Annotated in this window: 101 protein-coding genes and 2 tRNA genes; 38 read left to right on the top strand and 65 right to left on the bottom strand. The window is 56.6% G+C overall.

Annotated elements, in window-relative coordinates; all coding sequences use genetic code 11:
- Together HMPREF1628_RS03505 and HMPREF1628_RS03510 are read left to right on the top strand one after the other, a co-directional pair.
- On the top strand, positions 1-908 hold a 908-nt coding region (locus HMPREF1628_RS03505; RefSeq protein ID WP_034507957.1), incomplete at its 5' end, for an amino acid ABC transporter permease.
- Positions 905-1678: an amino acid ABC transporter ATP-binding protein gene (locus HMPREF1628_RS03510; protein ID WP_034507959.1), complete on the top strand. Its 774-nt coding sequence runs from the start codon at positions 905-907 to the stop codon at positions 1676-1678. The genes HMPREF1628_RS03505 and HMPREF1628_RS03510, both read left to right, overlap by 4 nt.
- A gap of 61 nt (positions 1679-1739) precedes the next feature.
- Here HMPREF1628_RS03510 and HMPREF1628_RS03515 read toward each other — a convergent pair whose 3' ends face one another.
- The 5 genes from HMPREF1628_RS03515 to glgA form a co-directional block, all read right to left on the bottom strand.
- Positions 1740-2453: a histidine phosphatase family protein gene (locus tag HMPREF1628_RS03515; RefSeq protein WP_052038837.1), complete on the bottom strand. Its 714-nt coding sequence runs from the start codon at positions 2451-2453 to the stop codon at positions 1740-1742.
- Between the two features lie 32 nt (positions 2454-2485).
- Positions 2486-3352 (bottom strand): SPFH domain-containing protein, encoded by an 867-nt coding sequence (locus tag HMPREF1628_RS03520; protein WP_034507961.1) that lies wholly within the window; start codon positions 3350-3352, stop codon positions 2486-2488.
- A gap of 17 nt (positions 3353-3369) precedes the next feature.
- On the bottom strand, positions 3370-3795 hold the full coding sequence (locus HMPREF1628_RS03525) for an NfeD family protein (protein ID WP_034507963.1): 426 nt from the start codon (positions 3793-3795) through the stop codon (positions 3370-3372).
- A 17-nt stretch (positions 3796-3812) separates the two neighbouring features.
- Positions 3813-4613, bottom strand: a complete 801-nt coding sequence (locus tag HMPREF1628_RS03530) for an ABC transporter ATP-binding protein (protein ID WP_034508164.1) — start codon at positions 4611-4613, stop codon at positions 3813-3815.
- A gap of 90 nt (positions 4614-4703) precedes the next feature.
- Positions 4704-5930, bottom strand: coding sequence for a glycogen synthase (gene glgA / locus HMPREF1628_RS03535; protein ID WP_034508167.1), 1227 nt, complete (start codon positions 5928-5930; stop codon positions 4704-4706).
- A 108-nt stretch (positions 5931-6038) separates the two neighbouring features.
- Here glgA and glgC point away from each other — a divergent pair, with 108 nt between their 5' ends.
- Positions 6039-7277 (top strand): glucose-1-phosphate adenylyltransferase, encoded by a 1239-nt coding sequence (glgC, locus tag HMPREF1628_RS03540; protein WP_034507965.1) that lies wholly within the window; start codon positions 6039-6041, stop codon positions 7275-7277.
- 113 nt (positions 7278-7390) lie between these two features.
- Here the strand turns inward: glgC and HMPREF1628_RS03545 are convergent, their stop codons facing one another.
- On the bottom strand, positions 7391-7774 hold the full coding sequence (locus tag HMPREF1628_RS03545) for a DUF3040 domain-containing protein (protein ID WP_034507967.1): 384 nt from the start codon (positions 7772-7774) through the stop codon (positions 7391-7393).
- 104 nt (positions 7775-7878) lie between these two features.
- Complete coding sequence (gene dinB / locus HMPREF1628_RS03550) at positions 7879-9132, bottom strand: DNA polymerase IV (RefSeq protein WP_034507969.1); 1254 nt, start codon at positions 9130-9132, stop codon at positions 7879-7881.
- A gap of 33 nt (positions 9133-9165) precedes the next feature.
- On the opposite strand from dinB, the gene HMPREF1628_RS03555 reads away from it, so the two are divergent.
- A complete protein-coding gene (locus HMPREF1628_RS03555; RefSeq protein ID WP_052038838.1) occupies positions 9166-10014 on the top strand; it encodes a spermidine synthase in 849 nt (282 codons plus the stop codon).
- A 67-nt stretch (positions 10015-10081) separates the two neighbouring features.
- On the opposite strand, the gene HMPREF1628_RS03560 is transcribed toward HMPREF1628_RS03555, so the two are convergent.
- Entirely contained in the window at positions 10082-11113 is a 1032-nt protein-coding gene (locus HMPREF1628_RS03560; protein ID WP_052038839.1) for a PAC2 family protein, read from the bottom strand.
- Positions 11114-11351: 238 nt separating this feature from the next.
- Between HMPREF1628_RS03560 and HMPREF1628_RS03565 the strand changes: the two genes are divergently transcribed.
- The 3 genes from HMPREF1628_RS03565 (at position 11352) to HMPREF1628_RS03575 (ending at position 16854) form a co-directional block, all read left to right on the top strand.
- Positions 11352-13544 carry a HelD family protein gene (locus tag HMPREF1628_RS03565; RefSeq protein WP_052038851.1) on the top strand — a complete coding sequence of 731 codons (2193 nt, stop codon included), beginning with the start codon at positions 11352-11354 and terminating at the stop codon, positions 13542-13544.
- 56 nt (positions 13545-13600) lie between these two features.
- Positions 13601-14839 (top strand): phosphoglycerate dehydrogenase, encoded by a 1239-nt coding sequence (gene serA / locus HMPREF1628_RS03570; RefSeq protein WP_034507971.1) that lies wholly within the window; start codon positions 13601-13603, stop codon positions 14837-14839.
- A gap of 125 nt (positions 14840-14964) precedes the next feature.
- The gene (locus tag HMPREF1628_RS03575) at positions 14965-16854 is read left to right on the top strand and encodes an AMP-binding protein (protein ID WP_034507973.1); all 1890 of its coding nucleotides are present in this window, start codon (positions 14965-14967) and stop codon (positions 16852-16854) included.
- A gap of 87 nt (positions 16855-16941) precedes the next feature.
- On the opposite strand, the gene nrdR is transcribed toward HMPREF1628_RS03575, so the two are convergent.
- Positions 16942-17391 (bottom strand): transcriptional regulator NrdR, encoded by a 450-nt coding sequence (gene nrdR, locus HMPREF1628_RS03580; RefSeq protein WP_034507975.1) that lies wholly within the window; start codon positions 17389-17391, stop codon positions 16942-16944.
- Between the two features lie 110 nt (positions 17392-17501).
- Complete coding sequence (locus HMPREF1628_RS03585) at positions 17502-17966, bottom strand: lytic transglycosylase (RefSeq protein WP_158237779.1); 465 nt, start codon at positions 17964-17966, stop codon at positions 17502-17504.
- A gap of 172 nt (positions 17967-18138) precedes the next feature.
- Between HMPREF1628_RS03585 and lexA the strand changes: the two genes are divergently transcribed.
- Entirely contained in the window at positions 18139-18819 is a 681-nt protein-coding gene (gene lexA, locus HMPREF1628_RS03590) for a transcriptional repressor LexA (RefSeq protein ID WP_034507980.1), read from the top strand.
- Positions 18820-18908: 89 nt separating this feature from the next.
- On the opposite strand, the gene HMPREF1628_RS03595 is transcribed toward lexA, so the two are convergent.
- The 3 genes from HMPREF1628_RS03595 to hflX form a co-directional block, all read right to left on the bottom strand.
- A complete protein-coding gene (locus HMPREF1628_RS03595; protein ID WP_034507982.1) occupies positions 18909-19898 on the bottom strand; it encodes an L-lactate dehydrogenase in 990 nt (329 codons plus the stop codon).
- Positions 19899-20024: 126 nt separating this feature from the next.
- Complete coding sequence (locus HMPREF1628_RS03600; RefSeq protein ID WP_034507984.1) at positions 20025-21917, bottom strand: ATP-dependent DNA helicase; 1893 nt, start codon at positions 21915-21917, stop codon at positions 20025-20027.
- The gene (hflX, locus tag HMPREF1628_RS03605; RefSeq protein ID WP_442853077.1) at positions 21914-23467 is read right to left on the bottom strand and encodes a GTPase HflX; all 1554 of its coding nucleotides are present in this window, start codon (positions 23465-23467) and stop codon (positions 21914-21916) included. Before hflX ends, HMPREF1628_RS03600 begins: the two co-directional genes overlap by 4 nt.
- A 68-nt stretch (positions 23468-23535) precedes the next feature.
- On the opposite strand from hflX, the gene HMPREF1628_RS03610 reads away from it, so the two are divergent.
- Positions 23536-24144, top strand: coding sequence for a class I SAM-dependent methyltransferase (locus HMPREF1628_RS03610; RefSeq protein ID WP_034507989.1), 609 nt, complete (start codon positions 23536-23538; stop codon positions 24142-24144).
- On the opposite strand, the gene miaA is transcribed toward HMPREF1628_RS03610, so the two are convergent.
- Positions 24141-25040, bottom strand: a complete 900-nt coding sequence (gene miaA, locus HMPREF1628_RS03615; RefSeq protein WP_034507991.1) for a tRNA (adenosine(37)-N6)-dimethylallyltransferase MiaA — start codon at positions 25038-25040, stop codon at positions 24141-24143. The genes HMPREF1628_RS03610 and miaA overlap by 4 nt on opposite strands.
- 9 nt (positions 25041-25049) lie before the next feature.
- The gene (miaB, locus tag HMPREF1628_RS03620) at positions 25050-26552 is read right to left on the bottom strand and encodes a tRNA (N6-isopentenyl adenosine(37)-C2)-methylthiotransferase MiaB (RefSeq protein WP_034507993.1); all 1503 of its coding nucleotides are present in this window, start codon (positions 26550-26552) and stop codon (positions 25050-25052) included.
- 122 nt (positions 26553-26674) lie between these two features.
- Between miaB and HMPREF1628_RS03625 the strand changes: the two genes are divergently transcribed.
- Entirely contained in the window at positions 26675-28081 is a 1407-nt protein-coding gene (locus tag HMPREF1628_RS03625) for a carboxylesterase/lipase family protein (RefSeq protein ID WP_052038840.1), read from the top strand.
- Here HMPREF1628_RS03625 and HMPREF1628_RS03630 read toward each other — a convergent pair.
- From HMPREF1628_RS03630 to recA, 3 genes are read right to left on the bottom strand one after another with little or no spacing between them, the layout of a single operon-like run.
- Positions 28078-28671, bottom strand: a complete 594-nt coding sequence (locus HMPREF1628_RS03630; protein WP_442853076.1) for a CinA family protein — start codon at positions 28669-28671, stop codon at positions 28078-28080. The two genes, HMPREF1628_RS03625 and HMPREF1628_RS03630, sit on opposite strands and share 4 nt — an antisense overlap.
- Positions 28658-29251, bottom strand: coding sequence for a regulatory protein RecX (locus HMPREF1628_RS03635; protein WP_034507996.1), 594 nt, complete (start codon positions 29249-29251; stop codon positions 28658-28660). The genes HMPREF1628_RS03630 and HMPREF1628_RS03635 overlap by 14 nt, the downstream gene beginning before the upstream one ends.
- Complete coding sequence (recA, locus tag HMPREF1628_RS03640; protein ID WP_034507999.1) at positions 29251-30354, bottom strand: recombinase RecA; 1104 nt, start codon at positions 30352-30354, stop codon at positions 29251-29253. The genes HMPREF1628_RS03635 and recA overlap by 1 nt, the downstream gene beginning before the upstream one ends.
- A 127-nt stretch (positions 30355-30481) precedes the next feature.
- Here recA and HMPREF1628_RS08975 point away from each other — a divergent pair, with 127 nt between their 5' ends.
- Positions 30482-30649: a hypothetical protein gene (locus HMPREF1628_RS08975; protein ID WP_156956863.1), complete on the top strand. Its 168-nt coding sequence runs from the start codon at positions 30482-30484 to the stop codon at positions 30647-30649.
- On the opposite strand, the gene HMPREF1628_RS03645 is transcribed toward HMPREF1628_RS08975, so the two are convergent.
- From HMPREF1628_RS03645 to rimP, 22 genes are all read right to left on the bottom strand, one after another.
- Positions 30637-31659: a diacylglycerol/lipid kinase family protein gene (locus HMPREF1628_RS03645; RefSeq protein ID WP_034508001.1), complete on the bottom strand. Its 1023-nt coding sequence runs from the start codon at positions 31657-31659 to the stop codon at positions 30637-30639. The genes HMPREF1628_RS08975 and HMPREF1628_RS03645 overlap by 13 nt on opposite strands.
- Positions 31660-31691: 32 nt before the next feature.
- Positions 31692-31913 carry a DUF3046 domain-containing protein gene (locus tag HMPREF1628_RS03650; RefSeq protein WP_034508004.1) on the bottom strand — a complete coding sequence of 74 codons (222 nt, stop codon included), beginning with the start codon at positions 31911-31913 and terminating at the stop codon, positions 31692-31694.
- A 4-nt stretch (positions 31914-31917) separates the two neighbouring features.
- Positions 31918-32250, bottom strand: a complete 333-nt coding sequence (locus tag HMPREF1628_RS03655) for a helix-turn-helix domain-containing protein (protein ID WP_034508007.1) — start codon at positions 32248-32250, stop codon at positions 31918-31920.
- A 195-nt stretch (positions 32251-32445) separates the two neighbouring features.
- Positions 32446-33063, bottom strand: a complete 618-nt coding sequence (gene pgsA, locus HMPREF1628_RS03660; protein ID WP_034508010.1) for a CDP-diacylglycerol--glycerol-3-phosphate 3-phosphatidyltransferase — start codon at positions 33061-33063, stop codon at positions 32446-32448.
- 8 nt (positions 33064-33071) lie between these two features.
- Positions 33072-35498 carry an FtsK/SpoIIIE family DNA translocase gene (locus HMPREF1628_RS03665; protein ID WP_034508012.1) on the bottom strand — a complete coding sequence of 809 codons (2427 nt, stop codon included), beginning with the start codon at positions 35496-35498 and terminating at the stop codon, positions 33072-33074.
- A gap of 33 nt (positions 35499-35531) precedes the next feature.
- A complete protein-coding gene (locus tag HMPREF1628_RS03670) occupies positions 35532-36479 on the bottom strand; it encodes a PfkB family carbohydrate kinase (protein ID WP_052038841.1) in 948 nt (315 codons plus the stop codon).
- Between the two features lie 8 nt (positions 36480-36487).
- Complete coding sequence (locus HMPREF1628_RS03675) at positions 36488-38179, bottom strand: ribonuclease J (protein ID WP_034508015.1); 1692 nt, start codon at positions 38177-38179, stop codon at positions 36488-36490.
- A 40-nt stretch (positions 38180-38219) separates the two neighbouring features.
- Positions 38220-39113, bottom strand: coding sequence for a 4-hydroxy-tetrahydrodipicolinate synthase (gene dapA / locus HMPREF1628_RS03680; protein WP_034508017.1), 894 nt, complete (start codon positions 39111-39113; stop codon positions 38220-38222).
- Positions 39114-39187: 74 nt separating this feature from the next.
- Positions 39188-39763 (bottom strand): GNAT family N-acetyltransferase, encoded by a 576-nt coding sequence (locus HMPREF1628_RS03685; protein ID WP_034508019.1) that lies wholly within the window; start codon positions 39761-39763, stop codon positions 39188-39190.
- 14 nt (positions 39764-39777) lie between these two features.
- Positions 39778-40518 carry a 4-hydroxy-tetrahydrodipicolinate reductase gene (gene dapB / locus HMPREF1628_RS03690; protein ID WP_034508021.1) on the bottom strand — a complete coding sequence of 247 codons (741 nt, stop codon included), beginning with the start codon at positions 40516-40518 and terminating at the stop codon, positions 39778-39780.
- 45 nt (positions 40519-40563) lie between these two features.
- Positions 40564-41886, bottom strand: a complete 1323-nt coding sequence (locus tag HMPREF1628_RS03695) for a M16 family metallopeptidase (protein ID WP_052038843.1) — start codon at positions 41884-41886, stop codon at positions 40564-40566.
- A 42-nt stretch (positions 41887-41928) separates the two neighbouring features.
- The gene (locus tag HMPREF1628_RS03700; protein WP_034508024.1) at positions 41929-42567 is read right to left on the bottom strand and encodes a hypothetical protein; all 639 of its coding nucleotides are present in this window, start codon (positions 42565-42567) and stop codon (positions 41929-41931) included.
- Positions 42568-42674: 107 nt separating this feature from the next.
- Positions 42675-44990, bottom strand: coding sequence for a polyribonucleotide nucleotidyltransferase (locus HMPREF1628_RS03705; protein ID WP_034508027.1), 2316 nt, complete (start codon positions 44988-44990; stop codon positions 42675-42677).
- Positions 44991-45192: 202 nt separating this feature from the next.
- Positions 45193-45462: a 30S ribosomal protein S15 gene (gene rpsO / locus HMPREF1628_RS03710; RefSeq protein WP_034508030.1), complete on the bottom strand. Its 270-nt coding sequence runs from the start codon at positions 45460-45462 to the stop codon at positions 45193-45195.
- Positions 45463-45624: 162 nt separating this feature from the next.
- Positions 45625-46611 (bottom strand): bifunctional riboflavin kinase/FAD synthetase, encoded by a 987-nt coding sequence (locus tag HMPREF1628_RS03715; protein WP_034508192.1) that lies wholly within the window; start codon positions 46609-46611, stop codon positions 45625-45627.
- Positions 46612-46656: 45 nt separating this feature from the next.
- Positions 46657-46872: a hypothetical protein gene (locus HMPREF1628_RS08820; RefSeq protein WP_084703195.1), complete on the bottom strand. Its 216-nt coding sequence runs from the start codon at positions 46870-46872 to the stop codon at positions 46657-46659.
- Between the two features lie 20 nt (positions 46873-46892).
- Complete coding sequence (truB, locus tag HMPREF1628_RS03725; RefSeq protein WP_052038844.1) at positions 46893-47864, bottom strand: tRNA pseudouridine(55) synthase TruB; 972 nt, start codon at positions 47862-47864, stop codon at positions 46893-46895.
- Positions 47861-48286, bottom strand: coding sequence for a 30S ribosome-binding factor RbfA (gene rbfA / locus HMPREF1628_RS03730; RefSeq protein ID WP_034508034.1), 426 nt, complete (start codon positions 48284-48286; stop codon positions 47861-47863). The genes truB and rbfA overlap by 4 nt, the downstream gene beginning before the upstream one ends.
- Before the next feature lie 95 nt (positions 48287-48381).
- On the bottom strand, positions 48382-51219 hold the full coding sequence (infB, locus tag HMPREF1628_RS03735; protein WP_198030394.1) for a translation initiation factor IF-2: 2838 nt from the start codon (positions 51217-51219) through the stop codon (positions 48382-48384).
- A gap of 106 nt (positions 51220-51325) precedes the next feature.
- A complete protein-coding gene (locus HMPREF1628_RS09280) occupies positions 51326-51646 on the bottom strand; it encodes a YlxR family protein (protein ID WP_083309296.1) in 321 nt (106 codons plus the stop codon).
- A gap of 26 nt (positions 51647-51672) precedes the next feature.
- The gene (nusA, locus tag HMPREF1628_RS03740) at positions 51673-52716 is read right to left on the bottom strand and encodes a transcription termination factor NusA (protein ID WP_034508037.1); all 1044 of its coding nucleotides are present in this window, start codon (positions 52714-52716) and stop codon (positions 51673-51675) included.
- A gap of 10 nt (positions 52717-52726) precedes the next feature.
- Positions 52727-53212 (bottom strand): ribosome maturation factor RimP, encoded by a 486-nt coding sequence (gene rimP / locus HMPREF1628_RS03745; RefSeq protein ID WP_052038845.1) that lies wholly within the window; start codon positions 53210-53212, stop codon positions 52727-52729.
- Between the two features lie 62 nt (positions 53213-53274).
- Between rimP and HMPREF1628_RS03750 the strand changes: the two genes are divergently transcribed.
- Positions 53275-54420 carry a hypothetical protein gene (locus tag HMPREF1628_RS03750; protein WP_034508043.1) on the top strand — a complete coding sequence of 382 codons (1146 nt, stop codon included), beginning with the start codon at positions 53275-53277 and terminating at the stop codon, positions 54418-54420.
- Between the two features lie 24 nt (positions 54421-54444).
- Here HMPREF1628_RS03750 and HMPREF1628_RS03755 read toward each other — a convergent pair.
- A tRNA-Ile gene (locus HMPREF1628_RS03755) sits at positions 54445-54518 on the bottom strand.
- Positions 54519-54644: 126 nt separating this feature from the next.
- Here HMPREF1628_RS03755 and HMPREF1628_RS03760 point away from each other — a divergent pair.
- The gene (locus HMPREF1628_RS03760) at positions 54645-55148 is read left to right on the top strand and encodes a hypothetical protein (RefSeq protein ID WP_156956867.1); all 504 of its coding nucleotides are present in this window, start codon (positions 54645-54647) and stop codon (positions 55146-55148) included.
- Between the two features lie 68 nt (positions 55149-55216).
- A tRNA-Asn gene (locus tag HMPREF1628_RS03765) sits at positions 55217-55288 on the top strand.
- Between the two features lie 136 nt (positions 55289-55424).
- On the opposite strand, the gene dnaG is transcribed toward HMPREF1628_RS03765, so the two are convergent.
- Together dnaG and HMPREF1628_RS03775 are read right to left on the bottom strand one after the other, a co-directional pair.
- Positions 55425-57383, bottom strand: coding sequence for a DNA primase (dnaG, locus tag HMPREF1628_RS03770; RefSeq protein WP_034508046.1), 1959 nt, complete (start codon positions 57381-57383; stop codon positions 55425-55427).
- Between the two features lie 34 nt (positions 57384-57417).
- Positions 57418-58692 carry a deoxyguanosinetriphosphate triphosphohydrolase gene (locus HMPREF1628_RS03775; RefSeq protein ID WP_034508048.1) on the bottom strand — a complete coding sequence of 425 codons (1275 nt, stop codon included), beginning with the start codon at positions 58690-58692 and terminating at the stop codon, positions 57418-57420.
- Between the two features lie 68 nt (positions 58693-58760).
- Here HMPREF1628_RS03775 and HMPREF1628_RS03780 point away from each other — a divergent pair, with 68 nt between their 5' ends.
- Positions 58761-60089 carry a hypothetical protein gene (locus HMPREF1628_RS03780; protein WP_034508050.1) on the top strand — a complete coding sequence of 443 codons (1329 nt, stop codon included), beginning with the start codon at positions 58761-58763 and terminating at the stop codon, positions 60087-60089.
- Positions 60090-60130: 41 nt separating this feature from the next.
- Here the strand turns inward: HMPREF1628_RS03780 and HMPREF1628_RS08625 are convergent, their stop codons facing one another.
- Genes HMPREF1628_RS08625 through HMPREF1628_RS03795 form a run of 3 tightly spaced genes read right to left on the bottom strand, consistent with a single transcriptional unit; the run spans position 60131 to position 63589 of the window.
- Entirely contained in the window at positions 60131-60976 is an 846-nt protein-coding gene (locus HMPREF1628_RS08625; protein ID WP_084703197.1) for a type I 3-dehydroquinate dehydratase, read from the bottom strand.
- Positions 60951-62156, bottom strand: a complete 1206-nt coding sequence (gene dusB / locus HMPREF1628_RS03790; protein WP_034508209.1) for a tRNA dihydrouridine synthase DusB — start codon at positions 62154-62156, stop codon at positions 60951-60953. The genes HMPREF1628_RS08625 and dusB overlap by 26 nt, the downstream gene beginning before the upstream one ends.
- A gap of 44 nt (positions 62157-62200) precedes the next feature.
- A complete protein-coding gene (locus HMPREF1628_RS03795) occupies positions 62201-63589 on the bottom strand; it encodes a glycine--tRNA ligase (protein WP_034508053.1) in 1389 nt (462 codons plus the stop codon).
- A gap of 170 nt (positions 63590-63759) precedes the next feature.
- Between HMPREF1628_RS03795 and HMPREF1628_RS03800 the strand changes: the two genes are divergently transcribed.
- Genes HMPREF1628_RS03800 through HMPREF1628_RS03820 form a run of 5 tightly spaced genes read left to right on the top strand, consistent with a single transcriptional unit; the run spans position 63760 to position 67580 of the window.
- A complete protein-coding gene (locus tag HMPREF1628_RS03800) occupies positions 63760-64899 on the top strand; it encodes a metal ABC transporter substrate-binding protein (protein ID WP_232219372.1) in 1140 nt (379 codons plus the stop codon).
- Positions 64896-65717, top strand: coding sequence for a metal ABC transporter ATP-binding protein (locus HMPREF1628_RS03805; RefSeq protein ID WP_034508056.1), 822 nt, complete (start codon positions 64896-64898; stop codon positions 65715-65717). Before HMPREF1628_RS03800 ends, HMPREF1628_RS03805 begins: the two co-directional genes overlap by 4 nt.
- Complete coding sequence (locus HMPREF1628_RS03810; RefSeq protein WP_034508058.1) at positions 65710-66648, top strand: metal ABC transporter permease; 939 nt, start codon at positions 65710-65712, stop codon at positions 66646-66648. The genes HMPREF1628_RS03805 and HMPREF1628_RS03810 overlap by 8 nt, the downstream gene beginning before the upstream one ends.
- Positions 66649-66652: 4 nt before the next feature.
- Positions 66653-67057: a Fur family transcriptional regulator gene (locus HMPREF1628_RS03815; RefSeq protein WP_034508060.1), complete on the top strand. Its 405-nt coding sequence runs from the start codon at positions 66653-66655 to the stop codon at positions 67055-67057.
- 4 nt (positions 67058-67061) lie between these two features.
- Positions 67062-67580, top strand: a complete 519-nt coding sequence (locus HMPREF1628_RS03820) for a hypothetical protein (protein ID WP_034508062.1) — start codon at positions 67062-67064, stop codon at positions 67578-67580.
- On the opposite strand, the gene uppS is transcribed toward HMPREF1628_RS03820, so the two are convergent.
- The 10 genes from uppS to HMPREF1628_RS03870 all read right to left on the bottom strand — a co-directional run bounded on the left by uppS (position 67577) and on the right by HMPREF1628_RS03870 (position 77518).
- The gene (uppS, locus tag HMPREF1628_RS03825) at positions 67577-68341 is read right to left on the bottom strand and encodes a polyprenyl diphosphate synthase (protein ID WP_034508065.1); all 765 of its coding nucleotides are present in this window, start codon (positions 68339-68341) and stop codon (positions 67577-67579) included. The two genes, HMPREF1628_RS03820 and uppS, sit on opposite strands and share 4 nt — an antisense overlap.
- Positions 68338-69075, bottom strand: a complete 738-nt coding sequence (recO, locus tag HMPREF1628_RS03830; RefSeq protein WP_034508068.1) for a DNA repair protein RecO — start codon at positions 69073-69075, stop codon at positions 68338-68340. Before recO ends, uppS begins: the two co-directional genes overlap by 4 nt.
- 49 nt (positions 69076-69124) lie before the next feature.
- Positions 69125-70195 carry a GTPase Era gene (gene era / locus HMPREF1628_RS03835; protein ID WP_034508071.1) on the bottom strand — a complete coding sequence of 357 codons (1071 nt, stop codon included), beginning with the start codon at positions 70193-70195 and terminating at the stop codon, positions 69125-69127.
- Between the two features lie 2 nt (positions 70196-70197).
- Positions 70198-71487: a hemolysin family protein gene (locus tag HMPREF1628_RS03840; RefSeq protein WP_034508073.1), complete on the bottom strand. Its 1290-nt coding sequence runs from the start codon at positions 71485-71487 to the stop codon at positions 70198-70200.
- The gene (gene ybeY / locus HMPREF1628_RS03845; RefSeq protein WP_034508077.1) at positions 71480-71953 is read right to left on the bottom strand and encodes an rRNA maturation RNase YbeY; all 474 of its coding nucleotides are present in this window, start codon (positions 71951-71953) and stop codon (positions 71480-71482) included. The genes HMPREF1628_RS03840 and ybeY overlap by 8 nt, the downstream gene beginning before the upstream one ends.
- Entirely contained in the window at positions 71934-72944 is a 1011-nt protein-coding gene (locus HMPREF1628_RS03850) for a PhoH family protein (RefSeq protein ID WP_034508079.1), read from the bottom strand. The genes ybeY and HMPREF1628_RS03850 overlap by 20 nt, the downstream gene beginning before the upstream one ends.
- A gap of 36 nt (positions 72945-72980) precedes the next feature.
- Positions 72981-73712 (bottom strand): 16S rRNA (uracil(1498)-N(3))-methyltransferase, encoded by a 732-nt coding sequence (locus tag HMPREF1628_RS03855; protein WP_034508082.1) that lies wholly within the window; start codon positions 73710-73712, stop codon positions 72981-72983.
- Entirely contained in the window at positions 73709-74821 is a 1113-nt protein-coding gene (gene dnaJ / locus HMPREF1628_RS03860) for a molecular chaperone DnaJ (protein ID WP_034508085.1), read from the bottom strand. The genes HMPREF1628_RS03855 and dnaJ overlap by 4 nt, the downstream gene beginning before the upstream one ends.
- Positions 74822-74844: 23 nt before the next feature.
- On the bottom strand, positions 74845-75861 hold the full coding sequence (hrcA, locus tag HMPREF1628_RS03865) for a heat-inducible transcriptional repressor HrcA (protein ID WP_034508088.1): 1017 nt from the start codon (positions 75859-75861) through the stop codon (positions 74845-74847).
- A gap of 205 nt (positions 75862-76066) precedes the next feature.
- On the bottom strand, positions 76067-77518 hold the full coding sequence (locus tag HMPREF1628_RS03870; RefSeq protein ID WP_052038848.1) for a L,D-transpeptidase: 1452 nt from the start codon (positions 77516-77518) through the stop codon (positions 76067-76069).
- A gap of 159 nt (positions 77519-77677) precedes the next feature.
- Between HMPREF1628_RS03870 and HMPREF1628_RS03875 the strand changes: the two genes are divergently transcribed.
- Complete coding sequence (locus tag HMPREF1628_RS03875) at positions 77678-78550, top strand: DUF3097 domain-containing protein (RefSeq protein WP_084703199.1); 873 nt, start codon at positions 77678-77680, stop codon at positions 78548-78550.
- Positions 78551-78564: 14 nt separating this feature from the next.
- Here HMPREF1628_RS03875 and hemW read toward each other — a convergent pair whose 3' ends face one another.
- The 4 genes from hemW to HMPREF1628_RS03895 form a co-directional block, all read right to left on the bottom strand.
- Positions 78565-79902: a radical SAM family heme chaperone HemW gene (hemW, locus tag HMPREF1628_RS03880; RefSeq protein WP_034508090.1), complete on the bottom strand. Its 1338-nt coding sequence runs from the start codon at positions 79900-79902 to the stop codon at positions 78565-78567.
- Positions 79899-80672 (bottom strand): tRNA (guanosine(46)-N7)-methyltransferase TrmB, encoded by a 774-nt coding sequence (trmB, locus tag HMPREF1628_RS03885; RefSeq protein WP_034508093.1) that lies wholly within the window; start codon positions 80670-80672, stop codon positions 79899-79901. The genes hemW and trmB overlap by 4 nt, the downstream gene beginning before the upstream one ends.
- A gap of 8 nt (positions 80673-80680) precedes the next feature.
- The gene (gene lepA, locus HMPREF1628_RS03890) at positions 80681-82525 is read right to left on the bottom strand and encodes a translation elongation factor 4 (RefSeq protein ID WP_034508095.1); all 1845 of its coding nucleotides are present in this window, start codon (positions 82523-82525) and stop codon (positions 80681-80683) included.
- A 110-nt stretch (positions 82526-82635) separates the two neighbouring features.
- Positions 82636-83469, bottom strand: coding sequence for a hypothetical protein (locus tag HMPREF1628_RS03895; RefSeq protein WP_156956869.1), 834 nt, complete (start codon positions 83467-83469; stop codon positions 82636-82638).
- A gap of 81 nt (positions 83470-83550) precedes the next feature.
- Between HMPREF1628_RS03895 and HMPREF1628_RS03900 the strand changes: the two genes are divergently transcribed.
- Entirely contained in the window at positions 83551-84258 is a 708-nt protein-coding gene (locus tag HMPREF1628_RS03900) for a hypothetical protein (RefSeq protein WP_034508101.1), read from the top strand.
- A gap of 249 nt (positions 84259-84507) precedes the next feature.
- A complete protein-coding gene (gene rpsT / locus HMPREF1628_RS03905) occupies positions 84508-84771 on the top strand; it encodes a 30S ribosomal protein S20 (RefSeq protein ID WP_034508104.1) in 264 nt (87 codons plus the stop codon).
- A 149-nt stretch (positions 84772-84920) separates the two neighbouring features.
- Here the strand turns inward: rpsT and holA are convergent, their stop codons facing one another.
- The gene (gene holA, locus HMPREF1628_RS03910; RefSeq protein WP_034508108.1) at positions 84921-85892 is read right to left on the bottom strand and encodes a DNA polymerase III subunit delta; all 972 of its coding nucleotides are present in this window, start codon (positions 85890-85892) and stop codon (positions 84921-84923) included.
- Between the two features lie 105 nt (positions 85893-85997).
- On the opposite strand from holA, the gene HMPREF1628_RS03915 reads away from it, so the two are divergent.
- Positions 85998-86831, top strand: coding sequence for an aldo/keto reductase (locus HMPREF1628_RS03915; RefSeq protein WP_034508110.1), 834 nt, complete (start codon positions 85998-86000; stop codon positions 86829-86831).
- Here the strand turns inward: HMPREF1628_RS03915 and HMPREF1628_RS03920 are convergent.
- Positions 86787-88283 (bottom strand): ComEC/Rec2 family competence protein, encoded by a 1497-nt coding sequence (locus HMPREF1628_RS03920; protein WP_156956871.1) that lies wholly within the window; start codon positions 88281-88283, stop codon positions 86787-86789. The two genes, HMPREF1628_RS03915 and HMPREF1628_RS03920, sit on opposite strands and share 45 nt — an antisense overlap.
- The gene (locus HMPREF1628_RS08630; protein WP_232219373.1) at positions 88274-88957 is read right to left on the bottom strand and encodes a ComEA family DNA-binding protein; all 684 of its coding nucleotides are present in this window, start codon (positions 88955-88957) and stop codon (positions 88274-88276) included. The genes HMPREF1628_RS03920 and HMPREF1628_RS08630 overlap by 10 nt, the downstream gene beginning before the upstream one ends.
- A gap of 198 nt (positions 88958-89155) precedes the next feature.
- Here HMPREF1628_RS08630 and proC point away from each other — a divergent pair, with 198 nt between their 5' ends.
- From proC to HMPREF1628_RS03940, 3 genes are all read left to right on the top strand, one after another.
- Positions 89156-89965 carry a pyrroline-5-carboxylate reductase gene (gene proC / locus HMPREF1628_RS03930; RefSeq protein WP_034508115.1) on the top strand — a complete coding sequence of 270 codons (810 nt, stop codon included), beginning with the start codon at positions 89156-89158 and terminating at the stop codon, positions 89963-89965.
- Between the two features lie 106 nt (positions 89966-90071).
- Entirely contained in the window at positions 90072-90857 is a 786-nt protein-coding gene (hpaH, locus tag HMPREF1628_RS03935) for a 2-oxo-hept-4-ene-1,7-dioate hydratase (protein WP_034508118.1), read from the top strand.
- Positions 90842-91630 carry an HpcH/HpaI aldolase family protein gene (locus tag HMPREF1628_RS03940; RefSeq protein WP_034508120.1) on the top strand — a complete coding sequence of 263 codons (789 nt, stop codon included), beginning with the start codon at positions 90842-90844 and terminating at the stop codon, positions 91628-91630. The genes hpaH and HMPREF1628_RS03940 overlap by 16 nt, the downstream gene beginning before the upstream one ends.
- Positions 91631-91668: 38 nt before the next feature.
- On the opposite strand, the gene betT is transcribed toward HMPREF1628_RS03940, so the two are convergent.
- Positions 91669-93723: a choline BCCT transporter BetT gene (betT, locus tag HMPREF1628_RS03945; RefSeq protein WP_034508124.1), complete on the bottom strand. Its 2055-nt coding sequence runs from the start codon at positions 93721-93723 to the stop codon at positions 91669-91671.
- A gap of 107 nt (positions 93724-93830) precedes the next feature.
- Between betT and HMPREF1628_RS03950 the strand changes: the two genes are divergently transcribed.
- Genes HMPREF1628_RS03950 through HMPREF1628_RS03960 form a run of 3 tightly spaced genes read left to right on the top strand, consistent with a single transcriptional unit; the run spans position 93831 to position 96390 of the window.
- Positions 93831-94748, top strand: a complete 918-nt coding sequence (locus HMPREF1628_RS03950; RefSeq protein ID WP_034508127.1) for a metal ABC transporter substrate-binding protein — start codon at positions 93831-93833, stop codon at positions 94746-94748.
- A complete protein-coding gene (locus HMPREF1628_RS03955; RefSeq protein WP_232219374.1) occupies positions 94745-95512 on the top strand; it encodes a metal ABC transporter ATP-binding protein in 768 nt (255 codons plus the stop codon). Before HMPREF1628_RS03950 ends, HMPREF1628_RS03955 begins: the two co-directional genes overlap by 4 nt.
- A complete protein-coding gene (locus HMPREF1628_RS03960; protein WP_034508130.1) occupies positions 95509-96390 on the top strand; it encodes a metal ABC transporter permease in 882 nt (293 codons plus the stop codon). Before HMPREF1628_RS03955 ends, HMPREF1628_RS03960 begins: the two co-directional genes overlap by 4 nt.
- 156 nt (positions 96391-96546) lie before the next feature.
- Here the strand turns inward: HMPREF1628_RS03960 and HMPREF1628_RS03965 are convergent, their stop codons facing one another.
- The gene (locus tag HMPREF1628_RS03965) at positions 96547-98013 is read right to left on the bottom strand and encodes an NAD-dependent succinate-semialdehyde dehydrogenase (protein WP_034508133.1); all 1467 of its coding nucleotides are present in this window, start codon (positions 98011-98013) and stop codon (positions 96547-96549) included.
- Between the two features lie 292 nt (positions 98014-98305).
- On the opposite strand from HMPREF1628_RS03965, the gene HMPREF1628_RS03970 reads away from it, so the two are divergent.
- The 8 genes from HMPREF1628_RS03970 (at position 98306) to HMPREF1628_RS04005 (ending at position 110641) form a co-directional block, all read left to right on the top strand.
- A complete protein-coding gene (locus HMPREF1628_RS03970; protein WP_034508136.1) occupies positions 98306-99799 on the top strand; it encodes a fumarylacetoacetate hydrolase family protein in 1494 nt (497 codons plus the stop codon).
- Between the two features lie 21 nt (positions 99800-99820).
- Positions 99821-101353: a 5-carboxymethyl-2-hydroxymuconate semialdehyde dehydrogenase gene (gene hpaE / locus HMPREF1628_RS03975; RefSeq protein WP_034508139.1), complete on the top strand. Its 1533-nt coding sequence runs from the start codon at positions 99821-99823 to the stop codon at positions 101351-101353.
- A 91-nt stretch (positions 101354-101444) separates the two neighbouring features.
- Complete coding sequence (gene hpaD, locus HMPREF1628_RS03980) at positions 101445-102527, top strand: 3,4-dihydroxyphenylacetate 2,3-dioxygenase (RefSeq protein WP_034508141.1); 1083 nt, start codon at positions 101445-101447, stop codon at positions 102525-102527.
- A 153-nt stretch (positions 102528-102680) separates the two neighbouring features.
- Positions 102681-103355: a GntR family transcriptional regulator gene (locus tag HMPREF1628_RS03985; RefSeq protein ID WP_034508145.1), complete on the top strand. Its 675-nt coding sequence runs from the start codon at positions 102681-102683 to the stop codon at positions 103353-103355.
- A 341-nt stretch (positions 103356-103696) separates the two neighbouring features.
- Positions 103697-105112, top strand: coding sequence for an MFS transporter (locus HMPREF1628_RS03990; RefSeq protein ID WP_034508150.1), 1416 nt, complete (start codon positions 103697-103699; stop codon positions 105110-105112).
- Between the two features lie 170 nt (positions 105113-105282).
- Complete coding sequence (locus tag HMPREF1628_RS03995; RefSeq protein WP_034508154.1) at positions 105283-105966, top strand: IclR family transcriptional regulator; 684 nt, start codon at positions 105283-105285, stop codon at positions 105964-105966.
- Between the two features lie 124 nt (positions 105967-106090).
- On the top strand, positions 106091-108757 hold the full coding sequence (gene valS, locus HMPREF1628_RS04000; RefSeq protein ID WP_052038850.1) for a valine--tRNA ligase: 2667 nt from the start codon (positions 106091-106093) through the stop codon (positions 108755-108757).
- Between the two features lie 9 nt (positions 108758-108766).
- Positions 108767-110641 (top strand): AMP-dependent synthetase/ligase, encoded by a 1875-nt coding sequence (locus HMPREF1628_RS04005; protein ID WP_034508158.1) that lies wholly within the window; start codon positions 108767-108769, stop codon positions 110639-110641.
- The last annotated feature ends 36 nt before the right edge of the window (positions 110642-110677 follow it).

Genomic DNA, 110677 nt, shown 5'->3' on the forward strand with positions numbered 1-110677 from the left:
GGCCGGTACCCCGGCCGGGGCGCTGGCTATCCGCAGCAGTAGTAGCCATCCTCGCCGCAATGGCGATCAACTCCCTGGTTACAAATCCTAACTTCCAGTGGCCCGTTGTTGGACAATGGCTCTTTTCTAACACGATCATGACGGGCGTGTTCTACACGCTGATCCTCACCATTATTTCCATGACGGTTGGCACCATTCTGGCGATCACCATGGCAATCATGCGCCAATCACCAAACCCCATCCTGCGTTACGTCGCGTGGTTCTACATCTGGTTCTTCCGTGGCACCCCGATCTACACGCAGCTGATCTTCTGGTCGCTACTTCCCACGCTCTACCCGCGCCTATCACTTGGTATTCCTTTTGGCCCGGAGTTTGTTTCTTTCGAAACCGCAACCGTGTTTACCGCGTTCTGGATGGCGATTGTAGGCCTGTCCCTAAACGAGGGCGCTTACCTGGCAGAAATCATCCGCTCCGGTCTTAATGCTGTGGACAAAGGACAGTGGGAGGCAGCTACCGCGCTCGGCATGAAACGCGGCCAAATTCTGCGCCGCATCATTTTGCCCCAAACCATGCGGGTAATCATTCCGCCGATTGGCAATGAGACGATCTCCATGCTGAAAACCACCTCTTTGGTGGCGGCTATCCCGTTCACGCTCGAACTTACCTGGGCAGCGCGTGACAAGGGCATCCAGCTGTTCGCCCCCGTTCCACTGCTCGTAGCAGCCGCCATCTGGTACCTGTTCATCACCTCCGTCCTCATGATCGGACAGATGTATCTGGAGCGCTACTTCGGTAGGGGCTTCGACGAGCAAGCGGGCAAGAATGCAAAAAGGAAGCCAACCAAGCAAGATCTCATTGGCAGTGCACAAACCACGCAGAACAACCCATTTATGGACGTGACACCATGACAGCAATGATTGAGATCAAAGACGTACACAAGTTTTTTGGCGACCTCCACGTGCTCAAAGGTGTCGACATGACCGTGGACAAAGGCGAAGTGTGTGTGCTTCTCGGCCCCTCCGGGTCCGGTAAATCGACTCTTCTTCGCTGTATCAATGGGCTGGAGAAGATCTCCGCTGGCCGCGTCTACCTCGAAGGCGAACTCATGGGCATGCGCGAGGTTGAGCGCCGCGGCAAAATCGAGCTCCACGAGCTACGCGACAAGCAGGTGACCGCGCAACGCTCACGCATTGGCATGGTTTTCCAACGCTTCAACCTGTTCCCGCACATGACGGCCCTCGAAAACGTCATGGAAGGCCCCGTGCAAGTTCAGCGCGTACCAAAAGAGCAGGCAAAAGCTGAAGCTTTGGAGCTCCTTACGCGCGTTGGGCTGGCCGACCGGACGGACCACTACCCTGCCGAGCTCTCCGGAGGACAACAACAACGCGTAGCCATTGCTCGCGCTCTGGCAATGAAACCTGAGCTCATGCTGTTCGATGAGCCCACTTCCGCCCTCGACCCCGAACTTGTGGGCGAAGTTTTGGAAGTTATGAAAGACCTCGCAAAAGACGGCATGACGATGGTGGTTGTCACCCACGAAATTGGCTTCGCCAAAGAGGTGGCGGACCACCTCGTGTTCATGGATGACGGCAAGATCGTCGAAGAAGGCGATGCTCGCACCATCATCGAAAACCCGCAGCACCCCAGGGCGCAAGAGTTCTTTGGCAAAGTCCTCTAAGATCCTCGATCTGATACAACAAAACCCGGTGGCTTTTCTACGCGCCACCGGGTTTTGTTGTTTAGTTAGATCGCAACCCTGATTCCTTTGGGACCACCGGGCCACCGGTCAACTCATAGGAATCCAACGGCCTATCCGACCAGGTCACTGCCTGCCATGAGGCTCTATCTTGCATCCAGTTTTGGTCCGTGCCCTTCCATTCCAACACGGTGGTTGCAGCGTTTTCCATAGGATAGCGGGCCACCAGCTCGCGGTTATAGTCCCCCGACAGCGTTGCAGAGATCACGCGAATAATAGCCCCGTGAGCTACTAAAACCACTGTTGCCTCGGGCCCGAACTCCTCACGAGCCAAGCTCAGCGCCTCGGTGATTACCGAACCGAAGCGCGCCCGCGTCTGCCAGCCGTCCTCGCCGCCTGGCATTTGCCAGTCAAGGTCTCCATCGATCCACGCGAGTACCGCACTCAAATAGGTGCGAATATCTTCGCCCTTTGTAGACATCTCGATGTCGCCAGCAATCACCTCTCGGATACCCTCACGTACCAACGGTGTCAGCCCGTACTTTTTTGCCAGCGGAGCTGCTGTTTGCAAAGTCCGGTTCAGCGGCGAAACGTAAATCACCGACGGTTTTGACCCCACGAGTTGCTCAAAATTATCCGCCAGCTCCTCAGCTTGTGCCGCGCCCACCTCATCGAGATCAGCACCGGGCATCGCGGTATCTAGAGCATGCGAAATATTGGAAGGAGTCTGGCCATGACGAACCAAAACGAGACGCAATTATCCTCCTAGAGATAACCTTCTTCTGAAAACTAGCTTTCTTTACCAGTGAAACCAGTAGAGATTGCGCTGAGCGCTGCAGTCAGCTCGGTGGGCACAACCCACACCTTCGAGCCCTCGCCCTTCGAAAGCTCTGGAAGCATCTCCAAATACTTGTATGCGAGCAACTTCGGATCAGCATCACCGCGGTGAATAGCTTCAAACACCTGCTGGATGGCGCGGGCCTCACCCTCAGCTTCAAGCACTCGAGCCTGCGCGAAACCCTCCGCACGAAGGATCTCAGACTGCTTTTCACCCTCGGCTTTCAAAATCTGCGACTGGCGTACACCCTCCGCAGTCAAAATAGCGGCACGCTTATCACGCTCCGCGCGAAGCTGCTGCTCCATTGCCTGCTGAATCGAGGGTGGCGGATCAATCGCTTTCAGTTCAACGCGATTAACTCGAATACCCCACTTACCGGTGGCCTCATCCAACACACCGCGCAAGCGCGAGTTAATGTCATCGCGGGAAGTTAGCGTCTGTTCGAGGTCCAGCGATCCAATCACGTTACGAAGCGTTGTAACCGTGAGCTGTTCGATTGCTGAAATATAGTTCGCAATCTCATACGTTGCACTACGCGGATCGGTCACCTGGTAATAGATGACAGAGTCAATCGAAACAACCACGTTATCCGCTGTGATCACCGGCTGCGGCGGAAACGAGGTTACCTGCTCGCGCAAATCAACCTGCGAGGCGACACGATCGATGAACGGAACAATGAGATGCAAACCTGCGTACATTTCCGTGTGGAAACGACCGAGGCGCTCAACTACAAGTGCGCGCGACTGCGGGACAACGCGGATTGCCCGCACGACAATCACGACCACCAGCAGTAGCAAAACTATAGCTGCATAAGGCATGGGTGCCTCCTAAAAGATCAGGATTTCAAATCTACAACGGCAGTAGCCCCATCGATCTCAGTGACGATGACGCTCGTACCAACGGGAATCTCCCCAACATTCGTGCGCGCCGACCAGATTTCACCGTCCAGGCGGATCCTGCCATCGTGCTGATCAACAGGCTCCAGCACTGTAGCGGTTTGTCCCACCAGAGCGCGAACATTGGTTTGAATATTTGGAGTGTGACGTTCCATGAACGACTTGGCCCACGGCCGCACCAACAGTAGGAGTAGGACGGCCACCACGCTAAACGCGACCAGCTGCACCACCAGATCAAAACCGGCGTAGGAAATCAAGCCCGCAGCAACAGCTGCAAACGCAAGATTTATGAAAATAAAATCGACGGTTAGAACTTCGACCACGCCAAGACCAAGCGCGATAACAAGCCACCAAGCAAGGGTCATATGCAATCCTTAGCTATCTAGTAATCTGCCCTAGCACTCCACCGACCATCAGTAGAAGAGACTTTTAGCGGCAATCCGAACGCCGAGGACACAACGTCATCAACAAGGACCTCTTCAATCGGCCCAGCCGCAACAATCGAACCTGCGTTCATTAGCGCTGCGTGGGTGAAGCACCGCGGAATCTCTTCAACGTGATGGGTTACCAAGATCATGGCGGGAGCATTCTTATCTTTACCGATCTCCTCCAACGCCATCATCAGCAATTCACGAGCGCCAAGATCTAAGCCCGCCGTTGGCTCGTCAAGAATAAGAACCTCCGGATCTGCCATCAACGCACGGCAAATCAATACGCGCTGGCGCTCCCCCTCGGAAAGAGTACTAAAGCGCCTCTCTGCCAGATAGCCCACTCCCATGATGTGAAGCAGATCCGAAGCGCGGCTCAGATCCTGTTCCTCGTACTCTTCTCGACCACGGAAAATCTTGCCGTAAAGCGCGGAAAGCAACAGGTCTATAACTGCGAGCTTGCTACCCACAAGGTGTTCTTCCCCCGAGCTTGCCATCCCCACGATCGTACGAAGATCCTTCAGATCCACGCCGCCAAGCCGGTAGTCAAGCACCTTCGCAGTGTGCTCCGAATCTGGCGAAATGGAAGGGAATACCCGACCGGTAAGTAGATTCACAAGCGTCGTTTTGCCAGCGCCGTTAGGGCCTAAAATCACCCAGTTTTCACCGGCATTAACCGTCCACGTGACATCTTTCAAAATCGGATTGTTATCGCGACGCACTTCGACATTATGCAAATCTACAACGTGTTCCATGTAATAAATCTTACCTTGCAACGGTTCTGCGCGCGGCACGAGATTGCCCGGACCGATACAGCGTTCGGTCCGGGCAAAAGGGCTTAGAAGCTAGCCTTGCAAAATCTTCTTGTACAACTCAACGGTGCGCTCACCGATGGTTGTCCAGGCGAACTGTTCCTCTGCCCTGCGCCTACCGGCCTGCCCCATTTTTGCGGCCAGCTCCGGGTTTTCCAATAGCTTCGTTAGCCGCTCAGCCAGATCAGCGTGGAATTGCTTCGGATTGAGCGGGGTTCCCGTACCGTCCTGCTTTTGCTCTATTGGCACGAGGTATCCCGTCTCACCATCAACAATCACGTCTGGAATGCCTCCGGTAGCGGTACCCACCACGGGGAGGTTCACAGCCATGGCCTCCAGGTTCACAATGCCAAGCGGCTCATAAATCGAGGGAGTCACAAAAACTGTTGCGGCATCGAGAATCGCTACGAGTTCAGCACGCGGGAGCATATCCGTAATGAAGAATACTCGATCGCGCTCTGCCCGTAGTTCATCTACCAAACCGGTGACCTCATCCATAAGTTCCGGAGTGTCAGGCGCTCCAGCGCAAAGCACAATCTGTGCATCCTTAGGAATGTCGCGTAGTGCACGAAGCAGGTGCGGAAGACCCTTCTGCCTCGTAATACGGCCCACGAATACCACGGTAGGAATTGACGGATCAATGCCCAGGCGCTCAAGCGTCTGGCGAGCCGCCTCCTTTTCTTCATCCGTCTTCGGTTTTGCCCACTCGTCCAAATCAATACCGTTGTGAATTACGTGCACGCGATCGGGATCAATGTTCGGGTAAGACCTCAAAATATCTGCTCGCATACCGTTCGAAACAGCAATGATGCCATCGGCAGCCTCATACGCGGTCTTTTCTGCCCAGGACGACAGGTTGTATCCACCGCCAAGTTGCTCTGCTTTCCACGGACGGAGCGGCTCAAGCGAGTGCGCTGAGATCACGTGCGGGACTTCGTGCAAGAGTTTGCCGAGGTGACCGCCAAGATTGGCATACCACGTATGCGAATGCACCAGATCAGTACCCTCCACACCGCTGGCCATTTGCAGGTCTACGCCAAACGTTCGAAGCGCGCTGTTCGCGCCCTCTAACTCAGGAAGGTAGCTGTAACCGGTAACGCCATCCTCACCACCAGGCTCGCCGGGAGTGCGCGGGCCGTCAAACGTGTGGACACGCAAATCCACCATCGGCCTTAGCACTCGAGCTAGCTCATTCACGTGCACACCAGCACCACCGTAAATATTTGGCGGATACTCGCGGGTAAGCAAATCAACGCGCATATTAACCATCCCTTAGATTTAACGAAACGAGTGAACAATATTCGCTATCCCCACAATATCGAAGCGAATGTGCTGACGAGAGCGGTTCGTCACGGATACCCTTAAGACATGGCTAAACACGTACTTGCAATTGTTCTTGCTGGCGGCGCAGGCAGCAGACTTCGCCCCCTCACCGACGACCGCGCAAAGCCGGCCGTACCTTTTGGCGGACATTTCCGCCTCATTGACTTCGCACTGTCAAATATTGTGAACTCCGGTTACTTGCGGATCGTGGTTCTAACTCAGTACAAGTCTCACTCCTTGGACCGTCACATAACCAAAACGTGGCGCATGTCCACTCTTCTTGGCAACTACGTGGCACCCGTCCCCGCCCAACAGCGACGTGGCGAGCACTGGTACCAGGGATCGGCTGACGCCATCTACCAGTCCCTCAACACCATCGAGGATGAACGCCCCGACTATGTGGTAATCGTTGGTGCGGACAACATTTACCGCATGGACTTCTCGCAGATGGTGGATCACCATATTGCGTCTGGCCTTCCGTGCACCGTTGCAGGTATTCGCCAGCCGCTCGAGCTCTCCCCCTCTTTCGGCGTAATCAAATCCGAAAATGGTCGCGTAACCGAGTTCTTGGAAAAGCCTGAGACTACCGAGGGCCTACCGGATGACCCGAACAGTTTCCTGGCCTCCATGGGCAACTACGTGTTCACCACCGAAGCGCTGGTGAAAGCCTTGCGCGAGGATGCGCAGAACCCCGACTCCAACCATGATATGGGCGGTGACCTCGTCCCCTGGTTCGTGAAGAACGGCGGTTGCGGCGTTTATGACTTCATCGACAACGTGGTTCCCGGATCCACTGAACGTGACTGTGACTACTGGCGAGACGTTGGTACTCTCGACGCGTTCTATGACGCGAACATGGATCTGATTTCGGTTCACCCGATATTCAACCTCTACAACCTCGAGTGGCCAACCCTGACGCAAATCCAGGGACACCTTCCCCCGGCCAAGTTTGTGTATTCCGAAACAAGCCGCCTCGGACACGCCCTCGACTCGTTCATTTCCCCGGGCGTAATCATCTCCGGTGGCGAGATTATTCACTCAATTCTCTCCCCCGGCGTATACGTACACTCTTGGGCCAGAATCCTGGACTCCGTGGTGATGGATGGATGTCGCATCGGCCGCAACGCTATCGTTTCGAAAGCCATCTTGGATAAGAACGTGATCGTCGAAGATGGAGCCGAAGTGGGCGTCGACCTGGACTATGACCGCGAGCGCGGCCTAACAGTTACAGAGTCTGGTATCACCGTGGTGCCTAAGGGCTATGTGATCAAGAAGAAGGCGTGAGCGTAAAAGTGGTGGAGAGCGAAATGCTCTCCACCACTTTTATGTCTTGATATGCGGGCCACCTATGAGGGTCCAGCCGCTGCTATGTGGATCGTCCTATCAGATAGGCCCGGCTACTTTTTGCGCTGATCCCACTTTTCTTGCTGGCGATCCATAAAATTGGATTTTGACTTCACTGCTTCGCCCGGTGATGCGCCACCTGCTTCAGTGGGAATCGCGATCATGAGTACGCCGAAAAGCATCAGGGTAAAGCCAACTACGCCAAGCAAAACGGCTAGCCACGTGGGACCAACCGAGATGCCTACCAACGGAAGGATCAATCCAACCATGGCTAAAACTATGCCCGTAGCAACTCGGCGAGGAGAATACGTTTTACGTACTCGAATAGCCTTAGGCGCTGACTGCGAAGACATGGTCGATGCGAGATCTGGATCTTGGATGCGAAGCTCGCGTTCCATTTGCTCGAGGATCTGACGTTCCTGGTCTGAAAGTGCCATTTTTCACCTCCGTGTCATCGCTAAAACGATCAGCTCTGATTGTCTAGTCCAATACTAAAGTGTGACCGCGGCATTTACTAACTGAAGTTGCGGGCAACGATTATTCACGGTTCGGTTTTAGTGCCGCCAGTATCATCTCCGCGAGGTCGTTTTTCAATCAAAGTGGCGGGGCGCAACGCATCGATTCCAAACTTCTCCTTAACCGCATCCATGGTTCGCTCCGCTGTTCTGGCCTTGCCATCATCGTCTAGTGTGACCGCGACTCCCTGCGCCCTCTCCTGCAGGTTTTCGGTACGCACTCCGATCAGGCGCACACCTCCATTTGGTACTCCATATGCGCGAAACAGATTGCGCGCCGCCCTCGCTATGTCCATGCCTACATCTGTTGGACTCGATAAAGTTTGTGACCTCGTGGCCGTGTGAAAGTCAGCTGCGCGCACCTTGATAGCCACAGTCCGCGCAACCATTTTGGCTGCGCGCAAACGCCTCGCATTGTCGTGAGATTGTTCGAGGAGAACCTGCTCTAAGATCTCAGGATCTGAAATATCTTCCCCAAAGGTGGTTTCTGTACCTATCGACTTTTCTGGGCGGTGCACGTGCACCTTGCGCGGGTCGATCCCCCACGCGAGGTCATGTAGCCGCCTCGATGAAGCTACGCCGAGAAGCTTATCCAAACGCGTGAGGGAATAATTCGCAAGGTCAGCCACCGTGTCTATGCCGTTTAGGGAAAGCACCTGCTGAGTTCGCCCTCCCACACCCCACAGGGCGCCAACTGGTAGCTCGTGCAAGAAGTCAACCGTTCGATCTTGCGGAATGAGCAAAACACCATCGGGCTTAGCATGACTCGACGCAATTTTTGCAACCGACTTGATATTGGAAATACCTACGGAAGCTACCAGACCGATCTCGCCTCGAACGCGCTCGCGAATCAGCTCCGCGATCATTGTTGGTCTTCCTAACCGGCGAACCGACCCGGAGACATCAAGAAACGCCTCGTCAATACTAATCTGCTCCACAGCCGGAGTGACGGAACGCAAAATCTTCATAACCCGAGCCGAATACTGCGAATACACTTCCCTGCGGCCGGGCACCACAACCGCCCCGGGAGCCCGGCGACGCGCCTGCGCCATCGGCATTCCCGCATGTACCCCAAGAGCTCGCACATCATACGTTGCGGAGGTAACGACGCCTCGATTACCCCGACCTCCGACAATGAGTGGCTTGCCCCGCAAGGCGGGATCTTCCAATACCTCCACCAGTGCGAAAAAGGAATCCATGTCAACGTGCAAAATATTGCAACCAGTATCATCACTACCCCAGTCCCGCTTCGCAGCGGCGGAACGTGGCGCCTTCGACATGGCCCTCCCTCAAAATGTTGTAACGTCTACAGCATGGCGAAAAAACGCGGCGTCCAAAACCATGAGGCCGAAAAGCTCACTCTCAAGAATGGACTAACTTTCGAGGCTGGCGGAACCGAAGTTGAAATCGTTGTCGACCAACAACTCGCAACCGTCTACCTGGACACCTACGAATCTTCTTCTATCAACCTACTCGATCCAACACTGCTTGAGTTCGAATACATGCAGCAAATGACCGCGGCCATCGACGCATTTATGCCCGGCCGCCCTCTCGAAGCCCTCCATCTGGGAGGCGCCGCATGCGCCCTTCCACTCGCATGGCATCACCTGCGACCCGGATCAAAACAAACCGTGGTGGAACTAAACGGGCAGCTCTCTACCGCTATGCGTGAGCTTTTTGACCTTCCGCGCGCCCCGCACCTCAAAATTCGCGAGGGTGAAGCCTTCCAAGAAGTTCAAACCATGCGCCCCGAACGCTTCGACGTCCTCGTGCGCGACGTTTTCACCGGCGCGCAAACCCCCACGCCTTTACGCACGCTTGAGTTCTACCAAAAAGCCCACGAGGTACTTCGGCCCGGCGGACTCCTTCTTGTCAACTGCGTGCACGGGGGCGGTGGAGATGATGCGCGCAACGACCTTTCCGCAGCGCTCGCAGTTTTCAGCCACGTCTCTACCATCACCGAAGGGCGCATCTTCACCGGAGGCAGGCGTGGAAACGTGGTCATCGTTGCCTACAAACCCGCGGATCCGGACGAGGACGTCGCCTTGAAGTGGAGCGAACTACAGCGCCTCATCCGCCGCCTCCCCCTCACCCCGCGTTTCTTCAGCAAGAAAGACAGCGCGCACTGGGCCCGCAACGCGCCAATACTAAAGTTGCGGTAGGGCCCAGCCCTACCGCAACTATCAAAATAAACATCGCGTTTCGCACGCAGGCTACAGGCCGCGAGAACTACGCTTCTTTCTCCCACGGTTTCGGGGCGCGATGCCGCGGCTTTGGAGCCGACGTATCTTCCTCTACCTGCACGGGCGCATCAATATTCTCGGTGCGCGCCAAAAACTGTTCGATAGTGGCCGCCAATGCATCTGCATCTACAACCTGGTCAGAATCCGTGACCGACTCGCCAGAGCCAAACACAAAGTCAGACGGCGTAGGGAAACTGCCGATCTTCTTCACCGAGTCGTCAATCTCCTCGTCATATTGTTGCTCTAGCTGACCTACCAAGCCAACTACTTCCTCGCTTTCTACTACGAGATTAGCGAGCTGGTCATTCACGACCTGGGTACTAGCTTCAATATTGCCGGTAGGCAGCGTGAGACCAAACACTGACGACATGCGTTCAAGCAAAGCAAGGGAAGCCTGCGGGTACTCCATGTTCGCCATGTAGTAAGGCACAGCTGCGAGGAACGACACGCCCTCGATCCCCTCTTGAGACAAAGAATGCTGCAAGAACGTGTTTATCGACGACCGGAACTGCATCGGTCCGCCCGCAAGCTTTGGCTGTCCTCCAACCAAATCAGCATCCGTAGACTGCAGGTGCACCATAGTTGGGCGGGTGTGTGGCACCGCCGCCGGCATGCCTGTTAGCGAAACCAAAATCTCCACCCCGGCCTCGCGCGCAAACTCTGCGACCTCACCCGCAAACGCCTGCCACTTCGTGTCAGGCTCCGGCCCGTGCAGCAGCAAAATGGGCGTTCCCTTGTCATCTTGCACAAGGTCAATGGCGATCTGGGGCACGTCGACAGCGCTAACATGCCAATTGTCTATAGTCACCGTCGGACGGGTAGAGCGGTAATCCAGCAAGCTGTCCGCATCAAACGTAGCAACGCGCGTAACCGGCAAAGACGCAAGCATCTGAGAAACCACCAGACCGCCGGCATCCCCAGCATCCGTTGAGCCAACAAGGTGGCTGAGCAAAATCGGAGCATGGAAATTCACATCCGGCTCAAAATTCAGCAACTCAAAATCCCTATTACCCAACATTGCCCTCCTTCCTTCTTGACGACCCTAGACCTAAGCCTAGCAACTGCCACCAAAAATCGTTTCCACAAACTACTAACGCGTTTGGCCCGCGAATATTCCCCGATAACTGACACACAAGTTTAGCTAAACGCGTAAATGACGAAGCCCACGCCTCAACAGAGGGAATTAAGTCGAAAATAGCTCCAAATTGAGTGATAATTATCTAACGCCCAAATCAGCACCAGGTAAGGACATCGCGTTGCAATCTGATGCCTTGAACGAGGAACTTCGCAAAGAACAAGACTTCGTAGACACCGCCTACGAAGTTCTCGACGAACTGCGCAAACGCTACCGCGAACACCAGCGCACTGCAGAAGCCTCAAAATGGCGTAACACGCCACAAGCCCTTACCGAACGCGACGCATTTGCCGCGCACTGGGGAGACGAAGCCAGCCGCCTCGAATCCATCGTAGACGGACTCGTTTTTGGACGCATCGACAACACCGATGATTCCACTCACTACATTGGACGCATCGGGCTACGTGACCAGGGCGGGGACCAAATTCTTATCGACTGGCGTGCCCCAGCCTCGCGTCCCTTCTATCAAGCCACCGGCGCTAACCCGCAGGGCGTGGTACGGCGCCGCCACATCCGCACCCGTGGCCGCGCCGTGATAGGCGTTGAAGATGAACTGTTAAACACAGATTCCAAACCCGATGGCAAGCTAGTTTTTCAAGGCGAAGGCGCCCTCATGCAAGCGCTATCTGAAGCGCGAGATGGACAAATGTCCGACATTGTATCCACCATTCAGGCCGAGCAAGACGCCATCATTAGGCGAGGATCAGACGGCCTGCTCGTGATCCAAGGCGGCCCGGGCACGGGCAAAACCGCCGTCGCACTACACCGCGCCGCCTACCTGCTCTACGCTGAGCGCGCCCGTCTAGAAAGCTCCGGCGTGCTCATCGTAGGCCCCTCCAACATTTTCTTGCGCTACATAGACCAGGTACTGCCCTCTCTTGGTGAAAATGGCGTTGTGTCCACCACTATCGGACGTCTCCTGCCCGGTTATTCCGCGATCGCCCAAGATTCCTCCCAAGCGCGTGAGATCAAGGGACGCATGGCGTGGGTGGACATCGCAAAACGCGCGGTGCGCAGCTTCGAGCGCGTCCCCAACGACACTCCGCTTAGCATTGCTTCCTACCGCGTGACCCTGCGATCCGAAACTGTTAAAGCCGCCCGTGCATCTGCCCGCCGATCAGGTAAACCGCACAACGAGGCGTGGGAGGGCTTTGCACTCGAACTGATGGATGATCTTGCCCGCCAGATGAACGAGCAGGTGGGTGCGAGCGAGCACCTCTCGTGGTATCACGACTACATTCGCGGATCCAAGGAAGCGCGCCGCGCAATCAACCTTGCCTGGCTCCCCGTCTCCGCCCTTCAAGTGTTAGAAAAGCTGTACGCGAACGAAACATTCCTTGAACAAATGGCACCGGAGCTGACCGAAAGTGAGCGAGCTACGATTCGTCGCCTTCGAGGATCAGCGCTAACCGAAAGCGACATTCCCATCCTCGACGAGCTAGAAGAATTGCTTGGAGCACTACCGTCAGCCTCCGCGAGCGCGAACGCCCGCGAACAGGCACGCAAGCGAGAAATCGATGCGGCCGGTGAAGCCATCGCCGCCATGGGACTTGGCCACGGGATGGTGTCTGCCTCCATGCTTGCCGAACGTGCAGCCGGCGAAGGCTCCGACCTTACGCTCAGCCAACGCGCCCTACGTGACCGCACGTGGGCCTATGGCCACGTGATCGTCGATGAAGCCCAAGAGTTAAGCCCGCTAGCGTGGAACTCACTCCTGCGTCGCTGTCCTTCACGTTCTTTTACCGTGACCGGAGACCTCGACCAGCGATCCTCCATCGACCGCGCAAAGTCTTGGAGCGACGTCCTTGGCCCCGCCATGCGTGCATACCAGGGCGAAGAGATCCTCACGGTGTCTTACCGCACTCCGGCCGCAATCCTCGACCGCGCCAATGCGTTAATGGATGAGCTTGGCACGCCTGCGCACTATCCCCTCGTGGCTGCAAGAGACGTGGTTGACGCGTACGCGAAAACAACGACCGGTGGTAGCGTCCAAGAACTCCAAGCCGTTGTCAAGGCCGAGGACGCGATGCTTAGCAAACGGGTAGGCGCAGGAAACGGTCGGATTGCAGTCATTGCCTCCCCTACCAGTATTCGCCATCTGCGCGAAGCCTGTGGATGGGGTTCGAGCCTGGATGAGCGCATCTGCCTAATCACCCCGGTTGAGTCCAAAGGCCTGGAGTTCGACACCGTGATCCTGTGGGAACCAAACGAGATCATCGCTGATTCCCTCGGAGACATCTATGTGGCCCTCACGCGCCCAACCTACCGGTTGCACGCAGTCTCATCCTTGCCACTTCCAAATGCACTCGTATAACGTCCATCTTTCGGCACTTTCTGTCAACCGGTTTCTTAAAGTGTCAAGATAGGAACATGAGACGCGCACTTCTACTTGAAAACCCCCATGCGGTGGCCAAAGAAATTCTTGCGGCCCACGACATTGAAGCTGTTTTCCACACCGGAGCCATGGATGAGGACGAACTCGCATCCGCACTCAAAGACTTCGAAATCCTGGGCATCCGTTCCAAAACCAACGTCACTGAAAAGGTGCTGAAAGCAAACCCGCAGCTGTGCACAATCGGCGCATTTTGCATCGGCACTAACCAAATAGATGTCAAGCAAGCGTCTGCACAGGGCGTCACCATTTTCAACGCGCCCTATTCAAACACGCGGTCAGTAGTTGAACTAGCCATCGCGGAAATCATTGCCCTCACGCGCCGACTAACCGTTCGCAACTCTCTGCTTCACAAGGGAGTTTGGGATAAGTCAGCCACGGGATCCCACGAGATTCGCGGCCGCACGCTCGGCATTATTGGCTACGGAAACATCGGCACGCAGCTTTCGGTACTTGCTGAGGCTCTGGGCATGAAAGTCATTTTCTACGACATCGCAGAAAGGCTTGCCCTTGGCAACGCCCAACCTATGGCGACTATGGAAGCGGTGCTTCGCGAAGCCGATATCGTCTCGCTGCACGTGGATGGTTCGCCGCAAAACACCGCTATGCTTGGCAAACGCGAATTCGACATGATGAAGCCAGGATCCCTGTTCATCAACCTGTCGCGCGGATTCGTATCCGATATTGACGACCTTGTAGAGGCCCTGGAAAGCGGCCATCTTGCCGGAGCCGCAGTGGATGTCTTCCCGGCTGAGCCCAAAAAGAACGGTGACCCATTCTCAAGCCCGCTTGTAGGCATGGATAACGTTATCCTCACGCCGCACGTAGGCGGATCTACAGAAGAGGCACAGCTAGACATTGGCCGCTTTGTTGCCAACAAGATCGTGGACTACGTGAGGTCTGCATCCACCGACATGTCGGTAAACATGCCGAACCTCGTCCTGTCTCCATCGCAGTCCTCCCGCTACCGTGTTGCACTCATTCACCGCAATACGCCGGGCGTGCTTGCCCTGGTGAACCAAACATTTGCCGAGCACGGCGCAAACATCAACGGTCAGATTCTTGGCACCAACGCAGGCATCGGTTACGCGATTACCGACATTTCTTCCGAACTTCCAATCGAAGCTGTTCGGTCTATCGATGAAATGGACGACACGATCCGCATGCGCGTGTTGCGTAGACCAACGCAAGATGTAGCCCCTGCGGCAAACGCTTAGAAGACAAACCAGTGGGGCGGGATTATTCTCCCGCTCCGCTGTTCTTTTGCTCGTTTCATCTCAAGCTCAACCCAAAGTTACGGTAACGTAAGTAGAGACAGTGTTGGCAAGGAAGTTGAGCAATAATGAATCTGACTGAACAGCTACGTAAACGGTATCCGGCAGGCGTCGCCTACACCGTACCCGAAGCGACCCAAACTTTGCCCGAGGTATTGTTTGCCACGGCCGAGCGATACCCGAACCGGATTGCCCTCGACTTCCTCGGCGCCACAATGACCTATGCTCAATTGGCTCGTAAAGTGCGCCAGGCCGCACGGGTATTCACCCGTAGCGGGGTGAGGCGCAACGACCGTGTAGGCATCACCCTTCCAAACTGCCCGCAGCATGTCATAGCAGTATTTGGCGCCCTCACCATTGGCGCGATCGTTGTGGAGACCAACCCGCTTGCCCCCAAAGCGGAGCTATCTAGCCAACTTCGCGACGCCGGTTGCGACGTGTTGGTGATTTGGGAAAACTCTCTCAAGTCAATCGACATAGAAAGTGTTGCTCCCCACCACGTATTTACCGTCAACCTAACCAAAGCACTGCCTTTTGGGCCGCGCATGCTAATCAACATGCCGATCGCCGCCGCCAAGCGTAAGAAAGCGCAAATGAGTGCTAAAACCCCAAGCTGGACCAAAGATTTCGACGCTACTGTTAACAATGTTGTTCCGCTCCGTTCAGCTCCTGCAGCTCAGATCGACGACGTCGCTGTCCTCATGCACACAGGAGGCACAACGGGCGTACCGAAAGCCTCAATGCTCACGGAGCGCTCGATCGTTTCCAACATGATGCAATCACGAGCCTGGGTCACCCCTCTACACGACGGCTCCGAAGTTTTCTACGTTATTCTCCCCCTATTCCACGCCTACGGATTCACCATTGCGATGTGCTCGGGAATACTACTCGGCGCGACCCTTGCACTTTTTCCCAAATTTGACGTGGACATGGTTTTAGACGCCCAAAAGCGCCTTCCTTGTACGTTCTTCGTTGGCGTTGCACCCATGTTTTCAAGGCTTCTTGCCAAAGCAGAACAAACTAATGCTGACCTAACCTCCATCCAATTCACGCTCTCTGGAGCCATGCCCTTATCGAAGGAACTTGCAGCGCAGTGGGAGCAGGCCACCGGTGGCTACATGATTGAAGGCTACGGTATGACCGAATCATCACCCGTAGCCGTAGGCTCCCCACTCTCTTCAGCGCGTCGTCCCGGCACGCTCGGCCTGCCTTTCCCCTCGACGCAGGTGCGAATCGCAGACCAAGACAATCTCGACGTCGACGTTGCTGAAGGCGAAATTGGCGAGCTGCTCATCCGCGGACCGCAAGTGTTCAAAGGCTATTGGAACAACCCAGAAGAAACCGAAACTGCTTTCCATAACGGTTGGCTACGCACCGGGGACCTGGTCCGCGTTGAAGACGGCTTCATTGTCATGTCCGATCGCAAAAAAGAACTCATTATTTCCGGCGGCTTCAACGTATTCCCATCCCAAGTAGAAGATGCGGTGCGGGGAATGCCAGGCGTTGATGACGTTGCCGTTGTGGGATTGCCAGAAGCTCAACGCGGCGAGGAAGTAGTTGCCGCGCTCATTCTTGAAGCCGGCGCCACCGTCACGCTCGACGACGTGCGCAAATGGGCAGAAAAATCACTAGCGCACTACGCGCTCCCCCGTCGCATCGTAGTAATGAGCGAGCTACCCCGCTCGCAAATCGGCAAGGTCATGCGTCGCAAAGTTCGCGAATACCTTGAAGAAGCAGGCGAAAAACTCGACTTTCCCAGCCAGGATCTAGTTGGACAACTACGGGAGGGCGCCGCCGTTGCCTCAACGGAGCTGAAGGCCCTCTCAGAACGTTTGGAGTCCCAAACTAAAGAAGCCGCGGATCGCCTGCGTGAACGCGTTGAGAACCTGACTTCTCCATCCACCGATGAGCCTAAAGCAAAAACAGAGGGCGAAACTAAGGAAACTAAGCGAGACTAATACAGTTGTTGCTGGCGGCCTAGGACTCCAGCAACATGAAGAAGCAGCAAGTATCAGATCCGTTTACCTAAGATGACGGCGTAATCCCTACTTACCCTCAGCGCGAAGAGAATCAATAGCTTCCTGGAAGTCATCTAGGGACTGATACCCCGAGTAAACCGACGCGAAACGCAGGTAGGCAACAACATCGAGCTCCCGTAAGAACGGCAGGATTGCTTTGCCAATCTCCGATGCTTTAACCGTGGCTCGACCCGATTCGCGAAGCTGCTCCTCAACCCTTTGTGCAAGAAGAGCAAGTGCGTCACTATCTACCGGGCGCCCCTGGCAAGCCTTACGAACCCCAACGATAACCTTCTCTCTAGAAAAAGGCTCAACTACGCCAGACCGCTTTTCCACCAGAAAGCTGGATGTTTCAAGAGTTGAGAATCTGTGTTTACACTGCTGGCATTCCCGGCGCCTACGGATCGAAGCACCGTCCTCTGAGACGCGAGTATCAACCACTCGAGTGTCGTCATGGTGACACAGCGGGCAGTGCATAGGCGTGTTCCTATCAGCTAGACCAGTAGAACTACTTGCCCCTGATCATATAACACGCAAGTGTAAACGCTCAGCCGCTCATCTTTGGAGACGCACCACCCCGCGCGCCATCATTTGGTTGGTACGGTTAGCATCTGCCCTGGAACTACCACATTTGTCTCAAGACCGTTCAACATGCGAATGTCGGTGACCACATCTTCAACTGAGCGATCGGAAATGCCCAGCCCGCCCGCAATAGACCAAAGCGAATCACCCTGCTGAACCGCAGCGACCCGAGTGTCTGCAGGATCAACCGACGGTTGAAACAGGACCCCAACACCCGCACCTATTCCTGCGAGCAACGTAGCTACAGCAAAATACGCTGCTGCCTTAATGACACCCACCGAACGAGTATCCGCTAGACCCGTGGCGCTTGCCTTGGGGGATCGCATTGCCCCGGGCCTAGCGGAAGATTCAACACCACTATCAAAAGACTGGACAGATTCTTGAGGAAGATCTGGCACAACGTATAGGTGAGGCCGCTTTGGGGCCTCAGTACCGAGAATCGGCTCGGGCTGGATCTGCAATGCGCTCATGTCACTAACCTTCCATTCGAACATCTGTTCGTCGAACACTTGTACGATACCGCAAAACAAGAGCGATGTCGAGACGCGCTCGAACATATGTTTCAAAATCGTTATTTTTTGTTTAAACTGTCTACAAGTATTCGAACAGGTGGCACGGACATTTATTTTGAACAGGAGAACCATGACTAGCGAGAACACCCGCAAATCAAGGGCTATTACGGATCGTCAGCGTCAGGTTCTTGAGGTGCTAAAAGAGTCCATAGCTACGCGAGGCTACCCGCCTTCGGTACGCGAAATTGCTGAACTGGTTGGCCTATCGGCCCCCTCATCTGCAAAGCACCAGCTAGACGCACTTGAAAAGCTCGGATTCATTCGCCGCACCCCCGGACTGCCTCGTGCGATCGAAATCATCACCGACGAAGACGACGACGCTACGCCGACGAATGCGGACACATTGTTCATCCCGATTTCCGAATCAACCGATGGCGACACTACAACCGCTCCCCTGGTTGGACGCATCGCAGCAGGCGCCCCAATCACCGCCGAACAGAGCGTGGACGACATCTTCACTCTGCCGGAACGACTAACCGGACGCGGTGAACTTTTTGCCCTTGAGGTATCCGGCGACTCGATGGTAGAGGCCGCTATTTGTGACGGTGACTTCGTGGTGGTGCGCAGGCAGCCTTCGGCGGAAGATGGCGAAATCGTTGCGGCGATGATCGACGGTGAGGCCACCGTTAAAGTGCTGTCTCACGACAAATCTAATGTTTGGCTGCTACCTCGAAATAAAGACTTTGATCCGATCCCGGGCAACAGCGCCACAATCCTGGGCAAGGTAGTAACGGTTATTCGCGCCATCTAGCGAACAAGTACGGAGTACGAAAAGTGGGCGGATCATTTAGATCCGCCCACTTTCATTCGTTATCGCCGCACATGCAACGCAACATCAAGCTATAGTCCCAAGCTCTTGGCTACCGAACGAAGCTGCTCTGCAGACGCTGTCAGCCCGTCACGCTCCCGAAGTGTTAGCGGCGGCTCAAGCACGCGGCCAGCACCATTGCGATCAACCAGCGTTGGGGCGGCCATCACAACATCAGAGATACCGTGCCAATCCTCAAGTAGTGAACAGATCGTCAAAACCCGGTTCTCATCACGCAAGAACGCAGTAGCAATATTCGAAGCAGCAAGACCAATCGCGTAGTTTGTTGCGCCCTTACCCTCGATAATGCGGTACGCGGAGTTAACGACCTCATGGGCGATCTCGTCGCGCAGATCAGCATCAAACAGGCTACCGTCCACGGTTGGCCCCCAATGACGAAGAGGTACGTTGCCGATCTCTGCAGAGGACCACAGAGCGACCTCAGAATCGCCGTGCTCACCAGCAACATAAGCGTGGATATTCTTAATGGCCACGCCCGTGCGCCTAGACACCAAGTAGCGAAGCCTGGAAGTATCAAGCACTGTACCCGAACCGAACACACGATTGCGCGGCAGACCAGAAATCTTCAAAGCCGCGTAAGTCACGATATCCACCGGATTGGTGATGTACATGTGGTACGCATCCGGGGCGGCCTCAAGGATTTGCGGAACGATTGTGTGCATGAGGTTAACCGTGGACTCAGCCAAATCAATCCTGGTTTGGCCCTGCTTCTGTTTTGCCCCGGCAGTTACGATGACGAGGTCAGAGCCGCGAATGATCTCAATATCATTCGAGCCCTCAACCGATCCGGCAGGCGTGAACTGAATACCATGCGCAATGTCCAGCGCCTCGGCTTCCGCCCTCGCCTTATCAATGTCATACAGGACGATATCGCGCGCATCGCCACGCATCGCACAAGCGTACGCAACCGCGGTACCCACCGCGCCGGCACCAATAATCGCGATCTTCGAAGGACGCCCGCCACCTGAAGTGGGGTAAAGGGATTCAACCGCTGCGTTCAAGGTAGTACCTTCCTTTAAAGCTCTTCTTAGCCAATATTCAAACACAGTTAATTCAAACCCGATAGAAGAACCAATAAGAGTGAGCCTAACGGCACACAAGTTCTCACCCTTTACTGGGCGTAAAACCTATTGGCACGTTCGAAGATTCTCTAAGCTCTTTCGCGCTATCTCCCCATCGCGGGTAGGCCACATCTGCGGCAAGGACCGCATCAGATAACTGCCATACGAGCGCGTTGCAATACGCGAATCGAGGATTGCCACCATTCCCCTATCATCAGCAGAACGCAGCAGCCGGCCGGCGCCCTGGCTAAGCAACAGCGCCGCATGGTTCAACGAAACCTCACGAAACGCATTTCGACCCGCCTTCGCCACATGTGCAGTTCTTGCCTGAACAACCGGATCTGAAGGAACCGGGAAAGGAATCCGATCAATCGTGACGAGCCTGCAAGCACGTCCTCGAACATCAATGCCCTGCCACAGCGATAGCGTGCCTACCAAACAAGAATCTTCATCCTGCGAGAACTTCTGCAAGAGAGTGCCCAGCTGGTCCTCACCCTGCAAAAACACCTCCTGGTCGATTTGTTCGCGTAGCACGCGCGCACCCTCAATCGCGGCCCCGCGCGACGAGAACAGGGCGAGCGCCCCTCCCCCGGACGCCTTTACCAGATCCACCAGCTCGTCCAAAACCTCACTACTCACTCCACCTCGCGAAGGCGGTGGCAAGTGCGCGGCAACATACAAGATTCCCTGGTTCGCTGGATCGAAAGGACTTCCAACGTTTTCGCTACGCAGATCCCCGCCCGCAAATGCCGCGCCCGTCTCATACGCAATGCCGTCGAAAGATCCTCCCAGCTCCAACGTAGCTGACGTTAGAATCGCGGGTTTCTCACTAAGCAACCGACTTGCGATTGGACCGGCTACGTCCAAGGGCGCACAGTTCAAGAACGTGCGCGCGTCATCATTTCTCGAAATCCATGTAATAACCGCCTGCGGATCCATGTCCCAACGGTCCATAAACTGCGACAAGTCATTCAGTGCGGCCAGCGCCAGTTTGCGTTCAGCTCCCGTAACCGTTGACTGTTCCAAATCCGACAGTGCGCCGCGAATCCCCGAGTCCAACACCCGCATACCCTCAAGCAACTGCTCTGGACGAGTACGAATCAGCCCCTCGTCAAGGCCATCCAGTACTGCCTCGAGACTGTGCGCGGCCTCTTCCAACCGTCCCGTATCAATCTGGGCGTACCGCGCTGCTCTACGAGCTCGATAATTCACCATAGCGCCCGACAATGAAAGAGTTGCCTGCCCCCTAATAATGCGCGCGAGGTCGTGGGCCTCATCAATGATTAGCGCATCAAACTCGCCGCACACCAGGTTCTCCGTGGCCGCGTGAATGCCCAGCATCGAGTGGTTTGTTACCACGACGTGGGCTTCTTCAGCCTGCGCGCGAGCACGCGCCGCGAAGCACTCCTCGCGCATCGGACAGGTTTGTCCCAAGCATTCGAGGGTATCCACAGAAACCTGCTGCCACGCCCTATCAGACACGCCCGGAACAAGGTCGTCACGGTCACCCGTTTCGGTCTCTTCCGCCCACGCGCGCAACCGCACCACCTCGGCCCCAGTATCAGAAGCCACGTCAGCCTCGTCAAACAACCCTTCATCGGGGTAACCGCCCTGCGCCTTTTGTAAGCACAGGTAGTTGCGCCACCCCTTCAGCACCGCAACACGAACCTCACCGTCCAACTGACCATTTACCTGCGGAGCATCTTTTGTAAGAATCTGGCGTTGCAGCGCAAGAGTTGCCGTGGATACCAGGATGCGCTCATCATTCTCCCGCCCACGCCGCATTGCGGGAACCAGGTAGCCCAACGATTTACCCGTTCCCGTGCCCGCCTGGATTAGCAAAGTTGCATCATCTTGCAGGGCATCTGCGACGGCTTCGACCATGGTTCTTTGCCCCTCGCGAACGTCGCCGCCAAACGATTCAACGACGCGAGACAGGAGCTCAATATCTTGCTTCACGACACATCAACAAGAGAAAGCTCATACGCAAGATCCGCATCTACGCGTCCAACCAGGTGAGTGCCGCCAGGTAGATACTCCTCTTTTTCGATCTCGCCCATCTCATGGAAACGATTCACGAGGTCACCATCGGCATATGGCACAACCACGTCCACGTATTTACTCGGGCGCGGCAAGGTGGCAGAAATGAGTTGTTCGAGTTTTGTAATGCCAGCGCCGGTTTTGGCGGAGACTGCAACGGAGTTTGCAAACTTTGAACGCAAAACTGCAACCTGTTCCGGGCTTGCAAGATCCGCCTTATTCAAGGCTAAAACCTGCGGGATGTCACTAGCTCCCTCGATCTGGCTAAGGACTTCCATAACGGTATGAACCTGACCAATCGGATCGGGGTGCGCCGCATCCACCACGTGCAATATTACGTCCGCCTCAGCGACCTCCTCAAGCGTTGACCGAAACGCCTCAACCAACTGGGTGGGAAGATTACGCACAAAACCAACCGTGTCCACTAGCGTATAAACGCGATTATCCGGGGTGATCGCTTGCCGCACGGTTGGATCCAAAGTGGCAAACAGGGCATCTTGGACCATCACGTCAGCGCCCGTAATGCGATTTAGCAGCGTCGACTTGCCAGCATTCGTGTAGCCCACGATCGCAACCGAAGGAACCCCGCCTGCGCGGCGCGAATGGCGCTGAGTCTCACGAGATGGCTTCATCTCTTTGATCTCTCGACGCAGCTTTGCCATGCGCGTGCGAATACGACGCCTATCGAGCTCGATCTTCGTCTCACCCGGACCGCGCGAGCCAATTCCCTCACCGCCCGCAACGCGTCCACCAGCCTGGCGCGACATTGACTCACCCCAACCGCGCAAACGCGGAAGCAAATACTCCAGCTGAGCAAGCTCCACCTGCGCCTTACCCTCCCGGGACTTGGCGTGCTGGGCAAAAATATCCAGAATCAACGCCGTGCGGTCAACCACCTTGACCTTCACTACATCTTCAAGAGCGCGGCGTTGAGACGGGGCAAGCTCGCCGTCAACAATCACCGTATCTGCACCCACCGACTCCACTATCCGAGCCAACTCTTTAGCCTTACCAGAGCCCAAATAGGTTGCCGGATCCGGATTTGCCCTGCGCTGAAGCACGCCATCAAGCACCGTTGAACCCGCTGTTTGTGCAAGCGCAGCAAGCTCATGCAATGAGTTTTCCGCCTCACTCGCATCAAAATCAAAAATACCTATTAGTACCACACGCTCCAGACGCAACTGGCGGTACTCAACCTCAGAAACGTCCTCAAGTTCCGTGGACAAAGACGCGACCCTGCGCGTGCCTGCCCTCGCCTCACGCTCCAAGGAACCGGCACTGTTTTCTGTCTGGCCGCGCGTGGATTGTAACGATGTTGCCCGCTCTGCGAGGCTCATGCCCTCAACCCGTTGCATCTCTGGACGCCTCTTACTGCGCGCCAGTACCCTCGCCACAACGTCTTCGGCGCGCTGCACATCCAGATCTTGATCGCGTTCTTTCACATGCTCTCCCGTTAGACTCACCGCTATTTTCCCATTACGCCCGCCAATATGCTACGCAGTTTCCACAGGGCGCCCCCGTCCCTTACGCTATAAGCGTGACTAAGCATTATTTTTCGAACAGCCCCGAAGCAACCGTTGATGAGTTGCGCCCCTTGACCCTGGACGTGCGCGGCATACACCTTGACATGGTCCTCTCAGATGCGGTGTTCTCTTCACACAAGCTGGACCTTGGCACCAAAGCGCTACTGCTCGAAGCTCCAGAGCCGCCCGAAACCGGCACCTTTCTTGACCTTGGATGCGGGTGGGGCCCCATTGGTGTCACGCTTGGAAAGCTTAGCCCAAAGGCCACCGTCTGGGCCGTAGATATCAACCAACGGGCCCTCGACCTCACCCGTAAGAACGCGGGGCGCAACCACGTCAAGATACATACCGAGCTCGCTGATAAAGCGTTTGAGAAAGCAAGTAGTGACGGCATTAAGTTTGACCTCATCTGGTCAAACCCGCCCATCAGGATTGGCAAGCCCGCGCTTCAAGAAATGCTCACCAAATGGCTTGGCCTGCTATCTGATGAGGGCGAGGCCTGGCTGGTAGTGGCGCGCAACCTGGGCGCTGACTCGCTTATCAAGTGGCTTAGTGAACAGGGTTGGCAAGCCGAGAAGGCTCACTCAAAGAAGGGCTACCGCATTATTCGCGTTTGCCGTTAGCCCTCCTGCGCGACAGCCAGTGCCTGCTCAAGGAGTCCGCTAGAACTACCCTCGATCCATTGAATCCGCTCATCCCTGCGGAACCATTTCATTTGTTTTCGCACTAACTGGCGGGTTGTTAGCTCAATTAGTTCGCGTGCCTCATCCAGCGTTATTTCCCCGCCCAAGTGACGCATAATCGGCTGGTACCCGGTTGCCTTCACCGCGGTTGGCGTATCCGCAAGGCCTTGGCGCATTAGCTCTTCTACCTCGCTCACGAAACCAGCCTCGAGCATCTCTTCTGTTCTTGTGGCAATACGCGCGTCGAGTTCCTCCAGACTCCTGCGCACTCCCAACAAGATCGAGGGCCGAAAGAACTCACGCTTGGGCATGGTTGCGGAGAACGGCCGGCCGGTCAACTCAATTACCTCTAACGCGCGCACTGTCCGCCGCTGATCGTTCGGATGAATAGATTCCGTTGCCTTCGGGTCAAGTTCACGTAGCATGCGGTATAGCGCCGCCTGCCCGTGCGCCTCCAGGCTCTCCTCCACTCGCGCGCGCACCACCGGATCCGTTCCTGGAAACTCCATCTTGTCAAAAAGGGCGTGGATGTAGAGTGCGGAACCACCCACTGCGATTGCGCGGTTGCCTCGCTGTTCGATCGCGTGCACGTCCTCACGCGCGCAGACCTGATATTGCGCAACCGAGGCTTCCTGGTGAATGTCTAGCACATCGATCTGGTGATGCGGGATCTCGGCCCGCTCCACAGTTGAAGGCTTCGCTGTGCCAATATCCATGCCTTTATACAGAGAAAACGCATCCATCGACACGATCTCAGTGCTTCCCAGCTCGCGAGCAAGGTCCAGCGCCAAGCCAGATTTGCCCGACGCCGTAGCGCCCACAATTCCTATCAACATGGCCTCGCCCTATCGCAACATAGGAATGCCCAGGCTTACCCGATTAGCCATGTCCGGGTTCTCATGCCGCTCATGCCACACTAGGCCCGCACGAGTTGGAATGATCTCAAACATGCCACCTTGTACGCCCGAATCTGCAACCAAATGGTGTGGAGCCGCGTGCGTCACCACTGCGCGCACCATATCTCCCGGACGTAGCTCCCTGCCGTACTTAATGCCATCTGGAAGCGATAGGTGGACAAGACGGTTATCGCGGGCGCGACCCGACACGCGATTACGCGCCCCATCCTTACGGCCGCCATCCTCTACGATCAATACCTCAACTTCGCGGCCCTCAAACTTCTTCGAGTCCTCGGTTGTGATCCGCTCCTGTAGCGCAATCAAACGCTCATAACGGTCCTGCATCACGTCGTGAGGCACCTGATCCTCCATATCGGCTGCCGGAGTGCCGGGGCGCGGCGAATAAAGGAAGGTGAAGGCCGAGCTGAACCGCGCCTTTTCAACCACCTCTAGAGTCTGCTGGAAATCCTCTTCCGTCTCGCCGGGGAAACCCACAATGATGTCCGTAGTGATCGCCGCGTCAGGAATGGCCTCACGCACGCGCTCCAAAATTCCCTCAAACTTTGCGCGTCGATACGAGCGACGCATCATTCGCAGCACACGGTCTGATCCGGACTGCAACGGCATATGCAAGCTCGGCATAACCGTCGGAGTTTCCGCCATAGCCGCAATCACATCGTCAGAGAATGCCGCAGGGTGTGGGCTTGTGAAGCGCACGCGCTCCAATCCCTCAACGCGCCCAACTGCACGCAACAGATCAGCAAACGCACCGCGCTCACCAAAGCTAACGCCGTAAGAGTTCACATTCTGTCCCAAAAGCGTTACTTCAACCGCGCCCTGGGCTACTACCGCCTCGACCTCCGCCAAAATCTCCCCCGGCCTGCGGTCACGCTCCTTGCCGCGCAAATGCGGCACGATGCAGAAAGTACAGGTGTTGTTACAACCCACCGAGATCGAAACCCATGCTGAGTAAACCGATTCGCGTTTAGTGGGCAGTGTGGATGGAAACACCTTGAGCGATTCTTCAATCTCCACCGCGGCCTTGCGGTTATGTTCAGCGCGGCGCAACAACGCAGGAAGTACGTCAATATTGTGCGTGCCAAACACCACGTCCACCCACGGAGCGCGCTCAACTACCTTTTCGCGCATTTGCTGCGCCAAACATCCACCCACAGCAATCTGCATGTCGGGGCGCTCGCGCTTAACCTGCGCAAGCTGACCGAGATTACCAAACAGCCGGTTGGACGCATTCTCACGAACCGAGCAGGTGTTAATCACAACAACATCGGCTCCCCCATCACCCGCTTCAGTGGCGCGCGCCGCCGCCTGCGGAACGGTCTCAACTGGAACGTACCCCTCGGTTTCAAGCAGGCCGGCCATACGCTCTGAGTCATGGACATTCATCTGGCATCCGAGCGTGCGAATCAAATAAGTGCGTGGCTTAGTATTCATCGTTCAAGATTGTAGTTAATCAGCATGAAAGTAACGAACCGAGGCCTGCGTGATTGGCCTCAAAGTCGCCCAGAGATACACGAGAATACCGATAGGATTGTTTCGAATCATAAAGGAGAGACATGCACTCGGTTCAAACTGTATACGGCAAGGTTGCTGGTAGCCCGCATCCACTTGATGAAAATGTTTACCGGTTCTTAGGCATTCCATATGCGGCAGCGCCTGTTGGCGATCTCTACCTTCACGCTCCCGCGCCTCACCCCGGCTGGGATGGCGTACGGGACTGCACCGCGCTTCCCCCTACACCGCAAAAGCGGCCCTACTCTGCCGACGCAATTTTGATTGACCCATCTATCGCGGGCGACGAGATTTTGAACCTCAACATTTTCACTCCTAAAAACGCGCGCAATCTCCCGGTTTTAGTGTGGATTCACGGCGGCGGGTTTAAATCTGGCGTTGCCGCTTCACCAATAACGGATGGACGAAAGTTTGCTGCACGAGGAGTAGTTGTAGTCTCAATCTCTTATCGACTCGGATTCGAAGGATTTGGTTGGCTGAAAGACGCTGTCCCTAACCGTGGTTTCTTAGATCAACAAGCTGCATTGAAATGGGTCCGCGAGAACATATCCGCGTTTGGTGGAGATCCCAGCCGGGTAACCATTGCGGGACAAAGCGCGGGCGGCGGATCTGTTCTTGCCCATTTGACAGCTCCGTCCTCACAACCACTTTTCGATCGTGCAATCAGCGAGTCCGGTGTTCTTCCCCCGATGAGTGAAGCGCTGGCGCGCGAGCGCGCCGAGCTTGTTACCGACTACCTGGGCGTCGAGCCGACTATCGCAGGGATTAAAAGCGCCAAGGAGCGGCTTGTTGAAGCTGAGATAGAAGCTGAGCGCCGGATCTACGAACAGTGGCCAGGGGCGGCCCAGTTTGTTGCCGATCGCCTGGCCGGCAAGCCTATGTCGGACCTGCCTTTTACACCCTGGCAAGAAGAAACTGTGCTGCCGTACACGATCGACGAAGGTGTGGATCGTGGAGTGGGAGCAGACAAGCCGCTACTTCTCACAGTGACAAGCGAGGAATTTACTGACATTTTGGCCCCCATGGCCAGCGAGCTTAACCCTCTAAACGCAACTGATGTGCTTGTCGAAGGCGGACTGGAAGACGCTCGTAACTACGTACGGGAACACCCACGGGCAAACACCACGTCGCTCATCATGGGCCAGTTGGTTAGCGACGCAATTTTTGTTTGGCCAGCGCAAAGCATTTTGCAACGCCGTAAGGAGACCGGCGCGGCCCATACCGCCCTATACCTTTTTGACTGGTGCCCAGCCGTAGACGATCCAAGTGTGGATCAGGTACAGCAGTGGTCTAGGCACTGCATTGATATGGCCTTCGCGTTCGACCTGTTAGAGGAGCCGATGGCTACGCCTCTGGTAGGAACTACTCCCCCGCAGAACCTGGCCGATGATTTCCACGGTCAGTGGCTTGCTTTCATTAAGGGAAAGGACGTACCCGGAACGTCAGACTAAAGGAGCTTCAAAAGCTCTGCTAGAGCGGCCTCGGCGGCCTGGGCTCTTACGCTCGCACGATCTCCCTCGAAGTGATACAAGACTGCGTTAGACCGGGCGGGTGACCACACCGCGACGTACACGGTTCCGGCCGGGTGCCCTTCCGCAGGCCCGGGTCCGGCAACACCGGTTGTTGCTACGCCGTAGGTGGAGCCGAAGAGGCGCGCTACTCCAGCTGCCATTTGGAGTGCAACATCCGGATCTACCGGGCCGTTAGTCTGCAACAGGCCCTCATCAACACCAAGAACGCTTGCCTTAGTATGCGTCTGGTAGGTGGTTACGCCCCCACTCAAACAATTGGACGCGCCTGGTATATCTGCAATCGCCGCGCTAACCAGTCCCGCTGTTAGCGACTCGGCGGTGGCTACCGAATGGCCTTTCGAGGTGAGCTTTTCAACTATCTGAGAGGCAAACGCCATACTGTCTAGGTGATCACCTGATAGGTCCGCGAGAACGCCATCCGTACCGCTAATCGCACTTGCATCTAGAAGATCTGGCCCCGCAAGAGTATTTGCGTCGCCCTTGTGGAGTTCTGCATCATTCATCGTCATCTGCATCCAGCTCCTGCAAAACCTGATTCACTACGGAGTAGCACACATTCAATGGGTAGCCTTTACGCGCCAACATGGAAGTGAGACGACGCACCTGCTTCTGCTGTTCTAAACCTAACATCGCGCGGGCGCGACGAGCAGCTATCTCACGTGCTGATTCTTCTAGTGAAACGTGCTCAACTTCTTCCAGCGCAGCATCGATAATCGCAGGCGGGATCTGTTTCTTGCGTAGCTGCTCAATAAGAGCTCTGCCAACGAGGCCACGCTCATTGAACCGGGTGCGTACCAGCATCCTCGCGTAACGTTCGTCATCCACCAAATCGGCCTCTTCCAGCCGGTCTATAGCAACTTCTATGGCTTCAAGTGGAAAACCACGTTCTTTAAGTTTGCTAACCAGTTCGCCGCGAGAGCGATCCTGCCTGTCCAATTGCTTTAGCGCGGCCTCTTTTGCCGCCGAAACAGCATGCTCGCCTTCCAGGTTCGCGGCCCATTCACGTCGCTTCTCGCGACGCTTCCGGGCCGCTTCCCGGTCCACACGCTTCTTCTTGCGACCCTCATCCGGATCGTAAAAAGAAACCATTAGAATCCGGCGTCTTCAGCTGGATCGATTTTTGCGCTGGCCTTCTTACCACCTTTATCAGCCTGCGCGTCATCAGACTGAGCATCTGAAGATCCGGGGACTTCCTCTTGCCTGATACCGAGCTCCACAAGGATGCGATGCTCAATTTCGTCAGCAAGTTCCGGATTATCTTTCAAGAACGTACGAACGTTCTCCTTACCCTGCCCAAGCTGATCCGAACCGTATGTGAACCAAGAGCCCGACTTCTTAACAATGCCGGTCTCCACACCCATATCAATGATGGAACCTTCACGCGAAATACCGAGGCCGTAGAGGATGTCGAACTCCGCCTGCTTGAATGGCGGCGCCATCTTGTTCTTCACGATCTTTGCGCGCGTACGGTTACCAACCGGGTTGCCCTTCTCTTTGAGTGTCTCGATACGACGCACATCGATCCGCACCGACGCATAGAACTTAAGCGCCTTGCCACCCGTAGTGGTTTCTGGCGACCCGAAGAACACGCCAATCTTCTCGCGCAGCTGGTTGATAAAGATAGCCGTGGTTCCCGTGGCAGATAGCGCACCCGTAATCTTGCGTAGCGCCTGCGACATGAGGCGAGCCTGCAAGCCCACGTGCGAGTCACCCATCTCGCCCTCGATCTCCGCCTTCGGGACCAAAGCGGCAACAGAGTCAATAACGATGATGTCAATACCGCCCGAACGGATCAGCATGTCAGCGATTTCCAACGCCTGTTCGCCAGTATCCGGTTGCGACACTAGGAGCGCATCGGTATCGACCCCAAGTTTCTTTGCATATTCGGGATCTAGAGCATGCTCCGCGTCAATAAACGCGGCGTTTCCACCGGCCTTCTGCGCAGAAGCAACCGCGTGTAGCGCCACCGTGGTCTTACCAGACGATTCCGGACCGTAAATCTCGATTACACGGCCCCGCGGAAGACCACCAACACCAAGCGCCACGTCGAGCGCCAACGAACCCGTAGGGATAACTTTGACCGCCGGACGATTATCGTCCCCCAGTCGCATAACTGAACCCTTACCAAACTGCCTATCAATCTGGCTCAGGGCAAGTTCCAATGCCTTATTTCGATCGGGTGCAACGGCCATTTAAGCTCCTTCAAGATCCTGCGCTCTCCGCGCGTTTTACCGGGCTGGTCGAAAAAACGTGTTCCCTCTCCGGGTACGTAAATCATGCTATGGCCGACCACGGACATCCTTTTTGAAAGGCACCTGGATGTGGATGCATCCAAGCGAACATGACCTGTGCACAAGCTTAACTGCCGAACACGTGTTCGACACTTCGACGCGCGAGAAGGCATTGGGATCTATCCCACTATTTGCCCGCTTGCTGCGCGGCTGCGCTGCCGGATTCCTCCTGTCCGAACTGCCTCAGTTTGCTTGAAAAGCCGGCGGGAGTCCCCAGCTACATGGCAGCGCGACAGACAGCGCATTTGGCACAGTGTCTACACGAACACTGTCCGCAAAGTAGCCTTCCCCATCCAGCGTTAGCACCAGTTCGCTATCCACAGCCTCGATCGATACAGACGAAGCCTGCTCGTACTTGGCGATGTCTGCGGGGATCGTTTCTCCACGCCGGAACTTACCCAGCAACTTCGCGATCTCAAGAACCTTTAACGGACGCGCAGTCAGGATATTCGCAAGGCCGTCATTTATCTTTGCACCCGGGTGCGGCAAGAACCCGCCGCCGTAATACCGCGCATTGCCGACAGCGCACAGAACGTAATCACGCTCTACCGTATCTAGCTTTCCATCCCGTTCCATTGTGGCCCGCATGCGCCAAGAACGGTCAGAAGAAAGCGCGTTCACAACCCCGATCATGTAACTCATACCCAAAGTGTTCGGGATCTTTCGCTGGATCTTATCCGCTGTTATTGCAACTTTAGAATCCAGTCCTATCGAAATCACATTCACGCTGAAGTAGGAAAATTTAGGCACCTGCGCCCCGCGGCTATCCCTCACGCTTCCCGAAACGTGCAGGGCGTCCATTGGAGCCGAAAACGCACCTTCTTGTTTGAACGCATCCAGGATCATAGTTGGCGTCACCGTCCGCCTGCCATAAAGCGTGCGGGCGAGGTCATTTCCGGATCCGAAAGGCAAGACCAACATGGACGCCGCGGAGCCGATCAGGCCATTAGCGGCCTCAGATACGGAGCCATCGCCACCCGCAACCACAACGAGGACGTCACTTCCGCTCTCTTTTGCTGCCGCGCGCGCCAGATCCGTTGCATCTCCCGGTCCAGTAGTTGGGTTTATACGAACATGTGCGTATGGGAAAATCTCAGCAAGCTTACTAGCAACAACGCCAACATTGCGCCGAATTAGCCGATTGCCGGCCTGCGGATTGTAAATAAACTCAATGCGGTTCCACGACCTGTTTTCTGGAGCGTGCAACTATGGACCCTTTCGAGTACAGCTCGGGCTAGTTACCTTAGGACCTTCTCACGCCTGTGTACCCAGCGGGCTTCGTCGCCCATGTCAGTTTCTCTGATCAACTCATCCCAAATAACTTCAGGATCCAAACCGCTCATCAGGGCCTGCTCGGCAGTACCACCCAGTTTTGGCAGGAAAAGGTCACCAACTATAGACCTGCCGTAGCAGGATCCAAAGACGGCTTCGATGCTCTTCCAAAACTCCGAGACAGTCATGTAATCAACTCAACAACGTGATCCGGTCACTCAAGCTACCATCCACCAACGCAGCCGGAGTAGCCGTTGGAACGTCTACGAACTCCAGGGCAGCAATACGGCTAGCAACCTCGCGCAACACCAGTGCGAGTGGTACGCCAAGGGCCCCGCAAATCGCAATCAGGAGTTCCGAAGAGGCTTCCTTCTGGCCCCTCTCAACCTCTGACAGGTATCCGAGTGAGACTTTCGCATCCGCGGAAACCTCCCGAAGGGTGCGTCCTTGGGTGCGGCGAATTTGGCGCAAAACGTCACCAATCTGCTCCCTCAGGAGCGGCTTGGTATCACTTTTGTTCTGCATACCTGTACCGTACCTTGCTTCATCCCCCTCCCGCAGTAAGGGATCCCTCATTGTGGATGCGGTACTGCCCACACTACCTCCAAGCATCGAATGCAAAAGCGACTATTTACCGTCATATCAAGGTAAACCAGATGGCGCGAAAATATATTCCGAACCTAAAAGTGGCGTATACCTCTTTGCGGTTTGAAACGCGAGTTACTTCTTCATCTTTGCCACAGCAACCACATACTGTAGGCCTGACCAGACGGTTAGGAACAGAGCAATAGCGATCAAAACCCAGCGCACCACCGCAAGACCCGTCACATCAAATAGGGCGTTGCTAACCCCCAATACGGAATCCCAAGGGAACACAAGGAACACAATCAGGAACATTTGCGACACGGTCTTGGCCTTACCGCCCGAATTCGCGGCAACCACTATGCCGCGCTTCAACAACTTAGAACGCATCCATGTAATCCCAAGCTCACGCGCCGCCACTACAACCGTGAACCACCAAGGAACAAGACCAGCGATTGACAAAACCACGAAAGCGCCGAGTGTAAGCGCTTTATCGGCAATCGGATCCCAAATCTTGCCCCAATCAGTCACGATGCCGCGCTCGCGCGCAATCTTGCCGTCATACAGGTCGGTAAATGCAGCAACGACGAACACCACCAGGGCCGCCCACATGGCGCCAACCGAGCCGTTCAGAACCAGAACGATAAAAATCGGCACCAAAACGAGACGAACCATTGTCAAAACATTTGGCAGATTCCAAATGTTCTCGCCCTCGTGTACACGCGAGACGTTGTCATCCATCTGCGCCCTATTCATCGCGACTCCTACGCTCTACCTGTCAATTCCCAGGCATCCTCTGATTCTTCTTCAATAGTATCGGTAGGAACGTCCTCGCCGCGTAGCATGGCCAACACTCGAGGCAACTCTTCTGGGGGTACCAGCACCTCACGCGCCTTTGACCCCTCTGAAGGCCCCACAATTTCGCGCGACTCCAGTAAATCCATCAGACGGCCAGCGCGTGCAAAGCCAATCCGCAACTTGCGCTGCAACATCGAAGTAGAACCAAGCTGAGTCGAGATCACCAGTTCTGCCGCCTGCAACAGATCCTCGAGGTCGTCGCCAATGTCGTCCGCAATCTGGCGCTTCTTCGCCGGAACAATCACGTCCTCGCGGTAGACGGGCTTCATCTGCTCCTTGACGTGTTCAACAACGTCGCGAATCTCCGATTCAGTCACCCACGCACCCTGCACGCGCTTTGGCTTGCCCGCCCCTTGCGGAAGATAGAGGGCGTCACCCTTGCCGATGAGTTTTTCAGCACCGCCTTGGTCTAAAATAACGCGCGAATCCTGCATTGAGGACGTGGCGAACGCGAGGCGTGACGGAATGTTCGACTTGATAAGGCCAGTAACGACATCCACGGACGGCCTTTGCGTAGCCAGAACGAGGTGGATACCCGCGGCGCGTGCGAGCTGCGTTATTCGTTGAATGGAGGCCTCAACGTCGCGCGGGGCCACCATCATGAGGTCGGCGAGCTCATCCACTACAACAAGCAGGTACGGGTATGGCGCGAGTTTGCGCTCTGAACCTGGGGGAAGCTCCACCTGACCGGCCAATATTGCTTTGTTGAAGTCATCGACGTGCTTGAATCCGAACTTTTCCAGATCGTCGTAGCGGTGATCCATCTCTTTCACCACCCATTCGAGGGCTTCGGCAGCCTTCTTCGGGTTGGTGATCACGGGAGTTATGAGGTGCGGAATACCCTCGTAAATAGTGAGCTCCACGCGCTTAGGATCAACCAAAATCATGCGCACCTGCGCGGGAGTTGCACGCATCATGATCGACGTGATCATGGAGTTAACAAACGAAGACTTACCCGAACCAGTAGCACCTGCCACCAGTAGGTGCGGAGTCTTGGCAATGTTGGTGACCACGTATCCGCCCTCGACGTCTTTACCAACGCCAACAACCAGCGGATGATCATCACTACGGGCCGCGCCAGACCGGAGAACGTCACCAAGCGCCACGGTCTCGCGATCCGTGTTTGGAATCTCCACGCCAATCGCTGACTTACCGGGGATAGGCGACAGAATGCGTACTTCCGAGGAAGCAACCGCGTAGCGAATGTTCTTCTCCAGCTGCGTGATGCGCTCCACCTTCACGCCCGCGCCCAGTGTCACCTCATACCTAGTAACCGTTGGACCGCGCGAAAAACCGGTGACCTTCGCGTCCACGCCAAACTCGTCCAGCGTGCTTTGCAGAGCGCCCACAACCCAATCGTTTGCAGCCGAACGCTTCTTGTGCGGTGGGCCTTTAATCAATAGATCATCAGGGGGAAGGTTATAAACCGCACCGTCTTCCAGCTCCATCGCAGTTGTGGTGGGAAGATCACTGGAGCCAGCTGGCATGAGGGTCGTTTCATCTGCGCTCTCGTAGGCCTGCGGTTCGATGAGCTGCGTCTCGTAAGACGGGGACACCTCGTAGAAGTCAGATTCTTGCGGCTCCTCAAATGCTTCAAGGTCCGGCGAAGAAACGTTGGGGCTAACAAACGGCTCATCCGCATCGTAAGAGTCGATTCGGCCGTTCTTTTTGTTACCTTCGCTCCGGCGCGAAATCCGGTCTAAGAGAGCCTGGACCTGCTGCGAAACTTCCTTCACCGGCGTTTGCGTATAAACCAAGATCGAATAGGCAAACAGCAACAGCAACATGATTGCCCCGCCCCAGGCAGACAGCAGTGTTGCCAGCGGATAGCCCATAAACCAGCCGAGCACGCCGCCGGCCTCTTCAATCAAACTAAAATCTTGTATCCGCGGATTTCCGCTAGTTACATGCACGAGGCCGGTTAGAGCAATCGATATTCCTAAACTTCCTGCAAACCGGTGCGGCAAGCGGTTATGCGTGCGGGCACGGAAAAGCTCAACGGCCCACCACACGAGCGCAATCGGCACTACCACCGAGAAAATACCCACGGCACCCGCCGCAGCGTGGTGGAGGAAGGCACCCGCGCTACCGGAAATGTGGAACCACTCGCGAAGGGCGAAAACCGCGGCCAAAGCAAGTAGCACAAACGCAAGACCGTCGCGGCGCAACTGCGCATCAATCGACAAGAAACCGCGCCACGCGTTCGCCACACCTCGCCCCATAGAAACGAACATTTCCATCAGAGGCGAACGGCTCGAAGCCGATGACTTCGTAGCCTTATTTGTTTTACGAGCGGAACTGCCCCCGCGATTTGATGCTGGACTCTTAGGCATAGTAATTCCACGCTATCGCAACGACGGTTTTTGCTATGACGACTCGCCGCCGTTATCCCCACCAAACGTCATGACGTCGGCAATCTCACGCATTGTTGGCACAGGGAAGGCGTAGGCGTGCGAGACCATCACGGCACCAGCGGCGTTTGCCATTGATAGTGCTCGGTGCATGTCCTGGCCGCGTACCAAAGCGCCGCACATCACTGCGATGTGCACGTTACCAACACCGGAGGTATCCACCGCCTGCGTTGCGTATGCCGGTACCTGTTTCAGCTGACCCGTCACGCCCTCGCGATATTGACAACCGAGCGATCCCATTCGCGTGACTTGAACACAATCCGGCTTCAAGTAGTCTTCCAGCATGCGCGCCGGATCAACTTGCTTCAAGATACGTGGCAGGAGGCCAGATTCGCGCAAGTTCATGGTCAAAACGTCAGCTCGCTGAAGCAACGGCTGCCACAAATGCGGCTCAATCGTATCGATCATTGGTGAGGGCGCCAGCACCACTTTTACCTTCGGATCAATACTGTTCACCCAGTTTGCAAAACGCCGTCCGGTCTCGCCGCTGCTGATCACCGATCCGTGCACCAAAAGGACGTCCCCGTCCTCCAGCTCGATCTGCTCAATCTGGTCCAGCAGCAAGTCAGATTCAACGCCTGCGGAGACTATAACGGTATTGTCGCCCTCATCCTCAACCAGCTGGATTGACACGCCAATGTCACCCATCACCTCGCTGGTCAGAATCTGAACCCCATTTTCTTCAAGATCTTTACGGATCATGTAGGAGTTCGGGCCTGTGCCAAGCATTGACAACATGCCTGTAGCAACTCCCATGTTCGCCACCGCAACCATGCCCAGGTAGCCTCCACCTGGACTGGAGAGCACGGAACGCGCGGGGATCATGGAGCCGCGTTCAGGGAGTTTCTCAATAACAATCGGCAGGTTCAAAACCACCGGCTCAGTTGATAAAAAGCGCGCCAACTCTCCTCCTACTGTTCTACTACGACGGGGACAATCATTGGGCGCCTACGCAACTTGCGACCCACCCAGCGGCCAATCACGCGGCGCATGGCCTGCTGGCACGAGTACGTGTCCGCCTCAGGATCTTCGAGCGCCCTAGCCAGCGCATCCCTAACGTCCTGTTCGATCTCCTCAAACACGGAATCTTCTTCGGCCATGCCCACCGATTTGATAGTTGGGCCGGACAAAATCATTTCGTGTTCCAGATCCACAACCGCGTAGATTGAAATGAAACCTTCAGAACCGAGGACGCGGCGATCTTGTAGCTCCGACTCGTCCAGGTCGCCCACACTACGCCCATCCACGTAAATGTAGGAGCAAGGGATAGCTCCAACCACGCTGGCTTCCACATCTTTCAGGTCAACCACCACGCCATCCTCGGCCAGCATCACGTTGCTGGCCGGCACACCGGTTTTTACCGCTAGTGCCCCATTGGCAACCAGGTGGCGGACCTCGCCGTGGATCGGCATAACGTTCTTCGGTTGAATGATGTTGTAGCAGTAGAGGAGCTCACCTGCAGCAGCGTGGCCCGACACGTGCACCTTAGCGTTTGCCTGGTGCACCACCTTTGCGCCCAGCCTGGTAAGCCCATTGATCACGCGGTAAACAGAATTCTCATTACCCGGAATAAGCGAGGAGGCAAACACCACCGTATCGCCAGGACCTACCTCAACAAACCGGTGCGTTCCACGAGCAATCCGCCCCAGGGCCGCCATCGGCTCACCCTGCGATCCCGTAGCCATATACACCCGCTGCTGCGGTTCAAGCTGTGCAATCTGCTTGCTGGTGACTATCACATCATCGGGAATATCCAAGAACCCAAGTTCCGAGGCGATCCGCATGTTGCGTTCCATGCTCCGCCCGATCAGCGCGACCTTGCGGCCCGTCATCACGGCGGCGTCAAACACCTGCTGCACGCGATGCACGTGAGACGCAAACGAGGCCACCACAATCTGCCCCGTGGCGTGCAGGAAAACATCTTCTAAAACCGGGCCAATCTCACGCTCTGGAGTTACAAAACCGGGAACCTCCGCGTTGGTTGAATCAACCAGGAACAGGTCCACGCCTTCCTCGCCAAATCGGGCAAATGCGCGCAAATCCGTCAAACGGCCGTCAAGAGGAAGCTGATCCATCTTGAAATCGCCGGTAATCAAGGCGGTTCCTGCGGCTGTGCGGATGAACACCGCGAGGGCGTCTGGAATCGAGTGCGTAACCGACACAAACTCAAGATCGAATCCGCCGAGCTGGACGCGATCGCCCTCAGCAACCACGTTCAAATCAAAGCCCTCAATGCGATGCTCATCCAACTTAGGCTGCACAAAAGCAAGGGTAAGTTCAGAGCCGTAAACTGGAATATCGTTGCGTAGCTTAAGCAGGTACGGAACCGCTCCAATGTGGTCCTCATGCCCGTGAGTTAGCACCATCCCCACAACGTCATCCAGGCGATCCTCAATGTAGCTGAAGTCCGGCAAAATCAGATCCACGCCAGGCTGGAGCTCTTCGGGAAACAGCACACCGCAATCAACGATCAGGAGCTGCCCGTTCAGCTCAAAAACCGTCATATTACGGCCGATGTCCTTCAGCCCTCCCAAAGGAACAACGCGCAAAGTATCAGGTTCGAGATTCGGAGGCTTCGGCAGAGCATCGTATAAAGACATCATGCCTCAATTGTGCCACGAGTTAGCCGAGGCGGCTATCTACTCACAAAAGCTCCAGATCCTCCATCGCACGACGCATGTGGTCCAGTTCTTCATCCAAGGCCGGGACGAGCGGCAAACGCAGGCGATCACTCTCAATGATTCCCATCATGTGCACCGCGGCCTTCGCCATCACGGCTCCCTGACCCCCACCCATAATCGAATCAATGAGCGGCGTCAGCAAGCGTTGAATGTTCCTTGCCGTATCAATATCGCCCTCGTTAATTGCATCAATCTGTTGCCTAAAGAAAGCACCTGCAACGTGGCCAACCACCGAAATAATGCCCGAAGCGCCCTGTGCCATCAACATACAGTTCAAGCCGTCATCACCCGAATAGTAGGCGATCCCAGTGCGGTTCATCCGCCTAATCGCTTGCTCCGGCTTACCGGTGGCATCCTTCACCGCGACGATACGTTCATTGCCTGCAAAGTAGTCCAGCGTTTCATCTGAAAACGCGAGGCCTGTGCGCCCCGGAATGTCATAGAGGACCACGGGCAGCGTAGTTTCGCTAAGGATTACATCAACGTGTGCGCGCAAACCCCTCTGCGACGGACGGTTGTAGTACGGGGAAACCACCAACAGTCCATCCGCACCGTGTTCCTGCGCATTCACCGCCATACGCACCGCGTGAGCCGTATCATTTGAGCCCGCACCTGCAAGCACAAATGCGCGCTCACCCACGGCCTCAACAACCGCGTCAGTCAGCTCATTTTTCTCCGGCTGATACGTTGTGGGGGCCTCGCCGGTAGTACCGGAAATGAGAACACAGTCGGTGCCCGAATCAACCAAGTGTTTTGCCAGGCGCTGCGTGGATTCGACATCCAAAGAGCCGTCCTCGTGGAACGGCGTAACCATCGCTACGGACTGCTGACCAATCGGGTGCTTAACTTCGCTCATGATGCCATGCTAGCCATCGCGGTTTCGAAAGCCAGCAGGTGTCCGCTACTTGAACCAAAGATTACAATTTTTGGCTAAAACTTTGCCCACCACAGGTGTTCAACCACGCGGTGTGGACCAACCTCCAGCTTGCGCAAAATGCCGGCCGGCCCAAAACCGGCCTCCTGGAACAAACGAATCTTCTGGCAATCTCCGGCCACAATCCACACGCGGATATTCTTCGCACCACCGTCTTGTGCCAAATCTGAAAGCGCCGCCAAGAGCCTCGACCTATGGCCCTCTCCCCTATGCCCAGGATCTACCTCCAGCGCTATGATCTCTGTGCCCGGCTCATCCAAGCCCTCTACACCCGGCACAGGCTCGGCAGGTACAGCCGCTGCAAAACCGGCCACGAGATGGGCATCCAGCGCCGTGAGGATCCTAAATCCGGGCGCGGGAGGAGACGCTATCGACTCCTGCCATGAGGCCGCCATTGCTCCCTCATCCAACGTAGCCCTAATCTGGGGATCGAGCTTCCCATCAACGCCCTGCGCTAACGACTCCAGCATCCCTTCAGCCTGGATGCGTGCAATAGCAGGCGCGTCGTCCACAGTGCTTGGACGCACCGACCGGTCCGCATTGAGCGTGCTCTTGTGGTGAAACCTATCCAAAATTCGTACCCAATCTACAGGTCAAGCAAATGTTCCAGGCCAACCGTTACGCCCGGGGTATCGGCAATCTTACGCACCGCCAACAACACGCCCGGCATGAATGACTCACGGTCAAAAGAGTCGGTTCTAATCGTTAGCACTTCACCGGGATTGCCCAGCAGGACCTCTTCAGTTGCCGTCATTCCTCGCAAACGCAAAGCGTGCACCGGCACGCCACTGTAGCGCGAGCCGCGCGCACCCTGCGGGTCAGTTTCCGTCGCATCTGGCATTGGCTCGCAGCCCGCCTGCTTCCTCGCCTGCGAAATCTTCTGCGCGGTTGCAACCGCAGTACCAGAGGGAGCGTCTACCTTATTCGGGTGATGCATCTCCACAATCTCAACGGACTCAAACAGGGGCGCTGCCTTGGCGGCAAACTCCATCGCCAGCACCGCCGACAATGCGAAGTTCGGGGCAATAAACACGTTCGCGCAGCTCGTCTGCTGAGCCGCACGCACCTGGTCTAGCTCGTCATCGGTCCAACCAGACGTGCCCACCACCGCATGAACACCCGCAGCCAACAAGTCAAGAACGTTTTGCAACTTCACGCTCGGAACCGTAAACACAACGGCGACACTGGCACCAGCCAACGACTGCTCATTTATCGCATCACCCGCATCAAGCCGGGCAACAACTTCCAAATCGGAGGCAGCCTGAACCGCCGCACACACAGTAGAGCCCATCCGGCCCTTTGCACCAATCACCGCAACTTTAACCATGACAACACCCTATCTTTGCGCCCAAACTTCCTCGACCACAGGTCACTAAATGGGCATCACAACCGATCTGCACGCGGGCTGATCCAGCAAGAACTGAGCCAGATCAGCCACATCTCCGCTCGTGATCGCATTGATGCGAGACAGGGTGAGCTCCAGCGGGATGAATCTGCCGTGAACCACCTCTGCGCGCCCTAAACGCGCCATGCGAGCACCAGAGTCTTCCAATCCAAGTGCCATAGCCCCGCGCAACTGGCCCTTCACTCGGGCAAGCTCTGCATCAGTTGGGCCGGCAGTGGCAAGATCCACCAGCTGCTCACGCATCAGCTGTTCAACTAAATCCACATTTTTTGGCGCGCATCCCGCATACATCCCAAAATGGCCGTAATCGACGTACGCCGTGTCAAACGCATAAGTCGTGTAGGCAAGCCCGCGACGCTCGCGGATCTCTTGGAACAGGCGGCTGGACATCGACCCGCCCAAAATGCTCAGTAGCACGGCCATCGCCGGGCGGCGATCATCATTAGCGGTAATTGAGCGGCCTCCCAGAAGAACGTGAGCCTGCTCCCCCGGCTTTTCCTTTTGGACCTCACGACCATCAAAAACCGGTGCCGGCTGATTGCCGATGCGCGTAGATACCGGCACCACGGCCGGATCCAAATCCCAGCCCGCCCCAGCTAGCGCTCCATCAACCAGTTCGCACAGCTCCGCGTGATCCACAGCTCCCGCCGCAACGATCACAAGCGAGGACGGCCTGTATTTCTCATGATAATAACCCACCACGGCATCACGCTGGGCAGCCGAAACTGTCTCAATCGATCCACCTATGGGACGGCCCAGAGGGTGATCGCCATAAATCGCCTGCGCAAAATTCTCATGCACGATCTCCACCGGATCATCATTACCCATAGCGAGTTCGTCTAGAATCACGCCCCGCTCGCGCTCAAACTCGGCCTCGTCCAGCAATGATGAGGACATCATGTCCATCAGAACTGTCACAGACATCGGCAAATCCTCAGCCAGTGTCCGCGCCCAGTAGTACGTGTATTCCTTCGTTGTCGCCGCGTTGGACTCGCCCCCCACCTCGTCAAACGCGTTCGCAATATCCTGCGCCGAGCGCGTGGGGGTACCCTTGAATAGCAGGTGCTCCAAGAAATGCGTAGAACCAGCCTGCGCAGGCTGCTCATCACGAGAGCCCACCGGACACCACGCAGACAGCGAAACGGAACGCTGCGCCGGCACGTGCTGCGACAAAACCCGAACACCGCCAGGCAAAATAGTTCGCTGAATCAAAGTTTCATCATCAAGCAACGTGATCGCTGCGCGCTCATCAGCAGAAGAAACCAGCGGAAGATCAGAAACCTCAAGCACCCGCGAAATCCTATCCAACTATTACAACTACTACTTCAACGTCTACAGGCCCGGATTGTCCTCGCCTGGATCGACGGCCTCGTCATCCCCGCCAATCACCTTGCGCGGCGAGGCGCTCGCGGCTGTTCCCGGAGTTTGCATGCGCGGCGCGGCGCCGCCCTCATTTGGACCTACCGGGTCATCGACCTTGTGATTCGGGGAAGCTGCAGGCGTTTTCGCAACCGAGCTCGCAGTCCCGTTACTCTTAGTGGACTCTTTCAGCGACGCGCCCAGCACCTTCGCGGTTGGAACTGCCCCCGTTAGTCCCAAGATCAAGCCAACCAAAGATGCGACCGCCAGTACCACCATCGCAAAAACTGCGTTGCCAAGAGAAACCACCACATCTGCGCCTGCCAGTGCCAACGAGGCGACCCAAGTTAGGCCTGCTGCAAGACCCGCGCCCACCAGCACCACCAAATAGAACGAGCGTGGCGCCAAATTCCACGTGGCCCTTCCAAGAGCCAGCCCAGCGGCCATTGCTATACCTGGAATTGCAATCAACGTTAGGCTCATGATCATGTACGCCAGCGATGTCGAACCAGGATTCAACGCATCATCCACGGTGTTCCACATGATCACCGCAATCAAGAAATCAAGTACCAGCAGTGCAAGCATCACGAACAAATCTGTATAGCGGCGCATTTCGCCCTCCCAAACAAGACAACAAACCCAATCATATAGGGAATAAAAAGAGGCATAAACAAAGCGCGGGGAATGCAACAGCACTCCCCGCGCTTCGCTAGACGCTATTAGTCGTCCTGGCCCTTACGCGTACGCGTGCGGGGGCGACGACGGTTGTTGTTCGAGCGGCGGCGCTCCGAGCGCTTCTCTTCGCGCTGTTCGCCATCTTCCTCGGCCTCATTAGCAGTCTCAGCCGCTTCGCCTTCAATAACCGCGTGTAGCGAAAGCTTGCCGCGATCATCAACCTCAGCGATTTCAACCTCAATCTGCTGGCCAACCGAAAGTACGTCATCAACCGAGTCAATGCGCTTGCCACCTACGAGGCGACGAACCTGGCTGATGTGGAGCAGGCCGTCCTTGCCCGGGGTGAGCGAAACGAACGCACCAAACGAAGTAGTCTTAACGACCGTACCGACGTAACGCTCGCCAACTTCTGGAAGCTGCGGGTTTGCAATGGCATTGACCATGTCACGAGCCGCATTTGCAGCCTCGCCGGTCTCGGCGCCAATGTAAACCGTGCCGTCGTCCTCAATGGTGAGGTCCGCACCGGTGTCTTCCTGAATCTGGTTAATCATCTTGCCCTTCGGGCCAATGACCTCGCCGATCTTCTCAACCGGAACCTGAACCGAAATAATGCGTGGTGCAAACGGCGACATCTCATCCGGCTCAGAAATAGCCTGGTTGATGAGATCAAGGATCACGAAACGGGCCTCACGAGCCTGCGCCAATGCTTCCTTGAGCACCTGCGAATCGATGCCATCAAGCTTGGTATCAAGCTGCAGAGCCGTGATGTAGTCGCGAGTACCCGTCACCTTGAAGTCCATGTCGCCAAAGCCATCCTCAATACCGAGGATGTCGGTTAGCGTAACGGCCTTCTGCTCACCATCTACCTCACCGGTAATGAGGCCCATTGCGATACCCGCAACCGGGGCGCGCAACGGCACACCGGCCTGCAGGAGCGACAGCGTGGACGCGCAAACCGAACCCATCGAGGTCGAGCCGTTCGAGCCGAGCGCCTCCGACACCTGACGGATCGCGTACGGGAAATCCGCACGCTTTGGAATAACCGGAACGAGGGCGCGCTCCGCAAGCGCACCGTGACCGATCTCGCGGCGCTTCGGTGAGCCTACACGGCCCGTCTCACCCGTGGAGTACGGCGGGAAGTTGTAGTGGTGAATGTAGCGCTTGGACTGTAGCGGTGACAGGTTGTCCAGCTGCTGCTCCATGCGGAGCATGTTCAACGTGGTAACGCCCATAATCTGGGTTTCACCACGCTGGAACAGAGCCGAACCGTGAACGCGCGGAAGCACCTCCACCTCGGCTGCAAGCGAACGAATCTCCGTTGGAGTACGTCCATCAATACGCTGACCGTGACGGAGCACGCGGTCACGCATGAGCTCCTTCTCAATCGCGCGGAAGGCGGCCTTTAGATCCTTCTCTTCCTCTTCTTCGAACTTCTCTGCAAGGTCCTCAAGCATCTTCTGTTGGATCTCGTCGATGCGATCCTCGCGCTTAAGCTTCTCTGCAATCGTGAGAGCCTCGGACAGATCAGACTCAACAGTGGCCTTCACAGCATCGTAGTGCTCATCCTGATAGTCGAGGAACAGCGGGAACTCAACGGTTTCCTTACCGGCCTTCTGCGCGATCTCAAGCTGGGCCTCACACAGCTGGCGGATGACCGGCTTCGCGGCCTCAAGGCCGTCAGCAACAACATCTTCCGTCGGAGTAGTGCCACCATTTTCGATGAGGTCAATCATCGAGTCGCCGCCACCGGCCTCAACCATCATGATCGCAACATCGCCGTCAACAACGCGGCCTGCAACCACAATGTTGAAAGTGGAACGTTCCATCTCGGAATAGCGCGGGAACGCAACCCACTGGCCATCAATCAAAGCCAGGCGCGTACCACCGATCGGGCCAGAAAACGGTAGACCCGAAATCTGCGTGGACAGCGAAGCGGCGTTGATCGCGAGGACGTCGTACGGATCCTGCGGGTTCACAGCCAGCACGGTACCTACAACCTGAACCTCGTTACGCAGGCCCTTCACAAACGCGGGGCGAAGCGGACGGTCAATCAGACGACAAGCCAAAATGGCTTCCTCGCCCGGGCGCCCCTCGCGGCGGAAGAAACCACCCGGGATACGACCAACCGCGTACTGGCGCTCCTCCACGTCAACCGTCAACGGAAAGAAATCAAACTGGTCACGCGGGTGCTTACCAACCGTCGTGGCCGAAAGAATCGTGGTCTCATCATCCAAGTACGCAAGCGCGGAGCCTGCGGCCTGGCGAGCCAAACGGCCCGTTTCAAAACGAATCACGCGCTTGCCGAACTTACCGTTATCAATCACGGTTTCGACTGCGGTGATGTCATCTCCCTCCATCATGGGAAATCTCCTTTTCATTAGAGACTGCCCCGGACCGGCCTTCGATTGAGACCCACGGAAAACAATCTCCGGAAGCCACTACCGAGGACCGCGCTCCAAGCGGCAGTCCAACCATCTTCAAACTGTAGGGCGCTAGGCGCGCCAAAATATCCTGATACGGAAAAGATGGCCCGGCTCCCAGCGGGAGTCGGGCCACCAAACGCTATCGACGCAGACCCAAACGGGCAATCAGCGCGCGGTAACGCTCAATATCAACATCGGCTAGGTAGCCGAGCAGACGACGACGCTTACCAACCAGCAGCATAAGACCGCGGCGGGAGTGGTGATCGTGCTTGTGCGTCTTAAAGTGCTCAGTGAGGTCACGAATACGCTGCGTCAAGAGCGCAATCTGAACCTCGGGCGAACCCGTGTCGCCCTCGTGAGTTGCGTACTCTTTGATGATCTGTTCCTTGACATCCTTAGAAAGGGCCATGGGTTCTCCTTAATAATCTCGTTGCACGGCGCTCCGGGGCCTGTTCACCCGGGCATAACGCGTCCGTGGCCGATTCACGGCAACCTTTACGATACCATGCGCCTGGTCGACATCTGGAGTTGGCCTCAGGTTCTGTGCCTTTTACGCCGTGATATTAGACACCTAACCGGCCGTAACAGCGCTTGGATCCACCCGGCCCGCAACCGCTACACCCAAAACGGATGCGGACTCGCGAATGTCCTCATCCATTTGCTCAAGGAGTTCTTCAACTGAATCGAACTTCTTCATGCCGCGCAAACGCTTAACAAACGAAACCGCGATCTTCTCGCCATACAGGTTCAAATCCGAACGGCCTAGCACGTGCACCTCAACGGTGCGATAAACCCCATCAAACTGGGGATTCGTGCCCACCGAGATAGCCGCCGGCAAGAACACGCCTGCGGGCGCATCCGCCACCTGACGAGTAAGCCAGCCAGCATACACCCCATCTGCCGGGATCACGCCATCGCAGTCTTCCTCCAGATTTGCAGTTGGAAAACCCAGCTCGCGGCCTCGCTTATGCCCATGCTTCACAACGCCTCGAATTCTATGCGGACGCCCGAGAACCCGAGCGGCCTCGGCCACCTCGCCCTCCTGCAACAGCTCACGCACCCAGGATGAAGACCAGCGTGTGCCGTTCTCATCGACGATGTCGGGAAGCCCTATCACGTCGAAGCCAAACTCTTCGCTCAGACTTCGCAGGGTTGAGATGCTGCCGGAATTCCCGGCACCGAACTTCATATCCTCGCCAACCACAATGCCCTGCACACCCAGAGCCTTGCTTATGTTCGAGATGAACTCACGCGGGGTTTGTGAATAGAGAGCCTCGTTGTAGTCGAGCACCAGCGTTGCATCAATACCGTACCCGGCAAGCGCGTCAAGGCGGTCTACCAGCGTAGTGATGAGCTTCAGATTACGCCCCGGACAGTGTACCTGCACCGGATGTGGGAAGAAGGTGATAGCCACTGCGAGCGCGTCCTTCTTGCCTGCAAGATCCGCACACATGCGAATCAGCTGTTGATGGCCGCGATGAACTCCATCAAAATTTCCGATCGTTACAACCGTGCGCAATCCTTCGGGTACTTGTGCAAGACCACGCCACACACTCATCACCATGAGTTAAAGCCAACTCCCCAAAATGGTAGGAAAACTAGACTACTTTGCCTGTTCTGGTTGCTTGCGACGTCCGCATCCGCAACCACCGCCACCATGACCGTGTCCACCACCGTGGCCATGCCCATGACCGCGACCTTTACCACCGCATCCGCAGCCGCCACCACCGTGGCCTTTACCACCGCATCCGCAGGTCTTCTTCTCTTGGTCCGCGGCAGAGATGTCGCGTAGCCCCAGCTCGTTCATCGGATTATCCATGGGTTTACCTCCATCAGTTTTCACAGTGGGTCCGTGGAAAATACAAGCACAGGTTGATACTTCTTTCCACTTCTCTTCAAAAGCGCCCGCACTTCTCCCTTCCACGTGCAAGCAGTTATCTGTCCGTCGGGAGTGCGCACTTCGACCTTTGTCGCGTTACCGTGGCGCATCGCCTCGGCCTCGGATTCGGTAAGTTCGATGCTCTCAAACTGCTGGCTTGCTGCTTTTGTCAAAGAAAGCACGTCAATCGGATGCGGGTCCTCTTCGCACTGGTTGGAGACAAAGCTGGCGAGCCGATCTAACGTGACAGCATCATCGAGCGTCCACTTCCCCACCCTGGTGCGTCTAAGCACGGTTAGATGCGCTCCGGTTCCAAGTATTTCTCCAAGGTCCCGGGCAATCGCCCGTACGTAAGTGCCGCTGGAACATTCAACCACCAGATCGAACTCCAAAACGGGTGTGCCGTCACTAAGCCGGGTTGGCATCAAATCCGAAGTGCGTTGCAGGCGCGAAATCACAACCGGGCGCGCCTGTAGTTTCACAGTTTTACCCTCGCGATGCAGAGCGTGAGCACGCTTGCCGCCAACCTTGATCGCCGATACCTTAGCCGGCACCTGCATGACCTCGCCTCGCATGGAGGCAAGCGCCTCGTCAACCCTCTCGGCGCTCAGATCGCGAGCCCCCTGCGCAGAAATAATCTGTCCGTCAGCGTCATCCGAATCAGTTGCTGCGCCAAGCAACACGCGCGCGCGATACTGCTTGTCTGCCCCGGTAATGAACGTCAGTAAACGGGTTGCCTTCCCAATTCCAAGTACGAGGACGCCCGTGGCCATCGGATCAAGAGTGCCCGCGTGCCCGACCTTACGGGTTGCTGCCAAGCGGCGCACCGCCCCAACCACGTCGTGACTTGTTACGCCCCGGGGCTTGTCCACGATGAGGAGCCCATCAGCCGCGCTTACCTGGGCGCGAGGCATATCCAGCCGCGGTTTCACTCTTCCTCAGCGCTCTTGTACGGATCCTCTTCGCCAGCATATTTGGCGTTCTTAGCGGTTCGGGCAAGCTCTTCGTCAGCCTTACGCGCCTTTAGCAGGGCCTCTTCAATATCGGCTGCCGCCTGCGGCAAACTATCAGCCTGAAAATCAATAGTTGGAGTAAGGCGGATACCGAGGGCCTTGCCTACCTCCGAACGGATAAGCCCCTTAGCAGACTCCAGTGCCTTTGCACTCTTCACCGCCTCGTCCGCCGAACCCAACACCGTGTAAAAAATCGTGGCGTGCTGCAAATCGCCCGTCACTCGAACATCAGTTACCGTCACAAAACCCAAACGCGGATCCTTAATCCGACGTTCAAGCAAACGAGCTACCGTCTGCTGAATCCGATCCTCCACCTTACGTTGGCGATTAATATCAGCCACTGCGGCCTCCTCAAAAATAGAACCGGCCTCAAATTTAGCAAAATAAACCGGCTCCCACCTTTTTGGGCGGGAGCCGGCACTACTTGGAAATGGCGTTAGTCGCGTGGTTTCTCGCGCATCTCCCAGGTTTCGATGGTGTCGCCAACCTGAATGTCCTTGTGGCCAAGCGTGATACCACACTCGTAACCCTCGCGGACCTCGGTGACGTCATCCTTCTCGCGGCGAAGCGATTCGATCTTGAGGTCTTCTGCAACCACAACGCCATCACGGACGAGCCGTGCGCTCGTGTTGCGCTTGATGATTCCCTTACGAACGATCGAACCAGCAATATTGCCGAACTTACCAGACTTGAACACCTGCAAGATCTCGGCAGTACCAAGCTGAACCTCTTCGTAAATCGGCTTCAGCATGCCCTTGAGCGCGGCCTCGATCTCTTCAAGCGCCTGGTAGATGACCGTGTAGTACTTGATCTCCACGCCCTCTTCATCGGCCAGGCTTGCAACCTGCTCATTCGGACGAACGTTGAAGCCAATAATGACAGCGTCATCAACCGTTGCGAGGTTAACGTCGTTCTGCGTAATCGCACCAACACCGCGGTGGATGATGCGCAACTGGACCTCTTCACCCACATCAATCTTGAGTAGCGAATCTTCAAGCGCTTCAACAGCGCCCGAAACGTCACCCTTGATGATGAGGTTAAGCGTGTCAACCTTGCCTTCCTTGAGCACCTTATCGAAGTCCTCAAGCGTAACGCGCTTACGCCTGCGAGCCAGCTGAGCCTGACGCTCTGCAGACTCACGCTTATCCGCAATCTGACGCGCCGTACGGTCATCCGGTGCAACTAGGAACGAGTCACCAGCTCGCGGCACGGACGTTAGGCCAAGAACCTGAACCGGACGTGCCGGACCTGCCTCCTGAACCTCATTACCCCACTCGTCAAACATCGCACGCACGCGCCCATAGGACGAGCCTGCAACAACGGCATCACCAATGCGTAGCGTTCCACGCTCAACCAGCATCGTTGCAACCGCCCCTCGACCACGGTCAAGGTTCGCTTCAATCGATACACCGCGAGCATCCGTATCCGGATTCGCTTCTAGGTTGAGGGCCGCATCAGCGGTAAGTAGAACCGCCTCAAGCAGGTCGCCAATCCCCTTGCGCTGTTTTGCGGATACATCCACGAACATGACGTCGCCGCCATACTCTTCAGCAACGAGGTTGTATTCGGTGAGCTGCTGGCGGATCTTATCCGGGTTCGCAGTATCCTTATCAACCTTGTTTACCGCCACAACGATCGGCACATCAGCGGCCTGCGCGTGGTTGATCGCCTCAACGGTCTGCGGCATAACGCCGTCGTCGGCTGCGACAACCAGGATCGCGATATCCGTTACCTGAGCGCCACGGGCACGCATTGCTGTGAAAGCCTCGTGACCGGGCGTATCAATGAACGTGATCAAACGATCGGTGTCGTCATGCTTCACGTGTACCTGGTACGCACCGATGTGCTGGGTGATGCCACCGTGCTCGCGGTCCACAACATCCGTGTGACGGATGGCGTCAAGGAGCTTGGTTTTACCGTGGTCAACGTGACCCATGACGGTTACAACCGGCGGACGCGGAGCGAGGTGCTCCACGTCGTCAAGCTCTTCAGCTTCAAGATCAATGTCGAACGACTCAAGTAGCTCGCGGTCCTCATCCTCTGGGGACACAACCTCAACCTTGTAGCCGATCTCTTCACCCAAAAGTGTGAAGGTGTCTTCATCCAGCGACTGCGTTGCGGTTGCCATCTCGCCCAGGTGAAGCAAAACGGTTACCAGCGATGCGGGATTCGCATCAATCTTCTCCGCTAGATCGGCAAGCGAGGCACCCTGACGGATGCGAATAGTCTGGCCGTTGCCGCGTTGAATCTGCACGCCGCCAATGACGGGCGCGTTCTGCTGTTCGAACTCTTGCCTCTTCGCGCGCTTCGACTTGCGTCCCCGCTTACCGGTTCCTCGACCAAATGCGCCCTGCGTTGCCCCACGGCCACCACGACCACCACGCGGAGGCGCAAACATTGGCGGCTGCTGGCCGAAGCTAGGAGCCTGCGACTGGCGCGAGCCGGAACGGTTAGAACGCCTGCTTTGACGGTTTCCACGCTCGGGAGCGTTGTTTCCGCCCGGCTGTCCCAGTGTGGAATGACCCGGCATCATCATGGGCGATGGACGAGGCCCGCGCCTCTTACCACCGCGTGCCGGAGCCGCCTCGGATGCGTTGCGTCCGCCCCGCTGACCGCGTTGCGGCTTATCATTGCGGTCTGCGCCGCGGCCACCACCCGGACGAGGCATTCCCTGCTGCGAAGCGAATGGGTTATTGCCTGGGCGCGGTCCCGGACGGGGCATTCCCTGCTGGGTTGCAAACGGGTTATTGCCCGGACGCGGTCCCGGACGGGGCATTCCCTGCTGCGAAGCGAACGGACTATTACCGGGGCGCGGCGTTGCCTCATCCTTAGGCTTTGCCTCTTCTGTCTTCTTCTCAGCTTCAGACTCTGCAGGCTGAGGCGTTGCCTTCTTCGCATTCGGCTTAGCGGTCTTTGCCGGACCGGGGATGACATCTGCCGGACTTGGCGCCGGCGTTTCAACCTTCTCGGTCTTTAAAGTCTTAGCCTTGGGCTTTGCCTCAGCCTTCTTAGCCTTTTCTTCCTTGGCTTCAGTCTTGGGCGCAGATTTAGTCGATTTTGCCGACTTTGCCGGCTTATCGGCCTTAGCTGGCTCCTTGCTTTGCTCAGATTCGAGCTTAGCGCCAAGGGTCTTGCGAACTCTTCTAACAACCGGAGGTTCAATAGTCGACGAGGCCGACTTTACGAACTCACCATTTTCCTTCAAGTGCGCAAGAAGTTCTTTACTCGTGATTCCGAGCTCTTTCGCGAGCTCGTGTACACGCAATTTTGCCACAACTCTCCTGTTCAGGTCCGCCCCGAACAGGACGGACGTCTATTTCTGCTGGCAGCTCATCGCTGGGTACTCATCGGGTGCCCATCAGCTTCCAACCCGCTTCCATTTACTCGTCCACAACGCGCTCCCTGCGCGCTGGTTGGTTTTCTTCTCGAGCGGAAATATCTATCGAGAAGGAAACACGGCTTCTGCTCCCAGGCAAACGAAGCGCGCGGTTAAACGCCTTCTTCTTCACTGCCCGATCTAGACAGGATTGCCGAGGATGAATCCAGGCTCCTCGCCCGGGCATGCTCCGGCGCGGGTCACTAACAACACTTCCAAGGGCCTCACTGTAAACGCAGCGAAGCAACTCGTTAGGAGTTGCTACTTCCCGGCACCCTACGCACGTTCGCCGCGGTGCATCCGCAAAACGGCTACGCATAAGCATGCTTCCTGTTAAGCCTATCGTTATTTTCAGTCCGTTGGTTCGATATTTTCTGAGCCCTGCCTCACGTCAGGGCGCGAAATGTCGCCAGTCACGACCCCCAGGCCGGCCTCGGTATCAGAATGAATGTCGATATGGAAGCCGGACAGACGCGCGGCAAGACGCGCATTTTGACCCTCCCTGCCAATAGCGAGGGAGAACTGGAAGTCAGGCACAATCACTTCCGCATTCTTACCCTCGAGGTCGGTAATTGTGACCGAAGATACTCGCGCGGGAGACAGAGAGTTAGCAACGAAGCGAGCCGGATCAGAAGAGTAATCGACAATATCTATCTTCTCGCCCTGCAACTCGGTCATCACCGCACGCACACGCCTACCCATGGGGCCAATGCAAGCACCCTTAGCGTTCACACCCTCACGTGTGGCCGCAACCGCGATCTTGGTACGGTGACCGGCCTCGCGCGCAACGGATTTGATCTGCACAAGACCCTGCTGGATCTCTGGAACCTCGCGCTCAAACAAGCCCTCAACCAGGGCGGGGTGGGTGCGCGAAACCGTGATCGCAGCACCCTTCTCTCCGCGAGAAACATCCACCACGTAAGCGCGTAGCACGTCACCATGGTTGTAAACCTCACCCGGGACCTGTTCGGACTGGGGAAGACGAGCCTCAAACTCGCCCACGCGTAGCATTACGAAAGCCGGATTGCGCTGCGCCTCCACGGTGCCAACCACGACTGAACCCGTACGGCTACGGAAGTCGCCGAGCACCTTCGAATCCTCGGCCTCGCGCAGCCTCTGTGCAATCACTGAACGAGCGGTGGCAGTAGCGATGCGCCCAAACTCCTTAGGAGTGTCATCAAACTCGCCGATCGGATTGTCTTCCTCATCAAGCTCGGTTGCCATCACGGCAACCTTGCCGGTACGCTGATCAATCTCAATGCGGGCCTGATCCATTGCCCCGGGCATCTTGTGATAAACCTTCAGCAAGGCTTCCTCAATCGCGGCAACTAGCGTGTCGCCATCAATTTCAAGCGAGGCACCCACTTCCCGGAGTGTACGCATATCGATTTCCACGGGGAGCCTCCTACTTACCTAGTGAACCGAAGTCAACGCGCGAATGCGCCTTCGTGATCTTATCAAGAGCTACGGTCTCTTCGCGCTCAGGCTTACCTTTTTTACCCGCGATGCTAAGCGTCACACTTTGATCGTCGGAGCCGATCACTCTACCTTTTAAGCGTTCACCATCTTGCGTTTTGATCTCCACCAAGTGACCGATGCAGCGTGAGAAGTGCCGCGCAGTTTCGAGTTTGCGCTCGGCGCCCGGCGTTGAAACCTCAAGCGTGTAGGCACTTTCAATCGGATCGGCCTCGTCCATAGCCGCCGAGATTTCACGCGAGACCTGGAGCACGTCGTCGGCATCCACCGACCCCGCGCCCTCCTTCAAGTCAACCGTCACCCGCACCAAGGGTTCCTTACCCCTAGTTACAGTTACCGATTCCAAGAACAGATCTGCACGGCTCACAATCGGAGCTACGAGCGCCTCAATCCGAGCCTCGATGGCTTTTGACATCATTCTCCTTAAAGAGCGGGACTGGTTCGAGCCTGAGCCCTCAATCAGACTATTATGCACACATGCCTTCAATAACGCACGAATCCGCGGCTGGCGCGAAGATCGACACGAAAACTCAAGCTCTCGCTTCGAAACGAATTGTAGTCCCAATCTTCGCTGCCACAATCGCCGCCGCGTCCCTAACCGGCTGCACGGGCGTTTACATCGAGCAAGACGGACCGCAACTACCGAACGTTCCCGAGTCCCAAGAGGTGTTCCAACAGCTTGTTCGCAACGAAACCGCGATACTCGACAGCCTCGCGCAACCAGGCGAGGACTGCAAGGCATGCATGGATTTTGCCGCAGAACTGGATGAAAAATCGAAGCAACGCAGCGAACTACTGGGCGGGCTATGGGATCCGTGGGGAGAGAATGTGCCAGATGGCGCTCCCCTGCCCGATCCCGTGCCCCAGGCAAGCAGCACGTGGGCCGAACTCACCGACTTCATCATTGGTACCGCCACCGCCGATCTCGCAGCCGCCACCGAACTCGACTCCAAAGGCGATCAGCTGGCCGCCGCCTCCGTGGCTGCCGGAAGGCTGGCCGATGGCCTCAAATTGGCGAACCTGCTTGAAGTCCAACCCACCCTCCCGGCTTTTACCCCCCCTAAGGCTGAACCTCGCAAAGACGTAGCAGGCCGCTCCGACCTCAAGAATCTTGGAGAAGTGGCCGCACAATGGGACTGCGCTGCGCAGTGGATCGCTTATTACGGGGCCGGCGATGACGCGGATGGGCCTTCCGCTACAGAGGTAACGGCCCGCGCGCAAGTAGACGACCTAGTTGCTTTTTCGCAACGCGCAATCAACGCTGGAGCGCCGGATCAGCGCACCCTGTCATGTTTAACGCCTGCTAGCGAAGGGGATGAGACGGGGCTTAGCGGCGCGGAGAACGAACTATTTGCCACTAACCTGGCGTTCTTGGTTGACCGCCCCTACCTCATCCTGCCTGGCGAGGATGACGCGCAGTATCCGCTTGCGTTCGAAGCACTCACCGCCCAGTTGGCGTCGTGGGTAAGCATTGGGAATGTTCCCGCAACGCCGGGGGTTACCGAAGCTGCGGAGCAAAAGCAGGCACCAACCGAACCCACGCAATTTGCGCCGTTCTACAACACGGGTGAGGAAGGCGAAAGAATTGCCCCGTTCTACAACAAGATTGGCGAAACAAAATAAGCGCGGGACAAGCCCGCACAGAAGTGCCCCGACCGGGGCTCGAACCCGGGACCGACGGATTATGAGTCCGCTGCTCTAACCGACTGAGCTATCAGGGCCTGGGTAAATCATGCCAGCTAGGCGAATCTGAATCAAACCAATCATGACGGCCACCGCGGGCAGCTTCTCACGAGGTGATGAGACAAATGCGTGGTTACCGTACAGTGAAGGATATGACTCCAGCTATGAAATTTAAGCTTCCGAAATCCTTAGTAAACGCACTGCACGCGAGCTTCTTAACGAAGACGGACGCCAAGCGTCCCGCTATCGAGCTTGTGAACGGAGCCTGGCTACTTCTGGCGAATCTCGGCCCTGTGGTGGTGACGGACGAACACGTAGCTTTTATTGGCCACTGGCATGAGATCCAGCACGCGGTGTGGGAAGCGAACAGCCAGATGCTCATCATCCGCTGGGTAGATCCCACCCGCGAACCTTGGCACGGCGTTACCGTAGAAGACGATGTGCGTCGATTCATGTCGCAGCTCGAGGAGTTCATCGAGTACACCTATATTTCTACCGCCTCGCGTAAAACTGCAGATGGAACGTGGATCCGCGCATCCATTCGACGCTCTAGCAACGGCAATCTTTTTTCAACGCTAACCGCCGGCGGTGATCTAGGTAACGAGGGCGAAAAGCTCGCATTCGAACTGGAACGAAACCTGCGTGAATCTGTTGGATTAGAGCGGTAAATAGACCGATTCAATCCCGATTTGGCACGGGGCAAAAAAGTATGTAGAGTGTATCTCGCGCTAAGCAATCCCGCGTAGCTCAACGGCAGAGCATTCGACTGTTAATCGAACGGTTGCTGGTTCGAATCCAGCCGCGGGAGCAAACAAAAGCCCGCCCCAAAAGGCGGGCTTTTCCTATTGCCTGATTATGACCGATCGCTACGAGAACGCAGTCTTCCTAATCACCGAGCTACATCGCGAGTTTTCGGCGGGGATGACTACTAACAAGGCAATCGGTTACAGCTCCTCTGTGAGCGCGCGCCGCTTTTCTTCCAGGCGCAGTAGCTCACTGAACGCGGCCTGGTACTCGTTAGAGTCAAAAGAATAGCGACCGAGCGAGGCCTTTAGCGAGCCGATCTGACGATTAAGTCCATTGCGCACCAGCGCACGAACCATCCCAAAACAGTAATCGCGAAGCCGATCCGGATCATCCTGCGGTAGTGGCGCCACCGCAAGCTGCGTGATTACCTTCGCAACCACCTCACTGCCCGACTCGATCAGGCTCTGATTCCAATGCGCTGTGGCTCTGCGCGTAGCCTCAACGCCTACCCCGACCTCGGCCTCGGTGATTTGCAGATAATCCATATAGGAGGCCAGCCCACCGCCTGCTCGGATCGCGTCATGAACCGCGCGGTAGGCCGGCGTTGAGAAAGCATCTCCATCAAGCTCGTCGAAACCTGAACCCGAAACGTAGCCCGGGTACTGTACGATTGCCTCCAATGCCTGTCTCTCCAGACGCACAATCGGATCAGCCTCATTACCAATTCGCATTGGAGTAGGAGCGCCTTGCGTAGGCGCTCCATGGCTGCGCTCAAGCCGCGGGTCGAGGCGGCGGGCTCCCCTGCTAGCCACCGACACGGCATGCAAAACCTCGCGCACATCCATGCCCAGCCAACCGGACAGCTGACGCGCGTACTCACGTTGCAACGCGCGATCGCGAATGCCCGCCACAATCGGAGCGCTTACACGAAGCCCGTGTACACGCCCCTCAGCAGTAGTGAGGTCAACCGAAGCAAGCGTTGAGCGAATAACAAACTCGAACAGTGGCACGCGCGATTCAACCATCTCGATCAACGCCGCATCGCCCTTGTTCATGCGTAGATCACAAGGATCCATTCCGGTGCGTTCCACGGCGACGAACGTTTGCGTAGCGAAACTTTGGTCCTCGCCAAATGCTCGCAGAGCGGCCTTCCGGCCTGCCTCGTCCCCATCGAAAGTGAAGATCACCTCTCCCCCCAGGCTTAGGCCCGATGAGAGTTGCACCCCCGCAGCCGGATTAGCCACGTCGCCCAACAGACGGCGAATGATCTTCACGTGCTCTTCACCAAAAGCCGTGCCACAGGTAGCCACGGCAGTATCAATGCCAGCCAGGTGCGCGGCCATTACATCCGTGTACCCCTCCACGATCACTACCTCGCGCTTTTTCGCGATGTTGCGCTTAGCAAGATCTAGCCCGTACAGCACCTGAGACTTGTGATAGATGGGAGTCTCTGGCGTATTTAGATACTTCGGCCCCCGATCATCCTCATGCAATCTGCGCGCACCAAACCCGATGGTCGCACCTGTTAGGTCCCGGATTGGCCAAATCAGGCGGCCGCGAAAACGATCATAAATCCCTCGATTACCGTTACTGGCCAAGCCCGCCTTCACTATCTCTTGATCCTGAAAACCGCGCGAGCGAAGCAGATTTGTGAGGTTATTCCAGCCTTTAGGTGCGTAGCCAATGCTGAAGGTAGCGGCCGCGTTTTGGTCAAAGCCGCGCTGGGCCAAGAATTCGCGGGCAATCTGAGCCTCTGGCGAGGACAGGGAGCGGATGTAGAACTCCTCTGCGATCTTGTGCTGATCAATCAAACGTTGGCGCCGGCCGAACTCGCCCGGTCCCTTCGCCCCTTCCTCGTAGTGGAGCGTGATGCCAGTCTTTTGCGCAAGGTGTTCCACGGCCTCCGTAAAGCTTAAATGGTCAACCTTTTGCAAAAACGCGATCGCGTCACCGCCCTCGCCACACCCGAAACAGTGCCACAGGCCCAGGTGGGGGCGGACGTGGAATGACGGCGTCTTCTCATCATGGAATGGGCACAGCCCCTTCATTGATCCGGTTCCCGCGGGGCGAAGAGTCACGTAATCATTAACGATGTCCTCAATTGCGGTGGCCTCGCGAACCTTCGCGATGTCCTCTTTCCGAATCAGCCCAGCCATGCCTTATATCCTAATCATTCGCGCAAAGGGGCGCTTACAGGTGAAGCGTATCGAACATGCCACAAAGTGAAGCGTGCATGCGTGCCGCCGAAAGATCCGTGAGTGAGGCCACCTGATCAATCACAATGCGCAAACGAGCGTTATCATCCGGCGTCTGGCGCCAAAGTGAGGCAAACGGCTCTTGCAGGTGGCGCCCCGATGTTTCATACAGAATGTGCACGAGGTCCACCAGCACACCGCCCTGGTGGTGATACGACCCCTCCATCTCGCGCGGAGCCATCACGTAGTGCGCGGCAATCCCCTTCAGCAGCATGATCTCGGTTGCCGTCTCGTTGGGGACAACCAGATCCGCGTCATACCTTCCCAGCCCCTCCCCGCGCTGGCGACCAGCCGCGCCGCGCGTGGCCTCAACCGCCTCGGAACAAAACTTTCCGATTAGTTGTGACGTCATGTCCTTCAAACGCGCGCTGTCCGCATACGTGCCATCGAACGAAGTGAGCCAGTACGGCATCGCCAACAAGCGTTCGCGCGCCGCCTGCAGGTGCGTTTCTTGTAAATCCTTGTCGTACCACTCGCGCGTACGCTCCACTACGTTCGCGAACGCAGCGTCATCGCGCAACTCTTCGAGGGGTAGTTTGCCGGTCATCACCGCGTCTTCAACGTCGTGCACCGAGTATGCGATGTCATCTGATAGATCCATAATCTGCGCTTCCAAGCAGCTACCCATCGCTCCCGAACGCATCCAGTCAAATGACTCCCGATCATCTTCGTAAACCGAATACTTCCGAGTTGAATACTTTGGATCTGGCCCTTCCGAGCGAGCCCACGGGTACTTACAGATCGCGTCCAACGACGCACGCGTCAAATTCACGCCGCGCGGCTCGCCAGCCTCGCCAACAACCTTCGGCTCCAAACGAACCACCAGGCGGAAGGTCTGCGCGTTACCTTCAAAACCGCCCACGTCCCCAGCAATCGAATCGAGCGCCTTCTCGCCATTGTGTCCGAATGGCGGATGGCCTAAATCATGCGCCAGGCATGCAGCATCCACAATATCTGGATCCGCCCCCAACTCCTTGCCGATCTCTCGACCAACCTGTGCTACCTCCATCGAATGTGTAAGCCGGGTGCGAACAAAATCGTCCGAAGCTGGGCCAAGAACCTGGGTTTTCTCGCCCAACCGACGAAACGCAGCTGAATGCAGGATTCGCGCACGATCGCGCTCAAAATCGGTTCGATTGGGCGACTTCGGACGCTCTTTCACAAAGCGTTCGCGATCAAAGTCAGAATACGCATGTCTGGTAACACTCACGGGCCAATCATATCGACAACAACAAGCAACCTTTTCTAACCAACGCACTTCTTTGGCACAATAGAGCCATGAGCACTGAGCAGGCACCTTCACATATTCAGAAAGAAACCGCGAGAGCGGTTCAAAACTCGCGGTATGTGCGCACGCACCTCATTCACAGGCGCTCACCTCTACCCGGCTCCTGGTGGCACGCTCCCGTCATAGCTGAGATTCCCGGCATCATCGACAAAGCCGGCGCAAAACCTCTTGCCTCCATCATGCCCACCATTAAAGAAACCGGTTTCGACGGCGTAGTGTTTCGCCCCGCTCTACTCGATTTTTACACGTCCAAGGTCTACCTGGATCAGATCATCGAAGCTGGCAAGCAAGCCGAACTGCGCGTCATTGTGCGCCTCTCTGGTGGCGACTACGCTCCTGACCTGACCCCGTCTCTCAAACCCTTCTACGGGGCCGAAGAGTCTACCGCCACCACCATCACGAGAGCCCGCGAAGCGCTCAAGAGCGGTGCGGATGGCATCGACTTGGGTCGTATCGCAGAAAACCCGAATCTACCTGGCGCGAAAGAGCGTGACAAGGAGTTCTCCGATCTCGTTCGCCTCCTCATGTTCGAACTGGCAGATTTCTCTGAAGAAAAGATCCTTGTTGCGGAAGCGCGCACCGAACTGCATGAGCAATACCAGTACCACTTGCAGGAAGACTGGATCCACAACTTCATAGATAACCGTCTTCAACGCGCGCCATTCTCGGATGCAGCCATCATTGAGGCAATCGAAGAATCCCTCTTTGAAAGAGACAAGATTGGTGTTCCCCCCGTCTGGAAAGCCATCAACTCCCGCCTCATCATGGAACCCGACCGGCCCAACAACTACCCCGGTTCCTGGGAAGATGACACCAATACCACAAGGCGCTCTTCGATGCGCATCATCATGGCGTCGTTGCCCGGTGCTATCTACCTGCCTTTCGGCTTTTCTGGCGGGCACGTTACATACAAGGGTGTAGCCGTGCGACCCCTACCTCCGATTAACTCCATCGAAGAACGCCGCCTTGCCCACACACAGCTGGCGTTACGGCTACGAAAGAAATACGACCTGGGCAACGCCAACCTCGCGTGGGTCAGCGGACTGCCATGGCAAACTCCAGGCGTCGGTGTATTCACCAGCGGCAGTGTCATGTGTGTATTCAACACGTCAAACGAAGACGTGTTCGTGCCCCTAGAAAACGAGCTATTGCTCCGCTCGGATTCCACTCGCGAGTGGGCTCTGCCCGGCGCCGAAACCGTTCTAAGGACCGGACCGCCGCAAATTTTCTCCACCGCTGAACGCGAGGAGCAAAACACCCTCACACCCGGCACCACCGCCTGGTTTATACCACCCGTTGTAAAAGCCTCCAACAGGTAGGACAAAGAACGCGGGCGCCTAGATCAAAAGCGGCGAGGACACTAGTGCGTGCTCAAGCACCCCGTTGCCGCATCGAACGCCACCAGCGCGTCCACGCCGATCTGCCCCGGAGCGGAATCCTCACCGAGAGAACTAAACGTTGCTACAGATCCAAACTTTGCAGCAAACGCCCGAGTGAACACGCCCGGCTCCCCCATTGAAACCGCAATCACGGGTACCTGCGCAAACGTATCCACAAAATGCCGCGCACATGCCGCCAGTCGCAATGAATCCATCACCGAACCCGGCATGTATGCGACCTTCACTAAGCCGGCGCCGTGACTGCGAACATCCACATCGTCATCAGCGCCATCTAGGAACTGCTCGAACCACCCCAGCAGCTCACCCTGCATATGGCGCAAGCTGGCAACAACCTCGTCTGCACCCGGCGTAGCCCCAAAATCATGGTTTGATATCACCACTGGAACCCCCGCTTCGAAAGCGCTGAACGCCACGCGACGACGCTGCTCCAAGCCATACTCCACGTCAAGCAGGTCCGCCGCCTCGGCCTCTAAGACCGCGAGCGCCACGCGCTCATAGTCTGCAACCGCTCCGCGTCCTCCTTGCTCTTCAGTACGGAATGTAGCGAGGATCGGCAGGTCTGTCTCGCGGCGAAGGACCTGTGCGCACCCTGCGATTACCGGGTTGGAAATATCGCTTAGGTGGTCTACTCTCCACTCCACCAGGTCCGCACCACTGTCTGCAACAGCACGGGCTTCCTGCGCAAGCTCAGATGCATTCTTACCCATCAGCGGCGCGATAATCGCCGCCCGATCTCCACCCAATTCAACGTTTGCGGCACGCACCTTCATTTGCGCCATCTCAGCCCCCATCTGCAACCGCCTCATCAGCTACAACCTGTGCACGTTCTGCGTCTTGAATCACCTGCGAATCCAGCCAACCGTGCGGCAGATGAGGACGCCGTTCGTGTCCCTTCCGGCCACGCGGCCCCTCCGCTGACTTCGGGCAGGGCTGATCCAAGTCCAAGCTGTTCAAAAGCTCATCGAGCTCATCCAAGCTACTCACGCGCCCCAGCTTCAACCGGGACTCGCCACCTACTTTGTAGCCGCGCAAATACCAGCCAATGTGTTTGCGCATGTTCCTGCACGCGTCAAACTCAGAACCAAGATGCTCAGTCATCAACAGCGCATGCTCACGGATAATCTGTGCAACGGTACGCAAATCCGGGGCCATCTTAGGAATACCCGCGCCCGTTAAGTCCGAAGTGATGTCCGTGAACAGCCAGGGCCGGCCCTGACAACCGCGGCCGATCACCACTGCGTCGCACCCCGTCTGTTCCATCATTGCGCGCGCGTCCTCGCCCTTGAAAATATCTCCATTGCCCATGACTGGAATCGAGATCGCTTCTTTGAGGGCGGCTATCGGCTGCCAATCTGCCTTACCCGCGTAATACTGGGCCTGCGTGCGACCGTGCAAAGCAACTGCGGCCACGCCACTGCGTTGGGCAATAATGCCGGCATCCATATAAGTCGAGTGCTGATCATCAATACCGATACGCATCTTCATCGTTACGGGAACGTCTCGGCCAACCAGTTTTGAACCTTTTTCAGCGCCGGCCACAACCGCCTTCAAAATGTCTTCCAGTAAGTCCCGCTTCCACGGTAGGGCTGCTCCCCCGCCCTTGCGAGTAACCTTGGGCACCGGACAACCAAAGTTCAGATCAATATGATCCACAAGGTCGCGCTCTACAATCATCTGCGCGGCCCTACCCATCGTGTCTGGATCAAGCCCGTACAGTTGAGCCGAGCGCACCCTATCGGACGGGTCGGGCTCAACCATGCGCCAAGTCTTCGGTGAGCCTTCCACCAGGGCACGCGCGGTAATCATCTCGCAAACAAACAGTCCTGCAGGCGCATCAACGCCCTTCTTTGCCTCATCAAGCTTGCTTGCCAGAGCCTCACTCAGCCCGCGCTCAGCGTGCTCCCGACACAGCCGGCGAAACGGAACATCCGTGACGCCGGCCATGGGGGCTAAAACAACCGGGGTCCACAGATTGATAGGACCAATCTGTAGACCACCGGAATTCGTACTTGCTACCAAACCTGTGTCCGTTAGCTGATCGGCAGACGCTGCGCGAGGTATGCCTCGACCTCGTCTAGCGGAATACGAACCTGTTCCATGGTGTCGCGGTCCCGAATCGTCACCGCGTTATCCTCTAGCGTGTCGAAGTCGTAGGTGATGCAGAAAGGTGTCCCGATCTCATCTTGGCGGCGGTAACGACGCCCCACAGCGCCAGCGTCGTCGTACTCAACGTTCCAGCGGCGACGCAGTTGCATAGCGAGCTTACGAGCCGGCTCCGTGAGTTGCTCCTTGCGCGAAAGCGGCAAAACTGCTGCCTTCACCGGAGCCAAACGCGGATCCAGCTTCAAAACCGTGCGCTTGTCAACGCCGCCCTTAGTGTTAGGAGCCTCGTCCTCGCAATAGGCCTCTACTAGAAACGCCATAAGCGAACGAGTGAGGCCAGCAGACGGCTCCACGACGTAGGGTGTCCAACGCTCGTTCTTCTGCTGATCGAAGTAGTCAAGCTTGGCGCCCGACTCCTTCGAGTGAGTACCAAGGTCATAATCAGTGCGGTTTGCGATACCCTCAAGCTCGCCCCACTCCGAGCCCTTGAAGCCGAACGTGTACTCGATGTCTACAGTGCGCTTTGAATAGTGCGACAGCTTCTCTTTCGGGTGTTCGTAAAGGCGCAGGTGGTCACGGTTGATACCAAGATCTACGTACCAATTAATGCGCTCATCAATCCAGTACTGGTGCCAATCCTCATCCGTGCCCGGCTCTACAAAGAACTCGAGCTCCATCTGCTCAAACTCGCGAGTGCGGAAAATGAAGTTACCCGGCGTGATCTCGTTACGGAACGACTTACCAATCTGCGCAATACCAAACGGGGGCTTCATGCGCGAGGTAGTCATGACGTTCGCGAAGTTTACGAAAATGCCCTGCGCGGTTTCTGGACGCAAGTAGTGCAGTCCAGTCTCATCATCCACGGCACCCAGGTAAGTCTTCATGAGGCCCGAGAATGCCCTCGGCTCCGTCCAGTTACCCCGGTTACCACAGCTTTCACACGCCACCATGTCGAGCGTAACGTCAGCCTCCTCAACGCCGTTCTTCTCGGCATAATTCTCGATCAGCTGATCCTCACGCTGCCGCTTGTGGCACGAAAGGCACTCTACAAGTGGATCGGTAAAAGCCGTCACGTGGCCAGAAGCATTCCACACTGCCGTTGGCAAAATTACCGAGGAATCCAAGCCAACAACGTCGTCACGCTGGCGAACCATGCGTGACCACCACTCCCTCTTAATGTTTTCTTTAAGCTCGACGCCGAGCGGGCCGTAGTCCCACGCTGAACGCGTACCTCCGTAGATCTCACCGGAAGGGAACACGAAGCCTCTACGCTTAGCAAGGTTAATTACGGAATCTAGACGCGACGGGTTTGCCATTTTTCTCCTTGAGTCATGCGCACCTGGCTGGTGCGTTTCACTATTCGCAATCACGAATCATCTCAAGTTTAGTTGGGTTTGCTGAAATATCGAAAGCACCGACCCTAGTTGGCGTTGCATTGCGTCACATTGGGCGCTCGCGCTTGATCCACAGCAAAGCGATAGCGATAATGGTTGTCATGAACATTCGTAAGAGTTTGATTGCAGTAGGCGCCGCGTCCGCACTGGCCCTAGCTGGTTGTTCCGCCAGCGCGACCAAGGACAGCGGCATGAAAGACAGCAGCGACCCGCTCGTTGTTAAAGCATCGTTTTATCCGCTTCAGTACCTGGTTGAGCAGATTGGCGGCGACCTAGTATCCGTCGATTCGCTTACTCCCCCAGGAACCGACGCTCACTCCCTCGAGCTATCTCCAAAAACCGTCTCCGAGCTATCCGGCGCCGACGCCGTTGTGTACCTGCGCGGCTTCCAGACCGCAGTTGACGAGGCTGTAGACCAGGCGAAGCCAAGCCACGTCCTCGATGTCACCGAAAGCGCACAACTGATGGAAACGGGTGCGCATCACCATCACCACCATGATGATGAAGCCGACCACGACCATGAGGGCGAGGATCACGAACACGAGGCAGCGGGGCACGACCACGAAGCCGAAGGCCATGAAGAAGGCCATGAAGGTGAAGACCACGACCACACCTCCGAACCGCATGAAGCCGACCACGACCACGAAGCCGGTCACGAAGAAGAAGAGCACGACCATGACCACGAGGGCGAAGGCCACGACCACGAACACAACATGGCTGGCGATCCGCACTTCTGGCTAGACCCGGCGCGCATGGAGCAAGTTGCCAAGCAGATCAACGAGTTCCTGGCTGAAACCGATCCCTCGCACGCGCAAGAATACGAGAAGAACACAGAAACCGTAGTTTCCAAGCTGAAAGATCTGGATAAGTCCGTGACGAGTAGCTTCGGAAACTGTGCCCTCGACACCTTCGTGGTTTCACACGAAGCATTCGGCTATCTTGCCGCTAAGACGGGACTACACCAGGTGGGTGTTTCTGGACTTGAGCCCGAAGTGACCCCCTCGCCTCAACGTCTGAAAGAAATCAGCGACGTGGTGAAAGAAAACGGCGTCAAGGTTATCTACGCCGAAGCCAATGTGTCCCCGAAAGCCATTGAAGTTCTAGCACACGACCTGGGTATCGAAACCCTAGTGCTCGACCCGGGTGCCACACAGAACGATCCGGACGTAGACTACTTGCAGATAATGACCAAGAATCTTGACAACCTCAAGAAAGGCCTCGACTGCAAGTGAGTTTGCAAAACACCAAGCAAGAGTCGCACCACCCAGGTGCGGCTCTTGCCGTATATACCCACCATCTGCACGTCGCGTATGACACGAACGTCATCCTGCACGGCCTCGATATCGAAATCCCCGTAGGCCAGTGTGTAGCAATCACGGGAGCAAACGGATCCGGCAAATCCACATTCGTGAAAGCGCTTATGGGTTCGGCTCCCGTAACCGAAGGCGATCTGCAAATTTTTGGCAAGAATGCGCGGGGCAAAGGCCTGTTTAGCCGAGACGCCGTTCCATGGAACCGAATCGGATACGTCCCCCAACGTCCCTCCGCCGCCTCCGCGGTCTCATCCAGCGCCCTTGAAGTTGTGCGATCCGGACTGCTCGGGCCTAAACAATGGTGGTATGCAGCCGGCTCCAAGAAGATTGCCGAGGATGCACTTGGGCGCGTCGGCCTTTTGCACCGGGCACAAACCCCCGTACAGGAGCTCTCTGGCGGCCAGCACCAGCGCGTGCGTATCGCAAGAGCACTCGCCCGTGACCCTGAACTACTAATCCTTGACGAGCCTCTAGCCGGCATCGACCGGCACTCTCAAGAAAAACTTGCCGGGCTCATCGGGCAGGCCAAAGAACGCGGAAAAACCATCGTGCTGATCCTGCACGAGCTCGGCCCCATCGAACCGCACATCGAGCGGATCATTAACCTTGCCTCCGGACACGTCACCTTTGATGGTCCCGTTGGCGAGGCGCCTCATATACACGCCGCAGAACACCACCACTTCCCGCATCCAGAAGACATCGAGATCGACATTTACAGTGGAGGCAACGATGAATAGTGCAATCGCCCCCGGCCTCATCAGCGAACTGGGCACCATGCTGTCCTCACCACTCATGCAACGCTCGTTCATCGCGGCTATTCTCGTAGGCCTTGCCGCCCCCGTAGTTGGCACCTACCTCGTGCACCGGCGCCTGGCCATGCTTGGTGACGGCATCGGTCACATCGCCCTTACCGGTGTGGCTCTCGGCTGGCTTGCCGGAACCGCAATGGGCACCATGGAGCCCGAAAGTTATGCCCTACCCGGCGCTTTCATCATCTCCATACTCGGAGCCGTCACCCTCGAAGTGATCCGCATCGCCGGACGCACCTCGTCCGACGTGGCGCTGGCCATGCTCTTCTACGGCGGTATTGCCGGAGGCGTGCTCCTCATGGGCATAGCCGGAGGAACATCCTCACAGCTAAACTCCTACCTCTTTGGCTCCATTGCGACCGTCACCAACTCTGACATTTGGGCGATCACCATCCTCACCATCATCGTGCTCCTGATAGGCATCGGTCTAGCTCCCGCACTGTACTCCGTATGCAACGATGAAGAGTTCGCCCGTTCCACAGGTCTACCCGTAAATCTCCTCAACCTCATCATCGCGATCATGGCCGCAACAACCGTGGCCGTGGCCATGCGAGTTGTGGGGGCACTACTCGTCTCCGCCCTCATGATCGTTCCTGTTGCAATATCGCAAATCCTGGTACGCTCATTTAGGTCAACAATGGCTCTAGCAATGGTGATAGGCATGCTCACAACGGTCAGTGGACTTACGATCACGTACTTCTACAACCTGTCTCCCGGCGCAGCCATCGTTGTACTTGCAATCCTCATCTACGCCATCGTCTTCCTTGCCCGCCCGCTCATCGACCGCGTTCACGGCAAACGCAAAGCCGTAGCCAAGCCGCCCACCGTCATGCACCCCGAACGCCAACAGCAAAGGTAGACTCATGGAAAAGCCCAGACGCAACACGCGCCAGCGCCAAGCCGTAATCGAAGCGATGAGCGAGGCAACCGAGTTTCGATCCGCCCAAAAAATTCACGCCGACATGGTTGCTGCCGGCGAATCGATTGGCCTTGCCACCGTCTATCGTAATCTGCGCACCCTCGCTGAAGAAGGCTCGATAGACACCCTCATGGCACCTGACGGCGAATCCCTGTACCGCGCATGTGGCCACGAATCGCACCACCACCACATCGTGTGCAGGCGTTGCCTATCCAGTATCGAAATCCACGAATCCGACCTAGAGTCGATACTGCAAGCACTCGTCAAAAAACACGGATTTTCTGACGTGGAACACTCAATCGAGATTTTTGGGCTCTGCCCCCAATGCCAAGCCAAGGAAGGTAAGTAGAAAAATGCCTGGAGTTCCTCAGTGGATCGCGGATGGGCCATTCATTGGGATCGCCCTATTCCTCACCATCGTGGTTTTTCTACGCTCGCAGGGCACCTACTGGCTTGGCCGCCTCGGAACGTGGGGTTTTCTCGCTAAATCGGAGCATTCGAGCAAGCCGTGGGTGCGTAAAGTTCGTGCGTGGCTTGAAGGCGCCTCTGTTCAAAAAGGCATCGACGCCGTAGACAAGTGGGGACTGCTCATCATTCCTCTGTCCTTCCTCACCATTGGTTTCCAAACCGTAGTTCACGCCGGTGCCGGAGTGCTTCGCCTGCGCTGGCTAACCTACACTCTTGCGGCAATCCCCGGTTACATCGCATGGGGTTGCCTCTACGCATCCATCGGCATCGGACTATTCAAAACCGGCCAAGCCGCAACCGCTGGGAAAACGTGGGCGCTCGTACTATGCACCACGATGGTGGTCATCATGGGCCTCACCATCTTGAAGCGACGCCACCGGGCCGCAGAAATCGTTGCCGATTAGCTCTCCACCCGATCCACAGCGGAACCAAACCTGCGCTCGCGGCCGGTGAAGGCCAGCACATCGTTCCACAGTTCCTCGCGGCAATACTCCGGCCACGGCACGGGATTGAACGCAAACTCGGCGTAGGCGCACTGCCATAGCAGGAAGTTCGATATGCGCTGTTCACCACCCGTGCGGATCAGTAGATCCACATCCGGCGACGAAGGGGCGTAAAGACGCCGCCCAACCGTGTCTTCCGTAATGCCAGCCGGCTTCAGTTTGCCCGCCTCAACCTCACTCGCAACTTGTCGCATAGCATCGGCAATCTCGGCCCTTCCCCCGTAGTTCACAGCCATGTTGAAATGCAGCTTCGAATTGGCCTTGGTGAGTTCCTGCGCCACCTCCAACTCGCTGATCACCGATTTCCAAAGACGAGGCCGCCTCCCCCACCAGTGGATTGCCACGCCCCACTCATTCAACTCGTCACGGCGCCGGCGAAGCACATCGCGCGAATAACCCATCAGAAAGCTAACTTCCTTGGGTGAGCGTTTCCAGTTCTCCGTAGAAAACGCGTACACAGTCAGGTGCTGCACACCGATTTCGAGGGCGCCCGCAATCGTGTCCATCAGTGCAACCTCGCCGGCCCGGTGCCCCTCAGTGCGCGCCAAGCCGCGCGCATTCGCCCACCTTCCGTTGCCGTCCATAATGATCGCAACGTGACGAGGCACCCCGTCAATCTTTGGAGCCAGATTCGTGCCAGCTCCTGGCGGTGCAACCTTCATACGTCCCCCAAATGTGAGTTGATCAAACTATATGACTTGATACGCCGCTCAACATGCCATTGCACCCACGCGGCAACCAGCCCCGCAGCCTCACGCCGCGCAAAATCGGGCGCCGCATCTGCGCTTTGCCAATCACCCGAAAGCAAATCTCCAAGCAACTGCATCGCTTCCCGCGAAGGCGCTAACGATCCGGGCGGCCTACAAGCCTCGCACACCGCGCCTCCGGCCACCACATTGAACGAGGATGACGGGCCGGGCCTACCGCACACCGCGCAATCCCAAAATGAGGGAGCCCAACCACTCATCGAAATCGCGCGGAGCATAAACGAGTTCATGACCAAATCCGGCGAATGACGCCGATTTGCGAGGGCGTGCAAAGCCCCCAAAAGGAGCAGGTACATAGAGGTATGCGCTTCGTCCTCCGACAATCTCTCCGCGGTTTCCACCATCACGTTGGCACGAGTATAAAGCTCAAAATCACTCGCGATTTGCAGACCGTATGGCCGAAGCGTTTGTGCCTGCGTTAAAACGTCAAGGTTACGCCCCTTATAGAACTGCGCGTCCACAATAGTAAAAGGCTCGAGGCGGGCACCAAACTTCGATGACGTGCGGCGAACTCCTTTGGCCACAACTCTTTTCAGACCGTTCGAGCGGGTGAGCGCCGTGACGATGCGGTCGGCCTCGCCAAGGTCTTGCGTGCGCAAAACGATGGCTTCATCACGGTAAGTCTTCACACCCTCTATTATCCCATAACCGCGCCAACCGCGGCCTAAACGACTAGCTCTAGAACCCTAGCCGCCCCAGCATCTTCGGGTCCTTTTGCCAATCCTTCAAAGTACGAACATGCAGGTGCAGGTATACCCGGCGGCCCAGGTATTCCTCAATACCGCGACGCGCCCGCATCCCAACGTGCTTGAGACGAGATCCGCCCTTGCCGATGATGATTGCCTTTTGCGAATCTCGTTCCACAAACAGGTTCACGTGAATATCAAGCATCGCCGGGTAATTTTGTCCCGGTTTTTTCTGCCTCTCGACAATCTCCTCAACCTGAACAGCCAACGAGTGCGGCAGCTCTTCGCGTACCCCCTCCAAAGCGGCCTCGCGAATAAGCTCTGCAATCATGGTGTCACGAGACTCGTCCGTAACCATGTCACGCGGATACAACGGCGGAGACAGCGGCATACGGCGGGCAAGCAACTCCTTCAACCTATCAATCTGATGCCCCTTGATTGCGGATACCGGAATGATCTCTTCCCAATCACCCAGCTTGTCGATATCCAACAGGTGCTTCATGACTCGCTCGTCAGAAACCGCATCCACCTTCGTTGCCACCGCAATGATTGGCGCTTTAATCCCGCGTAGCTGGCGCGCAATGAAATCATCGCCCGGTCCCACTTTCTGGTCTGCCGGCAAACAGAACAAGATCGCATCCACGCTAGAAAGCGTTTCACGAACCTCGCTGTTCAAGCGTTGGCCAAGAAGCGTGCGCGGGCGGTGATATCCCGGAGTGTCTACGAGGACAAGCTGGTAGTCCTCCCCCTGCACAACGCCGCGCACAGCGTGGCGCGTGGTTTCCGGCCTCATCGACGTAATCGCAATCTTCTGTCCAACAAGAGCGTTCGTGAGCGTGGACTTACCCACGTTAGGACGGCCCACGATGGCGATGAAACCAGCCCTAAACTTTTCGTCGTAGTCAGCCCCAATCAGTCCCGCATCGCACTCATCAGTATCAGAGGGGTCGCGTTGCTCGTTAGGATCATCCTCAATCAACTGAGCGCCTTCAAAGTCTTCATCTTCGAAGTCTTCAAACGCGTTCGGGCCATCCATTAGCTCATCATCAGAGGGGAAACGCACGTTTAGCTCTCTTCTTCTGGTTCATTTTCTAATCTAGTGGCAAGAATAGTGCCCACCTGTCGCCGGCGACCAATCGCTTCCTCCGCCTCAAGCTCAAGGCCAAGCGCTTCAGCCTTCGCTCCGGGCAGAGGAACCTTTCCAAGCGCCTTTTGAAGCAAGCCGCCAACCGAATCGACGTCGTCATCCTCGATGTCCAGCCCCATGAGTTCACCCAATTCGATCACTGGGAACCTGGCTGGCACGCGCCAAACGCCCGGTTCAACCTCTTCGGGCTCCACGACCCGTCGGTCGTGCTCATCCATCACTTCGCCAACGATTTCTTCAATCAGATCCTCGATTGTGAGCAAGCCGGCAATGCCACCCCACTCGTCAACAACCATCACCATGTGAACGCGAAGTTGCTGCATATGGCGAAGCTCATCATCTGCATACAGCATTTCGGGAACAAAATGCGCCTCACGACAAACGTCTCGCACTGGCTTTTCACGATTCTCCGGCCTATCAACAACGCGGGTGACCAGATCCTTGAAATAAAGTATGCCCACGATGTCGTCGGAGGACTCCCCAATTACTGGAATGCGCGAATAGCCCGAACGAATGAATAGACGAATAGCTTTTTCAAGTGTGGTTTCCGCTTGGATGGTAACCATATCGGTACGCGGCACCATGACCTCACGCACAAAGGTGTGGCCCAGCTCGAAAACCGAGCGGAGCATCTCGCGATCCTCGTCCTCAAACCCTTCGGTCTCACCAACCTGGTCAACCACCTCGCGCATCTCTTCGGTCATCTCCGCCCGAGCCTGCGCCTCGGTTTGTTCGGGAGCGGGGAAGAACTTGCGAAGTGAACGCAGGGCCGGCGCGCCCAAACGTCCAATCGAGGCGGTGAGCTCTAGCAGTCCAACCGTGTGCAAAGCCGTTCTTTCCGGATTGCGCCACGCTACCTGTTGCGGGAACACAGAGATGACCGCAAACGCGATCAGCCAGTTTATAGCTAGCGAAGCGAGTAGCACAGCCCACCAGCGCCAACCAGTCTGTGCGAACGCAATGGTAATAGCCACGGCGGCGCCGGTTTGCATCGCAATACGTCCTGCACGTGCAGCTAGAACACTACGACGCCGTTCCTCCACAAGCGCGAGCAAACGTTTAGCGTTCCTATGTCCATCTTCAAGCAGATCATCCACTGCTGCCCGAGAAAGCCTCGCCACAGAAGATTCTGCGGCCACCAGTACCGCGGCAGTAATAACAAAAAGGACTGTTAAAAAAGCTAGCAGTCCGATTGGAATACTACCCATTAGCACGTCCCACTGGGTTCGTTGCCAAGAAAGTCAACAAGAGCTTGCGCTGCAAGCTAAACATCACCTGTTTTTCCTCTTCCTCCGCGTGGTCAAATCCGAGCAGATGAAGAAGACCGTGCACAGTCAGAAGTAGCATTTCCTCAACGGAGGAATGACCCGCCTCTAGCGCTTGCTTATGCGCAACCTGCGGACAGATAACAATGTCACCCAAAATTCCCGGCGGTGTTTCCTGGCCTTCCTTACCGGGGCGAAGCTCATCCATTGGGAAGCTCATGACGTCCGTTGGCCCCGGCAAATCCATCCACTTAACGTGAAGTTCTTCCATCGGCTCTGGATCAATGAACATGATCGAAAGCTCAGCGTCAGTAGAGACGTGTAGCTGGGCCAGCACGTACTCTGCTATGTCGCGAAACTCTGCGATTTCAATATCAACGCCGGTTTCGTTAATGACTTCTACGCTCACGCCTGCCCCGCCTAACTTGCTCGTTTGCTTCGTCGAAACGCTGGTATGCGTCGATTATCTCACCCACCAAACGGTGACGAACCACGTCAGCCGACGTTAGCTGACAAAACTCGATTCCTTCAATGCCCTGCAAAATGCTACGCGCGCTTGCGAGCCCCGATGCCGCTCGGTTAGGTAAATCCACCTGCGTAGCGTCACCCGTCACCACAACTTTTGATCTGAAACCAAGACGTGTCAAGAACATTTTCATTTGCGAAGGTGTGGTGTTCTGTGCTTCATCCAAAATGATGAACGCGTCGTTAAGCGTGCGCCCGCGCATGTATGCAAGAGGGGCAACCTCGATGGTTCCAGCAGCCAGCAGACGCGGAAGCGCCTCCTGATCGACCATCTCGTTCAGCGCGTCATACAAAGGCCGCAGGTACGGATCAATCTTCTCAGTCAGCGTACCGGGCAAAAATCCGAGCGACTCTCCCGCTTCTACAGCCGGCCTCGTCAAAATAATGCGCCTTACCTCACCCGTAAGAAGCGCATTAACGGCCATCGCCATAGCCAGGTAGGTCTTGCCTGTACCCGCTGGACCGATCCCAAACACCACCGTGTTTTGCACAATCATGTCCACGTAGCGCTGTTGCCCCGGCGTTTTCGCGCGGATATCACGACCGCGTACATTCAAAATTGTTTCCGCACTTGCACTTGCCGTGCCTGTTTTCGCCAACAAACCGACCGCATGTTCAACCGTTTGCGCATTCAAATACTGCCCGGAACGTGCTAGGGAAACCAGTTCGCGCACCAAATCTGATGCGAGCGTTACAGACTCGGCCTCCCCCTCAACCGTTATCTTATTGCCGAGCACCGACACGCGGATCCCGCTGAAACTACGTTCCAGACTTCTTAAAACCTCATCCTGGGCTCCAAGGACCGTCACCGGATCAAGATGTTCCGGGATAGTTATAGTGTTCGCCAAGGCCGTCTGCTCATCCGTTTGTTGCATGTTTGAAATACGAAGCTCCTTGCTAGCTCTTTCGTTTCAAATCCTACCGGTTGCAATGTTAAGCGACGTGAGGCCGGCGGCGACGGCTGTGGATACGCGCATAACAATCTCGCCCACCAGCACTATGTTCGCCCCGGCTTGTTTAAACTGTTCGAGTTCCGCATCCGTGATTCCACCCTCCGGGCCAACAACCAGGGCATACTCTTTAGCACCCAGATCGGTAAGGCCAGTTATGGGCTCAGTAGCGCTCTCATGCATGACGATCAGTTGCGTTCCTTCCACCTGGGCGATAGCGGCAGCCGCATTTGCGGCAAACTCCAAGGCGGGAACGCGCGCGCGTCGAGACTGCTTGGCTGCAGCCTGAAGCACGTTTACCCACTTCTGCAGGCCCTTTTCCTGCTTCTTGCCCTGCCAGCGCACGATCGATCGCTCTGCTTGCCACGCGATCACTCGGTCAACACCAAGCTCGGTAGCCATCTCTATTGCCAGCTCGTCTCGCCCATTCTTTGCCAGCGCCTGGATGAGGGTGATGCGTGGGCTGCCCTCTGGTTCAAACACCACCTCATCAATCTGAACGATCACCAAGCTAGATGAGGCTTCTACCAAACGCGCACGCGCCCGCGTACCTCTTCCGTCTACTAGATCTAGACGCTCCCCCTTTTCAATGCGCTTCACCATCACGTGCTTGGCATCTGGCCCGGTAAACTCAAACCGCTCTGCCCGGCTAAGGCCGTCGAGGTCGCTGACGAAGAAAACCGGTGCGGTCATTTGCTGAACTTTTCTTTCAGATTGCTAAAAAAGCCCTGCTGAGAAAATCCGGTTTTGGCCTCCACGGTTTCCTCTCCGCGCACTTTTGCGAGCTGCTCCAACAGCTCTCGCTGCGCGCCGGTCAAACCGGTTGGAACTTCCACATTCACGCGTACGCGAAGATCGCCGCGTCCTCGTCTACGGATACGGCCCACACCAAGCCCCTCAACCTTGACTTCCTGGCCCGGCTGCGTGCCCGGCTGAATCTCAATATCGTGAGCGCCATCAAGGGTTTCAAGCGAAATCGTTGTTCCAAGGGCGGCGGACGTCATCGGCACATACAGATCGGCCACGAGGTCATCGCCCTGGCGGCGAAATACCGGATGTGGCTTCTCGCGGATCTCAATATAGAGATCACCGTAGCCTCCTCCGCCCGGACCGGCCTCACCCTGACCCGACATGCGGATACGCGTACCGTGTTCGATACCGGCCGGCACATCCACAGCGATAGTGCGCTTGGAATGCACGCGGCCCTCACCGCTACATTCTTCGCAGGGCTCAGGAATAATCGTGCCGTATCCGCCACAAGCCGAACACGGCGCCTGCGTCATGATCTCGCCAAGAAGTGAGCGCTGCACCTGGCGAACTGTGCCCGCCCCGTGACACGCAGAACACGTGCGCGGCGAAGTGCCGGGCTTCGCACAAGAACCATCACACGTAGGACAGCGAACGGCCGTGTTAATCGTTACCTCTTCGCGCGATCCGAATGCAATGGTTTCAAGATTTACCTCGAGCGCGGTCAGAATATCTTGGCCGCGCCTACCACGCGGAACCGGGCCTGATCCTGCGCCAGCGGCAGAGAAGAACGTTTCGAACAAGTCACCAAAGCCACCGAAACCGCCCATGCCTCCAAAGCCGGCATTAGTAGAACCACCCATGTCGTAAGTTTGACGCTTTTGCGGATTCGACAATGTCTCGTATGCTACGGAAATCTTCTTGAACGTTTCCTCATGCTCAACTCCCGCAATATCCGGGTGGTACTTGCGGGAAAGCTTGCGGTACGCCTTCTTAATCTCGTCTGCACCGGCGTCGCGCGAAACCCCGAGGATCTCGTAGTAGTCTTCGTTCACCAAAATTCCTTTAATCTTTTCGACTAATTATTACTGTGCAAAAAGTGGGTGAGATACACACCTACCGCGCGCACGGCTGTCATCGCCTTCTGATAGTCCATACGCATTGGTCCCACCACCGCCAAATGGGCGTTGGTTCCTTGCGATCCGTAGGCTCCTGCAACCACAGCGGTTTCCGCGAGGCCCACGTGCGCATTCTCTTCACCAATCGACACTGTTACGTTGCCTTGCGGGACCTCAGAGAATAGGCGCAGGAGCGTAACTTGCTCTTCCAACGCATCCAGGACGGGCACGATAGAACGAGTGAAATCCACGTCGGAGCGGGCCAGGTTTGCCATGCCGGCAACAAGGATCCGTTCTTCACCAGTTCGGTTAGTTAGGTCCGCAACAGTCTGGCAAACAGCGGCGCGGAACTGCTTCTCAGTTGGACCGCCGAGAACAGACAGCGGCGAAAGCAGGCTCGGCAAATCGCGTAGGTCCTGGCCGTGGCACACCTCGTTGATCTGGTCGCGTACCGCATCAATCTGAGCGCCCGTAGCCCCAAAATCAGAAATTACACGCTGCTCGATAGTGCCATCGTTCATTATTACCACAACAAGCGTGCGGTCAGGCCCAAGGTCAACCAACTCTACGCGTACCAGCGTGGCCGAGTCATAGTGCGGATACTGCACGATAGCCACCTGCCGAGTCAGTTGTGCCAGTAGGCGAACCGTTCGCTCAACTACATCCTCAACATCCACTGCCCCGGCAAGAAACGATTCAACAGCACGTTTTTCTGGACCTGACATCGGCTTAATCTGAGTGAGTGAATCAACGAATACGCGATATCCTGCAACCGTTGGAATACGACCAGCGGACGTGTGCGGTTGATAAATGAGACCCGCCTGTTCAAGTGCGGCCATGTCGTTGCGGATAGTCGCTGGCGAAACACCTAAATCGTGACGCTTGGCAAGCGCATTGGAGCCAACGGGCTCACGAGTTGCCACGTAATCAGACACGATTGCACGGAGCACATCAAAGCGTCTCTCCGCTGTTGCCACACCTACTCCTTTCACTGCCGGTCATCGTCTGTAGCACTCAAGCCATCTGAGTGCTAACTCTATTACTTTCAATCCTCATCTTCCACAGCTGACGGGTGAATCGTGGCACTAGACAAAAGTGGGCTCCGCCCTGCCTTCGTTAATTTGAGTTCTCTTGCAAATACAGCGAAAGCCCACCGAAGTGGGCTTTCGCTACGTTTCCGAATCAGTAGTGGCTGACCACTACATTGCCAATCTCACCCCAGTCGTAAAGCCACTTGGCTTCACTAACGGGCATGTTCACACAGCCGTGCGAACCACCCGGACCGCTCCATCCGAAGCTACTGCGCCACGGGGCTCCGTGGAAGGCGTAGCTACCAACGAAGTAGGTAACCCACGGCACGTCTGGCGTTTCATACCTGCTTCCATCTAGGTTTTGCCCGCGCATGGTTTGCGACTCGTACTTCAAGTAAATACGGAACTTACCGGTCACGGTTTCAAGCCCCGGAGCGCCGGGAACCATGGGCACAGGACCGCGCACCACAGTGGCCCCCTCAAACGCTGTCACCGTAGCGTTCGAAAGGTTAATGTCCACCCATTTCTCTCCCGGAGCAGCCTGGTACGCCAAGCTTTCTGCACCCGGAGCAATGAGGCGGGTAGAGAACTGTTGCGGCGTCTCATCGTAGGTAAGTAGGCCCTCGTAGGGCTGACCGGCCTTCAGCGCTTCAATCAGTGCATCGGCGATCGCTTCCAGATTGTTCACGGTGTAGCCGGGCGAGCCTTCTTCAGCGGTAGACACCACGTCGCCGCGCGTATTCACGTTGTGGATACCCTCGACCGGTTCATCGTTTGTGGATGCGGCAGTGTTGACCAGCCACTCTCGCGCCGCTGGGTCGTTCAATACGGGATCCTGAATCTGCTCTCCGTCGGCCTCTATATCCACCCACGCGGCACGTTCTTTGGCTTCAGGAAGAATCTCGCGATTACCCGTAGAAATGACAACCGGGATGGCGATCATCGCGTTAGCCTTGTCGGCCACCTGCTGCGCGCGCTCCGTCCCGATCTTGGGAGCCTCAATACTAGATTCGAAGGATGCCGGCTGCGGGTTCAATGACTTTGCAGTAGCGAGGACCTGATCGGCAATAGCTTGGGTGTCGATGCCATGGCCTTCAACTGCCGGTACCGCAACGAATTCTTCGGCGTCCTCGTCGAACTTTACGGAAGCATTCTGCACCGGCTCACCCAGTTCTGCGATTAAAGAATCGGTGAACTGCGCAATCTTGTCATGGTTCACCTCGACGCTTAGAGGGACATTTGGAGCAGAAAAGAGGCCCAGAATACGCGACCACGCTGTTGCCGAAGGAGCAAGCGCGGCCGAGGCCGTAGCGTCCTCATCGAGTGTGACGCCCAGCTGGGCGAGGCTAAGCTCATGGTCCCGACCATCGACCGTGATGTTTGTCTTGAACTCATCGAAACGCTTCTGCACGTCTTCGGCGACCTCTTTAGCGGTCATACCTGACACTGATTTACCAGCCACTTGCGTGCCGGGAACCGCACGATCGGCGTAATAGGAAGCGTAAGCCGCCGACGATCCTCCTAGAACCACAACAACGGCCGCAATCGCGGCAAGAATCCACTTCAACGTGCGAGACATAAACGAAACCTCACGAAGCCTCACTCAATTTTCCACAAACATTCTTTATTGTCCGATGTAAATGTATTTCTCTCAATCGAAAAACACTTGTTTTATGTTGGTGTTGATCACCTTTTGCCGCGTACTTCGCGCCGCGCGCATGCCTTCCACACATTCTTGGTGCTTTTCGCTTAGTCTTCCGGTGTGATTGACCGCTATGGATCCGATGTTTTAGCTTCCGACCCTCACCGCGATGGGCCGTTTGCGACCCGCGCTCGACAAGTTCCGATGCCTGCCGAGCGCGGCCTGGTAGTGGAAGACCCAGTTTCCGGGTTTGTAGGCGCCGTCATCCGAGTAGAGAAGTCTGGCGGAATGCACATTGTGGAACTGGAGGACAGGCGAGGAGCTCGCCGCTCCTACCCCCTCGGCGGCGGTTTTTGGGTGGATGGCAAGCCAGTTGAGTTAGTTATGCCCGCACCCAAAGCGGCTCCAGAGATGAAACTTACGGCCTCGGGCTCGAAAGCAGTGAAACTAAAGAGAGCTCGAGTGGCGGTGCCATCACGCATTTTCGTGGAGGGCACACACGATGCGGAACTGGTGGAGAAGGTGTGGGGCGATGACCTGCGTGTGGAGGGCGTGGCCGTGGAATACCTCGAGGGCGTGGACAACCTAGAGGACGTGCTGGAAGTTTTTGGACCCTCACCCACTTCTCGAGCAGGCGTGCTGGTGGATCATCTTGTGGATGGATCCAAGGAGTCACGCATTGCGAGTGCCGTTATGCAGCGTTGGCCGGGCGATGTCCTAGTGGTTGGACACCCGTTTGTGGACATATGGCAGGCGGTGAAACCAGCGCGTGTAGGGCTGAAAGCCTGGCCGAACATTCCGCGCGGCACCGATATTAAAGTGGGAACGTTGCGTGCCCTGGGATTGCCGCACGAGACCCGCGAAGACATTGGCCTGGGTTGGCAGGCGATTTTGGCGCGCGTGCGAGATTATCGCGACCTCGAACCCGCACTACTTGGCCGCGTAGAAGAGTTGATTGACTTCGTCACTGTCGGCGGCGCCGAACAGATCTGAGGTAGCTGAAAAACCTAAACCGTGAGCTCACGCGTCACGTAGTCTGCCAGCAAGCGACCTTGGAGCGTTAGCTTCACGATCCCTGCACCCGCGGCCCCCTCTTCAATCAAACCTTCATCTATGAGCACAGGCACGCGCCCACGAACCTGCGGGGAAATGCTGGAGATTGGGATCCCATCAGCGGTGCGGATGCGAAGCATGACGGCTTCGAGAACGCGGTCAGACTCCTCCAAAATCTCTCCTGCCTGCGCAGGAGATGCGAGTGGTGCCAAAGGGCGGGGTGCGGCTGCGGTGTCTAAATCTGCAACGATGCCCGCTTCCGTGCCAGCGGAACACGCCCCAAGATTTGCAGAGCCGCCCGCGAGCGCATCAGCCCATGCGCGTGGATGCTTGCGATTCCACCAGCGAACGTCACCCACGTGCGAGTGCGCTCCGGGCCCAATACCCCACCAGTCCCAGTCGAACCAGTAGGCCAGATTATGACGCGAAGCGTGTCGCAGGTTGGTGCTTCCCGCCGCCTCGCTGTCCTCTAGCTTTGCCCAGTTTGAAATCTCGTACCACGCGTATCCTGCCTGCTCCAAGAGAGCGTCTGCAAGCTCGTATTTTTCGGCTTCGTCATCCGGGTCGGGCATGGCGAGTTCGCCGCGCCTCACTTGAGCCCACATTTTCGTGCCTTCTTCAATGACGAGGGCGTAGCAAGAGATATGATCGGGCTGCAGTTCAATAGCGGTTTCAAGCGATGTCTTCCAATCGGTAAGCGACTCGCCCGGAGTGCCATAAATGAGGTCAACGGATGCATCTAGGCCGGCCTCGCGCGCCCATTTCACCACGCGCGGCACCTGCTGCGGAGTATGGCTACGGTCTAGGGTTCGAAGCACATGCAAGGCTGCGGATTGCATTCCGAAAGACACGCGGGTAACGCCGGCGCGAGCAAGTTGTTCGAGACCTGCCTGGTCGATTGTGTCCGGGTTAGCCTCTACGGTCACTTCCGCGCTTGGGTCAAGGGCAAAGCTGTCTTTCACATCCTGGAGGATCTGCCCGATTTGGCTCGCCTGTAGCAAGGTGGGGGTGCCTCCACCAAGAAAAATGGACTTAACCGGTTCGTGGTTGAAAGGGCGGAGCCGATCTGCGGCAAGCCTTACTTCTTTACTTACCGAGTGGTGATAACTGTCCTTGTCAGCACCTTGACCAAATCCAACGGTGTAGGTGTTGAAGTCACAGTAGCCGCAACGAACCGTGCAAAAAGGTACATGAATGTAGAGGGCCAAGTTTTTACTCGGCGTCCCAACCAGCTGCGGGTCAAGGTGACCATCGCTAGGCCAGGAAACACCGTCGGGTAGCTGCGGGCTCAATTGGATTCCTCGCGCGGCAAGCGACGTACCACGAGGTCGTGGGCGCCGCGCCCCTCCATCTGCCCACGTTCCTCGAAACGCGTTAAGACACGATCTTCAAACCGAGGAGCAAAACCGCCTCTTTCCGGCTGTGGATCTTCTGGATCCGGACGCTCACCCAAGTAGAGATTCTCGAAGTATTCGCACGCCTCGATCACGTCACGCATCTGCCACGCGTAGTCATCCCAATCGGTGGCCAGGCGCCACACTCCGCCGTCTGCCAGCAGATTCGCGATGGTCAAAGCAAAAGCGTCATTGACCAGGCGACGCTTACGATGTCGTGCCTTCCGCCACGGATCAGGGAAGAACGTCCATACCTCAGTAGCGCTCGCCTGTGGCATCATGATGGGAAGAGCCTGCGCGGCGTCAACCTCGATAAAACGGATGTTATCTACACCCTGCGAAACGGCTCGTGAAATACCTTTCGCAATGCCTTGCGCCCACACTTCCACACCCAACATATTGACCTGCGGATGTTCCTTCGCATAGGCGACGATCTGTTCACCATTGCCCGTGCCGATCTCAACGATCAGAGGCGCTTGCCTCCCAAACTCGCCGGCAACGTCAAGGCGGTAGGACTCGTCAATAGTTGTGTATCCCCCATCGCGCGGCACCTCGATCACATACTTATCCGCATGCTTTTCGAGGGTGCGCTGGGTGGATGCGTGCAACGTGCGACCACGGCGGGCAAACGACTTAGTGCGCGCCATGTAAGGCGTGTTTTGCGCCATCGGCTCTCCTACGGCGCCTCGGAAGTAAGAGCAGAGATGAACGCCTCTTGCGGAACGTCCACGCGCCCGATCGACTTCATGCGCTTCTTGCCTTCCTTCTGCTTTTCAAGCAGCTTTCGCTTACGCGAAATATCGCCGCCGTAACACTTGGCAAGCATGTCCTTGCGCAACGCCTTGATCGTTTCGCGGGCAATAACTCGCGAACCGATCGCCGCCTGAACCGGCACCTCAAACTGTTGCCTTGGAATCAGTTCCTTGAGCTTCTTGGTGAGCTGCACGCCGTAAGCGTAAGCAGCGTCGCGGTGCACAATCGCAGAAAAAGCGTCAACCTGCTCGCCGTTCAGCAAAATATCTACTCGCACCAAGTCCGAAGCCTGCTGGCCTGCCGCCTCATAATCGAGGGAAGCGTAACCACGCGTACGCGACTTGAGCGAATCGAAGAAGTCAAACACGATCTCGGCAAGAGGGAGCTTGTAGTGAAGCTCAACGCGATCCTGCGACAGGTAGTCCATGCCACCCATCTGGCCGCGGCGCTCCTGACACAGCTCCATAACGGGCCCCACGTAGTCCGAGGGGGTGAGAATCGTTGCCTGCACCACGGGCTCGCGCGTCTCCTGCACCTTGCCGTCAGGGTATTCGGATGGGTTGGTCACTTCAATCACGGTGCCGTCTTCAGCGGTGACCTCGTAGATTACGTTCGGCGCTGTAGCGATCAGGTCCAAGTTGAACTCGCGCTCAAGGCGCTCGCGCACGATCTCCAAGTGCAGCAAGCCAAGGAAGCCACAACGGAAGCCGAACCCGAGAGCGGCGGAAGATTCTGGCTCGAACGTCAAAGCAGCGTCATTTAGCTGGAGCTTTTCAAGGGCCTCGCGCAGGTTTGTGAAGTCCGAGCCGTCAATCGGGTAAATACCCGAATACACCATCGGCTTGGCATCCTCGTAGCCCTCCAAAGCTTCGGTGGCGCCGCGGATAGCAGTTGTGACCGTGTCACCAACCTTCGACTGGCGCACGTCCTTCACGCCCGTGATGATGTAGCCTACCTCGCCCGCGGCAAGCCCCTCAGTTGGGATAGGTTCTGGCGAGATTACGCCGATTTCGAGGATTTCGTGGTTGGTGCCCGTGGACATCATCGAGACTCTCTCGCGCGGCGACAAGCGCCCATCCACCATTCGCACGTACGTGACCACGCCGCGGTAGGTGTCGTAAACAGAGTCGAAAATCATGGCGCGAGCAGGCGCCTCTTCAACGCCCGAGGGGGCGGGAACCTGCTCGACAATTGCATCCATCAGCTCGGCAACGCCCTCGCCCGTCTTTCCGGACACGCGGAAAATTTCGCTCTCATCCACGCCCAAAAGTCCAGCGATTTCAGCTGCGTACTTTTCCGGCTGCGCGGACGGCAAATCGATCTTATTTAGCACGGGAATAATGGTGAGGTCATTACCCATCGCCATATACAGATTTGCCAGAGTTTGCGCCTCAATGCCCTGCGCAGCGTCGATTAGCAACACCGCTCCCTCACACGCCGCAAGAGACCTGGAGACCTCATAGGAAAAGTCGACGTGACCGGGCGTGTCAATCATGTTGAGCGCATACGGCTCTCCATCAACCTGCCACGGAATGCGCACGGCTTGCGACTTAATGGTGATGCCGCGCTCGCGTTCAATATCCATACGGTCGAGATACTGGTCTCGCATCACGCGCTGTTCCACAATGCCACTGTTTTGAAGCATGCGGTCGGCAAGCGTGGACTTACCGTGGTCAATGTGCGCAATGATGCAGAAATTGCGGATTCGAGACGGATCGGTGTGAGCCGGCTGAATCAATTTGTTTTGGGCTTCTAAGATCTTGGCCACCCGGACCTAACCTTTCTGAACTGCAGTTACTCCCAATTGTCGCACTATTGGGGGCGCCAGCCGAATTATCGGGCGAACATCACTAAACTAGCGGCATTCCCCGCCGCGATCTAGCGGTTACCCGGGCCGCGCATCGGACTGTTCTCGCGAAAGCGTTTCGCTGCGTTCAAAATCTCGATCTGGCGCTCGTTGTACGCGGCGGTAGGCTCAACCGGAATAGGGGCATTTAGGTCCATGAGGCCACCTGGCCCCGGCTGCGCCAAGAGCACCCAGTTGGCGTAGTTCAAGATTTTTGCCGAGGAGGTGAAATGCTCCTCCTGCCAAATAGGAAGTTCAGCCTCTTCCAAGTTGGCGTGACGGTTCGGAACTTCTACACCCACGCGGCGCGCCCGCACGGCTATCACCGACGGCATCAGTTTGGTTCCAATCCATGCGAGCACGAGGATAGCTGCCACCACGCCCGCAACCAGTCTGATTGTGGAAGCCACCGGCCCGGTCAACCCTCCCGTTGAGAAGAACGCGAGGAATCCAACCATGAACGCCACTATTAAGAACCACTGGCCGTGGGTTTCAAAGGTCCAGTTAAGGTCCACCATTCGTTGCAAAGTTGGATCAACCGGGGCGTCTTCTGCTTCGTCTTGTTCGAACGCCTCTTCGACGATCTGCAAAGCTGCGGCCAGAGGTAGTGCGCGATCACTCCACTCCCGAAATGCCGCTCCTCCCTCACTCTGCTGCCACTGTTCGAAATCACGGCGCTCAAACGGCGTCATTTGCGCCACCGCTCCCTCAAAATCGGTGCGAAACTGCGAACCCATGTGCAAGATGGTGGCCGTATGTGGATCGTTGCGCAGGCCGATTGGGCGCGCCAGCGTAATGGCCGGCGTGTAAATCACTTTCATTGCCGAACGCACTGCCGACATTGAGATTAGATTCAGGTTCTCCAAGTGTCCTCCCAGACAAGAGGGCTTAAAATACAGGCAACACAATCAATCTAAACCATTTGCGAAGCGGGAGTACAAACCACAATGGCCGATCAAAATCGCCCCGAGGGTTGGATCCACAACTGGGAGCCAAATAGTGACGATCGTGGCTCCCGCCCCCACATTTACGAGGCTCAGCAAGCCCCGGACGGTAGTTTTCATGTCAGTGAGGATGAGGGCGAGGACAACGTGGCTCGCACCGAGAGAATGACACGAAACATCGTGACTGTTCCAGGCAGAATCCTGGTTGATCTCGCGCTCCTTTCTGCGGGGAGCACTACCCTGCTGGGCTTCATTGGAATATTTGCATACGGATCATGGGGATTTTGGATCCCCGCCATCCTCGGTCTTGCTGGGCTGGGGGTGACTCTGTTTTTCGCGGCGCGCCGCAGGCAACTGCAAGAAGCATTTGCGAGGTCTGGCCCCAAACAGGTTCTTCAAGAAAGTTCTGTTGTAAGCCGCCCTGGCTCAAAAGCCGATGCGTATGCGGACCTACAAGATATGGCGGCTAAGGAAGGCGCAAAAATTAAGCGTGCGCGAGAAGAGTTTTCTTCCCGTAGCGCTCGGTTCTTTCCGCGCATTGAAGCGCTACAACGCGCCATGCGGCAAATGGTTGACCCCAGCTACGACGCGGTTTGGTTACAGATCGATATTCGCCCCACTCTCGCGGCTTTTCTTGGGACTGTCCTTGTTATTCCCATTGGAGGATTCCTGATTGTGGTAACGGCAATGGCCCTGCTACTGGCAGGCTAATAGTTCGACCCGCCAGTTCTGCACTTAAGGAGTTTCTAGTTGCGGCAAGAGCGAACCGTGTGCATCATCACCTTGACACGGTGAAAACACGCCTAGTTTGAGTGAGAAACACCTGGTATTATGACTAGTTGGTTCGCCCTGGTCGGGGCGTTCCAACGCTGAGCTGTTCGCAGTCGAGTGTCCCCCACTTTTGTCCAAGGCTCAGCAACCCCTCACCGACCTTGTAATCGAAAAAGAGAGTGTAAAACTGTGGCAAATATTAAGTCCCAGATTAAGCGCAACAAGACCAACGAGAAGCGTCGTCTACGCAACAAGGCCGTTAAGTCGGAGTTGAAGACGTACGTACGCCGCACTCGTGAAGCGATTGCTGCCGGTGACCGCGATAAGGCTAACGAGGCACTGCAGGCTGCATGCCGCAAGCTTGACAAGGCAGTCAGCAAGGGTGTTATTCACCGCAACCAGGCTGCTAATCGTAAGTCCAAGCTCGCTAAAGCTGTAGCGAAGATGGACTAGCGGATCGACCAAAAGATGGAGGCTACGGCCTCCATTTTTTATATCTAGATCAGGGTTTTATCCAAAAAGGTCCGGCAGAGCTACTAGGGTTCTTGGCAAGGATTGACCGAAAATGTTGTTTCCTGCCAGGAATGCGAGCAAGAGGAGAACTACCTCCCTGCTACCGTTAGGACGAGTTTTTCAAGGGCATATTCTGGGTCATCTGATTCGCCTTTAACGGCGGCATCCGCACTTGCAACAGCCATGACCGCTCGGCGAAGTCGCGCCTCGTTCCAGGCGCGAGCATCCCGGCGCACACGGTCAATCTGCCAGCTCTGCATCCCCAGCTTGGAAGCCGGCAACGGCGGGCGAATAGACACTTTTGCGATCTGCCTAACTTTAAGTGCAATACCTCCAACCAAAGCGGGAGCGCTTGCACCTGTGGCCAAAGCATGACGCAGCAGCGTTAGGGCCTCACCAGCCCGGCCCGAAACGGCTGCGTCAGCAACCGCAAACGCAGTTGCCTCCACCCTGCCCGACTGATACCGGTGCACATGCTGGCTGGTGATAGTTCCCTCAACGTCACCAAGCAACTGCGAAGTCATAGCCGCAAGCTCGGCCAAATCTGACCCCAAAGCGTCCACTAGGGCCTGCACAGCTTCGGCTTCGATGCGGCGCCCTGCCCGGCGGACCTCCTCGCGCACAAAATCCATTTTGTCGCCCGGACGTTTCACCTCATTAGCCACAAACGTTGCCACATTCAGTTTTTGCGCGGCGGTGAGCACCTTGCGTCCCGCGTTTCCTCCGTTGTGACGTAGCACCAAAGTCACGTCCGGCTCGGGATGTTCCATGTACTTTGCGAGGTCATCGAACAGGGCAGGTGATCCGGCTTCTAACTCGGGGATGTACACAAAACGAGCCTCGCCGAACAGGCTTGGCGACGTGTGAATAGCCAATTGGCCCGATTCGTAAGAACCTGCCTCTAGACGGATCATCTCTACAGCAGGATCCGCTTTACGCGCCAGATCACGAAGCTTCGAAACTGCGCGTTCAGCAAGAAGTGGCTCCTTGGACTGGATAAGCACCACGGGAGCCAGAGCTGCCTCAAACCACTGTTTGGGGGCCTTACGATTTTGCGCCATACGTACAGAGTGCCACAGGGGACGGACAATTTTCATCCGCCTGCCCCGCTCCGGTTTCGCCGCCACGCATAGACCTCTAGTCTAGAAATGAAGAAAGGGGTAGCAATGGCAGATATTCCAACATTGGAACTACTTGACGGCGGCCGTATTCCCGCGATGGGACTGGGCACTTCAAAACACAAGGGCGTGGAGGGCGCGGCGCTTTTTGCTCGCGCGATTGAAGACGGCTACCGGCTGATTGACACGGCCGCGCAGTACGGCAACGAGCTTAGCGTGGGTCAGGGTGTTAAAGACTCGCGGGTAGAACGCGAACAACTTTTTATTACCACGAAGATCGCGGGCGGAGATCAAGGAACGGGTGCAACCACGCACGGTTTGGAAGGATCACTGCGAAGGCTTGGCGTTGATTACGTTGATCTGACGCTGATTCATTGGCCAAACCCTTCGCGCGGCCTCTATTTGCAGACGTGGGAAGAGCTCATCAAGCTACGTGAGCGGGGCCTGACTAAGCACATTGGAGTTTCGAACTTCTTGCCCCACCAGATTGAAGAACTAGAGGCGCAAACGGGCGTGCTTCCCGTGTTAAACCAGATTCAGCTCAGCCCGATCATTGCGCGCAAGGACCTGCGCAGTTTCCACGCCAGTAAAGCAATAGTGACTGAGGCGTGGCGCCCCCTCGGACCGGTGGAGAACCTGCTGGGACAGGTGCTCGTTGAAAATATTGCGAGTGAGGTCGGAAAGTCGCCGGCACAGGTGGTGCTGCGCTGGGCGGTGCAAAGCGGGATTCTTCCCATCCCGGTTTCTTCAAAACCACAACGTAATGCCGAGAACTTGCAGGTGTTCGATTTTGAACTCAGTGATGATCACATGCGGGCTTTGGATCTCCTGGATACGTCAGACCGGTTTGTGTGGGATCCGATGAGCCACGAGGAGTGGTAAAAGTCTCCACCCGATGTAGGTGACTGTAATAAGTAGCATCACCAAAACTGTAGCGATTGCTCCCGGGCCGATGATTTGTGCGCCCGGGAGCTTTGCAAACCAGGTGGTGATCGCAATGATCCCTTGCGCAAACAACGCGGCGAGCAAAGCTACTTGGCTGGCGTTTCCGATTTGTGCGAGGACAGCGGTTGCCAGCGAAAGTAGGGTTGTGGGCGCAACTAGAGGTGCCAGTGCAACATTTGTAAATACTGCGTAGAGTGCAACGCTTCCGTTTAAACATAGGAGTGCAGGGCTGGTGGCTATCGTGGCCGCGAGCGGAACGGAGGCGGTATTCCACAGCTTTTGAGCCAAGCGACGCAATTTGGGCCAGCCTGGTGGAGGGTTTCTTTGCCTTCCTGTCGTGGCGATGAGCACGCCGGCCGTGGAGAGAGTGGACAGTAGAAACCCTACGGAGAGGGCGAGCCACGGGTTCCAGATGATCCAAGCTAAGACCACGAGTGCGAGGGAGTTGAAAGGCTGGCCGCGTCGTCCTAAAACGCCGCTCCAAGTTGGGATTGCGGCCATTGAAACGGCTCGGATTATGGAGGGGGTGGGCCCGACTATTGCAACCAGGCCGGCCACGATCGTGCTGACCAACGCTATTTTGGTGGTCCCTCTGCCCGGCAGTAGCACATTGATTGTGCCTATCAGGATAGCCAGGTGAAGTCCCGAGATGGCGGTTAGGTGGCTGGTTCCTGTTGTGACCATGGCGTCGCGTGCCTGTGGCGGTAAATCGGAATAGTCACCAATGCTCATTCCTGCAATGAGGCCGCGAGACTCAGGCGGGAGGGGCGCGAGGGCGGAGTGGAGGTTTTTACGAAATGCCACGCGCCAGCCGATGGCCTCGCAAGTTTCGATATTGGCTGGTTTGAATACGCCAAGCATGGGCGGGGTAAGACCGGCCTGCAGACGGCCTGAGAGTATAACCTGATCCCCCGCGCGTGCCTCGATCCGACTGCCGGCAACAAGGATCTTGCCGCCTGGAACCGCGAGGTGGGTGATCCAGCGACCTTGTGTGGCCTCACGGCTGGGGCGTTCAACGGATGCGGTAATGACACATCTGGTTTTGCATGCTTCTTTCATGTCGTGACGTGCAAACACGTGCGCGTGGGTGGCAGCAGAAATAACCGAAATAGCAAGGACAAGGCAGAGCAGCGCCGTTGCGGATACGAACGAGCCCGGGTCTTGGCGAGCGTGCACCGCGCGCCTCGTCTTCTGCACGATTCCAAGCAACACGAGAACAGACGTGAACGCCAACACTACGAGGAGCGCGCTAAGCGTGCTGCCTGAAGAGTTCGCTACCCGCAGAACAAGCGCGGTGGAAAGCCATGCCAGTATCGCGGCCGGCACTAGACGCAGGTCAAGTGGCGTGCGATCTAACTGCTCGTTGGGCACATTTTGAGCTACTGACACAGCTGGTCCTTGAACCCCGCGAACGTTTTTGGACCTATCCCAGAAACCGCGCGGACATCTTCGGGTTTAGTGATGCCGTTTTCGGTGCGATAGGCGATGATGCGTTCGGCGAGCGCGGCGCCAACTCCAGGTAAGCGTTGGAGGGCCTGACTATCTGCCACCGCCAGATCGATACACCCGCCCGCGCCCGCCCCAGCATTTGTAGAGCCCCCTGCCCCAGCCGTGCCCGCGCTCGGTACGCCTAAGCCGCCGGCCGCGCCACCCTTTTCTAGTTCTTCATTTGTGAGGACGTGAATATGCTGCCCATCCGCCACGACCTGCGCGAGGTTTACCGAAGCCAACGCGGCATCCGCGGTCATTCCTCCAGCAGCCTGAACGGCGTCCGCTCCACGAGCTCCGGCGCGCAGCTGAACCACCGAAGGCTTATTGACCGCTCCGGTGACCTGCACGAAAATTGCGCCACCGTTACTGGGGTGAGGTTCCGATTCAGCCTCGCTTGGTTGCAGGGCGCGCGGGTCCTCCCCCTCAGCTTTTATACGTTCACGTAGTTGGGAAGTTCCATCCTCTAAAATCGCATCAGTCGCGGGTGCCGCAATGCCCAGCCGAAAGAGTGAGAACGATGCAACTGCAAAGAGTGCCACGGCGAGCGCCACCATGGCAAAAGGAGAGGGCAAAAGTCTAAGAATAGGCGGATTCGACTTTTTGGCGCTTCGACTAACCGCGTTATCAAAAGCGCGCTGCCTTAACCGGGCCGGCGAAATTGCATGCTTCATGACGCCAGTGTGCCGCTAAGAAAGCCTTACCATTCTGGTCTCTAGCGCGGGCGTGGATAACCCCCGGCGCGTTAGGCTTGTGGATAGGAAAGGAACGCTATGAAAATCGGTTTTATTGGCGCCGGCAATATGGCGAGCGCGATTGTGCGTGGCGTGGTAGCTGCGGGTTTGGATGCAGATGAAATCTACTTGACGGACAAATCAGGAAAGTCTGCTCCTGCACTTGCAACCGAGGTTGGTGCCCACGCACTGGCCGACAACCGCGAGCTAGCCCAAACGGCAGACGTAATCGTGCTAGGTGTGAAACCACACGCGGTTGAAGATGTGCTCAAAGAAATCACGCCAGAAATCAGCGACGGCAGCAAACTCGTTATCTCGCTTGCGGCAGGCAAGAGCCTGACATCACTGCAGCAGGCAACCGAAACCAATGTGCCGATTGTGCGCGTCATGCCTAACGTAAACGCGGCCATCGGCGAGTCCATGACCGGTATCGCGCGCGGCGCGGCCGCCTCCTCAAAACACGTGGAGATGGCCAAGAAGATAATGGTGCCCGTGGGCCGCTGCCTCGTGATCGACGAGGGGCACTTCCCTATTTTTTCTGCTCTCGCCGGGTGTTCCCCCGCGTGGATGTATCAAATCGTGGACGACTTTGCCCGCGCAGGCGTTAACCACGGCCTTACAAAACACCAGGCAGTTGCAATCGTTGCCCAATCAATGCTGGGATCGGCACAAATGATTCTTGACGAGGCCGCCACTGACGGTGCAACTCCCGCAAACTTGATAGACCGGGTGACGTCCCCGGGCGGTACCACGATTGCCGGTTTACTGGCCGCGCAGCAAAGCGGACTGTCCACGGTGTTGGGCCTTGCGGTGGACGCGGCTGTGGCCCGAGATGGTGAGCTCGGCTAAGTTTCCGCCTCCCCTTCCCCAAATCGTGTACGATTTTGCCTAACGGTACCGATTCCGCGTGCACGCGCGCCGGCACCTGGCAGCAATACAGACTCAAGGAGGCGTCATGCTGGACCAGAAAATCCGCCAATCTATCGCTAAAGAGCTTGTTAAAGCCAAAGAAACACGCACCCCAATCCCCCTGCTCACCGCTCGCTACCCACAGATGACCGTAGAGGACTCCTACGCTATTCAACGCCTGTGGAGATCAGAAAAAGAGGCGGCCGGATGCGTGCTAAAGGGCCGCAAAATCGGACTCACATCTAAAGCGATGCAGGACGCAACCGGCATTGACGAGCCAGACTACGGCCTCATTTTTGACGACATGATCTTCGAAACCGGTTCCGTATTTGCGTGGGACGAGTACACGCATCCGCGTATCGAAGTTGAGCTTGCATTCGTCCTCGGCAAGGACATTAAGGGCCCGGGCGCCACAATTTTTGACGTTCTAGACGCCACCGAGTGGGTGGTGCCAGCCCTCGAAATTCTCGATTCGCGTATCGAAATGAAGGGACGCACAATCGTAGACACAATAGCTGACAACGCGGCTATGGGGGCGATGGTTATCGGAGGACGTCCCGTGCGCGTTGACGAAGTGGACCTGCGCTGGGTCAGTGCCGTGCTGTACCGCAACCAGGAAATCGAAGAGACGGGCGTGGCCGCCGGAGTGTTGAACCACCCGGCCGCAGGCGTACACTGGCTGGCAAACAAAATCGCCCCGCACAAGGGATACCTGGGCGCAGGCGAAATCATCCTCGCCGGGTCATTCACTAGGCCCATGTGGGTCTACAAGGGCGACTCGGTGCTCGCAGACTACGGACCGCTAGGGACAATCACATGCCAATTCAACTAGACCCACCCCGCACCCTCATTCAGCATATTGACGAGGCCGGCCGCGCCCTCATCGGAATTTGGGCGTGCGCTGCTTCGCCTATTACCGCAGAAATCTGCGCCTCCTGCGGGCTTGACTACGTGCTCATTGACGCCGAGCACTCCCCCAATGATCTGACCAGTCTGCTTCACCAGCTACACGCCACCTCCTCATACCCGGCGTCCACGATCGTGCGTGTACCAATCAATGACGAGCGTTTGATCAAGCAGTACCTCGATCTTGGCGTGCGCAACCTGTTGGTCCCCATGATCGATAGCGCCGCGGAAGCTGAGCTTGCCGCAGCCCGCGTTAACTATCCTGACAAGGGCGTGCGCGGTGTTGGATCCGCCCTCGCACGTGCGTCTATGTGGAATCGAATCCCGAACTATCTGGAGCGTGCACGAGAAACGATTACGCTAATCTGCCAGATCGAATCTGCCAAGGCTGTAGAGGACGTGGAGAACATCCTCGGTGTTGATGGCGTAGACGCCATTTTTGTTGGTCCTGCAGATCTCGCAGCTGACTTAGGAATCATCGGACAGGCCGGCGACGAATCAGTCAAGTCCCGCGTCATCCACTGCATTAAGGCCGCGAAAGCCGCGGGCAAGCCGGTTGGTACCAATGCCTTTGATCCTGCTATTGCTCGCGAATATATCGATGCGGGTGCCGACTTCGTGCTCGTGGGAGCAGATGTCACCATACTCGCACGCGGTAGCGAGGCTCTGGCTGAGAAGTTCCTCGAAACCAGTAACTAGATTGGCCGCGCCACTCTGAAATTAAAACGAGGCAACTATTAGTGATCCTGGCGCGTTTGGCGAGCTGTCTCATCCAGCTCCTGAACGCGCCAGTAGTCTTGGTGCACCTCAAACTGGTCAAGCACGTCATGGATTAGCGCCTCGGTGGAATAGCCCATCACGTCGTAATCCTGTTCGCCCTGGGGCATGTGCACTTCCAGCCTGGTCGACATGTGGTTCGCGCTGCTCATCTGACCGCCGTACACGGTGGTTGGAGCGTCAACTGCCAGAATGCGATACACAAACTGTTCTTGCCCAACTCCCGCAACAAACTTGAGGCGGTCGTGAATGAAGATCGACTCGTCGAGGTCCTCAATTGGCTCATCGCCGCCGCGAATGACTTCTGCCTGGTAACCCTGCGCGGCCAATTCCTTCGCAATCAGACGCAGAGCCGGTTCAGCAACGCGGTCCAGATACCTCTTTGCCTGGATCGGTGAGACCTGTTCGAACGTGCGCGCCAGACGATCTCGCCAAGACGGGTTAACCAGCTCCGCACCCGCCCCCGTTATGGTGTTTCGCAATGAGCGTTCCCGCAGCCGAACGCTGCGGTCGTCCTCACGAAGCGCCTTCATCAGACCAAACATGACCAGAACCATAACCACGCTAAATGGTAGCCCCATCACGATGGTGGCGTTTTGGAGAGCTGGAATACCGCCCACAAGCAGCATTCCTATGGTGAGAACGCCGGTGACCGCAGCCCAGAACACGCGCAGCCAACCGGCCGCATCGTCTTGTACCGAGGGCAGGAATGAGGACAGGTTTGCCATGACCAGGGCGCCCGAGTCCGCTGACGTAACGAAGAAAAGTAAGCCTACAAAAGTCGCCACGGCCACGAGGAGCATCGGTAGCGGATACTCCTGCAGTAGCGTGTAAAACCCGTACTCGGGGATTTCAACCGTCTTTTGCGCATATTCCAGATTGCCGCCTGTGCGAATGTAGTCCAGCGCCGCATTGCCGAATATCGAGATCCACATGAGAACGTACAGGAACGGGATTGTCATTGTTCCGGCCACAAACTGCCTAATGGTGCGTCCGCGCGAGATTCGTGCGAGGAACATTCCCACAAAAGAGGCCCATGCAACCCACCATGCCCAGAAGAACAGTGTCCACGCGGCCTTCCACGCCGAGGCGTCGGAGTAGGCAAAGGTTTCCAGGCTCATCGCTGGGAAGCGAGTGACGAAGTCCCCCACATTCATGATAATTGCGTTTAGCAAGAAGTCGGTGCGTCCGGTGATCAGCACCCACCCAGACAGTGCCACGGCCAGTACAACGTTGAGTTGGGAGAGGAAGCGGATGCCCTTATTGATTCCCGAGGTAGCCGAGATCGTGGCCACCAAAACGGCGAGCACCACCAGCGCGATCTGTGCAGGCAGTCCTTGACCAATGCCGAACAGAATTTCAAGCCCCACGTTCAGTTGCACCACGCCAATGCCCAGGGTGGTTGCGATACCAAATATCGTGCCAAGTACGGCCGCCCCGTCAACCACGTGGCCAAGGGGGCCGTTCAAGCGGTCTTTGAAGATTGGAGAGAGCGCCGAGCGCACGGCAAGCGGGAGGCCGCGCCGGTATGCGAAGTATCCTAGGGCGATGCCCATGAGGGCGTACATTGCCCATCCGGTAATGCCGTAGTGGAACAGCGTCCACACGGTTGCCTGCCTTGCCGCTTCTATCGTCTGAGCCTCGCCGATGGGAGGGTTCATGTACTGAGCGACAGGTTCGGCAACGGCAAAGAACATGATGTCGGTACCAATGCCGGCAGCAAACAGCATTGAGGCCCAGGCAAATGTGGAGAACTCGGGTTTGGCGTTGGGTGGGCCAAGTTTAACTTTGCCGAATCGAGAGATAGCTAGCGCGACCACAAACACCACCATGACAGTTGCCATGAGGATGTAGAACGGACCGAACCAGGTGGCAATCCAGTCTACTGCGACGGTTAGCACGCTACCGGCGGTGGCCGGCGAGATCACTGCCCAAAGCGCGATCGCGATAATGCTTATTGCAGATCCGGCAAACACCGGCCAGTTAACCGGGATTCGCGCCGTCTTGTTACTCACGTGTTCTCTCCAATGTAGTTTCGTGCCCGCGCTAAACGCGCCTTCGCGAATTGTTACATTTTTTAGCGCGTCTTGCATTTTTCGGGCGACCGAAATATATTATTTACATGACCGAAAGAAAAGAAAAGATTGCGGCGAAACTCTTTGCCCTCAGCGCGGTTGTAGCGCTCTCCATTCCGTTGGCCGCATGCTCTCCAGAGACATCCGAAGACGCAAAGCCACAGGTTCTAACCACATTTACAGTGATTGCAGACATGGCTCAAAACGTTGCGGGCGAGCGCCTCGACGTCCACTCCATCACCAAACCCGATGCGGAAATCCACGAGTACCAACCAACTCCCGATGACATCAAACGGGCCGAGAGTGCGGACCTAATCTTGAACAACGGTCTCGACCTCGAACGCTGGTTTGAAAAGTTTGTGGCCAACACCGACGCGCAAACCGCGGTGCTTTCCGAAGGCATCACGCCCATCCCTATTTCTGAAGGCGATTATGCGGGCCACCCCAACCCTCACGCTTGGATGTCCCCCGCTGCCGGCGTGAAATATGTTGAGAACATCGTGAAGGCCTTTAGCGAGCTCGATCCGGAGGGTGCCGATTACTACGAAAAGAATGGCAAGGAATACGCCGCCAAGATCGAGGCGGTAGGTAAGCAGATGGAAGAAGAACTGCAAACCCTGGAGCCCGACCAGCGCGCGCTGGTGACTTGCGAGGGAGCGTTCAGCTACCTTGCCCGGGACGCAGGTCTACAAGAAAAGTACCTGTGGGCCGTAAACGCTGAGGGCGCGCTCACCCCCGCTCGCGTGGCTGATGTTGAGAATTTTGTTAGGACCAACAAAATCCCGTCCGTATTTTGCGAGTCCACGGTTGGCGACAAGATGAAGCCAATCGTGCAGGCTACCGGCACCGACTACGGGGGCACTCTTTACGTTGACTCACTAACCGGCCCGGACGGCGATGTTCCCACCTACCTCGACCTGCTGCGCTACGACGCCGAGCTGATCACGAAGGGCCTTAGCAAGTGACAGCCGCGACGGTGCAGGTGGAACAAAGCACGCCTTCGGCCGAGCCGGGCGTTGCCCTTACCATCCGCGATTTGCGTGTCTCCTACGGCAAGGTTCATGCCCTTACCGGCGTGGATCTTGCCGTAAGGCAGGGCACGATCATGGCGGTTGTAGGCATGAACGGCTCAGGCAAATCTACCCTGTTCAACTCGATCATGGGACTAGTGCCAACCAGGTCCGGCGAAATCCGCGTGTTCGCAAAAAGTAGTTACGAGGCTCGCCGCGCCGGCCTCATCGGCTACGTTCCCCAAAATGACGGCATCGACAAAGACTTCCCCATCACTGTAGGAGAAGTCGTGATGATGGGCCGCTACGGCAAAATGAACTGGCGCAGAAAGCCGCGGCCATCCGACGTGGAGGCCGTGGCGAGCGCCCTCGAAATTGTGGGGCTTACCGACCTGACTGATCGACCCATTGGGGCACTGTCTGGAGGGCAACGAAAGCGTGCTTTTGTAGCTCGAGCCGTAGCCCAGGGAGCGCGCGTGATACTCCTCGACGAGCCCTTTGCTGGCGTGGACTACACCAGCGAAGCTTTGATCACCGACCTACTTAAACAGCTGGCCATCGCGGGCACTACCCTGCTGATCTCCACTCACGACCTCGCCTCAATCCATAAGTTCGCAGACGAGGTAGCTCTGCTTAACCGAAAGATTTACACCGTAGACACTCCCGAGCGCGCCCTCGTGGAAGAAAATCTGCTCCACGTTTTTAGCGAGACAAAATGAACATAAGTACCTGGCTGTGGCTAACGTTTGGCGAGATGTGGACGCATTCGTTCATGGTTCGCGGATATGCGGTGACGCTGCTGGCTGCCATGGTGTGCGCACTAATGTCATGCTGGCTGGTTCTGGTGGGATGGTCCTTGATGGGAGACGCGCTCTCTCACGCCGTTGTTCCCGGCATTGTGGTTGCATACATTGTTGGCATCCCATTCTCGCTGGGCGCCTTTCTCGCTGCCCTCGCCTGCGTTGGTCTGATCGGCGCCTTGAAACACACGTCAAAAATCAAAGAGGACACGGCGATGGGAGTTGTGTTCACCACCATGCTGGCGCTGGGGCTCACTCTCATATCGATATTCCCAAGCCACATCGATCTGCAGCACATCATGTTTGGCGATCTGCTTGGCATAACCAATGAGGACATGTTGCAGGTTATGATTCTAGCGCCGCTGGCCGGCATCACCGTGTGGCTGAAGCGCCGTGACCTGACCCTGTTCGCATTCGACCCGGCGCACGCCTCCACAATCGGCCTGTCCACTAAGCGACTTTCCGCACTGCTACTTTCTTGCCTTGCGATCACGGTTGTGGTTGCTATGCAGGCGGTAGGCATGATTTTGATTGTGGCCCTGCTGATTATTCCGGGCGCCACCGCATTCTTGCTCACGGATAGCTTCCGCACCCAGCTATGGGTATCACCCCTGATTTCCGCAATATGCGTAACCATAGGCATTTACCTGTCCTACTGGTTCAATATGGCATCGGGCGCAACTGTGGTAACCGTCTCCGGCTTCGTTTTTGCCCTCGTATACGCTTGGTCCACGTTGCGCGCACGAGCGTCACTACATCGCGAAGCTCGTTCGACTTCCGAGACTGTTGCCGCGTGATTTCAAGCAGAAGGCTACTGCGTTAGCCCCTGTTGCACACGTCCATGTGGGCCAACAGAGAGTGCGAGACGACCAGAAACTAGCGTCCCGCAAAGAAGCGTCAACACGCAGTGAGGGCGTCCGCATTTGGCGGACGCCCTCTTTTAAAGCGGCTAGCTATGCGCGCGGAGTACCGAGGTAGATGGTTTCCAGGTACTCCTCGATTCCCTCAACACCGCCCTCACGACCAAGCCCGGAGGCCTTTACCCCACCAAAGGGAGCGGCCGCATTCGAGATTGTTCCCGAGTTTACGCCGATCATGCCCACCTCAAGCTCTTCACCCAGGCGAATGATCCGCTGCATGTCCTTGGTGTAAACATATCCGGCCAGACCGTACTGGGACTTGTTGGCCAGTTCAAGTACTTCCTCTTCACTCGCAAACGAGTAGACGGGCGCAACCGGGCCAAACACCTCTTCTTCCAGCAGTGGGTTGTCGGCGCCTTCCACCGTAAGTACCGTGGGCGGGAAGAAGAAACCGGGCTGATCCAAGCGTTTGCCTCCAACCTCGATTTTCGCGCCTGCAGCCACGGACCTTTCCACCAGCTCTTCAACCGACGCCAGCTGCCTTGCCGACACGATTGGCCCTACGTCCACGCCTTCTTCCATACCGTTGCCAACCACCATCTTGCTCATGCCCGCAGCAAACTTTTGCGTGAACTCCTTGGCTACCGACTCGTGCACGTAGAAGCGCGAGGCCGCGTTACAGGCCTCTCCCATGTTGCGCATCTTTGTTGCAAGAGCCGCCTTAACGGCAAGGTCAATATCGGCGTCCTCAAATACGATAAACGGCGCCAGACCACCCAGTTCCATGGAGGTGCGCAAAACATTTTGCGCAGCCTCACGCAGCAACGCTCGCCCAACCTGGGTGGAACCGGTGAATGACAGTTTGCGCAGACGCGAATCTTGGATCATCGGGCCGGTCATAGCCGGCGTTGACGAGGTTGGAACAATGTTCACTACGCCGCGGGGCACCCCTACTTCTTCCAACACGCGTACAAAAAGTAGCGAGGTGAGGGGCGTTGCCTCGGCCGGCTTCAAAATAGTGGTACAACCTGCGGCAAGAGCCGGAGCCACTTTTCGGGTAGCCATAGCGAGGGGGAAGTTCCACGGCGTCACCAGCAAGCACGGGCCCACCGGCCTCTTGATCGTGACTACCTGAATGTTGCCCTCCGGCGTCGGATAGTAGTTCCCCATGGTGCGCGTAGCGCCCTCTGCAAACCAGCGGAGGAACTCCGCGCCGTAGGCGACCTCTCCATACGCCTGATCCAGGGGCTTGCCCATTTCGGCGGTCATCACGGCCGCAAAGTCATCTTTCAACTCGACTACGCGATCAAACGCGTCCCACAGAATCTGTGCGCGCTTTCGCAAGGGGGTCCGGGCCCATTCACTTTGGGCGGCAACCGCAGCGTCAAGTGCAGCCATCCCATCTTCGGGAGTTGCGGAAGCCACGTCGGCAAGCTTTTCTTCGGTAGCCGGGTTAATAACGGTGAAGGTTTCTCCGTTGGAGGAATCTCTCCACTCGCCATTGACGTACAACCGAGTTGGAACTCTTCCAATAACTTCGTCGACCTTAATATTCGCCACGGGTAGCTCCTTTGCTCTTGTTTCCACTCGAGCTGTTTGCAAAGCGAGTGGGTAACGCCCATTTTTAGGCCTGGTTTTCACGAACTGAAACCAACACTAAAATCATATACGTTTTTGCAAACAGATCCGACTATTTGCCAGAATCTCTCAATATTAGAAAATCTATTGACGCACACCACACTTTGCCGTACTGTTTCACGTAGATCATATACGATATTGTAAGTGTTGACTAAAAGGGGCAACGAAGCCTCAAGTGGGTAGCCGCTGAAGAGCAGTAAGAAGGTTTCATTTCATGGACATTATTACTCAAACACTTGGAAAGCGACCGGGCAAGATTTTTGCCGTCCACCTTTCCTACAAGTCACGCGCCAACCAGCGCGGCCGCACTCCAAAATACCCCTCCTATTTCTTTAAGGCTCCATCGTCACTGACCGGTTCTGACGTTGTCGTGCGCCCAGAAGGCACCGAGCTTCTTGGTTTCGAGGGCGAAGTTGCGGCCGTAATCGGGAAAGAAGCGCGCAATGTAAGTGTTGCTAACGCTTGGAGTCACGTCGGCTGGATCACGGCTTCCAATGACCTCGGTCTGCATGACATGCGTTACGCGGACAAGGGCTCAAACGTGCGCTCCAAGTCCGGCGACGGCTACACGCCGGTTGGCCCCACCCTCCTCGACGCGAGCGAGCTGAGCGAGGATCGCATTGGCGTACGCACGTGGTTGGATGGCCAGTTGGTATCAGATGATTCCACAGCGGGAATGCTCTTCTCGATCTCCACGATGGTTGCCGACCTTTCACGCCTGCTCACCTTAGAAGAGGGCGATGTGATCCTCACCGGCGTTCCGGCCGGCGCATCCGTTGCCGAACCCGGCCAGGTAATAGAAGTTGAGGTGTTCGACCTGGATCGCCCTGAGGTAACCACGGGCAAGCTGCGCACCGAAGTGAAGTCCGGCCCCGCTCTGGCCGAGGTTGGTAATCCTCCCAAGGTTGATGACAAGCAGCGCTCTGACGCGTGGGGCTACCCCATCGGCGAAGAGGCCGAGAAGGCCGCCCAGACCGCACCTTTGGACCCGCAGCTTCGCGCCCGCCTCGAAAATGTTGCGGTAGCTACCCTTTCAGTACAGCTACGCTCGCGGGGCTTCAACGAGGTTTCCTTCGACGGCGTGACGCCGCTACGTCCCGGTATGAAGATCGTTGGCACCGCCCGCACGCTTCGCTACCTGCCCTACCGCAAAGACTTGTTCGACAAGATGGGCGGCGGCTTCAACCATCAGAAGCAGGCAATCGACTCTGTGGGTGAAGGCGAAGTTCTCGTCATGGAGGCGCGCCGCGACAACACTGCAGGCACGCTCGGTGACATCCTGGCCCTACGTGCCAAGGTACGCGGAGCGGCCGGCGTCATTACCGACGGTTCGGTACGAGACGCGGCAGCCGTAGCAGAAGTTGGTATTCCCGTGTTCTGCGGGGGCCAGCACCCGGCCGTACTCGGCCGGCGCCACGTGCCCTACGAGCACGACGTGACCATTTCTTGCGGCGGTGCAACCGTCATGGTTGGCGACGTAATCGTTGCAGATGACGACGGCGCGATCGTGATTCCCCGCCACCTCGTGGAAGAGGTGGTTGCGGCCGCAGAAGACCAAGAGCGCCGCGAAACGTTCATCGCCCAGATGGTTGCCGAGGGCGCCAGTGTCGACGGCCTCTACCCCATCAAGAAACCCGAATGGAAGACGCGCTACGAGGAATGGTTGCAAGACAATCCGCTGCCGTCCTCGCTTCGCGAGTCAAAGTAACCTCACGTTCAAAGGAGAAACATGACGAAGCGTCCAGCAAACCTACCCGAGCGCATTCAGCACTACATTGATGGCCAGAACGTGGACTCGGTGAGTGGTGAAACCTTCGACGTAATCGAACCCACCACCAACGGGGCCTACATTAAGTGTGCGTCCGGCGACAAGGCCGACGTGGACCTCGCGGCCGCGGCTGCCCGCAAGGCGTTCGACGAGGGCGAATGGCCGCGCATGCTACCTCGCCAGCGCGCCCAGGTGCTCTACCGCATCGCAGATGAGGTTTCTAAGCTAAACGAGGAGCTCGGCGCAATCGAGTCGTTTGACTCCGGCCTACCGATCCGCCAGGCCAAGGGCCAGGCCAACCGTGCGGCGGAGAACTTCCGCTTCTTTGCCGACCTAATCGTTGCCCAGCACGACAACGCGTTCAAAATGCCCGGCCGCCAGATTAACTACGTTAACCGCAAGCCCAAGGGCGTTGCCGGCCTCATTACCCCGTGGAACACGCCGTTCATGCAGGAGTCGTGGAAGCTTGCCCCGGCCCTTGCCTCCGGTTGTACAGTCATTTTGAAGCCCGCTGAGTTCACCCCGACCTCGGCCTCGCTATGGCCGGGAATCTTTGAACGTGCCGGCCTTCCCAAGGGCGTATTCAACATGGTGCACGGCTTTGGTGAAACCGCTGGTGATTCGCTGGTGAAGCACCCGGACGTGAACCTGATTTCGTTCACCGGCGAAGTTGGAACCGGCAAGATCATTTACGGAAACTGCGCTCCAAACATGAAGTCCATGTCCATGGAGCTCGGTGGCAAGTCCCCTGCCGTAATTTTTGCTGATGCAGATTTCGAGGCCGCACTCGACTCCACCTTGTTTGGCGTTTACTCACTGAATGGTGAGCGCTGCACCGCGTCCTCGCGCATCCTCGTTGAGCGCCCCATTTACGATAAGTTCGTAGAGGCATATGCACAGCGCGCCAAGAAGGTAGTGGTGGGAGACCCGGCAGATCCGACCACCGAGATCGGCGCTCTGGTACACCCCGAGCACTACGACAAGGTCATGAGCTACATCGAGATTGGCAAGAGCGAAGCTCGCCTGATTGCCGGCGGTAAGCGTCCCGAGGGCCTTGACAAGGGCAACTACGTTGAGGCAACCGCATTTGCGGACGTGCCGCGCGACGCGCGAATCTTCCAGGAGGAAATCTTCGGCCCCGTCGTTGCAATCACGCCATTCGACACGGAAGAAGAGGCCCTGGAACTGGCCAACGCAGTGGAATACGGCCTCGCCGCATACGTGTGGACCAAGGACGTAACGCGCGCTCACAACTTCGCGCACGGCATTGAATCCGGAATGGTCTGGATCAACTCGCATAACGTTCGCGACCTGCGCACCCCGTTTGGCGGCGTGAAGTCTTCCGGTCTTGGCCAGGAGGGCGGATACCGTTCGCTGGACTTCTACTCGGACCAGCAGGCAATTCACCTCACCCTCGGTGACGTGCACACCACCAGGTTTGGCGCAACAGGATACGCCGATAACGACCTCGGGCTCGGCGGCCCCAGCGCATAACCCACCAGCTTTGCCGGCCTTCAAACCGGGGTCGGCAAAGCAGATTTCAATGACGAAACCCTTAACCACCCCGTAGCCAAAGGAGTCTAACATGTCCCAAATCAAGCCGATTGAACTACCTGGCCTACCCGCACCTGACATCTTGCGCTGTGCGTACATGGAGCTGATCGTCACCGATCTTGCAAAATCGCGCAAGTTCTACGTTGACGCTCTCGACCTGGTCGTCACCTACGAAGATGATGAGGTCATCTACTTGCGCAGCTTCGAAGAGTTCATCCACCACAACCTCATCCTTCGTAAGGGTAACGAGGCTGCGGTGCGCGTGTTCTCTTACCGCGTGCGCACGCCCGAAGACCTGGACAAGGCCGTTGCCTACTACGAGGCGCTTGGCTGTGACGTCCGCCGCGAGAAAGAAGGCTTCGTGAAGGGTGTTGGCGACTCGGTGCGCGTGCTCGATCCGCTGGGCTTCCCCTACGAGTTCTTCTACGAGACCGAACATCAGAGGCGCATGTGCTGGGATTATGACAAGCAGGGCGCGGGCGCCCTGGTCCGCCTCGACCACTTCAACCAGGTCTTCCCGGACGTGGAAGCTGGTGCGAAGTACCTTGAGCACGGCCTTGGCTTCAAGCGCACCGAGGATATTGAGGATGAGGACGGCGTAACCTACGCAGCCTGGTTTGCTCGCAAGCAGACGGTTCACGACACCGCCCTGACCGGCGGCAAGGGCCCGCGCATGCACCACGTTGCTTTCGCCACCCACGAGAAGCACAACATTCTCTACATTTGCGACAAGTTGGGCGCAATGCGCATGTCGGACCAGATTGAGCGCGGCCCGGGACGCCACGGCGTTTCGAACGCGTTCTACCTCTACCTGCGTGATCCGGATGGTCACCGCGTGGAGATCTACACGCAGGACTACTACACGGGCGACCCGGACAACCCGTTGGTTACGTGGGACGTGCATGATAACCAGCGTCGCGACTGGTGGGGCCACCAGGTTGTGCCGTCCTGGTACACCGAGGCTTCCCGCGTTGTGGACCTGGATGGCAACCTCGTTCCGCTTATCGAGCGTGAGGCGCCGAAGGAGATGGACGTGACGATTGGAGCCGACGGCTTCTCTTACACCCGTAAGGGCGATACGGAAAAGGGCTTCAAGGTAGGCGAACAGCTCTAAGACCAACAAAAGTTTTGCCGGCTCAAAGCACTTTAGCTTTGGGCCGGCAAATAATTAACTTATTTTTTATGGATTCTTTAGATATGATAAATAAAGAGAACGTTAAGAAATCTAAGGGTCTTGGCGCTTCTGGCACTTTAGAAAGCAGGCACGATGACGGAACATGCTGGGGGATCTATTTCGAAGTCCGAAAGGGTTTATCGGACTTTGCGCCAAGGAATCCTCTCCGGTCGGTATTCGGCTGGTTATCGTCTGGTTCTTGACCGTATTGCTCGCGAAATTGGGGTGTCTGCTGTCCCTGTAAGAGAGGCTGTTCGCCGTCTAGAGGCTGAAGGCCTCGTGGAGTTCCAGCGAAATGTTGGCGCGATCGTTACTGGTGTGGATAAGAAGGACTATGCGGTAACGATGGAAACGATGGCGGTTATGGAAGGCTACGCCACCGCTTTGTCCATCCCCTACCTGGCTGAAGAAGACCTGAAAGAGGCTCACGAACTTAACGATCAAATGCGCGAACTGCTGGTTGGAGAGTTTGATCCGCGCAAGTTCACCACGCTCAATAATAGGTTCCACCGAATCTTGACTCAGCGCTGCCCTAACCACAGGCTTTTTGATTTGCTTGAGCGCGAATGGGACCGCATTACGATCATTCGCAGATCTGCATTTGCATTTGACCCAAGCTACTCGACGCGGTCAGTGGACGAGCATGAAGAGATCTTGAAGTTGATTGAAGAGGGTTCACCTTCGGTTGATGTAGAGCTTTTGGTTCGCGAACACAAGATGCGCACGATGCGCAAGTACATCGCTACAGACCACAAGCCCGCCTATTAGTGAGATCTCCAACTATAGGACGTGACCAATATTCGGTCACAAAGCTAACTCCCCGATGTTCGCTCTGCTACGAAAGAGCTACATCGGGGTTTTTGATGCCGTGGCGATTTCCTTGATGTAGAAGGGTTTTGAGGCGCCCCGGCGACGTTGCACGTTTTTCCTAAGCGTCGGCCATATTTGCGGGCGGGAAGCATTGCGAAGGCGAGCCGCTCAACTAAACTATAAATCGTATACGACGCCGTATATGTTTTTCGTTTTGGGTACTACAATGCCGTAGCTTAAGACATCTCCCCGCTTGTCGGACACCCACCAATCGTCCCACCCACGCACAGGAGGCCACCGTGGCAAACAATCGCCTCATTCTTAGCCCAAAGAAGAAGGAAGATCGCAAGGTTGCAGTCGCAACCCTTGTAGGCACCACCGTTGAGTGGTACGACTTCTTCATTTACTCCAACGCAGTCGCCTTGATTTTCGGCCCGCTGTTCTTTGATCCCCTGGCACAGGACAACGCTTTCTTGGGACAGATCATTGGCTTTGCAACCGTTGGCATCAGCTTCTTCTTCCGCCCGCTGGGGGCGATGGTCGCGGGCACACTCGGTGACAAGCTTGGCCGCAAATCGATGATGGTGGCAACTCTAATCCTGATGGGTCTTGCAACGGTGCTGATCGGCCTGCTGCCCACCTATCAGACAATCGGAATTTGGGCTCCGATCCTGCTTGTGTTGCTACGAATCGTTCAAGGTTTCTCGGCCGGCGGCGAGTGGGGCGGCGCCGCCCTCATGGCGGTAGAACACGCACCTGCCAACAGGCGCGGCTGGTACGGCGGCTTCCCCCAGGTTGGCGTGCCCCTAGGAATGCTTACGGCCACGGGCGTCCTCGCTATCGTGCATGCGATCTCCGGCGATGCCTTTAACGCCTGGGGCTGGCGAGTACCGTTCCTGTTCTCAATCGTCATGATCGCCATCGGCATGTTCATCCGCCTTGGCGTAGCCGAATCCCCCATCTTCGAGGAGGTCTCGAAGGACGCCGATCAGCTGCGCTTGCCCATCGTGCAGATGTTCAAATACAACGGCAAGCAGCTGGTACAGGGCGCCCTCGCATTCATGGGCAACGGAGTGGTTGGCTACATGATTACCGGAGGGTTCATCCTGGCCTACACCTCCGGACCCAACGGCATGGGCCTTGACGGAAACAAGATGCTGAACATCATCACGCTGGCATCCGCCTCCTGGATTGTCACCACATTGTTTGCCGCGTGGATCTCAGACAAGATCGGACGCGTGCGCACATTCCAGATCGGCTTCGTTCTAAATCTGGTCTGGGTATTCCCCCTCTTTGCGCTGATCAATACCGGCGAGTGGTCCAACATTATGCTCGGCATTTTGCCGTTGACGATTGGCCTAGGCCTCACCTACGGACCACAGTCCGCGATGTTTGCCGAGATTTTCCCGGCCCGAGTTCGTTACTCAGGAGCGGGCCTTGCGTACGCGATTGGGGCGATTCTAGGCGGAGCGTTCTCGCCGCTTATCTCCACCTTCTTGTACGGTAAGTTCGGCACCTCCACGGCAATCTCCATCTACCTATTTACTTTCACGGCCATTGGGTTGATCGCGGTATCAACTATCAAGGACCGCACGGGGCTACCGCTGGGTAAGGAAGCCAACGATATCCCCGGCAATGCGCAGCTGGAGGCGGCGGTTGCCGCGCAGAAGGTTTCGGGTACGCCAGCAACGTTTGAGCACGGCGCTGGATACTAACCGTCAAAACCGTAGAGCCCCTCGGAACGTCCACCCCGAGGGGCTCTAGCACTTGTATTTCCAGTCCAGCCCTGCACACCTGGTAGATTTGTATATGATCTCGATTTTTTAGACCGGATTTAGGTGTGCCCAATGTGGACACCGCTACTTCACAGGTGGGGAGGCTACTGATGACGGCACGTACAGACATTACCCAAACGCTGTCTCGCGGTATATCGATTCTCGAAGTACTTGCCCAGTCCCCCGCACCCCTGTCCACCACAGACCTGGCCGACTACCTGGATGTACCGCGCACCAACGTTAACCGGCTACTAAACACGCTACTAGCACACGACCTCATTTCTGGCTCTTCCAAGGGGTGGAGGATCGGCGCGGGCATCCACAAACTTGCCGACACTAAGTCGCAGGTGGTTGATGAGACTCCGGACGTGCTTAAGCGCATCGCGAATCGCCTGGATATGACGGCGTTCCTCGTCCACGCACGCAACGAAATGTGCGTCACGTTGGCGTGCGCAGAAATTCCGCGTGAGGGCGCAACCCTGGTGCAGCGTCCCGGAACTGTTCACTCCTTGCAAGTGGGAGCACCTGGTATCGCCCTGCTCGTATCAATGGGAGACCGAATGGGATCGGCAGAGCTCAAAGAGCTTTCCGGGTCCAAGTTTGAGGAAGTCAAACGCGCCCGCAGGCGCGGGTGGGCCTACTCCAAAGATGAAGTAATCCCAGGTCTCACCTCCGTTGCCGTGCCTGTACGGGGCACGTACATGGAGCCCACCGCCCTCGCTATCGTCACTCTCACCGAACCCAATATTGATGAGGTTGTGGGTGTACTACGCGAAGAAATCCAAACTCTTTGACGTGATACCTCCCACCTAAAACGTGGCGAATCGCGCCTGGGAATTTCGTAGCTGGTAGCATGAGCGATAGCCTTGAACAGACGCATAAACTTGTCTATTTATCGTTTTCACCAGGAGACTAAGCATGTCACCATCTGCGCAAGATACCGGACACAACAAGCTGCCAGCACCGGTTGTTCCGGATCGCGTGAGCGCTGACGGCCTCGAAGAAAAATGGATGACCAAGTGGGATGAGCGCGACGTCTACGCGTTCGATCGTGAAACCACCCGTAAAGAGGTGTATTCGATTGACACTCCCCCACCTACGGTTTCAGGATCTTTGCACGTAGGTCACGTGTTCTCCTACACCCACACCGACACGGTTGCGCGCTATCAGCGCATGCGCGGCAAGAACGTGTTCTACCCGATGGGTTGGGATGACAATGGGCTACCCACCGAGCGTCGCGTGCAGAACTACTACGGTGTTCGTTGCGATCCGTCACTGCCTTACCAGCCAGACTTTCAACCGCCATTTGAGGGTAATGCGAAGTCGGTGAAGAACCGCGACCAGGTACCGATCTCGCGGAAGAACTTTATTGAGCTGTGCTTGAAGCTGACGGCCGAGGATGAGAAGGGCTTTGAGGAGCTGTGGCGCCGGCTCGGCCTTTCGGTTGACTGGGAGCACAACTACCAGACCATTGGTGAGCGTGCGCAGCGAGTTGCCCAAGCTGGCTTCTTGCGTAACCTCGCTCGCGGCGAGGCATATCAGGCGGAAGCACCTGGCCTTTGGGACGTGACGTTCCAGACCGCTGTGGCCCAAGCCGAGTTGGAGGCGCGCGAGTACCCCGGTTTCTTCCACTCATTTGCGTTCCACGGTAAGGACAGCGACGTAGTTATTGAGACCACCCGCCCCGAGCTTTTGCCCGCATGTGTTGCGCTGATCGCTCACCCCGATGACGAGCGTTACTCTGGCCTGTTTGGCACAACGGTGAAGTCCCCTGGCTTCAACGTTGAGGTTCCCGTCCTGCCGCACCCGATGGCGGAGATGGATAAGGGTTCGGGTATCGCGATGTGCTGTACTTTTGGCGATCTCGTTGACGTGCAGTGGTGGCGCGAGCTCGACCTGCCGATGCGTTCGATTTTGGAAAAGGATGGCCGCATCCAGCTTGGCGTTCCCGAGTGGATTGAGGATGAGGCTGGTGCACAGCTGTTCCGCGAGATCGAGGGGAAGACTACGTTCTCAGCGCGTGAAGTTATTGTGAAGCATCTGGCCAGTACGGGTGAGATGATTGGCGAGCCTGAGCCAACGATGCGTAATACTAACTTTTTCGAAAAGGGCGATAAGCCGCTTGAAATTGTGACGTCCAGGCAGTGGTACATCCGCAACGGTGGCAAGGATTTCACTCGCCCCGGCGCGAAGGCGAATTTGAACACGGAACTGTTGGAGCGCGGCGAAGAGCTGGCGTTCCACCCTGATTTCATGAGGGTGCGCTACGACAACTGGGTGCAGGGCCTCAACTCTGACTGGCTTATTTCGCGCCAGCGTTTCTTCGGCGTTCCCCTGCCCCTTTGGTACCGCATTGATGAGGACGGGCAGGTACATTACGACGACGTGCTGGTTCCGGATGAGTCACGTTTGCCGATTGATCCCACTATCGATGTGCCGGAAGGCTACGAGGAGTCCCAGCGCAACCAGCCGGGCGGTTTTGCCGCTGAGATCGACATTATGGACACGTGGGCAACCTCGTCTCTAAGCCCCCAGGTTGCTGGCGGCTGGCTGTCTGATGACGAGCTGTTTGAGCGGGTTTATCCAATGGATCTGCGCCCGCAGGGTCAGGACATCATCCGCACTTGGCTGTTCTCCACCCTGCTTCGTGCGCACCTGGAGTTTGACGGTTTGCCGTGGAAGCACGCTGCAATCTCGGGTTGGATCCTCGACCCGGATCGCAAGAAGATGTCGAAGTCTAAGGGCAACGTGGTAACCCCCATGGGCTTGTTGGACAAGCACGGTTCGGATGCGGTGCGCTATTGGGCGGCATCGGCTCGCCTGGGCACCGACGCGGCGTTTGACGAGGGCCAGATGAAGATTGGCCGCCGCCTTGCGATCAAGCTATTGAATGCTTCGAAGTTTGCGCTCACGATGGGCCAGGGCGCGGATCTTGATCTGCGTCCGCTGAACGTTACGGAAGACTTGGACCGCGCGGTGTTAGCGCAGTTACATGAGGTTGTGAAGACCGCTACCGAGGCAATGGAGAACTACGACCACACACGCGCACTTGAAGCCACAGAGAAGTTCTTCTGGACGTTCTGTGATGACTACTTGGAACTGGTGAAGGAACGCGCTTACAACCGTGACGGTAAGTGGACGCCGAGTCAGGCGATGTCTGCCCGCTCTGCTCTGGCTATCACGGTTGATACGGTAGTGCGCCTATTTGCCCCGTTCTTGCCGTTTGCGGCCGAAGAGGTTTGGTCTTGGTACCGCCCCGGTTCGGTTCATAACGCGCAGTGGCCAAGCCCGCTAGATCTGCAAAACGTTGACGGTAACCCGCACATTTTGGAGGCCACATCCCAGGCTCTGGTTAAGCTTCGCCGCGTGAAGTCAGAAAACAAGGTTTCACCGCGCACCCCGTTCTTGCATGCAACTCTTGAGGTTCCGGCCGGCATGGTTGATTTGCTTGAGCTCACGCGTGATGATCTCTCGCTTGTAACTCACGTTGAGGGCCAGTTCATTATTCGCCCATCGGCAGAAGATGAGGTTGAGGTAGTCGATTACGAGCTCGGGGAACCTCCTGCTCGCAAGCCGCGAAACTAAGGTGATCGCATGAGTACTGAGAGTAACGCTCCTAAGCCCGCGCCAGATTCTGCGCCAGAGGTCCTGGAATGGCACGCCCCGGTGCTGGTGAAAACTGAGGAGCACGAGTCTGTTCCTGCAGTGTTTCGCGAGCGTGTCAAAAGAGGTCCGCGAGAGCCGATGATCGCCCGTAAGGCGCAGATGGGTTCCACTTGGCGAGAGATTTCCGCGCAGGATTTCTTGGACGAAGTGAACCTTGTTGCAAGAGGCCTTATTGGTTTAGGCCTGCAGCCTGGCGATGCAATTTCAATCATGTCGCACACGCGGTATGAGTGGACGCTTGTTGATTTCGCCGCTTGGAGCGCAGGTCTAGTGGTTGTGCCCATCTACGAGACGTCTTCGGTCGATCAGATCAAGTACATCTTGGAAGATGCTGACGTGAAGATGGTTGTGACCGAGACGATGGTCATGGCCCAACTGGTGCAGGCAGCGCGAGTAACACTTGAGCGCTCCGTTCAAGTTCTATCACTCGATAACTCTGCGATTATGCGGATTACGGAGGCCGGAGCTGAGGTTGACGAAGCGGAAGTTGATGCCCGCATTACTGACCTTAACATCCATAAGCCAGCCTCGATTGTGTACACATCCGGTACAACGGGGAAGCCAAAGGGAACCGTTTTGACCCACGGGAACTTTGTGACCCTGTGCAAGAACGGGCACAAGTGGATGCCGGAAATCGCATACCGGCGATCTTCACGCCTACTGCTGTTCCTGCCGCTTGCTCACGTGTATGCGCGCATGCTGGAAGTTTTCCAGATTACCGGTCACGGAATCATGGCGCATACGCCGAACACGCGTAACTTGCTTTCTGATCTGGAGAGTTTCCGCCCCACTTATCTGCTCGCGGTCCCCCGAGTCTTGGAGAAGATTTACAACTCGGCAGATGCGGCGGCAGGTAGCGGTGTTGCGCTAAAGACGTTCCGTTGGGCTGTCAAGACCGCCATCCAGTATTCGAAGGCTCTGGACACTACCTTGGGGCCATCACGCACGTTGTCGGCTCAACACCAGATGGCTGATGCCATGGTGTATCGGAAGATTCGCGCCCTGCTCGGTGGGAATTGTAAATACATCATTTCGGGTGGCGGCCCGCTGGGCGAAAGGCTGGGGCACTTCTTCCGCGGTGCCGGTATTACGGTTCTTGAAGGCTACGGCCTAACCGAGACGCTTGGCCCCATGTCGGTTAATACGCCTACAGTTTCAAAGATCGGCACGGTTGGCCCGCCGGTTGCAACCGTGGGTGTGCGTATTTCAGATACGGGCGAGATCCTGATTAAGGGCCCAACTGTTTTCTCTCACTACCACAACATGCCGGAAGAAACGGCAGCAGCGTTTGATGAGGACGGCTGGTTCCACACGGGCGACATTGGTTCTTTGGACCGCGATGGTTACGTAACGATCAGTGGACGGCAGAAGGAAATTATTGTTACTGCTGGCGGCAAGAACGTTGTTCCTACCGTTTTGGAAGATAAGTTGCGCGGCCATCCTCTGATCTCACAGGTGGTTGTGGTTGGCGATCTGCGCCCGTTTGTGGCCGCTCTTGTAACTTTGGACGCGGAGATGCTTCCAGGCTGGTTGAAGAATCATAATCTGCCTGCGATGACGGTCTCGGAGGCGATGAATCATCCGGAGATTCTTGCGGCGCTTAACCGCGCGGTTGAACGCGCAAACAAGGCTGTATCCCGCGCGGAGTCGATTCGTAAGATCAAGGTGTTGTCTACGGACTTTACCGAGGCTAACGGAATGCTGACCCCGTCGATGAAGGTGAAGCGCCCGGTTGTTTTGGAGACGTTTAAGGACGAGATCGACGAGATTTATGGCGGTCCCGTACGCGAGGCGGGCGAGTAACACTTGAGACAGTTGTGGCGAGCACTTCGGTGCTCG

Source organism: Actinomyces sp. S4-C9, assembly GCF_000758775.1.
Lineage (GTDB): Bacteria > Actinomycetota > Actinomycetes > Actinomycetales > Actinomycetaceae > Gleimia > Gleimia europaea.

Bases quoted from the DNA above. Each gene is read 5' to 3' on its own strand.
- HMPREF1628_RS03510 (WP_034507959.1), top strand. From the start codon at position 905: ATGACAGCAATGATTGAGATCAAAGACGTACACAAGTTTTTTGGCGAC.
- HMPREF1628_RS03520 (WP_034507961.1), bottom strand. From the start codon at position 3,352: ATGCCTTATGCAGCTATAGTTTTGCTACTGCTGGTGGTCGTGATTGTC.
- HMPREF1628_RS03525 (WP_034507963.1), bottom strand. From the start codon at position 3,795: ATGACCCTTGCTTGGTGGCTTGTTATCGCGCTTGGTCTTGGCGTGGTC.
- HMPREF1628_RS03530 (WP_034508164.1), bottom strand. From the start codon at position 4,613: ATGGAACACGTTGTAGATTTGCATAATGTCGAAGTGCGTCGCGATAAC.
- glgA (WP_034508167.1), bottom strand. From the start codon at position 5,930: ATGCGCGTTGATTTGCTTACCCGCGAGTATCCGCCAAATATTTACGGT.
- glgC (WP_034507965.1), top strand. From the start codon at position 6,039: ATGGCTAAACACGTACTTGCAATTGTTCTTGCTGGCGGCGCAGGCAGC.
- HMPREF1628_RS03545 (WP_034507967.1), bottom strand. From the start codon at position 7,774: ATGGCACTTTCAGACCAGGAACGTCAGATCCTCGAGCAAATGGAACGC.
- dinB (WP_034507969.1), bottom strand. From the start codon at position 9,132: ATGTCGAAGGCGCCACGTTCCGCCGCTGCGAAGCGGGACTGGGGTAGT.
- HMPREF1628_RS03555 (WP_052038838.1), top strand. From the start codon at position 9,166: ATGGCGAAAAAACGCGGCGTCCAAAACCATGAGGCCGAAAAGCTCACT.
- HMPREF1628_RS03560 (WP_052038839.1), bottom strand. From the start codon at position 11,113: ATGTTGGGTAATAGGGATTTTGAGTTGCTGAATTTTGAGCCGGATGTG.
- serA (WP_034507971.1), top strand. From the start codon at position 13,601: ATGAGACGCGCACTTCTACTTGAAAACCCCCATGCGGTGGCCAAAGAA.
- HMPREF1628_RS03575 (WP_034507973.1), top strand. From the start codon at position 14,965: ATGAATCTGACTGAACAGCTACGTAAACGGTATCCGGCAGGCGTCGCC.
- nrdR (WP_034507975.1), bottom strand. From the start codon at position 17,391: ATGCACTGCCCGCTGTGTCACCATGACGACACTCGAGTGGTTGATACT.
- HMPREF1628_RS03585 (WP_158237779.1), bottom strand. From the start codon at position 17,966: ATGAGCGCATTGCAGATCCAGCCCGAGCCGATTCTCGGTACTGAGGCC.
- lexA (WP_034507980.1), top strand. From the start codon at position 18,139: ATGACTAGCGAGAACACCCGCAAATCAAGGGCTATTACGGATCGTCAG.
- miaA (WP_034507991.1), bottom strand. From the start codon at position 25,040: ATGTTGATAGGAATTGTGGGCGCTACGGCGTCGGGCAAATCTGGCTTG.
- miaB (WP_034507993.1), bottom strand. From the start codon at position 26,552: ATGAATACTAAGCCACGCACTTATTTGATTCGCACGCTCGGATGCCAG.
- HMPREF1628_RS03625 (WP_052038840.1), top strand. From the start codon at position 26,675: ATGCACTCGGTTCAAACTGTATACGGCAAGGTTGCTGGTAGCCCGCAT.
- HMPREF1628_RS03630 (WP_442853076.1), bottom strand. From the start codon at position 28,671: ATGACGATGAATGATGCAGAACTCCACAAGGGCGACGCAAATACTCTT.
- HMPREF1628_RS03635 (WP_034507996.1), bottom strand. From the start codon at position 29,251: ATGGTTTCTTTTTACGATCCGGATGAGGGTCGCAAGAAGAAGCGTGTG.
- recA (WP_034507999.1), bottom strand. From the start codon at position 30,354: ATGGCCGTTGCACCCGATCGAAATAAGGCATTGGAACTTGCCCTGAGC.
- HMPREF1628_RS08975 (WP_156956863.1), top strand. From the start codon at position 30,482: ATGTGGATGCATCCAAGCGAACATGACCTGTGCACAAGCTTAACTGCC.
- HMPREF1628_RS03650 (WP_034508004.1), bottom strand. From the start codon at position 31,913: ATGACTGTCTCGGAGTTTTGGAAGAGCATCGAAGCCGTCTTTGGATCC.
- HMPREF1628_RS03655 (WP_034508007.1), bottom strand. From the start codon at position 32,250: ATGCAGAACAAAAGTGATACCAAGCCGCTCCTGAGGGAGCAGATTGGT.
- pgsA (WP_034508010.1), bottom strand. From the start codon at position 33,063: ATGAATAGGGCGCAGATGGATGACAACGTCTCGCGTGTACACGAGGGC.
- HMPREF1628_RS03665 (WP_034508012.1), bottom strand. From the start codon at position 35,498: ATGCCTAAGAGTCCAGCATCAAATCGCGGGGGCAGTTCCGCTCGTAAA.
- HMPREF1628_RS03675 (WP_034508015.1), bottom strand. From the start codon at position 38,179: ATGATGTCTTTATACGATGCTCTGCCGAAGCCTCCGAATCTCGAACCT.
- dapA (WP_034508017.1), bottom strand. From the start codon at position 39,113: ATGAGCGAAGTTAAGCACCCGATTGGTCAGCAGTCCGTAGCGATGGTT.
- dapB (WP_034508021.1), bottom strand. From the start codon at position 40,518: ATGGTTAAAGTTGCGGTGATTGGTGCAAAGGGCCGGATGGGCTCTACT.
- HMPREF1628_RS03700 (WP_034508024.1), bottom strand. From the start codon at position 42,567: ATGCGCCGCTATACAGATTTGTTCGTGATGCTTGCACTGCTGGTACTT.
- HMPREF1628_RS03705 (WP_034508027.1), bottom strand. From the start codon at position 44,990: ATGATGGAGGGAGATGACATCACCGCAGTCGAAACCGTGATTGATAAC.
- rpsO (WP_034508030.1), bottom strand. From the start codon at position 45,462: ATGGCCCTTTCTAAGGATGTCAAGGAACAGATCATCAAAGAGTACGCA.
- HMPREF1628_RS03715 (WP_034508192.1), bottom strand. From the start codon at position 46,611: ATGAGTGTGTGGCGTGGTCTTGCACAAGTACCCGAAGGATTGCGCACG.
- HMPREF1628_RS08820 (WP_084703195.1), bottom strand. From the start codon at position 46,872: ATGGATAATCCGATGAACGAGCTGGGGCTACGCGACATCTCTGCCGCG.
- HMPREF1628_RS09280 (WP_083309296.1), bottom strand. From the start codon at position 51,646: ATGCTTATGCGTAGCCGTTTTGCGGATGCACCGCGGCGAACGTGCGTA.
- rimP (WP_052038845.1), bottom strand. From the start codon at position 53,212: ATGTCAAAAGCCATCGAGGCTCGGATTGAGGCGCTCGTAGCTCCGATT.
- HMPREF1628_RS03750 (WP_034508043.1), top strand. From the start codon at position 53,275: ATGCCTTCAATAACGCACGAATCCGCGGCTGGCGCGAAGATCGACACG.
- HMPREF1628_RS03760 (WP_156956867.1), top strand. From the start codon at position 54,645: ATGAAATTTAAGCTTCCGAAATCCTTAGTAAACGCACTGCACGCGAGC.
- dnaG (WP_034508046.1), bottom strand. From the start codon at position 57,383: ATGGCTGGGCTGATTCGGAAAGAGGACATCGCGAAGGTTCGCGAGGCC.
- HMPREF1628_RS03780 (WP_034508050.1), top strand. From the start codon at position 58,761: ATGAGCACTGAGCAGGCACCTTCACATATTCAGAAAGAAACCGCGAGA.
- HMPREF1628_RS08625 (WP_084703197.1), bottom strand. From the start codon at position 60,976: ATGAGGCGGTTGCAGATGGGGGCTGAGATGGCGCAAATGAAGGTGCGT.
- HMPREF1628_RS03795 (WP_034508053.1), bottom strand. From the start codon at position 63,589: ATGGCAAACCCGTCGCGTCTAGATTCCGTAATTAACCTTGCTAAGCGT.
- HMPREF1628_RS03800 (WP_232219372.1), top strand. From the start codon at position 63,760: ATGGTTGTCATGAACATTCGTAAGAGTTTGATTGCAGTAGGCGCCGCG.
- HMPREF1628_RS03810 (WP_034508058.1), top strand. From the start codon at position 65,710: ATGAATAGTGCAATCGCCCCCGGCCTCATCAGCGAACTGGGCACCATG.
- HMPREF1628_RS03815 (WP_034508060.1), top strand. From the start codon at position 66,653: ATGGAAAAGCCCAGACGCAACACGCGCCAGCGCCAAGCCGTAATCGAA.
- HMPREF1628_RS03820 (WP_034508062.1), top strand. From the start codon at position 67,062: ATGCCTGGAGTTCCTCAGTGGATCGCGGATGGGCCATTCATTGGGATC.
- uppS (WP_034508065.1), bottom strand. From the start codon at position 68,341: ATGAAGGTTGCACCGCCAGGAGCTGGCACGAATCTGGCTCCAAAGATT.
- HMPREF1628_RS03840 (WP_034508073.1), bottom strand. From the start codon at position 71,487: ATGGGTAGTATTCCAATCGGACTGCTAGCTTTTTTAACAGTCCTTTTT.
- HMPREF1628_RS03850 (WP_034508079.1), bottom strand. From the start codon at position 72,944: ATGCAACAAACGGATGAGCAGACGGCCTTGGCGAACACTATAACTATC.
- HMPREF1628_RS03855 (WP_034508082.1), bottom strand. From the start codon at position 73,712: ATGACCGCACCGGTTTTCTTCGTCAGCGACCTCGACGGCCTTAGCCGG.
- trmB (WP_034508093.1), bottom strand. From the start codon at position 80,672: ATGGCGCAAAACACGCCTTACATGGCGCGCACTAAGTCGTTTGCCCGC.
- HMPREF1628_RS03900 (WP_034508101.1), top strand. From the start codon at position 83,551: ATGGCCGATCAAAATCGCCCCGAGGGTTGGATCCACAACTGGGAGCCA.
- holA (WP_034508108.1), bottom strand. From the start codon at position 85,892: ATGGCGCAAAATCGTAAGGCCCCCAAACAGTGGTTTGAGGCAGCTCTG.
- HMPREF1628_RS03915 (WP_034508110.1), top strand. From the start codon at position 85,998: ATGGCAGATATTCCAACATTGGAACTACTTGACGGCGGCCGTATTCCC.
- proC (WP_034508115.1), top strand. From the start codon at position 89,156: ATGAAAATCGGTTTTATTGGCGCCGGCAATATGGCGAGCGCGATTGTG.
- hpaH (WP_034508118.1), top strand. From the start codon at position 90,072: ATGCTGGACCAGAAAATCCGCCAATCTATCGCTAAAGAGCTTGTTAAA.
- HMPREF1628_RS03940 (WP_034508120.1), top strand. From the start codon at position 90,842: ATGCCAATTCAACTAGACCCACCCCGCACCCTCATTCAGCATATTGAC.
- HMPREF1628_RS03950 (WP_034508127.1), top strand. From the start codon at position 93,831: ATGACCGAAAGAAAAGAAAAGATTGCGGCGAAACTCTTTGCCCTCAGC.
- HMPREF1628_RS03960 (WP_034508130.1), top strand. From the start codon at position 95,509: ATGAACATAAGTACCTGGCTGTGGCTAACGTTTGGCGAGATGTGGACG.
- HMPREF1628_RS03970 (WP_034508136.1), top strand. From the start codon at position 98,306: ATGGACATTATTACTCAAACACTTGGAAAGCGACCGGGCAAGATTTTT.
- hpaE (WP_034508139.1), top strand. From the start codon at position 99,821: ATGACGAAGCGTCCAGCAAACCTACCCGAGCGCATTCAGCACTACATT.
- hpaD (WP_034508141.1), top strand. From the start codon at position 101,445: ATGTCCCAAATCAAGCCGATTGAACTACCTGGCCTACCCGCACCTGAC.
- HMPREF1628_RS03985 (WP_034508145.1), top strand. From the start codon at position 102,681: ATGACGGAACATGCTGGGGGATCTATTTCGAAGTCCGAAAGGGTTTAT.
- HMPREF1628_RS03995 (WP_034508154.1), top strand. From the start codon at position 105,283: ATGACGGCACGTACAGACATTACCCAAACGCTGTCTCGCGGTATATCG.
- valS (WP_052038850.1), top strand. From the start codon at position 106,091: ATGTCACCATCTGCGCAAGATACCGGACACAACAAGCTGCCAGCACCG.
- HMPREF1628_RS04005 (WP_034508158.1), top strand. From the start codon at position 108,767: ATGAGTACTGAGAGTAACGCTCCTAAGCCCGCGCCAGATTCTGCGCCA.